Source organism: Pseudoalteromonas sp. BZB3 (assembly GCF_040104455.1).
In the GTDB taxonomy this organism is placed as follows: domain Bacteria; phylum Pseudomonadota; class Gammaproteobacteria; order Enterobacterales; family Alteromonadaceae; genus Pseudoalteromonas.
Map to the genome: position 1 here is coordinate 288,358 of NZ_JBECOS010000008.1, position 115,343 is coordinate 403,700.

Genomic DNA, 115,343 nt, shown 5'->3' on the forward strand with positions numbered 1-115,343 from the left:
CAGATGTGGCAAAGCAAATTGAACAGCAGCAAAGCCAATCAGTGATAAAAGAGCTCGATGCAGCAAAAGCCGAGTTTAATCAGCTTGCGAAGCAAATGGCTGGGCTACAATCGCAGGCCAAGCAACTGTCTACGACTTTAGATGATGCACAGACTCATTATACAAAGGCCGAGCTTGAAGAGCGCGAGCGCGCGCAAAAGCTCAGTAGCTGCAAAGTAAATATCAGTGCGTTAGAGAATGTGCTTAGCTCACTGACCGAGGACGTACAGCAGACGCTACTGCAAACCTTATCTGTCAATACGAGTGATGCAGCGATTGTTGAAAGTGCGCTGCTTGGCATGACGTTATTACCTGTGAGCGAAAGCACCACTGAGCATGGTGTTTGGGATAACACCCAAGCGCCTCGCGAGGGCTCAGTTGCAAGTTTACTGCAGGGGCAGGTTTACCTGGCATTTTTAAACCAGATCCAATTACTTAAACAAGGTCAGAGATTTACCCCCGAGCTAGGCTGGTGGATGGCCGTTGATGGCGAAGGTAACTTGTATGGTGAGAACTTTAGAGTTAGTAAGTCTAAACAAACTTCTGTAGGCTTATTAACACAGCAAACGCAATTAAACGAACTTAATGCTGAATTACCAAAACTAATCGCAGAGGTTGAGCAAACAAAAGCGCAAAAAGAAACCCGACAAACTCGTTTACAAGTAGCGCAACAAGAAATAGAGAGTAACAGTACCAATATTCACCAAATCGCTCAGAGTATGGCAAAGGCACAAACTCACTCCGATCTATTAGAAAAGCAACATGCTAATTGGCAACAAACACTCGAACAATACCAACAAAAGCAAGGCTCGCTTAAAGCACAGTTAACTGAGCAAGCAGCACCTATTGTCAAACAAAAACAACAGATTGCTGACATAGAGGCTGCTCTTGAGTTACTGCAAGCGCAGCAAATTGAGTTACAAGCTCAGGCCGATGAACAAGAACAGGCATACACTCAGGCTGCAAGTCACTCGCAAACGGCTCAACAAGCATTGCATCAGGCAGAGCTTGAGTTACAAAAAGTTCAAAATACGTGGCAAATTGAGCAAACAAAACAGCTACACAGTCAAAGCGTGTTAAATAGCGCCCTAGAGCGTCTTGAAACCTTACAACAGCAATTAGAAGATCAACAACTGCCACTGCTAGAGTGTGAAGAGCAGTTGATGGTTTTAGTTGAGCAGCATCAAGAAATCGAAATTCAGCTAGAGCAGTGCCAAACGCAAAAAGCTCAAGCCCAAAAAGCACTACAAGATAAGCAAGCGAGTTTGCAAGACGCACAATCGGGCGTTACGAAAAAACAAAATCAGCTTCAGCAGCTTAAATTAGCAGAGCAAGAGCTAATGATTAAAGCGCAGTTGATGCTAGAACCCCTTGAAGAGTTACAGCAAACACTCAAAGATATTCTGGCAAGTTTGCCAGAAACCCCTAAGCTGGTGAGCTTTCAGTCAAAGTTACAAAATACTACTCAACAGTTGTTGGAGTTAGGTGCGGTAAACCTCGCTGCGATTGAAGAATATGACCAAGCACTTGAGCGCAAAACGTATTTAGACGAGCAGCTGGATGATCTAACTGCCGCACTCGAAACCCTTGAAGGCGCTATTCGTAAAATAGACCGAGAAACCAAGCAGCGCTTTAAGCAAACCTTTGATCAAGTAAACAAAGACTTTGCTGGGTTGTTCCCGAAAGTGTTTGGGGGAGGGCAAGCTTATCTAGAGTTGACCTCAGATGACCTGTTAGAAACCGGTGTGGCGATTATGGCAAGGCCTCCGGGCAAGAAAAACTCAACAATTCACCTTTTAAGTGGTGGAGAAAAAGCGCTGACCGCATTATCATTAGTGTTTTCAATATTTAGGCTAAATCCAGCGCCATTTTGTATGCTGGATGAAGTTGATGCACCGCTTGATGACGCCAACGTCGTGCGTTTTTGCCGTTTGGTTGAAGAAATGTCACAATCGGTGCAATTTATATATATTAGTCACAATAAAATCGCCATGGAAATGGCGGGAAGACTGACGGGGGTAACCATGGCCGAACCGGGTGTTTCGCGTATGGTTGCCGTAGACATAGAACAAGCAGTGCAAATGGCACAAACGTAGCAAGATAAAGGTGAGTAATGGCCGAAGAATTAAGATGGGCATTAATCGTGATCAGTGCGCTAGTTATTGGCGGTTTATTGATCCACGGCTTATGGTCAGTAAGAAAAAAAGAAACACCAGAACAAACTGATAATACTCCGAAACCACAGCCTAAAGTTGAGCCTGCGGCCCCAGCGACAGACAATGAGCCTGAACTGGGTGATATGAATTTTTCAGCGGTAGATGAAGAGCCTACTGTTGAGCCAGTTGTTGAAGAGCAGCAACAAGATGGCGCACTGGCAGCAGCCCCTGAGCCACAAGACTTCATTATCTTACACATTGAGATGCCAGAAGGTCTTTCTATGGCGGGCTCTAAGCTATTACCTTGTGTTTTGAGCTTAGGCTTTAAATATTCTGATGAAGGTTTCTTTAATCGTCATGTTGAGCCTTCAGGTAATGGCCCTGTTTTGTTCCGCTTAGTAAATATGTTCAATCCGGGTACGTTCGATATTGATAACATGGAGCAGTTCAGTACTGCGGGTGTTAGTTTATTTATGACGTTACCATGTGAGGGTGATAGCCTTGCAGCCTTTAACATGCTGAACAGCGCAGCTAAGAAGCTGTCCGATGAATTTGGTGCTACGGTACTTGATCATCAACGTCAGCCTCTAAGTGTTGAAACGGTTCGCAGCTATGTTGAAAGGGTTCGCGAATTCACGGCTTAATTAATAGTGCGTTATGATTTTTTAGGCCACCAAACTGATGTTTGGTGGCTTTTTGTTTTTAGAGGTCGAGATGTCAGAGTCAGTTGTTAAGCAAATTGATGCATTAAAACAGCAATTAGAAGAGTATAACTACCAGTATTACGTATTAGATAATCCAAGTGTGCCAGACGCAGAATACGATAGGGTAATGCGTGAGTTAATGGCGCTAGAGCAAGCAAACCCTGAATTACTTTCACCTGATTCTCCATCACAAAAAGTCGGTGGGGAAGCGCTGAGTAAGTTCTCTCAAGTGACCCATAAAGTACCGATGTTGTCTCTTGATAATGCTTTTGATGAAGTAGAGTTCACTGCATTTAATCGTCGTATTCAAGAGCGCTTATTAGTGAGTGAGCCACTGGATTTTTGTTGCGAACCTAAGCTCGATGGCCTAGCAGTATCTATCTTATATAAAGATGGCGTGTTAGTGCAGGCGGCAACTCGCGGTGATGGTCAAGTCGGTGAAAACATTACTGAGAACGTTAAAACCATTCGTAACGTGCCGCTGCGTTTACGTGGTGATGACATTCCGGCTGAGCTTGAAGTGCGCGGTGAAGTATTTATGGATACGGCGGGTTTCGAAAAATTAAATGAAACTGCGTTTGCCAAAGGTGAAAAAACCTTTGCTAACCCTCGTAACGCGGCTGCGGGCAGTTTACGTCAGCTAGATTCTAAAATTACCGCTAAACGCCCATTGATGTTTTATGCCTACTCAACCGGTGTTGTTGAAGGGGTAGAGTTGCCTGATGCGCATTTTGAACAACTCAGTAAGCTCAAAGACTGGGGCTTTCCAATGTGCCCAGAGACCCGCTTAGTGACAGGCACCACAGAAGTAATGGCGTATTATCAAGATATTCTAGAGCGCCGAGCAAGCCTTGCCTATGAAATCGATGGCGTGGTGATCAAAGTAAACCGCAAAGATTACCAACAACAGCTTGGCTTTGTCGCCCGCGCACCGCGTTGGGCCATTGCCTTTAAGTTTCCTGCGCAAGAAGAAATCACTCAGTTACTTGATGTTGAATTCCAAGTAGGTCGTACTGGTGCAATTACACCGGTAGCACGTTTAGAGCCAGTTTTTGTCGGTGGTGTAACCGTATCAAACGCAACGCTTCACAACCGCGATGAAATAGAACGCCTTGGCGTAAAAGTAGGAGATACCGTCATTATACGCCGTGCAGGCGACGTAATACCTCAAGTAACGCAAGTGGTGTTAGATCGTCGACCTGATGATGCCAAAGACATCGTCTTCCCTGAAACATGCCCAGTATGTGATTCACATGTCGAGCGAGTTGAAGGTGAAGCAGTGGCCCGTTGTACTGGTGGCTTAGTATGCCAAGCGCAACGTCAGCAGGCGATTAAGCACTTTGCATCACGTAAAGCATTCGATATTGATGGTCTAGGCGATAAAATTGTTGATCAGCTTGTGGATAGAGAGCTGATTGAAACGCCTGCTGACTTATTTACCTTAAAGCAAGGTCATTTTGAGTCATTAGAGCGTATGGGGCCAAAATCGGCATTGAATCTAGTTAACGCCTTAGAAGCTGCAAAGCAAACCACTTTGGCAAAGTTCTTATATGCTTTGGGTATTCGTGAAGTGGGTGAAGCTACCGCACAGAATCTGGCAAACCACTATTTAACGCTAGAAAAGGTAATGGCAGCCAGCACGGATGACTTACAAACAGTCAGTGATGTGGGCGTTGTGGTTGCTAAACATATTCATGCCTTCTTTAACGAGCAGCATAACCAAGCCGTTGTGAACGCGCTACTTGAAATTGGTATCAATTGGCCGCAAATAAAACAGAAGTCTGCAGATACACAGCCGCTTGCTGGGTTAACTTATGTGCTTACGGGCACATTAAGTCAGTTAAATCGTAACGATGCGAAAGCGCGTTTACAGGCACTCGGTGCGAAAGTGGCAGGCAGTGTTTCTAAAAATACCCATGCCCTTGTTGCAGGTGAAAAAGCGGGCTCTAAGCTAACTAAAGCCCAAGATTTAGGTATTGAGATCCTTGATGAAGATGCCTTAATTGCCTTGTTCGCTGAACATGAATAATACCGAGCAGTAATTATAGAAATACCCTTACTAGTAGAAACGCGGCCAATACGACCGCGTTTTTGTAGTAGTTCCTCTGCATAGAGGATTAGGACATTTATGAAACATTACGGCCCAGAATATTGGGATAAATATGGCGTGTATCGTACACCTTTGGCATTCAACTTGACGCTGGTGGTGTTGCTGCGTGCCTATTTTTTATGGACTTTCTCAGCATTGGCAAGACGTCCCGATATCGACTTTATGTCGCTGTTCTTTGTTTCTAAATTCCACTTCTTTACGGCGTTAGGCATTGGGGCCATTGCCATTGTGCCGACTGTAATTTATTCACTTCGCCGACCAACTAGCTCTCAGAAGTTAGCCAAGATTTGGCGGCACATGCGCTGGCCGTTATTACTTTGTGCATGCTTAGACTTAACTTGGCTGATCTATCAAGCATCACAATCGTATTACCAGTTTTCGATGTTTTTAGCAGTGCAAATGGTGCTCTTGCTCTGGGTAATATTGTATTTGCTCAAAAGTCGCTATTTAAGCTACTTTTTTAATGATTGGCCTGAGCCTGAAAAACAAGATAATAAGGGGTAAATTATGCTGACCTGGCAAGATGTTTTAAAGTACGCGAACGCTGGTAATCCAGAGCCGAAAAATCGAGTTGAGAAAACAGCTGAACAGTGGCAACAAGAGCTAGACCCTGAAGTCTTCTATATTACCCGTAATAAAGGCACCGAAAGACCCTTTAGCAGTGGCAGTTGCACGGTATTTGAAGCCGGAGACTATCACTGTGCCTGTTGCAGTAATTTATTGTTTTCAGGGGACGAAAAGTTTAACAGTGGTACAGGTTGGCCATCATTTACAAAACCCGCCTATTTAGAATCGATTGCTTACATTGGTGATAACAGCAATGGTATGCAGCGAGTCGAGATTGTTTGTAATGTGTGTGATGCACACCTAGGCCATGTATTTCCCGATGGCCCACCACCGACAGGTTTGCGTTATTGTGTAAATGCGTTATCGATGACAAAAGCTTAACCTAATCACTCTACCGAAAGTCCCAGCTCATCGCTGGTGACTTTCAGCTTACCTAGGCGCTCTTTCTGATCAGCATCTAACTCCACATTGTTTAAAAGCGCAAAACACTTCTTGAGCAATGGGGTGTTGATGGTGTTTTCTTTTTGGTGGTTTTTGTCTAATAAACATTGCGCCAAATTAAGAGCAATACTGGCATTTTTGGGCATGACTCTAAACGCTTGCGTAAATGCTTCAAGTGCGACATCAATTCTACCGCGGTTAAACTGAGTCACAGCATGGTTATTGAGCTCTTTCGGGCCCATGGTAATGTCTTGCTTCTCTGTTTTTTGTTGATGAATATAGTGCAGGGTAGTGGGGTCACTAATGTCTTTATGACGCTCACAGTGTTGTATGATCTGTGTGAATAAATCTTGAGCCTTATGCTGCATCCCTAGTTCATGACAAGCTTTTGCTTTATCAAGTGCAGCATCGATAGAACGTATTGTTGGTTCATCTTCTAGTTGATTAATAAGTTGAATCGCTTTTTGGTGCTCATCTTTCAAGTAGTGAATACGTGCGTTTAAAACATCTAATTGAGTTTGATTATCGGCATTTGGAAATTGTTTTTTTAAATCGCCTAGATATTTTTGTGTTTGTCGTGTGATGCGATTAATTTGCTCGGTTTGATCAGTGGCTAAGGCAAAGTCGATGCCCGCTCTAGCTGCATTTAAATAGATCTCAGGGCTATCATGAATGGAGTGCTTAGCGTACTGAGCAATGTCTTTATGCGCGTTGTAGCTCGATTCATAATCATGATTGATTGACGCAACCCGACCTAAACTTTTTTGTCTCTCGATATTCCGCGGTGCCATATTAGACGCTTGCTGAAGAAACGTTTGTGCATTTTCAAATTTATTCAATTGCATTTCAAGGCGACCAAGTAAGTCGAGCGCAACCAATCGAGTTTCTGAACGTTCTAACATCGTCTTTAGCATACGTTGAGCGAGTACATGTTCTTTGTTTGCAATTAAAGCTTCTACCAGGCCAATTTTAGCCCAAGCGAATTTTTGTAAAGAAAGCGCTGATTTATAAAATGTTTTAGCCTCATCAACCCGTTTTAATCTAAGTAATGCCTCACCTTTGAGTTTGAGCAAAATCGGGCTGTAGGTGTTGTCATCATTATCGAGTTCTTTGTCGATAAATTTAACTGCTTTTGAATCATTGCCATCATCAATTAAAGTAAAAATTTGTTTTAGCGCAGATTTTCGCTTTAACACGCGGGTAAGTCTGGTTTTTAATTCTTTAATTGAAAATGGTTTAACTAAGAAATCATCGGGTTGAAGCTCAAGTACGCTGTGAACAAGCTCCCCGCTGGTCTCTGCTGAGACAAAAATAAAAGCGGTGGTGTTTTTGATGAGGTTTTTACTTTTTAACTCTTCGTAGAGCTGATAGCCGTTTTGTCGTTTGGTTAAGTCAAATGAGCAAATTATTAGATCAAACTTTTCACTGGCACACAGTTCAACTGCTGCAATAGCATGCTCGGCAATATGGATATGCTTAAATTGTAGCTGCTCTAAAGAGCGCCTGAGGTGGCTCAGCGCGAGCGGCTGTTCTTCGACAATTAACAGCTTGATATTGCTAAAGTTGTTTAAGCTCATTGAATAAATTAGTAACTGTAAGGGCTTATGACAGTCTAGACCTTTAATGGGCTTTTTTAAATAGTTTGGAGATAAAACAGAGTAAGATTAAGAATTTAAGATTGGATTATGTGGTGGGTCGTACTGGACTTGAACCAGTGACCCTCGCCTTGTAAGGGCGATGCTCTCCCAACTGAGCTAACGACCCACATAATTATAATCTTGATATGGTGGGTCGTACTGGACTTGAACCAGTGACCCTCGCCTTGTAAGGGCGATGCTCTCCCAACTGAGCTAACGACCCATATCAATGTACTTTGCGAACCAATAAAGTGGTGGGTTGTACTGGACTTGAACCAGTGACCCTCGCCTTGTAAGGGCGATGCTCTCCCAACTGAGCTAACAACCCGCAAAGTGTTTCTAAATGGTGGGTCGTACTGGACTTGAACCAGTGACCCTCGCCTTGTAAGGGCGATGCTCTCCCAACTGAGCTAACGACCCATTTAGATAGTGGTGTGTAATATGGTGGGTCGTACTGGACTTGAACCAGTGACCCTCGCCTTGTAAGGGCGATGCTCTCCCAACTGAGCTAACGACCCATATTACAACTCTATAATGGTGGGTCGTACTGGACTTGAACCAGTGACCCTCGCCTTGTAAGGGCGATGCTCTCCCAACTGAGCTAACGACCCATTATAGATAAATTTAGATATGTGGTGGGTCGTACTGGACTTGAACCAGTGACCCTCGCCTTGTAAGGGCGATGCTCTCCCAACTGAGCTAACGACCCATATCTAAAAACAACACGTTACCGTGTCGTTGTGGAGCGGTATTATAGGGAGACTTGCAACAGAGTCAATAGCTGAATTTACAATTTTGGTCTGTCTGCGGGTTTTATCATCAAATTGCAATTGTTCTTCATTATATAGCAAGTGGGTTTTCACGCTTAAAAAACTTAAAAAACCAAGAAAATTGACTCATTGAAAATGAACCAAGATTAAAACCCTTGATATAAGGAATTTGATCTAAGGGTTGTCTTAGCTGCTTAAATTACAATAAAACCTTCTAAACTTATTCAAAAAAGCTAAATTTAGATGCTTTATATGAGTTGAAATGCCAAGGAAAAATATAAAATGCCATAGCTCTTGTTAATCACTGAGTGCAACAGAGAGTAAAACAAAGCAATTTGAGTGCTATGGTGATGATATTGAGAGTGTTTAGTTGCCTAAAAACGGTTGTTGTGATTATATATGCGCCTGTTTGCTGATTTTTAAAGCGAACAGTAAAAAGTTAAAGAAAAAATGTTGACTTTAATTTTATGGGTGCATAGAATGCGCCCCGCACTCAGCGATACAGGTGACTAACTGAAAAGTTAGATAAACCCAAGGTAAGGGGCTATAGCTCAGCTGGGAGAGCGCCTCGCTGGCAGCGAGGAGGTCTGCGGTTCGATCCCGCATAGCTCCACCAATATTCTAAGTGCAATTGTCCTAGAGAACACAGTTTTTGTGTCCCCTTCGTCTAGAGGCCTAGGACACCGCCCTTTCACGGCGGTAACAGGGGTTCGAATCCCCTAGGGGACGCCAATTTCGCTACTTCTTCGAATGGAGTAGGGAAGTTAAATATACTCGTATGGTAAGAGTTAAAATAGCCAGTCCTAGTGACACATTATCTACATGATATTGCGTCCCCTTCGTCTAGAGGCCTAGGACACCGCCCTTTCACGGCGGTAACAGGGGTTCGAATCCCCTAGGGGACGCCACTTTACTTAAAGTGCTCAAGATAAACACTCTTATGGTAAGAGTTTAAATAACCAGTCCTAGTGACACATTATCTATATGATATTGCGTCCCCTTCGTCTAGAGGCCTAGGACACCGCCCTTTCACGGCGGTAACAGGGGTTCGAATCCCCTAGGGGACGCCACTTTACTTAAAGTGCTCAAGATAAACACTCGTATGGTAAGAGTTTAAATAACCAGTCCTAGTGACACAGAATTCTGCGATAGAATAATGCCGTTCGCCTCGCTGGCTCGGACTCACCTAACGCAGAAATAGCAAATCAGTGATTTGCTAAACAATTTCTGCGTCCCCTTCGTCTAGAGGCCTAGGACACCGCCCTTTCACGGCGGTAACAGGGGTTCGAATCCCCTAGGGGACGCCACTTTACTTAAAGTACTCAAGATAAACGCTCGTATGGTAAGAGTTAAAATAACCAGTCCTAGTGACACATTATCTACATGATACTGCGTCCCCTTCGTCTAGAGGCCTAGGACACCGCCCTTTCACGGCGGTAACAGGGGTTCGAATCCCCTAGGGGACGCCACTTTACTTAAAGTGCTCAAGATAAACGCTCGTATGGTAAGAGTCTAAATAACCAGTCCTAGTGACACAGAATTCTGCGATAGAATAATGCCGTTCGCCTCTCTGGCTCGGACTCACCTAACGCAGAAATAGCAAATCAATGATTTACTAAACAATTTCTGCGTCCCCTTCGTCTAGAGGCCTAGGACACCGCCCTTTCACGGCGGTAACAGGGGTTCGAATCCCCTAGGGGACGCCACTTTACTTAAAGTGCTCAGATAAATGCTCGTATGGTAAGAGTTTAAATAACCAGTCCTAGTGACACACTATCTACATGATACTGCGTCCCCTTCGTCTAGAGGCCTAGGACACCGCCCTTTCACGGCGGTAACAGGGGTTCGAATCCCCTAGGGGACGCCACTTTCGTTACCACTTCCTATTTTATTCATAATAAATCACACTATTTTTATTCTTGATTTTTGAAAGAACTGTTTGTTTTTTATTGCGTTAATTTCAAAACTTGATTTAGATCAACTTTTCTCCGTTGTTAGTTCACCCTTTTGTATTAAAAAGAAATATCATACGTTTTTTACTTAGTGTGAACGACGATGACTAAAGGAAGAAATCAAGTGACCAACAGAGAGCATGATTACCCCAATCATTACAATCTGTTATCGACAACCAATACCAAAGGCCAAATTAAATATGCGAATAAGCAATTTTGCGAAGTCGCTGGATTTGAGCTGCACGAACTAGAAAATAAACCGCATAATATTGTTCGCCACCCGAGCATGCCAAAAGCTGCTTTTAAAAACCTTTGGGATTATATTGGCAGTGGGCAATCTTGGATGGGAATGGTTAAAAACCGCTGTAAAAATGGTGATCACTACTGGGTGAATGCCTTTGTTACACCAATAAAAGATACCTCAGGTAAAACCGTTGAGTATCAATCGGTGAGAACCAAACCAGATAGAGCGGTGGTTAACCGGGCTGAGAAAATTTATCAAAAGCTTAATTCTGGTAGTTCTGCAGAAAAGCTCACAGCAGCATCTTGGTCATTACCCACCCAAATGATGGCAATCATAGTTGCATTTTATTTATTGACCATGATGTTTACTTCATTACCTACGCCTTGGAACTATATTTTAGAGACTGTACTTTTAGTCGCCATTTTAGCTTTCACACATAGGCAACTCGCACCAATAAGAGCGCTTAGTGAAAAAGCGAAACAAGTTTATGATGATCCGCTAATGCAAAAGGTTTACTTGGGTAAAGTAAATGATATTGCTGCAATTGAATTAGCGCTTATAGCAAGGGAATCTGAGCTTAGAGCTGTATTAGGGCGTGTTAAAGACGCCAGTGCAACGGTAACCGAACAAGCCAATGAGACGGTGAATGAATGCAATCACAGTGCTGAATTATTAAATAGCCAACAAGCGCAGACTGATGGACTGGCAACTGCAATCAATGAAATGACCGCGACAATCTCAGAAGTTGCAAGCAATACTAACAATGCTGCAGAGCGCTCTGAAGCTGCTTTAGAGTCAGTAAAAATAGGCAATGAAGCGGTTAATGAAAATATGCAAAATAACTATGCGTTGGCCGAAGAGCTGTCACAAACGCAAACTGATATTGAAGAATTAAATGCGCAAACTGTAAACATAGGCAGTGTAGTGGATGTGATCAGAGGTATTTCAGAGCAAACCAATTTGTTGGCACTTAATGCCGCGATCGAAGCAGCTCGTGCTGGCGAACAAGGAAGAGGGTTTGCAGTGGTAGCTGACGAAGTAAGAGCGCTTGCTCAACGTACTCAAGAATCTACCAAAGAAATTGATACCATTATTGCAAACTTAAGAGGGCGTGCAGAGCAAGCTGTGCAGGCTATTCAAAACGGCGTGAATAAATCGACAGAATGTGTGTCTCAAGCGGAAGGTGCTCAGGCGAGCTTAGAAAGCATTAATGCCATCGTGAATGATATTTCAGGCTTAAACTATCAAATAGCTACGGCCACTGAGCAGATGTCAGGCGTATCAAATGAGCTTAATAACAACGCCGTTCATATCTCGCAATTAGCCAATGATTCTATGCAGAGTTCGGATAAAACCATTTCGACTATGTCTAAGACTCAAGAATCACTGAATGCACAGTCTGCATTGGTTGATCAGTTTATTAATAAATTTATACGATAATTCACCTTAATGAAGAGGCTGAGCAAGTTTAAATCAGCCTCTCTTCGTATTCCTCTATTCATGCCTCTGCAGAAATTGACGACTCACTCTTGGCAGGTAGCTCAGGTTTATAGGCTGAAAAGTCTAACCCTTTTATAAGTAACCAACAGCCAACACCTAACTCAAATAGTGCACCTGGAAACATCACAAACATGGCTTCTCTTGGCAAATCGGCAATCAATAGTTTGGCAACAGGGTAAATAATTAAACTGGTGTAAGTGATCATGCCCCACACTGACCAAGCTTTCGGGATGTAATTGGTTTTAAAAAATAGATAAAAGGTCATGATCCCGGCCACGCCCATAAATATCCAGCTATATTCACTCGCAGGTCGTCTAAAGCTTGAAGCAATGACGATGATATGACGTATTTGTTCAGCGTCGAATACATTCAGTAAATAAGCTTTATTAGACAGAGCCAACATAGACATACTCACTGTGACGACAAAGCTACCTATAATGATTTCAACTAACCGAAAACAAAGAGCAGTTTGCATAAGTGGTTTATTGATGGGTTTTAAAGCAAGGTAAAAACCCATAGAGGCGGTTGTTACCGCTGTAAACATCACTATTTCTGCGAATATACCCCAGCGAAAATGTTGCTCGTTGGCAAACACGCCATGACTTAAGAATTGTTCGCTAGAGGCGAGCGTCGAGCTTAAAATAAAGTTATCCAAAATACCGGCAAGGGTAAAAACAATGTACGAAAGACCTGCTACTCGGGCGTAAAATTGCTGATTCTTATGTTGTGTATTCATTGTTCGTTCCTTTTAAAGAGGTAAGCTCGTTTCGTTTTTCTTCCAAGTTGCAGCGAGATAGATAATGAAAATCCCGGTACAGATCTCAAAGAAACTAAAAAATAGGTAGTGAAGACTGCCACCCATGGTGACGGTAAAAGCTTGTATTGATGTTGTAATTATTCCGGCAATAAGGTTGGCGTATTTATTTAACGGAAAAGCCAGCACCCTTGATAGTAGAATCATGATCATGGGAATTTGCATAATGAAGGCAAACATTAATAAGAACTCTTCTGTGATGCTTATACTGCCAACTTGCCCAGCTAAAAAAGCTTCCAAGTAAGGTGCAAGATGTAGAGTGAAAACATCACAGTAAATGTAATTGACGGTGATAAATATCCATAACAAAGATAATAAGTGCTGTCTTTTTTCATGCCATTCAAAGATTTTCATAGGTCGCTCTAATCAGTTATTTTTGATGCGAATAAGATTGCCGAAAAAGTAAAAGTTGTTCGTCTTGATGGGCCTATTTGAACGAAATAATAGAAATTAATGCGTTCTTTTTGAGTGAGAAATAGTTTGATAACGGGTTATTTTTACTTAAAAAAGATATAAAAACTTCGAGATATAAAATAAAATTAGCAATAGTATCAGATGGATAGGTGATAGACTGTAGGAAGAGTTAGATATATAGTTAGAACGCTTATTTTAATAATTTATTGAATACGTGAATGGTTAATGTATTTCCGACAGTTTTGTACTCTTGCATGATAGGGATGGCTTTTATTGCCCTGTTAGATTTGTTTAATCGTGGCAAAGAAAGGCAAAATTTATTTTTAAAAGGCTTACTTCTACTCCTTGTTATCCACTTAGCCGGTGAGCTGTTTATTTATTCGGGTGCCTATGTGTACGTCCCTGAATTAGCAGGGTTACAGTTTCCCTTTAGAATCTTAATGGGCCCAGCGCTGTTCTTTTACGCTCACGCGACGATGTCTGCTGATAAGAAAATAGATAAAAAGTATTGGCTGATGGCTTTATCGGGTCCTGTACTGGTAGTCATCGTTATGCTGCCATTCTTATTCTTGATTACGCCTGCTGAGAAGCTCGCTTTGGCAAACCCAGCCACACGAGACCCTGAGTTATGGCGAATTTCAATATTAACCTGCTCGATCGTGACGACTCTGTTTATCATTTACACTGCGTATTTTTTATTGCTGGCTTTTCAGCTTCATAAAGCCCATAACCAGCAGCTTATGGAGCGCTTTTCTGACATTGAACAGCGCTCTGTAGATTGGTTTAAACCTATACTGGTGATTTGGGGAGCGGTATGGTGCATGTTTGCGAAAGAATTTACCCTTAATGCCTTAGGTTGGCGTTGGTTTGGCACAGGTAGATTGCTGCCAGCTTTAGAGGTCGTTGCTTTGGCCATATTTATACAAAAAGCGTTAAGCCAAAAAGTACTCAGTCATGTCGACAAAGGCGTACCTAAAGCACAAGGCACACGGACGGCTTTGTTGAGTGAGGATAAAATGCAAAGTATTGCGCATAAGCTCAGGCATGCTATGCACAGTGAACAGCTATTTTTAGATGAGTCACTTTCTTTAAAACGTTTATCAGAAGAAGTAAGCGAGTCTGAAAATCATATATCAGAAACTCTATCGCAGCACTTAAATACAAATTTCTTTCAGTTTGTGAATGGTTTCAGGATTGAAGCTGCAAAAACTGCGCTGATCGAAACCACAAAGCAAGTCACAATTATAGCCTTCGAAGTCGGCTTTAATTCTAAGTCGACATTTAATACGGCTTTTAAAAAAATAGTTGGCCAAAGCCCCTCGGTATATCGTAAATCATTCTTAGAAAATAATTAGAGGGAGCAAGCTCCCTCTAATCTACAAAGCGCATTTTGTTTTGCCGTTTTCTACATACACTTTTGCTGTTTCGCAATTTTGCTTTGGCAGCTTTGCCATAATATGGGCTCTGAAAGTCTTAATCTTGTTGTTCTCAACATTTTCTTTCAAGCTTATTTTTAGCGCCTTGTCTAGGGTTTTTATAGCCAGGGTGTTGTCTCCTTTACCTTCATACAAATAGGCGAGTCTGAAATAAGCATCAGTGCGAGTAGGGTAAGTACTGATAAGTTGTGTATATATGTCGATGGCATCGGCGTAGCGTTTGTCTTTAATGGCCTTTTTGGCAGCGTATCTGTAAGCCAGATAATCAGGTTTTAAATTGACCCCATACTGCTTAGAGAGTTGAGCATAGCAAGCATCAATACCTGTTAAGCCCAGCGCTGCAAAATCCGGTGAGCATTTAAATTGTTCAAACAACTCAACATAGGCTCTGTTTTGTCCCACCATTGCTGATGTACTGTGATTCTCATCTTTTATAAACTCTAAATCATAATCAAAGCCTAGACGTGTTTGATTACCTAGTAATTCACGATATTGCTCAAAAGAGCTCAACATATGGCCTGTCTCATCAGCGAGGTTTAAATATAAATAGTTATTTAGGTTTTTCTTTTGTTTATAAAAAGTGTGAGCTTGTTTTAGCACTTTCCCTTTGTGCCACCAAAGGCTTGGGCTAAAAGCAAAATACGCTTGGAATAACTGAGGTCGGGTTTGTAATGCATAGATTGATAGCAGTCCACCGAGCGAATGGCCTGATAACACCTTAAAGCCATTGCTACGATAGCGTTTATTGATATGAGGAATAAGCTCTTTTTCTATAAAGTCCAAGAAGTTATCGGCCCCACCAGATACACCCCACTGGTTATAGCTTTCATCGTAAGTTGGCGTGAAATCGCGTGTTCTATGTGTATTTTTAATGGCGACGATGATCATTTCTTTTGCATGATCAGACTGAGTCAGTAGATCTAAAGTACCAGCCGCATGTTTAAAGTTTCTTAGCCCATCCGTCAAATATAAAACTGGGTAAGTTTGCGACTTATTTAGGTGATAAGCATTAGGTAAGTGAATTAATAGCCCGCGTTGCTCAGATAAAATAGAGGAATAGATCCCATCTTCTATCGTGGTGCCCCGTTCGGATGCATCAGCACTTAAATTAAATATAAAACATAGAGTAAATATAAAGACGATAACTTTCTTCATTTTAATTCCTTTAGTTGTACAAATTAACCGGTGTTTAAGTTGCTAGGAAAACCGCCGAAAGTAATGAAATTTGCAGGAAAAAAAGGGATGAAAAGAGGATTAATCGTTGCAAGGCAATCAGTTTTTGCTCGATGGTTGTTCTGAAGTTTGTTTTTTGTACCTGTTAGATACTGTGATAAAGTGCTGAAATATTAATTTTTATCTATTGATTACAATTGTTTATGCTTAAGTTTGGCGATTTTATTTTTGACAGTCAGCAGCAACGTTTGCTCACAATACAAAACACGCAAGTAGAAATCGAGCCCAAACTCATTGCGCTTTTAGAGTTTTTTCTCACCCATCCAGAACAGTTAATTTCAAGACAAACGCTGCTCGAAACGGTATGGGCTAATACCTTAGTGACAGATAATGCGATTAATAAGTTAGTTGGCAATCTGCGTAAAGCCCTTAATGACGACCCAAAACAGCCAAAGTATATACAAACCGTACCAAAGCGAGGCTACCGATTTATTTGCACTATTTCTGAGTGTAAACCTTCGCCGGTTAATGAAGAATCAAGGGTTAATGATAGGCAGGATAATGAAGCGGCTAACTTTAATCTGTATCGTCAGTTCTTAGTTATCGTTCTGGGTTTGTTTTTACTTACTGCTGTTTGGTTTGTGTTTAAGCAAAGTGACAATGACAAGCTTGCTTATTCAGTGGCATTAACGAGAGAGCAGGGGATAGAATTTTCTCCACGTATGCACCCAGATCAAAACCACTTGTTTTATTTAAGAACACGTAATGTGTCTGATGATGTTGAACTATGGGTTAAAAATATACATACCGCGTCTGTAAATCGAGTATCTCTGCCTCATCTTATCAGCGAAATCATTGCTGTTACCGAGCAAGATACACGGAGTGAATTTATCTATTTAGACAAAGGTCAGGGGCGGTGTGATGTTTATAAAGCCCGCTTGAATTATCAGCAAGGTGAGGGTTTTAGTGTCGCTGATGAAACGATGTTATTTAACTGCAAGGATAAAAGAGTTAAAGACATCGCTTATCACGCTCAGAAAAACGTCATTTATTATACTGCTCAGCCTGAAAACTTCTGGCCTAACCATATATATGCTTATGACCTTAATAAAAACGAACATGTTCTACTGAACCAACCTGCACCAAAAGGGTGGGGATATCACCACCTAGATGTGTCACCAGATGGCGAGAAACTATTGGTTATGAGCACAGGGAGTGATCATAAAACTCAGCTATTGTCATTCAACTTGATAAATCACCAAGTCACAGCTGGCAAGCAATTTGATAGGCCTGTTTATGAAGCCATTTGGGCACATGACTCCGAGCAAATCTTTTATTATTCGTCTTCGTCTATGCAGAAGATTATGCAAAGTGACTTTGATGGTGACAATAGTCGAGTTGTGGTTAATGTTTCAGAGCGACTTTCTAAGAGATTAAACCGCATAGCCGATGGGCATTCTCTGCTGTTTAGCACTGAGCAAGATGACTATAATTTGAGGTTAATATCAGATGATGCAACACGATCGCTGCATAATTCGGCAGTGTTTGATTCATACCCAGCCTTGTTTCATCAAAGTGATGATTACTTATTTGCTTCAAATCGCAGTGGTGAAATGCAGATCTACTTTGTAGACAGTCATCGAGCACAATCAAAAATATTAACCCAGTTTACGTCATCTTATGCCCTGAGTAATATGGCGATTTCACCCGATGATAAACAAGTTTTACTCGTCATCGACAACGATGTCTTCGCGCTCCCACTCCATAAGCTGAAGTCTCAACAACCGCTCGATGTTCTTTCAGATGAAAAAGCTATTTTTACCAGTGATGTACCTGTGATAGCCGTAGATTGGCTTTCAAATGATATGGTTGCAATTACAGCGGTTAAACATGCCAAACCTAATCTGCATATTCGCAATCTAGCAGGAGAACGCATCGATTTACCACAAGGGGAGTGGGCTTATGGCTTATCTGATAATTCGCAAAAGGGAAATGTTTACCTCATTGAGAGAGGGAGTCACCGCTTGTATCAAGTGAGGTTAAATACCGTTAGTGATGACCATCAAATTGAGCCGACCCCTTTGACTTTACCTAATGAGTTCTACTGGGCCAAAATAGATAACCAACACCTTTATTATATGAATGCAGAAGGTGAGAGTGAATACTTACATATAGTGTCTATTAATACTGAGAAAAGCTTAACAAAAATGAAGGTTAATGCCTTTTCAAGTTATGACGTGAAGCAAGGAAAAGTAATGATAAGTGATAAGGCAAGTCGCTCAGGGGATATACATAGAACTTATCATTAAAAAGTCGTGTGCGCCTTTATAACGTTTTCTTGAGTAGAGCCAAACTCCATGGTTCTATTCATGAGTTTATAGGCTACCATTTTACGCTTGAAACCATCCTGTAGAAAATTAATCGCGTGCTTTACAACGGATGACCCCGTTTACTTATGAACTCAAATTTAAACTGTATGCATTAGCATTAGCCCACAGCTTAAATTTTGCAAGATTTTATGCCTGTCCCTTTTTATTTCTTCGTATCTTGCTAAAAACCAAGCCAAACGCAGGTCCGTAGAATCCAACAACTAACCCAAGTAGAATTAACTGCCCGGTGACAGTATGTTCATATGATGAACTAGCATAAATAAAGTATGGAATGGCTTGGTAAGTAAATAGTGAGGCAAGTGCAGTAAAGCCACACCATAAATTGTTTTTTACATCGAAAAGAAAATAAAAGACAACAAAGAAGCAGTACGCTATGAGCATAGAGGCTTCACCAGTTCCATAAATTAAGGTAAGTTGAGCTCGATCTAATAATAGATAAATAAACAATGCTTGATAAATTCTAATAATATAAATCACTTATAACTTCCTAATGAATTCTTTGCCGAGCATGCTAACTTACAGATCTTATGTGCAGTAGAGACATTCCAAGAATGTCGATGAAAAATTTATAGGGTAAATAATTCATAAGATCACATTTTGCAACGTGCATGAAGTGGCTTGAAACCGTCTGTTCCTTGCTCAAAGCATAATTAGTTTTACTCTGTCTTTTCTTTAAACTCACACAAATCTTCAATAATACACGAACCACATTTCGGTTTACGGGCAATACACACATAACGGCCATGTAAAATCAGCCAGTGATGTACGTCGACTTTAAACTCTTTCGGTACCACTTTTTCAAGCTTTTCTTCAACAGCAACCACGTCTTTACCCATGGCAAATTTAGTGCGATTTGAAACGCGATAAATATGGGTGTCGACTGCAATGGTTGGCCAGCCAAACGCACAGTTTAAAACTACATTTGCGGTTTTTCGGCCAACGCCAGGAAGGGCTTCTAATGCTTCACGGTTTTCAGGTACTTCACCACCGTGTTTATCTATGAGGATCTGACACATCTTATAGACGTTATTGGCTTTAGAATTATATAAACCAATGGTTTTAATGTGATCTCTGAGTGATTCTAAGCCAATATCTAAAATACCTTGTGGGGTATTGGCTTTTGGAAAGAGTTTTGCCGTCGCTTTGTTCACACTTACATCGGTGGCTTGTGCTGACAAGGTGACAGCAACAAGTAGCTCAAATGGGGTGGTGAAATCCAACTCTGTTTCTGGGTTTGGATTGTCATCACGTAAACGGGTTAAGATCTCAAGTCTTTTGGTTTTGTTCATTGTTCGTAACCCGTTTAAGTTAAGCTAGTAACACGTGCTCTCGGCGCTTTTTCGGCTTCTTGCGTAGGCTGTGCTTTAGCTTTAATTTGCGCATCAATGACATTTTTAGCGGCAATTAACAAACCCAAACCTAGGAAGGCACCCGGCGGTAGAATGGCTACTAAAAATTGGTTATCAAATTGGAAAACTTCAATACGCAGAACCGTCGCCCAATCGCCTAATAGTAAGTTGGCACCATCAAATAAGGTACCTTGGCCAATTAACTCGCGCATTGCGCCTAGTAGCACGAGTACTACCATAAACCCTAGGCCCATCATGATGCCATCGAATGCAGATAGAAACGGAGTGTTTTTAGATGCGTAGGCTTCGGCACGACCGATAATGGCACAGTTGGTTACGATTAATGGAATGAAGATCCCCAGCGCTTGATATAAGCCGAAGGTATAAGCGTTCATCAATAGCTGTACGATGGTTACAAACGCGGCAATGATCATGACAAATACAGGAATGCGAATGTCTTTTGGTACAAAATTACGTACCAATGACACAGTGACATTCGAGCCAACCAGTACCAGAAGGGTTGCGATCCCCAAGCCCATAGCATTGGTAATGGTGCTGGTTACAGCAAGCAGTGGGCATAAACCAAGTAGTTGAACAATGGCTGGGTTGTTGGCCCACATGCCATCTTTTATGAGGGTTTTATATTCGCTCATTGTGTTTCTCCTGCGCACAGGTTGTCTTTGGCAAATAAAGCATCAAAGTGTGTTGTTGCGTACCAAGCAGCTTCTCCCACTGAGCCAGTCACTGCTCTAGGCGTGATGGTCGCGCCAGTAAATTGGTCAAACTCACCACCATCTTTCTTAACTGCGAAACGGCCATCATTTGCGCTATTGATTTGCATGCCGTTAAATGTGGTGATCCAATCAGATCTAGAAAGCTCTATCTTATCTCCAAGGCCGGGTGTTTCTTCATGGCGGGTGACACGTACACCGGTGATTTCGCCACGTTTTGTAACAGCAGTTAAGATATCGATATTACCGCTATAACCTTTTGGAGTGATGTGACGAACAAGCAAAGCCGCGGGCTCGCCGTTTAATCTTGCACGATAAATAATATGTGGGCCTGCTGGGCCAAGCTCTGGCGCGTCACTTTCTACGCAGTCAAGATAGAGTTGGTTGTCGTAACGCTCACTTGGAATAACTTGAGACAGCAAAGACATCAGTTGTGCTTTTTCTTGCTCTGCGATCCGTGTTTCGGTCAGGCTCTGAACCACAGCTACACTGCCTGTGGTTGCCAATGCAAAAGCACACAAGATGGCGCCATTTTTATACATAGACTTGGCTATCATTGTGCACCTCCATGACCAAATGTGCGCGGGCGACTGTAGTGATCAATCAATGGTACAGCCATATTCATGAGTAACACAGAGAAGGCCACAGCATCTGGATAGCCACCGTAGGTACGGATGATATAAACCAGTACGCCAATGGCTGCACCAAAAATTAAACGGCCTCTATCTGTGGTACAAGCAGAAACCGGATCGGTGGCAATGAAGAATGCCCCTAACATGGTCGCGCCACTGAGTAGGTGGAAAACAAGACCAGCGTGGCTACCCGGTGCAATGATGTAACCCACGGCACTGCAAAATGCCAATGCAAAAATGAAGGCAACAGGAATATGCCAGTTAATAATGCCTCGCCAAAGTAAGAAAAGGCCACCGGCCAGATAAGCTAGGTTTACCCACATCCAGCCTTTACCTGCGTAATCGGCAAACACGGCGCTTTGCATCGCTTCAGTGACAGTATAGCCCTGAGCAACAGCTGTTTTTACTGTATCGAGTGGTGTAGCCATCGTAATACCATCAATACCCGCTCTAGCTTGCTCTAGGCTTAAACCTGACGTTGTAGTTTGCGTGAAAATTAAAGCAAGTTGATCAATAAAACTTACAGGAGTCACTAACAGTTCAGACACTGGCGACCAAGCTGTCATTTGCACCGGGAATGAAATAAGCAATAAGACATAACCTGCCATAGCCGGGTTGAATAGATTAAAGCCTAAACCACCATACAGTTGCTTTACGATCACGATGGCAAAAAGGCAGCCGATGACGATGACCCACCAAGGTGCCAGAGGCGGAATACTGATTGCAAGCAGCACACCAGTTAACCAAGCAGAGCCATCGTTTAATGATGGCCAAATGGCTTTATTACGGATCTTCACGATAGCTGCTTCAAATGCACTGACAGAAATGAGTGCGATGAGTATTTGAATTAAAACAGCTGAGCCAAAAAAGTAGCACTGAGCGATGATCCCGGGTACACACGCAGCGATCACTGTCATCATTAATTTATTCAGTGCTTTATGGCTATGATTGTGGGGCGATGAAGCCATGGTTAATTTCATGACGGTTCATTTCCTTCTTCTGATTCTTGCTTTAATTGTGCTTCTTTAGCTGCTTTCTTTGCTTTGGCACGTGCAATAGCGGCTGCAACAGCTGCTTTACGCGGATCTTCTGGCTCGCTACTTTGTTCTGCTTGCTCAGTTTGAATATCAGCTTCGGCATTATCTTCGCTAGCCGCAAGCTCCGCCTCTTTGGCTGCCTTTTTCGCTTTAGCACGCGCAATAGCAGCTGCAACAGCCGCTTTACGCGGATCTTCTGGCTCGCTGCTTTGTTCTAATTGCTCAGTTTGAGTATCCGTTTCAGCATTGTCTTCACTAGTCGCTTGCTCAGCCTCTTTGGCCGCTTTCTTTGCTTTAGCACGGGCGATGGCGGCTGCTACAGCAGCCTTACGTGGATCTTCCGGCTCGCTATCAGCAACAGTTTCATCGCTTTGCTCTGCTTCTTTCGCTGCTTTTTTCGCTTTTGCTCGAGCGATGGCGGCGGCAACTGCGGCTTTACGTGGATCTTCCGGTTCGCTATCAGCTACAGTCTCATCGCTTTGCTCTGCTTCTTTCGCTGCTTTTTTCGCTTTTGCACGAGCGATAGCAGCTGCAACAGCTGCTTTGCGCGGATCTTCCGGCTCGCTATCAGATACAGCTTCATCGCTTTGCTCAGCTTCTTTCGCTGCTTTTTTCGCTTTTGCTCGAGCGATGGCCGCTGCTACAGCTGCTTTGCGAGGATCTTCAGACTCGCTATCAGCTACAGCTTCATCGTTTTGCTCTGTTTCTTTAGCTGCTTTCTTTGCTTTTGCACGGGCAATAGCGGCTGCCACAGCAGCTTTGCGCGGATCGTCAGTGCTTTCAGTTTCAGCTGGCGCTTCATCTTGAACAGCATTTTGTGCCGCTTTCTTTGCTTTTGCACGAGCGATGGCTGCGGCAACCGCGGCTTTACGTGGATCGGTCGATGCATCCGTTTGAGTTGCTTGCTGTTCTGTATTTACATCATCTGTATCAGATTGCTGCGCGGCCTTTTTCGCTTTCGCACGTGCAATGGCAGCGGCAACAGCAGCCTTAGTATCTTTAGGCTTATCGTCACTGTCATCTGTGGCTTTCTCAGCCTTGTATTGGCGAGCTTGCTCTTTACGCTTAGCGCGCTCTAATGCAACAGCACTATTATCTGGTTCGAGTGAACCATCAGCCGCTTTTTTCGCTTTAGCTCGGGCAATTGCAGCTTCAACTGCTGACTTTTCTAGTGTTTTCTTGTTTTTAACACGCTCAAGTGCTTCAGCCACTTTTTCTTTACTTTGTGTGGATTGAGTAGCGCGGCTAGCTGAACGTTTATGACGGTTTTGACGTTCTTCTTGTTCTCGCTCTAAACGTTCTTTACGGGCTTCGAAACGCTCTTTTGCTCGCTCAGCTTTGATTTGTTCTAGTTTTTGTTCGCGGATCTCAGCTTTGGCAACGCGGTAATATTGCACCAGTGGAATTTCACTCGGGCAAACGTACGAACACGCACCACATTCAATACAATCAAACAGGTTGTATTCTTCAAGCTTTTGATACTCTTTGCCCTTAGCAAACCACTGTAATTGTTGTGGTAGCAAAGTTTGCGGGCAAGCATCGGCACACGCACTACAGCGAATACAAGCTTTTTCATCGTTTGGCTCGGCTAGCTCTTGGTTGTCAGGTGCCAAAATACAGTTTGTGGTTTTGACCACAGGAATGCGCACTGTTGGTAAGGTAAAGCCCATCATTGGCCCACCCATGATGACGCGCTGCGCAGTAACTGGTTCAAACTTTTGGCTATCGAGTAGGTGCTTAATCTCAGTGCCCATCAGTGCCCAAACATTTTGTGCTTGTTTGATGGTGTTACCGGTTACAGTAACAACACGCTCAATGAGCGGTTTGCCATGAAGCACAGCGTCGCTTATCGCAAATAAAGTACCGACGTTTTGCACTAATACGCCAATATCTGCAGGAATGCCCGCACTAGGCACTTCGCGAGAAGTCAGTACTTTGATCAGTTGTTTTTCACCGCCAGAAGGGTATTTTGTTGGCACTGAGCGAACTAAGATTTTATCGTTATGTGCTGATGCTTTCTGCATCGCAGCAATGGCTTCAGGCTTATTGTCTTCAATACCAACTAACACATATTTTGGAGAGAGTAAGTGCTGCATGATCTCAATGCCCTGCACGATTTGCTCAGCATGTTCACGCATTAACATGTCATCGGCAGTGATATAAGGTTCACATTCAACGCCATTGACAACAAAAAAGTCAATCTCTGCTTGGCTGCTGGCTTTCACGTAGGTTGGGAAGCCTGCGCCACCCATACCGGCAATACCTGCATCATGAATTTTATCAACCAGTTGCTGTTTTGAAATATCTTTGTACTGAGCAAGAGGTTCAAGCTCACACCAAGTGTCTTGACCATCAGGTTCAAGCACGATGCTAGGCTCTGGTAAAGCTGACGGGTGTGCCGATGGTCTATGTTCAATGGCGGTGATAGTGCCTGAAGTAGCGGCATGGATAGGTAAAGACCAATTCCCAGCGGGTTTTGTCAGTGCTTGACCTTTTAAAACATGATCGCCCACATGGACGAGCAGGTGACCGTTGGCACCAATATGCTGCTTTAATGGAATAACCAATTTATCAGGTAAGGGTAACTGGCGAATTGGGAGTTGGTTTGACAATGTTTTTTGTTCTGGTGGATGAATACCGCCAGGAAATTGCCACAGCGTTCCACGTTCAATTTGTTCAAATAACGATTCCACGGCAACCTCTAATCAATCTGAGTGACGTTAATGGCGTTTAACTGCCATTTCCATGTTTGCTTTGTTTCAGCAACAGGGATCATATCAATACAATCAACCGGGCAAGGCTCAACACATAAGTCACAGCCGGTACATTCACCTTTCAATACGGTATGCATTTGTCTTGTGGCACCAACAATGGCGTCAACAGGACAAGCTTGAATGCATTTAGTACAGCCGATACATTCGTCTTCACGAATATATGCCACAGTTTTAACTGGCTCAGCTTCTTCGCCGCCAGCCAAAGGTTTAGGCTCAACGCCCATCAAATCAGCTAACTTTTTAATGGTGGCATCACCACCCGGTGGGCATTTATTAATTTCGTCGCCATTGGCAATGGCTTCGGCGTAAGGGCGACAACCCGGGTAACCACATTGTCCACATTGTGTTTGCGGTAAAATGGCATCGACTTGGTCGACAACAGGGCTGCTTTCAACACGATATTTTACTGCGGCGTAACCGAGTATAAGGCCAAAAATCAGCGCCAGTGAACCTAGCGCAATAAGTGCATAAAACAAGGTCATGGTTAAAACTTCACTAATCCAGAAAAGCCCATAAAGGCAAGAGACATTAAGCCGGCGGTGATCATGGCAATTGAGGCACCTTTGAACGGCGTTGGTACATCTGCAACTGCAAGGCGTTCACGCAGTGCGGCAAATAAGACCAGCACCATAGAAAAACCAACTGCAGCACCAAAACCAAATACGGCTGAGCTGATAAAGGTATGCTCATTTTTAATGTTAAGCAGGGCAACACCTAATACCGCACAGTTAGTTGTGATAAGCGGTAAGAAAATACCCAGTAAACGGTATAGGGTAGGGCTGGTTTTCTTCACCACCATTTCGGTAAATTGCACCACCACAGCAATAACGAGTATGAAGCTCATGGTGCGTAAGAACTCTAATTCGAGAGGTTGCAATATATACTCGTTAACAAGGTAACTCGTCACTGAGGCTAGCGTGAGTACAAAAGTTGTGGCCATTGACATACCAACGGCAGTGTCTAATTTGCCTGATACGCCCATGAAAGGGCATAAGCCTAAGAATTGTACCAACACGAAATTATTTACTAATACTGTGCCAATCAGCAACAGAATATATTCAGTCATTATAGCCCCTAACGTTGACGCCTTTTTATTGAGTGCCTAGCGATTGTTAATTTTACCAAGTTTGGCGCTGAATATCACAACAAAAACGGCAGAATTGTTTTGATAAATGGGTATTTTTGTAAAGATTTACGGATATACGCGGCGAAATCAAAAAAGGCCCTGAAAGGGCCTGGTTTTTGCTGTTATATTTCTTTGGGTTTCTCTATGTAGTAACCCTGAACACCGTCGAGGCAGAGTGTTTCAACGACGTGCTTTTCTTCTTGGTTTTCGACCCCTTCAGCAAACACACTCACACCAATACGATGAGCAAGGTCGACCATCAGACGCATGAAGTATTGGTTATTTTTATCTTCTTCTAGACCACGGGTATAACTTGCATCCATCTTGATGAAGTCAGGTTTCAAATCTCTGAAAAACTTAAATGAGGTTAAACCAACACCAAAACGCTCTACGGTGACACGTGCACCAACGCGGTGAACCATATCGATAAAGCGTTTACTGGCTTTAATATTTTGCTGTAAACCAAACTCGCTCACTTCAAAAATCAATTTCGAAGCAATATTGGCGTCTTTTAATAGACGACGCTCTAACCAGATCACAAATTGATCAGAGTGGGCGCTTGACGCAGTGACATTGATACCGAAGAACTTTTCAGTGAAGTTACGGGTTTTTATGAGCTCAAGTGACGTATCTATGATCAATTTATCGATTTCGATGGCCATCTCAAGTTTTTCTGCCATCGCCAAGAAAGACGCCGTTGGCAGCATTTGGTTATCTTCAGTTTTAAAGCGCGCTTGAATTTCGGCATAGGCTTTAACATTTTTACCAATAGGCATAATGTTTTGCATCATTAAGCTGACGCGTTTTGCTTCGATCACATCGTGGATAACTTTACGCCAGTTTTGGTTACCAAAACCTGCACCAACATTATTAATAAGATCAGATTCACGCTGTATGTGCCACGCATTCGCTTGCTTGCTCTGGGCCATGCTCATGGCATTGTCGACTACAGATAGTATCTCGCCTAATGGTTTGCCAGTTTCGTATGGAACAATACCTGTGTTAGCCACTGAGCTGAGCTCTTGGTTTTGTTGATATTGAGTGAATCTAGCTTGTAATGTATCACCGAAATGTTCGGCTTCTTTTGCCGGAATGTTTGGCAAAATAACCGCAAAATCAGAGCTGTTTAACCTGAAGGTTTGTCCGCCTGTGTAAGTACCACAAACATGGGTAATAATCTCTGATACTGATTTAATATACTCGTCGCCTTTTTGGTAACCACGAGTTTGGTTGATCACTTGTAGTTCACTACAACGGATCATGGCAAGGGTACCAAATGATTTTTTATTACTTGATTCAATATGCTGCTCGTAATACTCCACGAACATATTACGGTTACCAAGACCAGTTACCACATCTTTATAGGCTTCTTGCTTTATACTTTGTGCGGCACTCTGAATATCTTCTTGTTTACTCTTTAAGAAATGCGCTAGACGATTGAAAGAAGGCGCAAGCTCTGCACCCAGCGCTTGTACCTTACCTGCGTTAAAGTCATTTTCTATACTGTCGGTCACCTGGTTTTGAGTAATGTACATATCTACCGCATCAGCAACAGTCATACTGACATTACGATTTAAGCGTTTATAAATTGCTTTCATATAGAAGACAGGAATAAATGCGAGTAGGGCGGTGATAATAAACATCATGATGACAGCTTGCTGTAAAAGTTGCGCCTGACTTTGTGCATTAATAATGAATTCAATTTTAATGTCTTTGGTCACATTCACAGCAAATTGCGGGCGAATAGCATTAATATTTGATTCGATAATTTCAGCGATAAAAGGTAATGAACTATGGGTATTAACGTTTAAAACTGTGTCACCATTAAAATCTCTAACAATGAAGGTTGAAAACACATTACCATTCGCCAGAGCCTGACGAATATGCTGAGGGGTGACCTCTGCCATGGTTTTTTCTTTTATATACTGAGTCACCATTACTTGTGCACTTTGCTGTGCTTTTGAAACTGCTGAATCAAAGCTGGTCGCAAAGAAAAATACTCCAACAAGTGAAAACAGAAGCCAAGAGATCAACTGCACAAATATAAGTTTTTTAAAGCCTGCCATTATTGTGTCTTTCAGTTCTTTTTAGTTTTATTCCAAACTACAAATAATCTAGTCGCGATTAAGCTAGCCTAAATTTTTTGAGCGCATACTTATAGCCAAGATAATACGGTTCTTTATCGTCAACTAAGTTTAAAAATTGAGGAACAATTGTCGCAAAATAAGCAAAAATTTTAATTATTTAATTAAGCTGAGTCAGCGATTTTAAAGGAAAAAATTAACTGTAGTAGGGTAGTGCAATGTGCGAGAAAAGTCTATGAGAATCTGAATATTGGCTCCCCCTCCCCGACTCGAACGGGGGACCTGCGGATTAACAGTCCGTCGCTCTAACCAACTGAGCTAAGGGGGAACAATATAAAAGAATAGCAGTGTTGGCTCCCCCTCCCCGACTCGAACGGGGGACCTGCGGATTAACAGTCCGTCGCTCTAACCAACTGAGCTAAGGGGGAATTACACTATAACGATTGGCTCCCCCTCCCCGACTCGAACGGGGGACCTGCGGATTAACAGTCCGTCGCTCTAACCAACTGAGCTAAGGGGGAATCGTTATTATCAAGAAACTTGGCTCCCCCTCCCCGACTCGAACGGGGGACCTGCGGATTAACAGTCCGTCGCTCTAACCAACTGAGCTAAGGGGGAAGCGTGTCTCTCAACGGGGCGAAATATTAATGACCCCTTGCCAAGGTGTCAACAAATAAAATGACAGAAATTTAAAAAATCCGTTTATCCGCTGGTTTTATATCCGATTTGCCGATTTTTTAGCGCAAATTTACTCTGTGGAAGTGAAGCAAATCCAAAAAAAGCGACTTCGCAGTGCTTAAATATAAAATTAAAAATGTTTATTTTGCGCAGTATGAGTCATATTTTACTCAAAAGCCTTAAATATAACTTTTTAAAGAGATCTGATGTTTTCTTCTTTATGCAAGAGCATGATCAATAAATTCCGAAGACTATTGTTTGTTTCATTTATTCGTGCGGTGCAGAAAATAGTCACTGAGAAAGCTTTTGAAGCATAGAATTTTTTACTGATTACTATTTGGCCTTTTAAAATAAGGGGTTATAAAATCTAAGTGAATATATCTAGATAGCTTATTTTCCTGTTGATAACTTTAAAGTTATCAACATCAGTGACTAAAGATCTTTTTTTGTCATATAAAGGAAACAAAGATCCTTTTCCACAGGTGTGTTTCTGATCTTTTGATCGCGCTATAAGTCTTTATTTTATTAGCTTTATGACACTTACCCACAGAATCTGTGGATAACATTGTTTATTAATCTTTAAAAAGTATTGCAAAGCCATATATGTCGGGCTTTGGGAGCTTTGCAATACTTTTTGCTAAATTTTTTTAGTTTAATAAAAACAATGGGTTGCTGTTTTTTGTTCTGGTTTGTGTGGTTTTTACTCATTGCAGTATTTTTTATAGTCAAATAAGCGTCATACTTGTGCAAAAAAATCTCAGTGGCTACTAAAGCGACAGGTTAGTAAGTGCTTATGGAAGGTGTTTTTGTGCCTTTTTGGTGCATAGCTTGGTCTAAATGATTCAAAAGCGAAGATCTCAGAGTTGAATTAATATTTATTGTTGATAAATGATCACGATCCTCTGGGTTTAGTTTTCATGATGATCTAGAATGCTCAATCCACTGGTCGGGCTTATCTTAAGGTTTCTATTTAATATGGCATCAGCGCAGCAGTCTCAAGTCTCCAATGACATCCTTGAAGGGGACATCCCGTCCACACTCAAACGTATGACCATTCCCATGATATTTGGCATGATCACGCTGATGATGTTCAATTTAGTCGATACTTTCTTTATCAGTATGTTAGGGACTGAAGAGCTTGCTGCTGTCAGTTTTACTTTCCCTGTTACTTTCACTGTGATTAGTCTTGCAATAGGTTTAGGTATCGGCACGTCTGCAGTAATTGCCAAAGCGCTGGGTGCGAATAAAGTAGAAGAGGCAAAGTTTGATGCCACTATTGCACTTTTATTATCAGCAGTAATGGTGTTCTTGTTGTCTTTATTTGGCTTTTTAATGATAGAGCCGATTTTCAAACTATTGGGTGCTCACGCTGAAGTCATGCCACATATATATGACTATATGTCTATTTGGTTCTTGGGCAGCGTATTCTTAATCACGCCTATGATTGGTAATTCAGTATTACGTGCTAGTGGCGATACTAAAACGCCAAGCATTATTATGGGCGCAGCGGGTTTGATAAATGCGATCCTCGACCCTCTTCTTATTTTTGGCATTGGCCCTTTCCCTGAGTTAGGGGTTCAAGGTGCCGCGATTGCCAGTGTCATCGCTTGGTCTGTAGCGGTAGGCATTATCTTTTATTTACTTGCAGTGAAAAAGCGCCTACTCAGTGTTAGCCCTGGAGAGCAGGGCGTTATGCAGGCAGTTAAGAAAATCCTAAAAATTGGTTTTCCTGCTGCAGGCGCGAATATGCTGACACCTATCGCCATGGCTGTTATGACAGCGATTGTAGCAACTTATGGACCTGAAGCGGTTGCAGCTTTTGGGGTAGGCAGCCGTATTGAATCTATCGCGAGTTTAGTTGTACTTGCATTGTCGATGACATTACCGCCCTTTGTCAGTCAAAATTATGGGGCGCAGAACTATCAGCGTGTGACAGAAGCCTATAAAACTACATTGAAGTTCGTAATGGTTTGGCAGTTTGCTATCTATATCGTATTACTCATTTGTTCAGGCTTAATTAGTAAAACCTTTGGTGCTGAAAAAGAAGTTCAACGCATCATTGAGCTGTTTATTTATATCATGCCATTGAGCTACGGTTTTCAAGGGGTGATCATTTTAAGTAATTCTTCATTCAATGCGCTTCACAAACCAATGAATGCCTTGTTACTGAGCGTGATCAGATTGTTTGTGTTTTTCGTACCATTCGCTTATTTAGGATCGCATTTAGCAGGTCTGAAAGGGTTATTTATTGGTGCTGCAATCGGTAATTTGGTCACAGCCATTGTCGCCTACAATTGGTTCTGCGCGAGTTTAAACCGTATGCAATCTGTGCCTGAGCAGGAATTAAAACATGACTGATGTATTTAAACTTCACTCCGAGTTTTCACCAAATGGTGACCAGCCAACGGCTATCGCGCAATTGTGCGATGGTTTAGAAGCGGGTCTTGCACATCAAACTTTATTGGGTGCAACGGGAACGGGTAAAACTTTTACCATGGCGAATATAATCAGTAATCTGAATCGCCCGACCATTATTCTTGCACACAATAAAACCTTGGCGGCACAGCTATATGGTGAGATGAAAGAGTTCTTTCCTGAAAATGCAGTCGAGTATTTTGTCTCATATTATGACTACTATCAGCCTGAAGCGTATGTGGTTGCAAGTGACACCTTTATAGAAAAAGATGCGTCGATAAATGAACACATCGAGCAAATGCGTTTATCGGCAACCAAAGCCTTATTAGAAAGACGAGACACCATTATTGTTGCGTCTGTGTCGGCGATTTATGGTCTGGGCGATCCTGATTCTTATATGCAGATGATGTTACTGCTGAAAGTCGGTGATACAGTTGACCAACGCGACATCCTACGAAAGCTGGCTGAGCTGCAATATACCCGTAACGACATTGATTTTAGTCGGGGTACATATCGAGTTAGAGGCGAGGTGATCGATATCTTTCCTGCAGAATCGGACGATATTGGTGTTCGCGTTGAAATGTTCGATGATGAAATTGAGCGTTTGAGCTTATTTGATCCGCTTACGGGAGCCATTGAAAAACACATCGTTCGTGCAACTATCTATCCGAAAACCCACTATGTTACTCCCCGGGAGAAAATCTTAGATGCCATTGAAAAAATAAAAGATGAACTAAGAGACAGAAGAAAGCGCCTTCTCGATGACAATCGCTTAGTTGAAGAACAGCGAGTTGCTCAGCGTACACAATACGATATTGAAATGATGACCGAGCTTGGTTATTGCTCAGGCATCGAAAACTATAGCCGCTATCTTTCTGGCAGAGCGCCGGGCGAGCCGCCTCCAACGTTACTCGATTATTTGCCTGATGATGCGTTAATGATCATCGATGAGTCTCATGTGACCGTCTCTCAAGTGGGCGCCATGTACAAAGGGGATAGAAGCCGTAAAGAAAACTTAGTTGAATACGGGTTCCGTTTGCCATCGGCCATGGACAACCGACCGCTAAAATTCGATGAGTTTGAAGCGATTTCCCCACAGACGATTTATGTATCAGCGACACCCGGTGATTACGAATTAGAGAAATCAAATGGCGACGTGGCTGAGCAGGTTATTCGTCCGACAGGCTTACTTGATCCTGAATTAGAAGTACGCCCAGTTGGGTCACAAGTAGACGATTTACTCTCTGAGATTTATAAACGTGTTGAGAAAAAAGAGCGCGTCTTGGTGACCACTTTAACTAAGCGCATGGCTGAAGACTTAACTGACTACCTGAATGACCATGATGTGAAAGTGCGTTATTTACACTCCGATATTGATACCGTTGAACGTATGGAAATCATCCGCGACTTGCGTAAGGGCGTATTTGATGTGCTAGTGGGCATTAACTTACTTCGAGAAGGTCTCGATATGCCAGAAGTGTCTCTTGTCGCAATACTCGATGCAGACAAAGAAGGCTTCTTACGCTCAGCGCGCTCATTAATACAGACTATTGGTCGAGCGGCACGTCACTTAAATGGTAAAGCAATTTTATATGGTGATGTGATCACCAAATCGATGAAAAAAGCCATTGAAGAAACCGAGCGTCGTCGATCAATACAAGAAGCTTATAATGAAAAACACGGCATAGTGCCAACGGCATTGAATAAGAAAATCACGGATGTGATGGATGTTGGTGAAAGTGTCGATGAGTCATCAAGTTCACCGGTATCTGCAAGAGTCGCTGAGCCTAAAGCGGGTTATTTAGATCCGAAGCAAATTGCAGAGCAGATCAGCGCACTGGAAACTCAAATGGTGCATCATGCTAGAGAGCTAGAGTTTGAAAAAGCGGCCAAGTTACGTGATGAAATTCATCAATTACAGCAACAATTGATCGATGCTTAGTAATTCTTCGTTTTAACACTCTCAAATATTTAAAAGATTGAAAAGGTCATGACAGAGAAGAAAGCTCAGAATGTATTGGGCAGTGAATTGCAGCTGTGTTGTAGTGATCCATTAACCGGGTTTATGAGAGACGGGTTTTGCAACACAAATCATCTTGATATTGGTACTCATGTTGTGTGTGCAGTTGTAACAGAAGCGTTTTTAACGTTTACACGCTCAAGAGGCAACGACCTAAGCACGCCGATACCTGAGTATAGTTTTCCAGGGTTAAAACCTGGTGATGGTTGGTGTTTATGTGCACTTCGCTGGAAAGAGGCATATGAAGCAGGCGTTGCGCCACCGGTAAAACTTCATGCAACCCATGAAAAAGTTCTGGACTACATTCCCCTTGATATCCTAAAAGCACATAGCTTGGATTAGCAAATCCATTTATCTAAAAAGGTTAACACAAGCGTTAACCTTTTTTTGTTTTTAATTTCGGTGATGAGCTGAATTAAAAACGGTAGCTTAAACCTAAACCCAATGTAAATGTATCTAGGTCACCCATATCCATGTACTGGTAAGATGCATTAATGCCGATGCCATTATTAAAATCATACTCCCAGCCCAGCTCAGCAAACAAGCCTACACCATCATCAGAATTTAGTACTTTGCTATTTTGTTTAATGTCGTAGTCGTAAAAGTTCGCACCTAACTTAGCATAAAGGCTATTGTTTTTTGTTAGGTAGTATTCACCTTTACCTGCAAACACTAAGTTACTGTACTCAAGTTTATTCGCATCTAAATTAAACAGCGGCTTGTCGTTATTTTTGCATGTGAATTTATTATCATCGATGTCTGTACATTCCCAGTCGTCAGCTTCACTACCGCCATTTAAACCGACTTCTAAAGCCAACATTGGTGAAAACTGGTAGTTATAGTAAAGATACGCCTGACCAACACCGTCACCGTCTTTGCTTGAGCCTTTGTATTCTGCACCACCACCAGAAAGTTGAATACCAACTTTGTGTTTTTCTTCAGAAGCCTGAGCTTGGCTCATTAAAGCCGTTGATGATAGTAAAGCCAATAATAATAGTGCGCGAGTTTTCATGATGAACATTCCTGTTTGGTTTTGATGTGCTCATAGTAGAGCGCAAGCTTGTTAGAGTCTGTTGGAGGAATGTCAGCGGTTGTAGGTGGAATGTATGAGAATGTGAAAAAGTGTCAGATAAGATGTGTAGATATTTCAATTTCTTATATTTTTGGCTAGTTTACTGAAAAAGTTCTCATAGTCTGACTTAGCTGCTCATAAATCTCTTGGGAAATTGGGTTACGCAGACTTTGGCTGCGGATCAAAGCGATATTAGCACCGGGCAAAGTGGGTAACTCTGTGTTACTTAACACGCTATAGTCTGCGGTAGATATATTTGCGATTGCACCGATGGCGACACCTTGTTTTACCAAACCCAATAAAGCAGTAAGGCTGCTACAGCTCGCGACGACTTGAAAGGGAATTTTTGCTTTCATAAGCCCCTCAATGGCACCTTGATGAAAGCGACAGTCAGGTTGAAATACTGCAATCGGCAAAGGTGATTTAAGGTGGGCCGTGTGCTCAGGGTTATACACCCATACACCTTTGTCTTGGCATATGAGCTGACCTTCTTCTGAGTCGGGGGAGCGGGTAATAAGCCCAAGATCTAAATCGCCCGCATCCAACAATTGCTTGATTTTAAAACTCGGTAAACAGGTTACTCTTAAGTCTAGGTTACTGAATTGTGCATGCAGGTGCTGGATCAGCACTGGTAAAAGGTTGTCGGCATAATCATCTGGGCAACCCAGTCTGAGAAGCGTATTGCTCGTGCTGTGACGCATCGTCTGTAAAGTTTCATCATGAAGCTGCAATAGCTGTTTTGCATAGTGACTAAATTGGCGACCATCTTGGCTCAGGGTTAATAATCGACCTTGTTTTTCAAATAGGCATTTACCGACATCGTCTTCGAGCTTTTTCATCTGCATACTCACGGCAGCTTGTGTGCGATGCACCTGTTTTGCAGCGCGAGTAAAACTGCCTGTTTCTATAAAAGCTAAAAAGCTGCGCAGCGCGTCAATATCCATTGTGAGTACCTATTCGATTTTCTTATAGGTTGTATAAGAATAATCAGTTAGTCAAGGCTTATAAAAATACTTAACCTGAGCCCAGGTTATTTTCATTGACGTTAAATCACGATACAGCAGTTAACAAGGAAATCATATATGCAGCTATATATCGCTAATAAAAACTACTCGACTTGGTCATTAAGAGCTTGGCTTATGCTAGAAAAGTCAGGTGTTAACTATGAAGAGACTACGCTCAATTTAGAAACGCCTGAATTTTTTAGCACGCTTAAAAATATTACGCCAACTGCGAAAGTGCCGTGTTTGGTAGATGGTGATAGCCTTGTGTGGGAGTCTCTCGCAATTTGTGAGTATATAAGTGAAACTTATTTATCAGGGGAAGGTTGGCCGAGTGAAATCAGTCAAAGGGCAAAAGCAAGAGCGCTTGCCTCTGAGATGCATGCAGGGTTTAACGCTTTACGTAACGAAATGCCGATGAATATCCGTGCTAAGCGTAAACTTGTCTTGAGCGAACAAGCAAAGCGTGATATTCAACGTATTGAGCAAATATTCACGGAGCAATATGAGCAACATCGAGGCTGGTTATTTGGTGAGTGGTCTATCGTGGATGCCATGTATGCGCCAGTGGTGTTACGTTTTCAGACTTATGGCATTGAGCTTAATGAGTTGGCAACTGCCTATATGCAGCGAGTGCTTGAGTGTCCAGCTTTGCAAAAGTGGATCAAAGCAGCCCTTGAAGAAACTGAATGGGTGGAAATGGATGAAGCTGGAGAAGATATTACCTAACGCTCATCATTCTCCATACGCCCATTCATCTTGTTCTAACCAAAATATTTTGCCAAAGCCTGCGATAAAGCGGGCTCTTACCATATTCAATTCCCAAATATGAAAGTCGGTTAGATCTTTATATTGCTCGCTACTTGGGAAGTATTCTACAAATTGGGCAATTAAACCTTCACTGTCATCTCTAGCAAATTTAGTGGCCTCAGCGACGAGGGTTAAGCGCGACATTTGTGGGTCATTACTGTCTTGTTGCTCGAAGACTGTCAGAGATAATTTGTTGTCATGAGACAAGTTTTTAGCATGCTGAGCTATATCGCTAATGAATAGATAGATTTGTCCCTTGGTATTAGCAAAAAACTGTACAGTTGAACCAAACGGGAAGCCTGGTAAAGTATTTGAATGAGTAGAGAGCACCGCAATCTTAGCGTTGGTTAGTAGCTGCTTGGCTTCTATCAGGGCTTGTTCGCGCATGGCGCTCTCCTTATTTAGATAAATGTTACTTCGGCTCGACAACCTTGTTCAGGGTTACTTTGTAATGAGAATTGCCAATGGTATTTTGCACAAATATCTTCAACGATTTGTAAACCTACACCAAACCCTTCATAACCTCTGGGCTTTTCATCAAGTCCTATACCTGAATCTATCACGATGACACCTGATTGACTGACGAATAAATCAACTTCGCCATTAAAAGTGCAGTTTATGGCATTGTCTAATAGATTATACACAAGCGTCTGCAACAGGATTGCTTCACAGTTTATCTCAAAAGGTTCTTGTAATTGCCAATGTAAAGTGACTTGATTCGCCTGGCATTTACTTTGTAGGGGTGCAATAAGTGTTTCAACCCACCTATTATCGAGTGTAATTGGAGTAGGCGCGAGTTCTGACTCTCTAGCCAAACACAAAAAGGTGTGAATTAATTCATTCACGTTATCTAAGGCATTATTGATGCCTTTCAATTGTTTATTGTCGCCATGTCGCTTTTGTAACACAGACACATTACCCTTAATGGCCATCATAGGTGTTCGCAATTCATGGCTAACATAGCGAGTAAAGGTTTGCTCTCGATGGAGCATTTGTTTCATCCGTTGGCGATAATGGTTCACAGCCGTCTCGATGTGGTAGATCTCCGCGCAACTTTTCTCATTGACAATGTTTGTATCTAAATCATCTTTGTTTTTATCGCTGATATGATGCACTAAATCCTGAAGCGGTTTTGCTAAACGGCCCGCTTGAATACGGATCAGATACGTTGCGAGTAAAAAAAGTAAACCACCAGCACCGGCAAAAATAACCTCAACTTTTAATAAATCAGCATCACTCCACTCAATTGGGTTCACATCCTCTACGGCATAATAGGTGTGTGTCTGACCATCTAAAGCGGCTGCATATACACTAAATTCACTGTCATCATCAAACTGGAAAGTTTGCACACCCGTCCAACCCTCTGAGATAGCTGCTTGTATCTTTTGGGGTAAAGATGAGTAATCTTTGTAGAGTGTTAGGAGTGGGTTTATCTCTATCTCAGGTGTTTCGGTCGTTGCAAACTGTTTAAAATGGTGGGGGGCAATAATACTGAGTCTCTGCTCGCTACTACGATTCTCGGTATACATAATGGCAGAGCTCAATACCAATGTATAAATTGAGATAAGCATAATTGCGCCGAGCCATGTGGCTCTAAAAAGCTGTTGTTTAAGCGTTTTCATCTGTGATCAACTTATAGCCAAACTTAGGTACGGTTATTAACATGTCTTGCTCGAATGGTTTATCAAGTGCTTTACGCAATTGGTAAATATGTCGGCGTAATAGATCTTGGTCCGGTACGTCATCGGGCCAAAGTGCATGTTCAATGGCCTCTCGAGTGACTGGGTTCGGGCTTTGTTTCGCTAGTGTTAGTAAAATTTTATAGCCACTGGGATTAAGTTTGATTGACTGACCGGCTCGGCTGACTGATCGAGTATTTAAATCAATCATTAATGAACCCACATTTAATTGTGTTTTAAAACCAACGCCTTGGGTGCGTCTGATAACCGCTTTGATCCTGGCTTCTAAGAGCATAAGATCAAAGGGCTTAATGATGTAGTCATCCGCACCGCAATTTAAGCCACCTAGCATGTCTTGTTGGGTATCTCGGGCTGTAAGCATGATGATTGGGGTATTGTTTCCTTGTGCGCGTAAGCGTTTACAAATTTCGATGCCGTCGAGACCAGGCAGCATGATGTCTAAAATAATACAGTCATAGCGATTAGCGCAGGCCAATTGCAGCCCCATAATGCCATTGGCTGCATAGTCTAATTCATAATGTTCTTCTTCAAAGTAGTCGAAGATGGTCTCAGCGACTTGCTGAGAATCTTCGACCAATAAAATGCTCAGCGACTTTTCTGTGTGCACGTCAGTAGCACCCCTTTTTGACTCGTGTTAATGGTTAAGCAGGTATGCGTGCTGGGTAAAGTGAGTATCTTTTTTTGTGTATGTGTCAGCACCAAATAGCTTTGTTTCTGAGTATTAAGTATGTCTGATAGTTCAGCAACTTGCTCAATTAATTGTGCTTTGCCACAACTGTAGAAGCGTGCTGAAAATGGTCGTTTTTCTATATAAAAAACAGGCACCGAAGGGCAAGGCTTCGCAATCACTTCGAGTAGTTCGATTTCAGAGTACTTACTGTGCCAGCCTTTAATGACAGCTGTGATGATTAAACTATATAGTGCTAAACACACTAGACCTATAGTCAAAAACTGCTTATCAGCCGTTGTTTGTAATACGGGTCTATTTGAAACAGCTAGCTGTTTTTCATGTGAAAACATGATGGCCATCAATAGTGCAAATGCAGGTAAGCCTGGAAGCACGTAGGCAGATAAAATATTATTCGCCAGTGTAAACAACAGCATTGGTGCAATGGCCCAAGCAATCAGGTAGCGATTCAGATCTATTTTGCATAAAGCTTTTAGTTGTTTCGGTGCGGTGAGTAATTTGAAGATTAAGATAAACGACCACGGACATGCCACACCTAGCCAGAATAGCCAGATAGTGCCTTTCGTTTCTAGATGAGCACTGCCATATAAGTCACCTTGCCAACCTGGTTCTAAAAAGCGTTGAATATGCTCGCCAATAATGAAGTAATTTATAAAGCCCGGCGTCTTTTGCTCAGCAAGCAAATACCATGGCGCAAAAGTTACGATAAAGACGGTGAGCCCTAACACCCAAGGTAACGATTTGATGGCATTGAGTAGCTGGTTTTGCCAAATAGCCCAAACGACAAGAGCAATCCCTATGATAACAACGGCAACAGGACCTTTGATAAGCATACCTAGTCCACATGCGAAGAAGAAAACAAGGCCTGCGAGGCGGCTTTTTTCTGTATAGCAGAGCCAAAAGCTGGTCATGGCTAAAGTACTTGCAAAAAGGAGTGCCGGATCGGTCATCACCATGCTGGTGGCGACAAAAAAGCCCAGACACGTTACCAAAATAAAACTGCTATATATGGCGAGAGTCTGACCAAGGATACGTTTGGTAAATGCAAAAAGTAATGCAACCGTTGCCGCGCCCATTAACCAATGTGCAAAGCGCGCGCTCCATTCATTGATACCAAATATCTCAAAGCTGAGCGCTGTGATCCAAGTATGGGCAGGTGGCTTGCCCCAAAATGGCACATTGATATCAAACCAAGGAGTGATCCAATCTTGGCTTTGCACCATCAATCTGGCTATCTCTGCATATCTTGCCTCTGTGGTATCGTACAGGGGATACATGCCTAATGTGAATAACCTGATTAATAGCAGTAGTGCAGTAATGACCAACAAGCAATGACTAAACCTCATGGCGCTGCTCCGCAGTGTGACAAGGTTTATAGTGCTCTGTCATGACTAAATAGATAGGTCGCTGTTTTGCTTCGGTAAACAGCCTTGCAATGTATTCCCCTAGAATGCCAATCGCCAGCAATTGAACTCCACCCAAGGCGAGCATAGTAAGCATCATACTCGGGTAACCTTGTACGACTTCGCCGAATACCAGGGTTTTTATCACCACCCAAGCGGCAAAAATGAAGGCATATAAAGACACTAATGCCCCCATCCAAGTTGCAAAACGCAGCGGTTTGACACTAAACGAGGTGATCCCTGAAAGAGCAAGCTTGATAAGTTGAAAGTAGTTCCACTTGGTGGTGCCAGCTGCGCGTTCGGGGCGTTCAAATTCTAATGTTATTTGTTTAAAGCCGGGCCAGCTCATTAAACCTTTCATGTAGCGATTTCGCTCTGGGAGTTGTTTAATTGCCTCAACGACATTGCGAGATAATAACCTGAAGTCTCCAACATCCTCAGCAACTGGGCTATCTGATACCCAGTTTAGAAGGCGGTAATAAGCATGCGCACTGGCTATTTTGAACCAAGACTCGCCTTGACGACTGGCGCGTTTCATATTGACCACGTCAGCACCGTGTTGCCAAGCTTGTATCATTTCAGGGAGCAATTCAGGTGGGTCTTGTAAATCGGCATCAAGTAGCACCACGGCATCACCTGTTGCATGTTCAAGGCCTGCTGTAACGGCAGCTTCTTTGCCAAAATTTCGGCTCAGCTGTAAGCAGCGAACATCACAGAATTGATGGGTCAGGCTTTGTAGAATTTGCCAAGAGTCGTCATGACTGCCGTCATCGATATACACAAGCTCAAAACGACATTGTTTAATACTCGCGCTCACCGAGCATACTCTATGGTGAAATGCCCTGAGCACCTCTTGCTCGTTAAATACAGGCACAATGAGGCTGATAACAGGCTTTTTTGGCGACCCTGCTTTTTGTTGTTCAATGGATACTGCTTTTTGAGATTGTGTATCACTAGAAGGGCTCAGCTTAACCAATGAAAGTGGTGTCATTTTGACTACTCCGAGTTGTTCAATACGCTCAGTTTAAACAGGAGAATGTCGAAAAAATGTCGCTCAGTTGTAGACATTTTTTAGACCAGCCTTTTTGTAGTTTTTAACGGTGTTTGTCATTTTGGAGATAAATGTTTGGGTCAGCAGTTTATTAAGTTTGCCATAGTGGGGGTCCTCGGTTTTGTCACCGATCTCTTGATTTTTTATCTTCTGGTTTTTATGAATATAGAGGGTTTGCTGGCACGGGTATGTGCTTTTTGGTGCGCCACAATAGTGACTTGGTTGGGTAATCGTTTTTTTACTTTTGCAGCTTATGATTCAGATTGGTTTAAACAATTTATTCGGCATCTATCGGTGAGTCATTTATTTGGGATGGTGAATATCAGTGTGTTTTATTGCCTTAGTTTGATTGCACCACTCTTTTTGGCTTTTTTGGTGGGTACGGCAATAGCCATGCTTGGGAATTATACTTTTAGTAAGTTTTGGGTATTTTCTGAAAAAGATGAAAAAGCCGCAACCTGAAAGGTCACGGCTTAGCACTACTTTTACATATCGAAGTGACGATTGAAGAAGTTTGTGATCGTCTGATGTAAGTGTGTTTGTACTTTTTTACCACGTAAGCTGTGCTTTGAGCCTGGGTAAGTCATCATCTCAAATGGCTTAGCATCGTCTTGCAGTTGCTTAAATAGCTTAGTTGCGTGTGTAAATAATACATTGTCATCGGCCATACCGTGATAGATCATCAGTGGACCTTTTAAGCCATCAGCATACGGGAATACCGCACTCATTTCGTAGCCTTTTGCATTTGTCGCAGGGTGACCTAAATAACGCTCAGTGTAGTGTGTGTCATACAGTGCCCAATCAGTTACTGGTGCACCAGAAACACCCGCTTGGAAGTAGTCGCCTGCTTTGAACATGGTCATAAGCGCCATGTAACCACCGTAACTGTGACCATAGATACCAATGCGGTTTGCGTCAACATAATCTAGCGTGCGTAAGAACTCAACGCCGCGGATCTGATCTTGTACTTCAACTTCACCTAAGTACTTGTAGATAGGATCTTCAAACTTTTTACCACGATTGTAAGAACCACGGTTATCTAATTGGAAGATCACATAACCTTGCTGTGCCATGTATTGGAAATATAAGTTTTTGCTACGCCAGCTATTAGTTACACGTTGCGCGTGTGGACCGCCGTAAACGTTTACCATAACAGGGTGTTTCTTACCTTTTTCCATGCTCGCAGGTTTGAAGATACGGTAGTGCATCAGCTGACCGTCTTCAGCTTTAAGTGTGCCGTACTCTGGCTCAACTAAGTTGCTTAGGTAAGGTGTCAGTGGGTGCTTGTCATCTAGTTTGTTTTCTTCTAACCAAGTAATGAAATCACCGTTTACTTTACGTAAAGCAACCGAACTTGGTTTGTTTACTGATGAGCTCTTATCGATAAAGGTTTTAGCATCTTTTGCAACAACAACACGGTGGAAACTGCCAGGTTGAGTGATGCGCGTGATATGACCTTTTTTGAATAGCGGTACGCTGTAAAGGTGGCTTTCTAATGGCGTATCTTTACGACCAGAGAAGTAAACAATGCCTTTTTTCTCATCGATTGCCTTGATGCTTTCAACAATCCAATCACCTTTTGTGATTTGGCGAATAAGCGAGCCGTCTGTGCGATATAAGTAAAGGTGCTTAAAGCCATCGCGCTCTGAGGCCCAAACAAAATGCTTTTTGTCTTTTAAAAAGCGAAGGTCAAAATGCAAATTAATCCACGTATCGCTGGTCTCAGTCAGTGCCACTTTTTGTGTTTTACGTTTGCTGTCGTAGAAACGCAATTCAAGTTTCTGCTGAGAGCGATTTTGCCATTGGTATGACAGTGTTTTATTGTCTTTTAACCACTTAGCGCGGGCAATATAAATATCTTTGTCTTCGCCAAGGTCAATCCAATCTACTTTTTGGTCGTTTAGCTTTACCACACCCAGTTCAATTTCTACGTTTGGTGTGCCCGTGAACGGGTAACGTTGGTTGAAGAGCTTTACTTCATCAGCGTAAATCTCGTTACGAATGGCTTCTTGTACTGGGCTTTCGTCGATACGGGTGAAAGCAATCTTGCTCTCATCACCAGACCACCAGTAACCCGTCATACGGCTCATTTCTTCTTGGGCTACGAACTCAGCCATACCATTTTTAATGGTGCCGCCACCGTCTTTGCTTAATTGAATTTCTTTACCTGAGCTCAACTCTAGGGCATATAGGTTTTGCTCACGAATGAACGAAACAAAGTTACCTTTTGGCGAGAAACGCGCATCAGTTTCAAATGCTTCAGTGTTAGTTAGCTTTCGGCTTTTGCCCGATGCAATTTGGTAGTAGTACAAGTCGCCATTAAGTGGGAAAAGCAACGCTTTACCATCTGCTGACCATTTGTATTCTAAAATACCACGACCAAAAATACGCTGGCGTTCACGACGGGCTTTTTCTTCGTCAGATAAGGTTTCAGGACCAGAGAAAAGTGCTTGAGAGTCAACTAATAGGCGATTTGTGTTGTCTTTTAAGTTGTATTCCCATAAATCATAACGGTTGTAGTCATCCACTTTACCTTGTAGGTAAGTAACACGACTGCCGTCAGGAGAGAACTTAAGTTGCACAGGGGCTTTACCAGCCAAACCTGGATCATCAAAAATACGCTCTAGGGTTAATGGTTGAGCAACGGCTGTAGTTGCAGCGGCCATTAACGGTAAGCTTAGCGCCATTGATTTGAATGTAATGCGCACAAAATCACCTTGTTAGTTATTAAAAGTAGAGCGATGGTAACGGCAAGCATGGGCATTGGCAATGTATTAGGATAAAGTGAGCAATATAATTGAAAGAGGATCTTTATTATGGCATTTGAATTAGCGCCTGAATTACAACGAGATTGCATTGAACTGGCTGATTGGTCACTGTGCAAAGTACTCTTGATGAACGACAGTCAGTACCCTTGGTTTATTCTAGTACCACGTGTTGAAGATTGCCGTGAAATCATTGATTTAGATGAAGCACTACAAGCTCAGTTTTGGCAAGAATCGGCACAGCTAAGCCGCACATTACAAGCGGTATTTAGCCCAGATAAGCTCAATGTTGCAGCGCTAGGTAATATGGTCCCTCAGCTACATGTTCATCATATCGCTCGCTTTACCAATGATGTTGCTTGGCCAAAACCTGTGTGGGGACTTCATCCTGCTAAACCTTACACCGACGAGCAAATTGCTGAACTTAAAAAGGTGTTCTAGCTTCTAATAAAACCTATAGAAAGTAAAAGTATGAGTCGTGAGTATAAATATCAAAATGAAACCGGGACTAAAATCGGCAAGTGGTATTTAAATCGACTCGACTATTTTGAGTTTTATGGTTTTCCCAGTGAGTGGAAAATAAAAGCGAAGTGCTTAGTCTGCTTAGGCTTTTCAATTTGGCTAATTAAACTCCTGCCGGCTTTCTTTGCGCCAATACAGGTTTGGGTGGCGTATGTATCAATCCGTACTTTTGTTATTTTGATTGAAAAAAAGTGTCGTTACCGTGGTTACTTTCTCTTTCCTGAAAAGATAATCAATTTTTTTAGAGAGTACCGAAAAGATGTAGATGTCACAGACTTTGATAGCTTGGCAACCGCAGATAAAGCAGATCAAGGAAAGGATCTGGCTAATAAACGTTTTAAGGATAAACATTATTAAAAAGCCTCACGGTTGTGAGGCTTTTTAGCTTTGCTTTTTAACCTTAGCTCAGGTTATTTAGCTGGTTTGTTTTTAACATACTTCTCTAGCCATTGATCTTGCTCCCATAACAGATGCATTATGCTTTCTTTGGCACGATAACCATGTGACTCTTTTGGCAGCATAACCAGACGAGCTGTTGCACCTAAGCCTTTAAGTGCATTGAAATAACGCTCACTTTGCATTGGGTAGGTGCCACTGTTGTTGTCTGAGTCACCATGAACAATGAGTAGCGGTGTTTTCATTTTGTCAGCATGCATAAATGGCGACATAGTGTAATACACCTCTGGTGCTTCCCAGTAACTACGCTCTTCAGATTGGAAACCGAAAGGCGTAAGAGTTCTGTTATAAGCACCGCTTCGTGCAATACCTGCTGCAAATAAGTCTGAGTGCGACAATAAATTTGCTACCATGAAGGCACCATAGCTGTGACCACCAACTGCAACTCGATTTCGGTCAATGAGGCCTCGTTTATCCACCGCGTCAATCGCAGCTTTGGCATTCGCAACGAGTTGAGTTCTAAAGGTATCGTTTGGCTCTTCGTCACCTTCACCTACGATTGGGAAAGCAGCATCATCTAGCACCACATAGCCCTTTTTAACCCAGTAAATAGGAGAACCCCAGAACGGATAAGTGAACTCATTCGGGTTTTGGGTATTTTGGCCTGCGCTACTCTTATCTTTGTACTCTCTAGGATAAGCCCACAAGATCATAGGGTACTTCTTACCTTCCTGATAATCAGTTGGCAGATAAAGCGTACCAGTTAGGTCAAGGCCGTCATCACGTTTGTAGGTTATAACTTCTTTTTGTACGTCTTGAATGCTTTTGAACGGGTTTTCAAAGTCAGTGAGTTGTTGCAGCTTATTTTGACCCATCTTTCTAAAGTAATAGTTAGGGTAATCGCTACTTGATTCGATACGCACAAGTAGCTGTTTTGTATCTACATCAAAGTCACGTAAATCTTCGATTCTGTCAGTATACTCAGAGCGATATAGGCGCTCAGACTTTTGCGACTTTAGGTCGAATTTATCTAAGAATGGGAACTGGCCATCTTTACTAAAACCATCACCTAATAAATAGACTTGGGCATTATCAATATCCATAACACTTCGGCCGTATTGGTTTCGCTTAGTTACAATATTACCAGGATCGCTATATCTGTCTTGATAGTTACGATCTACAATTGTGATTGGTTTTTGGGATGCATCAGAGGGGTTAAATAAATACTCTTTAGTATTTCGTGTATTCCACCAGTAGTCGACGGCAATGGCGTTATTGTCATCACCCCAAATAATATCCGCATAGCGATTCTGTGTTTTGACTAATAAACTTGGTTTTCCATCGAATGGTGCTGGCAACTGACTTACTTTATCACGGAAAGCAGCCTCTTTTGCAGGGTCACCACCATCAAGTGCCTCTACAAACGTTAATGTTGCTGGCTTGTCATCACGCCATTGGATACTTCTCTTACCTTCACGTGTGGCCATAAAGCCTTTAGGTAAGTCTTCGATAAGTGGTACTTTTTCGATATCAGTGACTATTTTGCCGCGTTTAGTATAGACGGTAGAGGTCATTGGAAAGCGACGATAAGGCACTAAATATGAGAAAGGTCTGTCGTATTCAGCAACTAAGACATAATTACCGTCTGGCGAGAATGTAATACTGCCATACATGCCAGGCTCAGCCCAATCTGTGACTTTTCCTCTCAGCGTCACTTTTCTTAATGATGAACTCGCAAGTTGTTCAAAATTAAATTCATCATTTTTGTTTTTAAGTAAATCTTGGTAAGTACGGTTTTGGGCTTTTTTACCATCGCTAACACTGATGGTTGGTCCAACAGGTACTGCTTGTTCAGTATTGATGAGCGGTTTACGATTCTCCGGTAACATTTTTACGATGAAACCTGAGCTATCCTGAAGCCAATCGATTGGGTTACCCATATTTGCGTTTAACGTTGCATCGGTTAAACGGCGTGCTTTGGCTTTCTTAATGTCTACAACCCACAGCTCAACACCTGTTTCAGTAGTATGTGTCATCGCCATATATTTCTGGTTAGGTGACCAACTGAAATTAGTTAAACGTGGATTAGTAGGCAGACCACTCACAGTCTTAATTTTATTTTTACCGACAGGCTGGATTTTTACTTCATTAAAGTAAGTAACACGACTACCAATATTAGTGACAGGGTTTATACGTAAGCCAGCCAAACGCATCTCTTTAATAGATAAGTCGGCAATTGACTTATAGCCATCACGATAAATGAGCAACATATTTTCGCGCTTATCATCGATTAAGGTATAAGGGGCCAGTTTTACGTCTACGAGCTCTTTTATTTCTTGTGAAGGTTCTTGATAAACCAATGCATCGTTATTGGCTGCAATACTGGCAGAGGTTGCCATCATCATTGCAGCACTAAGTAGTAAAATTTTAGGGCGCAAAGTCTTAACTCCATTAATATTCTTTAAGTTTGATACACTATCACAAATAATCAATTTCAGGTCGCTTGAATGTAACGAATTGTTAATTAAAACACTGGGTTGGAAAGCTGTGTCCTACGGGAAAATATAAGACTTTGCTTTTTGGGGATATATGCATGACCATTAATCCCACATAAATGGGTAGGCTAACTTTCTTTTAGTGTTTGGGTTTTATGGGTACGGTTTGGGTGTAAGATACAAATGGAGGATTACTTTACTGAGTCTTCAATTAGTGTATGAGGTCAGTTTTCTAAAGTAGAAGCTCTGAATGTCAGTCATATAGCGTTACTGTAAAGACTTGGTTTAGTTTCATGATTATGCTCTATTTCTTGATGTGTGAAATTTTTTGTTGTTGAGAGATAAAAGTTGCTAAAGACTCCTTTATGTGACTATATTTTCCTTAAAGCATAACAATTTATTGATATAGATTTGTAACCTTATACCCAGCTAAGTAAATAATAAGGGTATAAAAAGACAGTACGTTTGCGCGTATCACACGTTACTCGAGGGACTCTAGCTTATGTCTACAGAAAATGCATTATTGACGATCTTAATAGATAGGATTAATAACGACACTTTGGTATTACCAACCTTACCTGAAATTGCAGTGAAAGTGAGACAAGCTGCAGATGACCCAGAAGTAAATCTGATGCAAATGGCTGATGTGATTTCACAAGATCCTGCACTCGCGGCACGCATGATAAAGGTGGCAAACAGTGCGTTTATGGGGCGCTCTGTAAAAGTAAATACATTAAACCAGGCTGTGACACGAATTGGTCTTAGACAAATCAAAAATATAGCAACCGCTATGGCGATGGAGCAGCTGTTTGTCTCTAACAACAAGTTAATTAAAACTTATATGGACAAAGCCTGGCAGAAAACATTAAAGGTAGCCTGCCAAGCCATTACCTGTATGGACTTTTACCTTCGTGTTAACAAACATACGTCACTAAACAAAGATACCATTACGCTTGCGTCTCTCGTTTTCAATATTGGTGTTTTACCCATATTAACCGAAGCAGAACGCCATCCTGAGGTATTTGCAAACCCAAGCTTCTTAGCACACGCCATTCAAAAGCTCGCAGGTAAGATTGGTGGTGCCATTATGCGTGAGTGGGGCTTTACCGATGAGTTCGTAGAAGTCGCTGAAAGTTGGTCGAACCCGAACTATAAGCCAGATCATGTCTGTTATGTCGACTTTATTCGTGTCGGCGCTATTGCTGAAGGTATCTTACAGGTGTCAGACAAGGCTACGTCTTTAAAAATGTACGAAGATAAAAGTGTCATTCGCTCTTTAGAAATGTTCACCAGTGATGAATATCTATCAACACTTGAAGATGTGAAGAGTATGTTCGCCGAATAACTAGGGCGTGTTGACCTTTGCTTCGTAACTCATTTCGCGTATTGAAAGCCTTTGATTTGAACAAAATTCATACCTTAAAGATAAACACGCCCTAAAAATTAAAAAGCCATTCAATTTTGAATGGCTTTTTGTTTTTCTGACGATGATTAAACGCTTAGCTTTTAGCTATGAATGACTAATTCTTCGTTCGTTGTGTTTGCTGCTTTTTCTGATACATACCAAACACTATTTTTATCACCCTTGTATGCTCTTCTGGCAACTTTATTTGCGCATACATAGAAGAACCAAGCAAAGGGGAGGGCCATCACCTCTAACATGATTTCAGCAAAACTATCCGCATGCCAAAGCCCAAGGTTAGGTAGTAAAAGTGCAATCAAAGAGTTAAGTGGCACAATTAGACACAATATAGCGCTGGCTTTGAGTGTATAAATGGCAGTAACAGAAGGACCCTTGATAAAAGCGGCTATGACAACGACAAAGAAAGTCAGGTAGTACAGCCACAAATAAGCAATATTCACATTTAATGACGTCAAGCTTAGCCATTTTGTGGCAGCAAATGCCAGTGAGATAGCGCAAATACAACCGAGTGCGATACCGACCGTTAGTTTAGCCAGAACTAGGCTTGATTTAGATTGCGTCGCTTGTTTTTGTTTTCTGCGTTTTTCAATCCACAGTAGATTTCCAGTATAAAACAACAGTGCGCCGAGTAAGCCCATGACAAAATAAGCCCATTGGCCAAGTGTGCCGCCATAACTGCCGAAGTGCAGAGCAAACAAGGAAGAGACAATACTTACCCAAATACCTTGATCGCCACCTTTTATACTACTGGCATTGATTTCGAGTGTATAAGGGTGCATAAAAATGAAATCAGTCGTAGGACCACGCATCATTTCTCTTGGATGAGTGATATTCACTGAAGCGCTAGGGCTAGTGGTATTTAAACGAGATAATGTAATGCGCTCAATTTGATAGCCCGGGGCATAAGCTTGTATCTTGGCCTTGATGTCATCTAGGCTTGGAAGCTCTTTAACATTGTATTGATACTCTGACTTTTGCTGCTCTGGAAATAGCTTTTTATCTCCATAGACACCAAACAGCCCACCATACAAAAAGTCATGGAATGCAAAGACGAACACGGTAAAAGCAATCACGATATGAAAAGGTAAGCTGCTCACGCCTATTAAATTATGACTATCGAGCCAAAACCGGCTTGCCGACTTATCTTTTCTCAGTGCAAAGAAGCTTTTTACCAAAGTAGGTAACAAAAAGATTAACCCTGAAATTAAAGCAATAAAATACAAAAATGAGGCTATGCCAAGAATATAACCACCAAATAAGTGGTGACCTATTTCACCAAAAATACCGCCCGTTTGATGTAAGTAATCGAGTAAGCCCGACAGGTGATTGACCTGACTGAGTTCTTTATTTATCTCGCCGTGCTCATTGAAGCCAGCATGCCAAACTTGTTCATTTACATTAACTCCTCGGCCATTACCTTCTTCATACCAAGTGATGGGAGAGTGATTGTCAGAATAGTGAAGGGTAACGGCATTAATGGCTTTTTCTTCGTTCGCAAGTACATGGTTTAATAGGACTTGATGCTGCCCATCTCTCACTTGAGAAAACTGCTTACTAGGCGGTGTGCTCCATTGATCTATGGTGTCAGTGAACATCACTAATGCACCCGCAAAGAAGCCTATAAATAATAACAGCCCGGTTGTGATCCCCGTCCACGTGTGAAGCGTTTGGTATGTTCGAACAATGTCGGCCCTTATTTTCATAGCAAGCTCCTTAAGCCAAAAAATATTGTGCAGATGATTAAGTTTGCTGACAACAAGTAGATAAATGCTTGTTTGGTTGTTTTGAACATATAAATAAAGCTGACAATCAACATCCAGATTGGCGTAACAATCCACATATTAAATTGGGTTTTCCAGAGTAGGCGTTGGTCGCTTAGGTTAGTGTTAATACTGTCTGGCCCAAACCATACAATTAACGCCACAATGCCATAACTCAACGCTAATCCAAGAAAAACACCTACCGCTGTTTTGCCCCACCATTGAGGTTGAATTTTTTGATGTGCCTGGCTCATCGAATGCTCCTAATCAAAAAACTAGAGATGGGGATGATGATCAGCAAAAGCATAATTAGCATGAGCCAAATAAAAACGCTTGCTGCACCATTGAAGATAAATGGACTGATCACTGCTGAGGAAATTAACAGCAAATAACCGAGCTGTTTAAATTTTTTAGATATAGGGGTGTTTAAAGCCAATTGGTGTCGATTAGACGCATAGATGAAAGATACTCCAGCGGCTATAAACGTTAAAAAAACGAATAGCACTACTCACTCCATGTAAACTTGATTGTTAAAATAGGGACAGATTATACACAGACAAGTCGCACTATCAATGATAATGCGACTGAGAATTGATGTTGTTTAATTGTTCCTTAGTCTAATCTAGGCTATTTGTTTTTCCGCAAGATTGAGTTCCATCGTTGCTTTTAATAAACGATATAAATTTATCGATGCATCAATTTCTTCTTTACGATTAGTTAAGCTTTCAATATTCAAACCAAGCGGTACATTTAGATGTGCACAGCTTTGAATGATCAGGTCTAAATTTTCACGACAGATGCGGATTGACTCGCTTAACGGGTTTTGTGAGTCTAGCATGCGCCATTTCGTTGCTTCTGGCACTGAAATACCCAGCCATTCCATAAACTGCAATGTCTTCTCGCCGCCACATGGGGTAAAGGTAAGAATAATACGTTTAGGCTCAAGTCCTTGTTGGTGACAACTACGAGCATAGCTCGTGATTAAATCAATCGTCGCCTGTGCATTGTAAACAGCTTGAGAGATAAAGAATTCACACCCTTGTGCTGTTTTTTCTAACAAACGCTCGTGTTCGTTTCGCTTATTCGCATGGCGTTCAGCAATCGTCACACCACCTAAGAAAAAGTCATCTTGGTGCTCTGCAATCGTTTCGTATGCTTTAGGCAGGCTAAGTTTAACTTCGCCATTTGAAGATGGACTACCTACTAATACAAGATTGTTTAAGCCATGCTTAGTTTTAGTATTGTTAAGCCATTGATTAAATTCGCTCGCCTCACGTTGTGCCACACTTTTATAGGTGATGACATCAAGTTGTGACAGCTCTTTAACGAGTTGGCTGTATTCACATGGATCTACAGTGTGCTTAAACGGAAAAGGGCGCGGAACTTGAGTGCGGCTACTTTCATCTTGAATGTCGTAAATAACGACACCGTCATATTCAATTTCATGTAAACGGCCAAGTAGCTTTTGTGCAATGGTTTTGACTTGTGCTTCATCAGTCCCCATCTTTGGCGGAGTAGTACCAATTAAATATACGCCTTGATTAGGGTCCAAAATTTTCTCTTGTAATGATAAAGCCATGGTTCTCATTCCCATTGGTTGTGCTGATGAGGTAAATATAGCAGCCATTTAGACGTCTAGATAGATTTTTTTTCATGAAACTTATTCAAACACTATGAATTTCTCTCATGTTGTTTTTGAGGCTTAAGGGATAATTCAATAGCGTAGATATATTTATTTACATAAATATTGCTTTGAAATGAGCGAGTCACAGTAATTTATTGCATAATTGAAGCGGTAACATATGTGATACCAATCCTCAATAATACTCAATTATTTTGAGAGACTAAAACTGATGATAACCTCGTTGGGAATTTCTCATTTAGAACAACTAAATAGCCAAATTTCCGCCTTGCCTACTAGAAGTAGGTACCTCGGCGTGAGCGCTGTTATCGATAAGTTTTCCTTGCCTCAAAATAGATCGCTTAATTAAGAGGAATGGTATGAAAAATAAAAACTGAATTTGGAAATCACATGAAATTTAAACTTTTGGCAACTAGCCTTGCAGTGACTTTAGCACTGTCAGGTTGTATGAGTAATAATGCACAGACAAGCAATACAGCGAATGCCACTGTTGCATCAGCGTCTGTTGAGAACAAAGTATTTGCACAAGACTATGTGTTAGAAGAACTAGAAAATGGTCTTCGTGTGATGGTTGTTAAAACGGATTATCCTGATGTTGTATCGCTACAAATTCCGGTATCTGTAGGCTCTAGAAATGAAATCGAAGCAGGCAAAACTGGTTTCGCACACTTCTTTGAACACATGATGTTTAAAGGCTCTGAAAAATTCCCACAAGATGTGTATGCAGATATTCTGAAAAACTCAGGGGTAGACAACCGCGCTTACACGACAAACGACTACACAAACTACCACTTAAATTTCTCTAAAGAACATTTAGACAAAGTACTTGAAATCAAAGCGGACATTTTCCAAAACCTAAAGTACTCAGAAGAGCAGTTTCGTACTGAAGCACTGACGGTTAAAGGCGAGTATTTAAAAAATAATGCAAGCCCAATCCGTAAACTACTTGCTGCAGTGCGCAAAGAGGCATTTGAAAAGCACACTTATAAGCACACCACAATGGGCTTTTTCGAAGATATTGAAGCCATGCCTGATCAAATGGCGTATGGCCAGACTTTCTTTGAACGCTTTTATAAGCCAGAGTATGTTTCACTTGTGATTGTGGGCGATGTTGACCCGCAAGAAACCATGAATATGGTTAAGAAGCACTGGGGCAATTGGAAAAAAGGTGACTACCAAGCGGATATTCCGGTAGAGCCAAAACAACAAGCGCCTAAATATGTGCATGAACAGTTCGAAGGCATGCCGGGTCACTGGTTACTGGTATCATACAAAGGCACTGCTTGGCAGCCGACGAAAAAAGATCGCGCAGCACTTGATCTGATCTCACAGCTTTATTTCTCTTCGAATTCAGAGTTATATCAAGAGCTCGTAGTAGACAAACAGCTTGCTAGCCAAATGTTTACTTATAATGCAGAGACAAAAGACCCAGGTTTATTACATGTCTTTGTTAAAGTTGAAAAAGAAGAAGATTTAGCCGCAGTACGTGATGCAATTGCAAAAACATATGCTAAAGCACGCACTGAGCTGGTGGATGCAGATAAGTTAGCAGCATTGAAGTCAAACCTTAAATACAGCTTCATCAATGGACTAGATTCATCACAAGCCATTGCGTCAACACTTGCAAGCTATATGCACTTTGAGCGTGACCCAGAAGTGATCAACCAGTTATATGCGTCTGCAGATGCCATTACAGCTGAAGACATTCGTGACATTGCAAACAAATACTTCGTCGATAATGGCCGTACGACAGTGACCATGTCTGCACTTGAGACTGTTTCTGGTTTCGATAAAGAAGTGTCTGTATCAGCGCTTGCTAAACAAGCGAGCCAGCCTGTTGAGCGTCACTTCAAGGTACTAGATAAAACCAATAGTTCACCATTGGTTGATGTGAACTTATTATTTTACACTGGTGCAGCGGCTGATCCGGCAGGCAAAAAGGGTGTTGCGGCATTAACAGCTGCTATGGTCGCACGTGGTGGCTCACAAACTAAGAGCTACAAAGAAATTCAAAAAGCTCTTTATCCAATTGCAGGTAGCTTTGGCTATCAGTTAGATAAAGAAATGATTTCTTTACGTGGCCGCGTACACAAAGATAACGCTGAGCAGTGGTATGCACTTGTTAGTGAGCAATTGTTAAACCCAGGTTTTAGAGAAGATGACTTTAAACGTCTTAAGAAAGAGCTAATTGATGGCATTAAAGCGGGCTTGAAATCTTCAAATGACGAAGAGTTGGGTAAAGAAGTGCTTTATCATAAGCTATACGAAGGTCACCCTTATGAAAGTTATAACTTAGGTGATTTGTCAGATCTTGAAGCGTTAACCCTAGATGACGTGAAAGCATTCTATGCATCACAATTCACCCAAGCTAAGTTAAACGTGGGTATTACGGGTGATTTAGACAATGACGTGAAAACACAGATGCTGAATGATTTAGCTAGCCTACCAAAAGGTGATGAAGCGCGTTTAAGCATTCCTGATGCGCCTAAACTAGCGGGACGTCATGCGACGATTGTTGAGAAAAATGCGAAATCTACAGCAGTATCATTTGGTTTCCCAATCGACACAATCCGTAGCTCTAAAGATTGGACTGCACTTTGGCTAGTTCGCTCTTACTTTGGTGAGCACAGAAGCTCAAACAGCTTCTTATATCAACGCATTCGTCAGGTACGTGGTATGAACTATGGTGATTATGCGTACATTGAGTACTTCCCACGCGGTATGTTCCAAACTAAGCCAGATGCGAACCTAGGTCGTTCAGAGCAAATTTTCCAAGTGTGGTTACGTCCACTGCGTTCAAACAATGATGCGCATTTCGCAACGCGCGTTGCTTTGTTTGAATTAGACAAGCTAATTAAAGATGGCATGACTGAAGCTGACTTTAATGCAACACGTAACTTCTTGAGCAATTTTGTACCTCAACTGGTGGCAAGCCAAGATCGTCAGCTAGGTTATGCACTTGATAGCGAATTCTACAACACAGAAAGTTTTGTTGAGTACGTTCGTAAACAACTTGCTTCACTGACAGTGGAAGATGTGAACCGTGTTATTCGTGAAAACCTGCAAACTGATGATGTGCAGTATGTATTCATCACAGGTGACGGCAAAGACATGCAAAAACGTCTTGCAAAAGAAACGGTTTCACCACTGAAATATAACTCAGATAAGCCTGCAGCACTTATCAATGAAGATAAGCAAATTGAAAGCTATAAGCTGAATATTCCTGCGAAAAACATTGAAGTGTTGGATGTAGAGAAAGTATTTGAGTAATTAAATACTTTCTCTGTCGCAACTTATATTGTGACAGCGACAAAAAAGCCGCTCATTGAGCGGCTTTTTTGTTATTTGAAATAAGTACTGTTAGGCTTGTTTGATAGGTGTGACATTCTCATCAGCATCGCTATCATTCACATCAGCATCTTTCTTTGACTTTTTCGCAGGTGTACTTGGTTTTGAACCTTTAAGTACATTAATAAAGTCATCTTTTTGCTTCGCCATTTCTAATGCCAATGACTCAACTTGTTGCTCACTCAGCGGCACATCCACTTTACCTAGCATCTCTTCTAAAGACTCAGCAACATCAAGCATTTTGTCGTAAGCATCAGCCTCTTTTTTGCTGGTAAAGGTCATGCGCTCGACTCCATTTCTTTCTACCACATACTTAACAACAACAGCCATGATACACTCCCATTTGCACTGTTTTTTTATACAGTAATCTTTTAAGGCCTATTTTGCAAGCTATTAGGTCAATATTAAGACTTTAGTTATGTTGATAGGTATTAAGTTTGACTTTCATGTCATTGTCATCTTTATTTAACATTACTCGTATGAGTAATTTGGGTAAGGAGTTTTACCCGTCATTTATTAAATTTCAAGGATTTTCCAGGAGGGAAATATGATCAAAGCATTACTTTTAGCCACTAGTTTGTTTGTTGCACCATCTGTATTAGCAGAATCTGCACAGCAACAAGCGTCACAAGAAATTCAATCTGAAATTCATCAGACAATTAATATTAATGAAGCTTCTCTCGAAGAGCTTGTAAAATTGCCAGGGATCGGAAAAGGCAAGGCGAGGGCCATTGTTAGTTTCCGCGAGCAAAATGGACCTTTTGACGACCTTAACTCCTTAATGGCTGTTAAAGGGGTTGGTAAAAGCATCGTCGCTAAGTTAGAAGGGAAGGTAAAGTTTTAAGCTTTAAATGCTCAGATGAAAAACTAGAAAAGGGCAAAATTGCCCTTTTCTAGTTTTGGTTTTGCCTTTCAAACTCAGCAATGGCATCCTTCAGTTTGCTTTTGGTAAATGCAATTTCCAGAGGCGTAGTGAGAAGAGGGTATAAGATACCTGCCAGCAACAAAGGTGGTAGTAAGTACCAGCCTTCAAAATAAGCCAAAGAAATAAAAAATGGCATTAGGATGGCGAGTTTACAGCAGCCTAATAACACTTTTTCAGGCGCTTCTAAGTGACTCAAAGCTATGGCGATGATTTGTTGCTTATCACGAAGCTTGTAAGGCTTTAACTGCTCAATATTGCGAAGATTAAAATGCATTTAATGTTACTTTTTTACTAAAGACCAAAGAATAAATGGTACAACAACTAAGAAGCTGATCGCATATAACGCGAAAATGACTTCCATCCAACCAGGCATGCTTAAACCAACAAACTGCCAGTCTATGCTGCCACAATCACCGGTTGCGGCAAAAAACGCCGGGATCCACTCATGTAATGGCATAAACTCTGGGAAGTTAGGAACAATATCGCAAGTGAACGCAAATGGATCAGTTGTGGTTTGCATATTTAAATGCTCTTTTGCCAACATGTAACCCCAAATACTACTTACGCCCCATGTTGCAGCGCCAATACCACGGAAAATACCGTTACTTGGGGAAATAAAACCAATAAGACCTGCGGCAAACACGCCCAACACAGCCGTTCTTTGATAAATACACATGATACAAGGCTCTAAGCCCATTGCGTATTGAAAGTATAAAGCCGTGACTTCAAGTAAAAATGCTGTCAGTGCCAACAGGCCCCACGCTTTTCTGGAAGTAGGAAGGGTGTTCAACCAGTTCATAAGATTCTCTTATTGTTATATTAAGTTAGCTATCAGATAACTTGCATTACAAATAGGTTCAATTTTTCAGGTTAAGCGAACCTAAATGCTGCGAAACTGAATTACGTTGTGGGTATTATGCTGACAGAGGTTATAAGCTGCAAGAATTAACGGTAGTTGGTAAATTTTACTTAACCAGTAGAACAAAAAATGAATTGTAAAACAGGGCGACTTCTCCACTTGTTAGTTGCAAAGCATCTGGTACAATCAGTGGATTAAATTGCAGTTGCCAAGATTAAAGCGGTGTTAGATGAGAATTTTTAAAGCTAAAAGCCCAGCGGGATTTGCTGAGGAATATATTGTTGAATCAATTTGGAATGGTGAATTTCCACCAGGTTCAATTTTACCAGCTGAAAGAGAACTCTCTGAGCTGATTGGCGTAACTCGCACAACGTTACGTGAAGTATTGCAGCGCTTGGCGCGTGATGGCTGGTTGACGATTCAGCATGGTAAACCTACCCGCGTAAATAACTTCTGGGAAACATCAGGTTTAAATATTCTTGAGACACTTGCGCGTCTTGATGAAGATAAAATGCCAGAGCTGACTGATCAGCTTTTATCTGCACGTACCAACATCAGCGCAATTTATACGCGTGCGGCAATTAAAGTAAATCCACAGGCTGTAATTGAAACGCTTGAAAAGAGTAAAGACATAGAAGATAACGCTCAGGCATTTGCAGATTTTGACTATCAAGTTCACCATCAGCTAGCGTTAGCAGGTAACAACCGAATTTATGTTTTGGTGCTAAATGGTTTCAAAGGCCTTTATTCTAAGATTGGTGGTCATTATTTCTCAGACCCACGTACCCGCGCACTGGCTAAGCAATTTTATTTAGACCTTATAGCGTTGGCTGAAAAAGGCGACTTCGATGGTTCAATTTCTTTACTAAGAAAATATGGTCATCAAAGTGGTGAAATTTGGCAGCAAATCCGTGGTGATATGCCATCAGATATCATGGACTAAACTCTATTGATTGAAAAAAGCCCGTAGGGGCTTTTTTTATGCCTATAGTTTATACAATCAAAAAAACTGATTGTAGCTATCGGTTTATTTGATTTTCAATTTTTTGAGTGTCCCCATAAACTTGTGAAAATTTTTAATTGGGGTTGTTTTTTTATAACTAGCCTCAATAATAAGTGTCAAAGCAAATTGATATTGTCATTTTGCATTGGATATAACCCTAACTAATTGGAGAAAACCATGGGTGTATTAGTAGGCCGCAAGGCACCTGACTTTACAGCAGCAGCAGTATTAGGTAACGGTGAGATCGTTGATGGTTACAACCTTCACGAGCGTATTAAAGGTAAAAAAGCGGTTGTATTCTTTTACCCACTAGACTTCACTTTCGTTTGTCCTTCAGAGCTAATCGCTTTCGACAAGCGTTACGACGAGTTCCAAAAGCGTGGTGTTGAAGTTATCGGTGTTTCAATCGATTCTCAATTCTCACACAATGCATGGCGTAACACACCAGTAAACGAAGGTGGTATTGGTCCAGTTAAATACGACTTAGTTGCTGACGTTAAACACGAAATCTGTCAAGCATACGACGTTGAGCACCCAGAAGCTGGTGTTGCTTTCCGTGGTTCATTCCTAATCGACGCTGAAGGTAACGTACGTCACCAAGTAGTTAACGATCTTCCTCTAGGTCGTAACATCGACGAAATGCTTCGCATGGTTGACGCACTAGCGTTCCACGAAGAGCACGGTGAAGTATGTCCAGCAGGTTGGACTGAAGGTAAATCAGGTATGGACGCAAGCCCAGAAGGTGTTGCTAAGTTCCTAGCTGAGAACGAAGGCGAGCTATAATTTAGCCCTTTAGTTTTTAAAAGCCCGCGGTTGCGGGCTTTTTTGTGCCTGCGAAAAATAGTGAAATGATGTTCTTTGGGAGTAAATTGTGCAAGTCATATACTTACCCCCATAAATTTAACTGGCCAACGCGTTTGAATAGTTCAACACTTAAATAAACGGCAAACAGGCTGATAACTGGGGTTGCCAAAAGACTCACTAGCGTTAATTCATTAGCCATTGTTTTCTTCCTTGTCGTTTTTAACTGCTTTCTTAGCATGCTTATCAGATTCAGACTTCAATACTTTAGATGCTGTCTCAAGTGTATTTTTCTTAACTTCTTCGATACTCGCGCTAATCGCATTTGAGATCAGATTACTAATTTCAGCTGTAATAGGGTTTTCATTAGCCTGTACTGAAGAAGCTGTGAATAATACCGTGCCGATTAATGTTGCTTTAACTAGTGAGTTCATGACGTTCTCCTTTGTATGATTAGTTAGTCGCAATAACTATTACAAAGGTTGTGCCAATCGATAAAAATATTTTAAGTCATTGTTTTTATTTGGTTTAACTTTTTATGGAAAGTTGGTGAAAATAACATTTGATTATTTTCACCAACATGAAGTGGTAAAAAAAACTAAATTTTAGTTAATCTTGCTCTAAAATTGAGTGCAGTAACTGCTTAACTACTTCAGGTTCAAAAGGTTTGTCGCATAATGCGTTAACACCAGACTGTGCAACGTTTGCAAGATGAGTGTCATTGGCTTCAGATGTCACCATCAAGATAGGAATATGAGAGTGCTCACCTGAGTTACGAATATGCTCAGCTAACTCTTGGCCATTTACATTTGGCATATTAAAGTCTGTGACAATGAGGTCAAACATCTGTTCATTTAAGAAGTTTATCGCTTGTTCACCATCTTCAGCTTCAGTAAAACGGCTTGCCCCCAAATTAGTTAGCACACGACGAATATGATTTCTCGCCAGTCGTGAGTCATCAACAATAAGAATACGCAAATCTTGCACATCGTATAGTTCAAGCTCAAGCTCTTGCGGAGACAGTAAGTCTAAGGTTGCATTGAGTGCGCGACCAAGGTGCACCTTAGTAAAAGGCTTAGGCAAGATCGCCACTACACCAGATTGCTTAAATGCTTCAAGCTGGGCTTTGCGTGTTTCACTTGAAACCAGCATAAAAGGGATCGGCTGTTCGGGTTGGATTTCAGCAATATACTGTTGAACATCGAGGGCACTGCCATCACTCAAATGTAGGCTAGAGATAACTAGGTCAGGCCTATGTTTTTCTAGAAAGCTTTTTGCAGAGTCTACGGTATCTGCAAAGTCGATGTTCGTTACGCCTTCAGATTCAAGCTCTTTTGCAATAATTTTTCTTTGTGTTGCTGAGGGCTCAACAAGCAGGATAGCAAGATCTGCACTGAGAAGCTCATTCATGATTAGTACTACTTTCAATTAACCAAAATAAGGACGTTAATGTAACCAATTAACATCCTATTAGCTAGTTTGAAATGACTTTTTAAAGGGCAAATTAGCGTCTGTAAATATCAGATTCGGGAATATCAATTAAAATCAACACTGCGCCTTTACCACCATACTCAAGAGGAGCTTGATGCATTGCTAAAATATCTGGGTGCTGAACCAAATACTGTGGCACTTTATGTCTGAGGATATGTTCACCAATACCATGTACAACACAAGCACAATAATGGTGTTGTTTTTTACAGGCATGGATCAAAGCAGCCAACTCTTCTTTTGCGCTGTCTTTACTTAAGCCGTGCAAATCTAAAATTAACTCAGGCGCAATATCGCCACGTCGTAATTGTTTAGCTAAGAATTTATCAGCGCCTTCACGCACATAATTTACCGTGCCGTGGGTATCGATATCTGGGATATATTCGTCAGAAAAATAAAATTCTGCTTTGTGTTGCTTAGTTTGTTCAGCAACAATTTTACCTTTAAACGGGGTGTTATCACGTTTAAATTGCACGGTATCTTGTTTTATCTTTGTGGCACCAGAAATTGACTGACGAAATAGGTCGATGTCGTCGTCTTGCATGCTTATGTGTGATTTATCTTTGTTCATTGGCGCATTCTAAATAAAAAAAGCATAAAAACCTAGCTGAAAAACGGCTACAATGGCAGCAGAATTATTGTCAAATTATTGAGTACCGTATGACAGAGTTACAAATTACAGATGAGTTGGCGCAAGAAGCGTGTTCTGAACTATTCACGATTCAAGACTGGTTACGTTGGACAACGACGCAGTTTGTGAATAATGGGCTGTTTTACGGTCATGGTACCGACAATGCCTGGGATGAAGCCGTAAGCCTTGTTTTACCCGTTTTAAACTTGCCATTAGATACCCCAAAAGAGTTATTAAATGCGCGTTTAACCAGTAGCGAAAAACAACATTTAATGGGTTATATATTAGCACGTGTCAATGACAGAACGCCGGTTCCATATCTGACTAATCAGGCTTGGTTTGGCGGTTTGCCTTTTTATGTAGATGAGCGGGTACTTGTTCCACGTTCGCCATTTGCTGAAATGATCAAAAAGCAATTTGCACCTTGGGTCACAGAGCCTACAAAAGTAACGCGTATTCTCGATATGTGTACTGGCTCTGCATGTATTGCGATAGCATTGGCAAAAGCGTTTGAACATGCGCAAGTAGATGCGGTTGATATCTCTTTTGATGCGCTAGAAGTGGCAGATATCAATATTACTGAGCACATGATGCAAGAGCAGGTGTTTGCGATCCAATCCGATGTATTCAGTGGTGTACCGGGTCAGAAGTATGACCTAATCGTCGCAAACCCGCCGTATGTCGATGCGGAAGATATGTCAGATTTACCAGAGGAGTTTCACCATGAGCCAGAGCTCGGTTTAGCATCGGGTGAAGATGGCTTAGATGTGACTCGTGTTATCTTGCAAGAAGCGGCGGAACATCTAACTGATAACGGTTTGTTATTTGTTGAAGTAGGTAACTCTATGGTACATATGGATGCACTATATCCAAACGCGCCATTTACATGGTTAGAGTTTGAACATGGTGGATTAGGCGTGTTTATGATCTCAAAACAACAACTCGTCGAGTATTTTGCTGATTAAATTTAATTTTTAATCAGTTTTTTAAATGTCATTTGGAATGAGGGTGAATAATGGCAGGTAATAGCATTGGCCAACTTTTTAAGGTCAGTACCTTTGGTGAGAGCCATGGGGTAGCATTGGGGGGCGTTATTGATGGCGTACCCGCAGGACTAGAGTTAACAGAAGCGGATATGCAGTTCGACCTAGACAGACGTAAACCAGGTCAAAGCCGTTATACCACGCAAAGGCGTGAAGGTGATGAAATTAAAATTTTATCGGGCGTTTTTGAAGGTAAAACCACAGGAACTAGTATTGGTCTGTTAATTGAAAATACCGATCAACGTTCGAAAGACTACAGTAAAATTGCTGAAGTGTTTCGTCCTGGTCATGGTGACTACACATATTGGCACAAATACGGTCACCGTGATTATCGTGGTGGCGGTCGCTCTTCAGCGCGTGAAACTGCAATCCGTGTTGCTGCAGGTGCCATTGCTAAAAAGTATCTAAAGCAATTTCATGGTATTGAGATTAATGCTTGTTTATCACAATTGGGTCCTATCAAAGCTGAAAAGTTTGATTGGTCAGTGGTAGAAACAAATCCATTCTTTTTTCCAGATGACACAAAATTAGAGTCGCTAGACGAATATATGCGCGATTTGAAAAAACAGGGCGACTCTATTGGTGCGAAAGTGACATTAGTCGCGAAAAATGTGCCTGTTGGGTTAGGCGAGCCTGTATTCGACCGACTCGATGCTGAAATAGCCCATTCATTAATGAGTATTAATGCGGTTAAAGGCGTAGAGATTGGCGATGGTTTTGATGTGATAGAGCAGAAGGGCTCTGAGCATCGTGATGAGTTAACACCAGAAGGTTTTACCAGCAATCACGCAGGAGGCGTATTAGCCGGTATTTCTACAGGACAAGACATTGTCGCATCGATTGCATTAAAGCCTACCTCAAGTATTACTATTCCAGGCCAAAGCATTAACACACAAAATGAGTCAGTAGAGATGATCACTAAAGGTCGTCACGACCCGTGTGTTGGCATTCGTGCGATTCCAATTGCAGAAGCCATGTTAGCCATTACTTTAATGGATCATCTATTAAGACAGCGAGGTCAAAACCCGCATGTCAATCTTGAGCATGGGCCTATTCCAGCTCAGAAACCCGCATAAGCCTGACAAAAACAAAAAACGCCACTTTTTTGTGGCGTTTTTTATGGGTAACAGTTTTTAGCTGTTGTATTTTTCGCAGGCTTCAAGCGTATTCTCGATTAAGCTTGCGACAGTCATTGGGCCGACACCACCAGGTACTGGTGTAATAAAGCTGGCTTTTTCTTCAGCGATGCCGTACTGCACATCACCGACTAGTTTGCCAGACTCTAAACGGTTAATACCTACATCGATCACGATAGCACCTTCTTTAACCCAGTCGCCTGGAATAAACTCAGGCTTACCGACTGCAACAACAAGTAAGTCTGCGCGGCGAACGTGTGCTTCTAGATCTTGCGTGAATTTGTGGCAAACCGTCGTAGTACAACCTGCAAGTAATAGTTCTAGTGACATTGGGCGGCCAACGATATTTGAAGCGCCCACTACAACTGCATGCATACCTTTATATCTTACGCCTGTTGAATCAAGTAAAGTGATGATGCCTTTTGGTGTACATGGGCGAAGTGCCGGCATACGTTGCGCTAGGCGACCGACGTTGTAAGGGTGGAAGCCATCAACGTCTTTATGCGGTGTAATACGTTCAAGTACTTTTTCTGCGTCTAATCCTTCTGGCAGAGGTAATTGCACCAGAATGCCATCGACTTCTGGATCATTATTTAGCGTGTCTACTAATTCAAGTAGCTCTGTTTCTGTGGTGTCGCCTGGTAAATCGTAAGATTTAGAGACAAAACCCACTTCTTCACAGGCTTTACGTTTTGAACCTACGTAAACTTGGCTAGCAGGATCTTGGCCTACTAAAACTACTGCAAGACCAGGCGCTCTTAAACCTTGTTCTATTCGCTCAGCAACGCGCTGTGCAACATTAGTACGAACTTGTTTGGCGATCGCCTTTCCATCAATTATGTTTGCCGTCATGATTGACCTTATTGGGGTTATAAACTTGAACGAATCATACAAAGTGTATTTATGGGGTTACTTTGTATCTAGTTACAATCAATTGATTGTAACTCTAAATACGTATTTTCTCAGAAATGCCTTAATTCGCCAAGGTAAGAATCATCTTTATAGTAATATATACCCAAACCACCTCACGATACGAGGTTCAGCGAGAATTGATTGGCTGTCAGACAAGGCATCGATTTGAAGGTCTAGTGGTTCTAAATCGAAAATTGATAACGCAGTATGAAAGCCAATCAAACTCGCCCAAGGGAGCGTGCTTTCAGTCCTATTTCATCGTCAAAGAACTTGGAAAGGACTCGTCATTACGCTGCGTCCTTTTCCTCGAACTAGAACAGAAGGCAGCGCTCTGAATCATGCATCTTGAGGAAGTTTGGGTATATACTTTTATACATAAAGTAAAAACTACTGAAAACTGTTTGTTTTTCATCATTTCTTGTTATTTATTCATCATTTTGAAGTAAAAATAGGCAGTTGGAATATTTTCTAAAAAAAATGTTTGACCTCAATCGGTCAAATCACTATTATGCACCCCGTTGTCAACGAGGACTCTCGGAGATAACAAAATGGTATCGGCGATTAGCGCAGTTTGGTAGCGCACTTGGTTTGGGTCCAAGGGGTCGCAGGTTCAAATCCTGCATCGCCGACCACTTTTAAGATAAGAAAAAGTAGCATTTTTGATGTTTACTTCGAGTTTGCGCCCTTAGCTCAGCTGGATAGAGCAACGCCCTTCTAAGGCGTCGGTCGAAGGTTCGAATCCTTCAGGGTGCGCCATTCTTATTTTAGTCCTTATGTAGTGGCGGCTGTAGCTCAGTTGGTAGAGCCCTGGATTGTGATTCCGGTTGTCGTGGGTTCGAGCCCCATCAGTCGCCCCATCTACATACTCTTTTATCGGCGATTAGCGCAGTTTGGTAGCGCACTTGGTTTGGGTCCAAGGGGTCGCAGGTTCAAATCCTGCATCGCCGACCACTTCTCAAAAAATATATTGTCGGCGATTAGCGCAGTTTGGTAGCGCACTTGGTTTGGGTCCAAGGGGTCGCAGGTTCAAATCCTGCATCGCCGACCATCTTATACTCTCTCTTTTTAGTCATCTTTTAATCAGTCAGTCTGTTATTCACTATTTATTTACCTTCATAGCTCGACTACAGCAATGAATCGGTTATAATGCCGCGTCTATTGTTTAACATAGCGCCCAGTAGGGCAGGCAACAAGATTGTCTAATAGGGTTAAATACACGTATTGCGTTTTTAACTAAGCTAATTAGTGCAACTTGTTTCTAAGGAAGGCGCATTGGCGCCAAAAATGAAGATTGAGGTAAATCATGCAAGTTTCTGTTGAGACGACTCAAGGCCTTGAGCGCCGTCTGACTATCACCGTTCCTGCAGAGAACGTTGAGACTGAAGTTAAAAAACGCTTACAACAACTGTCTAGAACTCAGCGTATCGATGGTTTCCGTCCAGGTAAGGTACCAGTAAAAGTAATCGCTAAGCGTTACGGTGCAGCTGTACGTCAAGAAGTTGCTGGCGATATCATGCAACGCAACTACATCGAAGCAATTGTTTCTGAAAAGCTAAACCCAGCTGGCGCACCTGCGTTCGCACCTAAGTCTTTAGAAGAAGGCAAAGAGCTAGTATTCGAAGCAACTTTTGAAGTTTACCCAGAAGTTGAACTAAAAGACCTTGAGAAAATCGCTGTTGAAAAGCCAGTTGTTGATGTAACTGACGAAGATCTAGCTAACATGCTAGAAACACTTCGTAAGCAACACGCTACTTGGACTGAAAGCGATGCAGCTGCTGGCGAAAACGACCGTGTAACAGTTGATTTCCTAGGTACTGTTGACGGTGAAGAGTTCGAAGGCGGTAAAGCTGAAGATTTCCCTCTAGAGCTAGGTCAAGGTCGTATGATCCCTGGTTTCGAAGACGGTATCGTTGGTAAAAAAGCAGGCGAAGAAGTTGTTGCTGATGTAACTTTCCCTGAAGAATACCACGCTGAAAACCTAAAAGGTAAGCCAGCTCAATTCACCATCACTGTGAAGAAAGTAGAAGTTCAAGAACTTCCTGAGCTAAACGACGAATTCGCAACTAAGTTTGGTGTTGCTGAAGGTGGCGTTGACGCACTTAAAGAAGAAGTTAAAAAGAACATGTCTCGTGAGCTAACTCAAGCAGTTAAAGCGAACGTAAAAGACCAAGCTATCAAAGGTCTTTTAGAGACTAACGAAGTTGAAGTGCCTAAGTCACTTATCGACCAAGAAATCGATGCGCTTCGTCAACAAGCGGCACAACGTTTTGGCGGCAACGCACAAAACATGCCTGAGCTACCAGCTGAGCTTTTCCACGAGCAAGCAGTAACTCGCGTTAAGACTGGTCTACTTCTTGGTGAAGTGATCAAGTCAAACGACATCAAAGTTGATGACGTTAAAGTTGAAGAGCTAATTGCATCAGTTGCATCTGCTTATGAAGATCCAAGTGAAGTAGTTGCATACTACAAATCAAACGATCAAATGATGCAGCAAATGCGTAACGTAGCTATGGAAGAACAAGCTGTTGAAGCTATTCTTGCAAAAGCTGCAGTGACTGACGTTGAAAAAGCATTCGACGACATCATGAATCCACAGCAAGGTGCTTAATAAGTCATTGACTTAAAGCTTTGCTAACGATTTAATGGCTCGTGATACTCTTTTTGAGGATCCGAGCCATTTTACTTTCTGTAGGTAAAATATCCGCAAAACGCAGCGCCAGATTTTGGCGGCTCCTAAGGAATGAATAACAATGAATGATGGTATGTTTGATCCACTTAATGCATTAGTCCCTATGGTTGTTGAGCAAACAGCGAAAGGTGAACGCTCTTTTGACATTTATTCACGTCTTTTAAAAGAACGTATTATTTTCTTAACTGGACAAGTTGAAGACCACATGGCAAACCTTATTGTGGCGCAACTATTATTCTTAGAATCTGAAAGTCCTGATAAAGATATTTATTTATACATCAACTCGCCTGGCGGTTCGGTAACGGCGGGGATGTCAATTTATGACACTATGAACTTCATCAAACCTGATGTAAGTACGGTATGTGTTGGCCAAGCAGCGAGCATGGGCGCATTCTTATTGTCAGGTGGTGCAAAAGGTAAACGTTACTGCTTACCGAACTCTCGCGTGATGATCCACCAACCATTAGGTGGCTTCCAAGGTCAGGCGTCTGATTTTGAAATTCATGCAAAAGAGATTTTATCTATCAAAGAAAAACTAAATCGTTTAATGGCTGATCACACAGGTCAAGAATACGAAAAAGTAGCACACGACACAGACCGTGATAACTTTATGACTGCAGAGCAGGCATTAGAGTATGGTCTAATCGATGCAGTTCACACTCGCAGAGATTTAAAATAAGTTATAGTTCCAATCATCAATATTTCTCAAAATTGATCATTTATTTAAGATTATTGGTATAAATCAGGGCAAAGTTAATTTGCCCTATGTTAACTATGCTAATTTTTAGATTCTTTGATATAGTTAACAACATGATTATTGTTATCTAGAGCAGATAACGCAAAACGATGAGGTAGCTGAATGTCAGATACACCAACAGACGGCGACAAAAATACAAAGCTTTTATATTGCTCATTTTGTGGCAAAAGCCAACATGAAGTGAGAAAGCTGATTGCTGGACCTTCTGTTTATATTTGTGACGAATGCGTCGATCTGTGCAACGACATTATTAGGGAAGAAATCAAAGATATTGCACCAAAGCATGATTCTGGTGATAAACTACCTGTTCCTAAAGAGATCCGTAATCACTTAGACGACTATGTTATTGGTCAAGAGCACGCTAAGAAAGTTTTAGCCGTTGCTGTATATAACCATTACAAGCGTTTAAAGAATCAATCTGTAAAGTCTGAAGTTGAACTAGGTAAGAGTAACATTCTACTTATCGGTCCAACGGGTAGTGGTAAAACGCTACTAGCAGAAACGCTGGCAAGATTACTTGATGTACCATTTACTATGGCTGATGCAACAACATTAACTGAAGCGGGTTATGTTGGTGAAGACGTTGAAAACATCATTCAAAAGCTGCTACAGAAATGTGATTACGATGTAGAAAAAGCACAGCGTGGTATTGTTTATATTGACGAAATTGACAAAATTTCTCGTAAGTCAGACAATCCATCAATTACGCGTGATGTATCAGGTGAAGGCGTTCAGCAAGCTTTACTTAAGCTGATTGAAGGTACCGTTGCGTCAGTGCCACCACAAGGTGGCCGTAAGCACCCTCAACAAGAGTTCTTGCAGGTAGACACTTCTAAAATCTTGTTCATCTGTGGTGGTGCATTTGCTGGGCTTGATAAAGTCATTGAACAGCGCAGTCATAAAAACACAGGTATTGGTTTTGGTGCAGACGTTAAAGCGTCAGATTCAGAGCGTTCTTTAAGTGAAACATTTAAAGATGTTGAGCCTGAAGATTTAGTGAAGTACGGTTTAATCCCAGAATTTATCGGTCGTCTTCCAGTTGTAGCGACGCTGACAGAGCTTGATGAAGCAGCTCTTATTCAAATTTTAAGTGAGCCTAAAAACGCGCTGACTAAACAATTTGGTGCACTTTTCAAAATGGAGGGTGTTGAATTAGAGTTTAGAGAAGACGCCCTTAAAGCGATTGCACATAAAGCGATGGAACGTAAAACAGGTGCTCGAGGCCTGCGTTCTATTGTTGAAGGTGTACTGCTAGATACCATGTATGATTTACCTTCAATAGAAGATGTCAGTAAAGTCGTTATTGATGAGACTGTGATTAAAGGTGAATCAGATCCAATTCTTCTTTACGAAAACGGCAACCAAGACAAAGCTGTTTCAGAATAATTAAGATTCGGTATAAAAAAGGAGCCAATGGCTCCTTTTTTTATCAATCGGTTGAACTTTATGGGTTTAATCCCCATATTGCCATTATTAACGAATAACCAAAATGCGAAGAGAAAATAATGACACTTGAGAGAACTGATCGAGTCGAAATTCCTGTGTTGGCCCTACGCGACGTAGTTGTGTATCCGCATATGGTGATCCCGCTATTTGTTGGTCGTGAGAAATCGATCAGATGTCTTGAAGCGGCGATGGAAAAAGACAAGCAAATTTTTCTAGCCGCGCAGATGGATGCTGCGGTTGATGATCCTTCAACAGATGAAATTTATACAACAGGTACAATCGCGACTGTATTACAGTTATTAAAATTACCTGATGGCACAGTTAAGGTGCTAGTAGAAGGTACTCAAAGAGCGCGTATTGAATCATTTATCGAAACTGACGAATACTTTTCTGCGACTGCACAGTTTGTTGCTTCACAAAATATTGATGAGCAAGAACAAGATATTTTCGTGCGCAGTGCAATTAGCCAATTTGAAGGCTATGTAAAGCTTAATAAGAAGATCCCACCAGAAGTTTTATCCTCTGTGTCTGGCATCGATGAAGCAGCACGACTAGCCGATACTATGGCTGCACATATGCCTATTAAGGTACCAGAAAAGCAGAAAGTTTTAGAGCTTGAAAGCGTAACAGAGCGCTTAGAGTACTTAATGGCGCTTATGGAAGGTGAAATTGACCTACTACAAGTAGAGAAAAAAATCCGTTCTCGCGTTAAAAAGCAGATGGAAAAATCGCAGCGTGAGTACTATCTGAACGAACAAATGAAAGCGATTCAAAAAGAGTTAGGTGAGCTGGATGATGTACCTGATGAATTTGAAGCGTTGAAAAAGCGTATCAGCGAAGCACAAATGCCTAAAGAGGCAGAAGAAAAAGCCACAGCTGAACTGAACAAGTTAAAAATGATGTCACCAATGTCTGCAGAAGCGACAGTCGTGCGTTCGTACATTGATACCATGATCAATGTACCTTGGAAGAAGCGTTCTAAGGTGAAAAAAGATTTAGCTGGCGCTGAAAAAGTCTTAAATGCTGATCACTATGGCCTTGAGAAAGTAAAAGAACGCATTATTGAATACCTAGCAGTTCAACAGCGTACCAACAAACTAAAAGGTCCAATCCTATGTTTAGTGGGTCCTCCAGGCGTAGGTAAAACCAGTTTAGGTCAGTCAATTGCACGTTCCACGGGTCGTAAGTATGTGCGTATGGCACTGGGTGGTGTTCGTGATGAAGCTGAGATCCGTGGTCACCGTAGAACTTACATTGGTTCAATGCCAGGCAAACTCATTCAAAGCATGAGTAAAGTTGGGGTGAAGAACCCATTATTCTTGCTTGATGAAATAGATAAGATGTCATCGGATATGCGTGGTGATCCAGCCTCTGCATTGTTAGAAGTATTAGATCCAGAACAAAACAGCACCTTTGCAGATCACTATTTAGAAGTCGATTACGACTTATCAGATGTGATGTTCGTTGCGACGTCTAACAGCTTCAATATTCCAGGTCCTCTTCTTGACCGTATGGAAGTGATCCGCCTATCTGGTTATACCGAAGATGAAAAGCTGAATATTTCTAAGCAGCACCTTATTCCAAAGCAGATCAAGCGTAATGGCTTGAAAGAAGGTGAGGTTGAAATCGAAGATAGCGCTATTATAGGTATTATTCGTTATTACACGCGTGAAGCGGGTGTTCGTAGCCTAGAACGTGAGATCTCAAAGCTTTGCCGTAAAGCGGTAAAAGACATCTTATTAAACAAAGACAATAAGCAAATTGTTATTAATGGCGATAATTTAGAGTCTTATTTAGGTGTACATCGCCACGACTTTGGTAAAGCAGAAGACGGTGACAGAATTGGCCAAGTGACTGGCTTGGCATGGACTGAAGTTGGTGGTGACTTACTGACTATCGAATGTGCGTCTATGCCAGGCAAAGGTAAGCTGTCATTTACAGGCTCTTTGGGTGATGTAATGCAAGAGTCGATCCAGGCAGCTATGACGGTTGTTCGTAGTCGCACTGATAAATTGCGCATTAATGATGACTTCTATGAAAAGCGTGATATTCACGTACACGTGCCAGAAGGTGCAACACCTAAAGATGGGCCGAGTGCCGGTATTGCTATGGTGACTGCTTTAGTTTCTAGCCTTACTGGTAACCCAGTTCGTTCTGATGTGGCGATGACAGGTGAGATCACTTTACGTGGTGAAGTACTGCCTATCGGTGGTTTAAAAGAAAAGCTACTGGCAGCACATCGTGGCGGTATTAAAACCGTTGTTATTCCAAAAGTGAATGAAAGAGACTTGAAAGAGATTCCTCAGAATGTACTTGAAGGCCTAGAAATTCACCCAGTTTCTTGGATTGACGAGGTGTTATCACTGGCTTTAGCTGAACCAATCGAGTCATTTTCTGTTGAAACTCAGAAAAAAGTCGAAAATAGCTAAAAAAGTGCTGTAAAGGGCTTTTCAAATCACATTGGTGTGATAAGTTAAGCTCTGATTCAAGCCTAGGCCTTATGTGGCTTAGGCTTACAAAGATTTTAAGAATTAGAAAGTAGTTCACTTTCTAGTAGTAATAACAAAAAGTGGTAGTTATCAAAAAATGCTCTCGCTTTTGATAATAACAATGTAAGAGGATGATATTGTGAATAAATCTCAATTAATCGATCAAATCGCAGCTGATGCTGATATCTCTAAAGCAGCGGCAGGTCGTGCGCTAGATTCATTCATCGAGTCAGTTACTGGTGCGTTAAAAGATGGCGATTCTGTAGCATTAGTTGGTTTCGGTACTTTTTCTGTACGTGAGCGTGCTGCACGTTCAGGCCGTAACCCACAGACTGGTGAAACTATCCAAATCGCAGCTGCGAACATTCCTTCTTTCAAAGCGGGTAAAGCACTGAAAGACGCAGTAAACTAATTAAATTAGTGACGAGGCTTTACACTGATTCACGTTTATAACGCTAAGTCAGTCTCGTGTAGCTTCAAGTAAAAAAGCGTATCTGTTAAGATACGCTTTTTTTACAATAGCTAAAAATCAAAGCGCGTGCGTGCTTTGGCTTAGATAAGAGAAACAACAATGCTAGAAAAGATCAGAGAAGGCTCACAGGGCCTTGCAGCCAAAATTATCCTTGGCTTAGTTATCCTGTCTTTTGCGTTAGCAGGGATAGGTGGTTACCTAGGTCAAACCACAGAGCAACCTGTCGCAGAAGTTAATGGAGTTCAAATTAGTCAAACTGAGTTCTCACGTGCTTTTGAAAATGAGCGTGCGCGTCTTGAACAACAGTTTGGTGAATACTTTGCGCAAATTGCAGCTGACCCAAACTACATGGCACAGATCCGCAATGGCGTGATTGACCGTTTGGTACAACAAGAATTACAAAACCAACTTGCGCTTCAGTTAGGCTTACGTGTCAGTGACGAGCAAGTGAAGCAAGCGATTGTTGAAATGCCTTATTTCCAAGTCGCAGGTCAGTTTAACAATGACGCTTACCTACGTGCGATCCGTCAGATGAACTTCCAACCAGACACATTCAGAGAGTTTCTACGTGAAGAAATGACACGTACACAACTGGTTTCTGCTGTTGCTGGTTCTGATTTTGTGTTGCCAAGCGAATTACAGCAAACAGCAGCACTGCAACAACAAACACGAAACATCGATTATGTGGTTCTGACAAAAGAGAAAATGAAGTCTCAAGTGTCGGTATCTGATGAAGAAGTGAATGATTATTATCAGCTGAATCAGCAACAATTTATGGCGCCAGAGCAAGTTGCTGTTCAGTATCTAGAATTAAAAGCTGATGATATTACTTTAGATACGCCAGTGACTGATGAAGATGTACGCGCTTACTATGAAGAAAGTAAGTCACAGTATTTAGAAGAAGAAAAGCGTCGTGTTGCGCACATTCTTATCGATAACAGCGAAGATGATGCTGCAGCAGAAGAAAAAGCTAACGCTATCTTAGCTGAATTAAAAGCGGGCGCAGACTTTGCTACCTTAGCTGAAGAAAAATCTGATGACATCGTCAGTGCTGAACTTGGCGGTGACCTTGATTGGATTGAACGTGATGTGATGGAACCTGCGTTTGAAGATGCAGCATTTGCACTGGCAAATATCGGTGACTTTACTGACGTTGTTGCAACTGAGTTTGGTTATCACATTATTAAATTGACAGATTTACAAGCGCAAGTTGAGAAACCGTTTGAAGAAGTTGCCGCTGAACTTAGAGCTGAACTTGAAAAGAATGCGAAGCTAGATGTGTTCTATCAAAAGCAAACTGAAGTAGCTGAGCTTGCGTTCGAAGTTGCTGATACTTTAGAAGATGCATCACTTGCTGCAGGTGTTGAGTTGAAAACAACTGAACTAGTTAGTCGTATGATGTTACCTGCACCTTTAAATTCACCAGCTGTTTCAACAACTATCTTTACACCAGAGTTACTTGAAGACAAAGTGAACTCTGAAGTGTTAGAAGTGGCACCTGAGCATTTTGTGGTTGTTCGTGTAACAGAGCACGTTGCTGCTGCAACTAAGCCGCTTGAAGCAGTAAAAGAACAAATTGTATCGACTTTAACAAATGAAAAAGCATCATCGTTACTTGCTGAATATTCAGAAAACTTATTTACTGAGTTTAAAGCAGGTAAAGCGCTACAAGAGATTGCGTCAGCTGAAGCGACTGAGGTTAGTACTGAGGCAGCTCTGCAACGTCAATCTTATTCTGTTGCGCCTGCGATTGTGAAAGAGGTATTTGCTTTACCTCACCCTTCAGAAGGCGGCAAAATTGAAAGTTTAGTCACGTTAAATAACGGTGATGTAGCACTTGTTCAATTGAACTCTGTAACAACCCCTGAAATTACGGCTGAACTAGATGCGCAGCAAAAGCAGGGCATTACCATGTCGGCGATAAATAAAAACTACTTAGCGTTTGTTTCTGCTCTTGAATCAAAAGCTGAGGTGGTTCGTCCAGCAGTTCAAGTTACTGAAGAAAATTAAGTAAATATCTTATGAACATAAAAGCGCCTTGATGGCGCTTTTTTTATTTTAATTTACAAAACAATAGCAAGTTTGCTGGGTTTTTGTACGCTCTATTATTGACATAAATCACCATTGCTCTATGGTTAGAGTAATATCTACAAACAATAAAAACTCAGGGAGCTGGGAACATGGCAATCGAAATCAACTTTGAACTATCAGACGCAGATTTAGCGCATTTTAAGAGCATGATGGACAAAGTTATAAGTAAAACTTCACACTACTCAGAAAGTGAAATCTTAACCAAAGCGCAACAACTAGTTGATGAGATGGAAAAGAGTGAACTGCCAGAATTTGTTCGCACAAGAATGGCGTCTTTGGCGACGTTAATTGATGCAGTTCAAGATACAGAGTGGCAGATCCCAGAAGAAGAAAGAAAAGAAATTATTGCTTCGTTAGCATACTTCAGCGAGCCTGAAGATGTAGTACCTGATCATATTCCTGGTCTTGGTTATATCGACGATGCGATTATGATTGAACTTGTTTTACAAGATATGTCTCTAGATCTTAAAGCATATTCAGAATTCTGTAGCTTCAGAGCGACTGAGGAGTCTCGCCGAGGTGAAGATGCAAAAGTTGACCGTGAGAGCTGGTTGGCTGGTACGCGTGCTCAGATCCGCTCTAACATGCGCCGACAACGTCAAGGCCGTAAATCTCGCCTATTTTCTCGCATCATGTAATTCTGTTTACTTAATAACAGACATAAATTTCAAAAAGGCTGCTTACACGTTAAGCAGCCTTTTCATTACCTTAGATTTGGGTTGAGCAAATACTTGAGCGGTTTTTCCGTATTCAACCACCTTGCCTTTGTTAAGTACTAACAAGCTATCACTCATGTGTTTGACTAAGCTTAAATGATGTGTGATCAAAACATAGCTCAAGCCAGTTTCTCTCTGTAATGCTAACAAGAGATTGACTGTTTGCGCCCTAACAGATGGGTCTAGCGACGATAAGGCTTCATCGAGTACCAAAACCTTAGGATCTAAAATAAGTGCTCTAGCAAGTGCAACACGCTGTAACTGCCCCCCACTAAACATGTGCGGATAGTAATGGTAGTGCTCTTCAAGCAAACCAACTCGAATTAAAACATGGGCGATTTTTTTATCTCGTTGTTTGTGAGTTAACTCTGTGTTGTAACTCAAGCAGTCATCGAGTATTTCACCTATTGTAAGACCTGGGTTGAGAGAGCGGGTTGGATCTTGGAAAATCATACGAATATGGCGACAGTGATCTTGCCTAACGCCATCGTCTTCTATGGTTGTCCCATCTAGTAAAATTTGTCCTGTTTCGGCTTGCTCTGCACCGGCTAATAGTTTTGCCAAAGTGCTTTTACCTGCGCCAGTTTCACCTATAACGGCGATGGTTTCACCCTTACCTAAGCAAAAGGATATATTGGTCAATACCGGTACATTTTTTCTTTTTAGTAATCCGACTCTAACGCGATAGGTCTTATGCAAAGACTGAACTTTTAAGATGGGTTGCATTTTTTATCTTCCTTTAATAAAGGGAAGTGACAAGCATAAGTATGGCCATGTGATTTTTTTTGCTTGGGCGTGACTACACACTGCTTTTGCGCTTGTGGGCACCTAGGCCCTAAGCGGCAACCAATAGGTAAGTGCTGCAATGGTGGGATAGTGCCTTTAAGCGCATAAAAACTCTCTTTATGGGCAAGCCCCTGTGCGTAATCAGGTAAACTTTTAACTAAGGCTTGCGTATAAGGGTGTAGCGGTGCATTAAATACTTTTTCTGTGGGCCCAGCCTCAACCATCTGACCACAGTACAATACATGCATAGCGTGAGACCAAGTGGTGATTTCTTCGAGTTCATGAGAGATCATCAATACAGACATGTTCTTGAGCTGATTGAGACTTTTTAATAGTCTAAAAACCTGTGCTCTTGTGGTGCTTTCAAGTGCCGTAGTCGGCTCATCAGCAATTAACAGTTTGGGGTTTCTAGCAATGGCCATGGCTATCATGACTTTTTGGCAGATCCCTTCAGAAAGCTCGTGAGGATAGCTATCAGCCACACGCTTATCGTCTCTGATCCCCACTTTATGAAGTAACGCTTTGACGCGCTTTTTTCTTAGTTGTCTGCGAACTAAAAAGTTACCACTTAACGACTCTTCAGGGATTGACTCTGAGACTTGTTCAAATATTTTTGCAGTTGGGTCAAGGCTTCTACTCGGCTCTTGATAGATCATTGCAATATCTTGGCTGACTAGTTTTCGGCGCTTTTCGGGTGGCAAGCGCATTAAGTCGACCCCTTGCCAATGCATCCTATCGGCTGTGACACGCCAGCGTTTATTTAAAACCCCGACAATGGCCTTTGCGATTAAGCTTTTGCCAGAGCCTGACTCGCCAACCAGCGCATGTACTTCACCTTCTTTTAGGCTCAAATTCACTTTATCAACAGCGCGAATAACACCATTTTCGGTTGGTAGCTCTATGGTTAAGTTTTTGATATCGAGTAAATGCATCAATCAGCCTTTCGATCTTTCAATACTTGTCTCAAACCATCACCTACAAGGTTCGTCGATAAAACAGCGATAAATAATAGCACACCAGGCAAACCAACAGTCCATGGTGCCAGGTAAATTAGGCCGAGGTTTTCAGCCAAAATAGCGCCCCATTCAGTCGTCGGTGGCTGAGCCCCTAGTTTCAGGAACCCCAGTGCTGCAATATCCAAGATAGCCGTTGAAAGTGCCATAGTGAAAATAACCACAATATGCTCGTAAATATTAGGAAATACGCCTCGAACCAGTATCTTCCACTTGCTGGCACCATCTAAGCGAAAGGCACTGATGTAATCTTTACTCAGCTCTTCTACCACTAAGTTTCTGATTGAATGCACGTATTGAGGAAGCAAGGCTAAAATGATCGCCCACACCGTATTAAGCAAGCCTGGCCCTAAGATAGCGATGATGATGATAGCTAATAACAACGAGGGAATAGACAAGGTGATGTCGAGTAGGTGATTAAAAAAGCTTGAGCGAATACCTTTACTCATACCTGCTAGCGAGCCAATAATGACACCTAAAGCGGTGGTAATTAAAGCTGCAATGATAGATAAACCAAAGGTGAACGTTGCCCCGTTCATCAGTCTCGACAGAATATCTCGGCCAAGGTCGTCGGTGCCGAGTATAAACCTTACATCACCAGCATCATGCCATGAAGGCGGGAGTAAGAGTGCATCAGCATGTTGCTGATTTATGCTGTAAGGTGAAATAAGTGGCGCGAACAGCGCTAATAAAGTAAGTGCAATAAAAATCCATAAGCCAACAAGCGCAGGGTGGTTAGCCTTGAACTTCTTCCATAAGCGAGAAAGGGGCGAACGGTTTGACTCTTCACTAAATAATTTAAATTTTGCCATGCGCTTGATTCCGAGAAATAGGGTTTAACACGGTATGGCTAAATTCAGCAAACATATTAGCGAAAATAACAAACACAGACACAGCTAATAAACCACCTTGGATCGCTGGGTAATCTCGTTGATATATACTTTCAATCAACCAGCGGCCAACACCTGGCCAAGAGAATATCACCTCGGTGATCATGGCAAGTGTTAACAAAGTACTAAACTGTAGACCGATTTGCTTAATCACAGGCAAAAGTGCATTTCTAAGCGCATGATGCAAAATCAACTGACGACGGTTTAAGCCTTTAGCGCGAGCAGTTTTAATATAGTTTTGTTCAAGTACATTGAGCATTGAGTCGCGAGTAAATCGAATTAACACTGTTGTCGGATACATAGCGAGTACAATGGTTGGCAATGCTAAGTGCTTTAATGCATCAATGAATGCAAAGCCACCGTATGGAAAGCCCTGCGCGATAATATCGATCAAAATAAAGTGGCTATAAGGCTCAATTTCATAGAGTAGGCCAATTCTTCCAGACATGGGGAATAAACCTAACCCCAAGCAAAACACCATAATCAACAATAAAGCCAACCAAAAGATGGGAATAGAAAAGCCCATTAAAGTGAGGGAGTTAATGACTTTATCAGGCCATCGTTTATGAAAAACAGCGGCAATGACACCTGCTGGAATACCAAACACAATTGCAACAATAAGTGCATAAACACACAGTTCAATTGTGGCGGGGAAGAGCAATAAAATATGCTCAAAAACGGGTTGTCCAGATGATAGAGAGTAGCCCCAATCGCCATCAACGATGCGGACTAGAAACGCACCATACTGCACAATGATGTTCTCTTCTAATTGGTACTTATCGGCCAATGCTTGTGACTGCGCATAACTACTATTTACCTGACCACTGAGATTTGTAAGCACATCACCCGGAAACAAATAGTTCAAAGAAAAAGTAAATGCAGTCAGAGTAAGCAGCATGAATATTAAAAGGCTAAGTCGTCTGAATAAATACTCGCGCATTACTGTTTCCTTGCATTTGCTAAAGAGATCCCACCAAATGGCTTCAAGTCGATGCCTTTAACCTCTTTGCTTGAAGCCTGAAAGCGCATGCCGTGAGCAATTGGCACAAGCGGGAGCTGGTCAATGATCATGGCTTGAGCTTGGGCATAAAATGCTTTTCTTTCTTCGATATCTGTTGTGTCGAGCGCTTTAGTCAGTAGTAAGTCAAATTCTGGATTACACCAATTCGCTGGGTTTTTATCGCTGAAAGTCGCTGTACAACTCAATAGTGGACTAAAAAAGTTATCAGGGTCTGGCGTATCAGCAACCCAGCCGAGTAATACACTGTCATGCTCATGTTTACCAATACGTTCAATAAATGTATTCCACTCGTACTCGACTATTTTCGCTGTCACGCCAATTTGTTTTAAATCGCTCTGAATAAGCTCTGCCATTTTGCGCGCATTGGGATTATAAATTCTAGATACCGGCATTGCCCAAATAGTCATTTCAAAGCCTTCTTCGTAGCCAGCCATATCAAGGTATTTTCTTGCTAAAGTCGGGTTATAGGTTGGCATACTCTCTTGTTCAGCAAACGCCCAAGAAGCAGGTGGCAAATAAGATTTTGCAATTTGGCCATTACCATAAAAAACAGCTTGTAGAATTTTATTGAAATCAACAGAGTGGGCGAGCGCCTTACGGACAAGAGAATTATCAAAAGGCTCTTTTTCGGTATTGAATGCCCAATAGCCAATATTTAGGTTTTCAGCTTTATCTACGGTTATATCAGCACGTTTGCTTAACACCGCCAATTGTGAAGCACTTGGATGCGCGGTGACATCACATTCTTTCGTCAACATCTTGGCAATACGGCTGGTATTGTTGGTTGTGATATCGAACACCAATTGCGACATAGCTACAGGGTGTTTCCAGTAAGATTCATTCTTATGATAACGGACCAAGTTATCTCGGAGGTATTGTTTATATTTATAAGGGCCGGTGCCTATCGGTTTATTATCAAACTGAGACTTATTCTCTGTCGCTACCAAAATGTCTGCGTACTCTTTAGAAGTAATCACAGCAAAGTCAGTTGCTAAGTTTGATAAAAAGCTGCTTTCAGCATTAAACAGTTTAAACTGCACTGTGTAATCATCGACTTTGATAATCTCTTGTATCAGCTGATCTAAACCGACACTTTGAAAATAGGGGTAAGTCGCATCGCCAACAAAGTGATAGGGGTTATACACATTGAATAAGCGGTCAAAAGAAAACACCACGTCATCGGCGGTCATTTCTCGGCTAGGCGTGAAGTAATCAGTGTGATGAAATTTCACGCCTTTTCGTAAATAAAAGGTGATGGTTGTGCCATCATCTGACACCCCCCAAGATTCAGCAAGTTCAGACTTAAACTCTGCTGTATCTGGATCAATGCTGATTAAGCGGTCATACAGCTGGTTTGCTATCAGATCTATGGTCGAGCCCGTCGTTGTGACTTGTGGGTTAAATGTCATCGGGTTGGCTTCAGCACAATAAACTAACCCTTGGTTTTTTTCATTTAACTTCACATTGGGCTTATCAATGCAGCCTATTAGCAAAGTACACAGCGTGCCCAGCAGCAGTATTCGCACGATTTACGCCTCTTGTTTCTGATCTAACAGATTGTATTTTTTCAGATAACCTCTCAATTGATGATACGTTAAACTGAGCATTTGTGCAGTCTTCTTTTGGTTAAATTGACTATGCTCTAACGCTTTCTTCAGCAGTTCAATTTCATAGTCGTTTGACAGTGTTTTCAAATCGCATGGGAATGAAAAATTATTCTCAGCGTGTTTAGTTTGCTCAATAACTGTAGCAGTGGAGGCTTCAGCCGCTGCTGGGGTTATTACTTCTGGGGCGCGTTCAATATTTGTCGGTGCTTTAATACGCTGAGCAGGACGATATGGGCTTTCAAATGGGTCGAAAATAATTTCATGAACAGGCAACTGCTCGCTACCATGGCGATATAAGCTACGTTCAACTACATTTTTTAATTCACGAATGTTACCCGGCCAATCGTAATCTAATAGCTTGTCCATGGCTTTTTTTGTAAAGCCACTGAACAGTGCCCAATCAAGGTCTCGTGCCATGTTTATGGCAAATTGCTCTGCCAGTAAGACGATATCTTCTCTTCTAGCACGAAGAGGCGGCAGTGTGATTACATCGAATGCGAGGCGGTCGAGTAAATCGTGACGAAATTCACCATTATCAGCTAAAGTGGGTAAATCTTCATTAGTTGCACACACTAATCGTGTATCTACTTTTACGGTGCTTTTACCACCAACACGTTCAAATTCACCGTATTCGATAACACGCAGAAGCTTTTCTTGAACCATGGCAGAGGTATTTGCGAGCTCATCCAAAAATAATGTACCGCTATTTGCACGCTCGAATCGACCTTCATGGCGTTTACTTGCGCCGGTAAAGGCGCCACTTTCATGACCGAACAACTCACTTTCAAGTAAGTTCTCATTAAGGGCTGCACAGTTTAACTTAACGTAGTTTTGGTCCCAACGTTCGGATAGATAATGAAGGCGGGCTGCAATAAGTTCTTTACCTGTTCCTCGTTCACCGATTATTAGTACGGGTTTATCTAGTGGAGCAAGTTGTGAAACCTTGTCTAGCACAGCTAAAAAGCTGTCTGATTGGCCAAGTAAATTATCCTGTTGGCGAAACTGACTCATATTGCCTAACTCTTAGTTATTTTTGCTAACTATTAGTGTATTTTAAAAAAAGCTTGAAAAAAAGAAGTTTTTGAAATTTAATAAGTTATTGATTTTTATTGTTTTTATTTGCTGTGAAAGTTGGCAAGCAATTTGATACTACTTACTCAGTTAAATTAATTGAGTAACCGAAGAGGTAAAGATTATGGGAATTTTCTCACGTTTTGCAGACATTGTTAATTCAAATATCAATGCCATCCTTGATAAAGCAGAAGATCCAGAAAAAATGGTTCGCCTCATCATTCAAGAAATGGAAGACACATTAGTAGAGGTTCGCTCTACTTCAGCTAAAACACTGGCTGAGAAGAAAGAATTAGCACGTCGTGTTGAGCAACTAAATCAAGAAGCACAACAATGGCAAGAAAAAGCAGAGCTGGCACTGGTTAAAGATCGTGAAGACTTAGCACGTGCAGCACTACTTGAAAGACAAAAGTCATCAGATGCGGCAGCGAGTGTTGAAAAAGAGCTTGAGCATGTAGAGTCTCATATTGAGAAACTACAGCAAGAAGTTGCCACACTTCAAGATAAGCTAGCCGATGCGAAAGCAAGACAAAAGGCCATTGTACTGCGCCAGCGCTCAGCTGAGTCTCGTTTAGAAGTGAAAAAGGCTTTAGACAGCTCAAAAGTTGAAGATGCACTTAATCGTTTCGAACGATACGAAAGCAAGATCGATGGACTAGAATCACAAGTAGAAGCTTATGATTTAGGTAAAAAGTCACTATCGGATGAAATTGCTGATTTACAAAAAAATGAGCAAGTTGATGACGAACTAGCGGCTCTAAAGAAAAAGCTAGCAAACAAAGAATAAAAGTTTATAAGTGCCTGCCTAGGCAGGCACTGACACAACAGGTTGAGTTATAGGAGTATTGATGATGGATTTAGAAGTTTTAGTTGCCCCGATTATTATTTTTATGGTGATTGTTGCCCCACTTTGGCTCATTCTTCACTATCGCAGTAAGAAGCAAGTAAGCCAGGGTTTAAGCGAGCACGAACACCGCCAACTTTTAGAACTGGCTAATAAAGCTGAGAAAATGGCTGAACGCGTTGAGACCCTTGAAGCATTATTAGATCAGGAGTCACCACAGTGGAGACGTAAGGTATGAACAATCTAAAGAAAGAACTATATCGAGATCCAAAACGTGGAAAAATAGCAGGTGTATGTGCAGGCCTAAGTGATTACTTCAATATGGAATTGTGGCTGGTTCGCATCCTGTTTATTACAGCTGTATTGTTATCTGGTGGTCCTTTATTTGTCGTTGTGTATGTAGCCTGTTGGTTTATTCTCGATAAAAAAGAGCCGAGCATGTCGCAAAATGCGGGCAAATTTGATGAGATTGATCCAATCTCAGTGAAGTTTAAAGTATGGCAAAAGGGCGAACCACCTCGTCAGGCGCTATTCGACTTAAAAGATCGCTTAACCCGTTTAGACGGTCGTATTCAAAATATGGAAACTTATGTGACTTCAAGTGAGTTTACTGTGTCACGTGAAATCAATAAGCTGTAATACCAATTGCATTGAAGGTTTGTTCGCTTATAGCGGCGAACAAAAGTTAAAGGACTATCTATTTCGTTAGAATGGACGCTTAATCAGTAACATTGGTATATCCATCATCATCAAGCGAGTGCGGCGAGATTTTAGTGCAGGCCGCACGCTTTCTCTAACAGGGAGTGACACTGTTATAATGAGTCCAAATTTATTCAGCCACGCGAATCTTGATAAACTCAAACAAAAAGCCCAAAAGACCCTCAATCGTAGCTTAGATCAGCATGTAAAGCTGGCCGTTACTGGTTTAAGTGGTAGTGGTAAGACGGCATTTATAACAGCACTCGTAAAACATTTAACCACACAAAGCAACAAACAGAATTTACCTTTTTTTGATGTCGTAAAGGATGACCGCCTGATTGCAGCCAAACAAGTGCCGCAGTCCGCGTTAGACATTCCTACTTTTGATTACCCTAGTGCCATTAATTGCTTACTTAATTCTGAACCCAATTGGCCTGAATCGACAAAGCGTATTAATACTTTAACGATTGCTATTCGATACGAAACCAAGCATGGATTAAAGCAGCATGTTTCACCGCAAAGTACCCTCTATTTGGAACTGATTGATTATCCGGGAGAGTGGTTAATTGATTTACCCATGCTTGAGCAAGATTATGCAAGCTGGAGTGAGTCAATGCTTAGCTTGCTAGAAAAACCAGAGTATAGTGAATATGCGCAGCCATTCTTATCAGAGCTTGAACAGTTCAACAGTGAAGAAAATATTCATGAGCAAGCACTTAAGCAGTTATCTAACCTCTACACACAAGCGTTAAAGCAGCTAAAATCACAGACTCAGCTCGCTTATCTGCAACCAGGAAGACAATTGATCCCTGGTGATTTAGAAGATGCCCCAATCTTGTTGTTCTTCCCGTGCCGTGAGAGTAACGACAAAGAAAATAGTCAATATAGCCATTTAGCCAGCCGTTTTGAGGCGTATAAAAAGCAAGTTATCACGCCTTTTTATAAAAACTATTTTTGTGAATTTGACCGTCAGTTGGTACTTGTCGATGTGATGAGTGCCTTAAATGATGGCCCGCAGTCTTTGCTTGAACAAAAACATACGCTGCAAGCGGTGTTGCAATCATTTAATTACGGCCGCTCTAATTTAATTAAACGCTTGTTTTCACCAAAAATTGATAAAGTACTTTTTGCTGCGAATAAGTGCGACCATGTGAATGGCACTCAGCAAGTGGCCATAGCACAGTTATTGCATGATTTGGTGGGCGAGCAAGCCAACGATATGCGTTTTAATGGCGTACAGATTGAAACAATGGCGATGTCATCGGTGCAAAGCACTCTGGCGAAGCGTATAAAAGAAGGCGACAAAGCCTTAGATTGCATCTATGGCAAGCCACTCAATGAAGATGAATGGCTCACTTATTTGCCGCCAGAACCGCCTAACCACTTTATTACTCAAAGTCAGTGGCCGACTCATGGTTTCGAGTTTATTTCATTCGCGCCATTACCAAGCGCCAAAGGCGAGTTAACCCATACCCGTTTAGATCATGCCCTACAGTTTTTAATTGGAGATAAATTGCAATGACAGACAATCAATCAGCTCAATTAAAACCGGGTAGACGTATTAATGTCGGTGATGTCGGCGAGACCCAAAAAGAGTTAGAAACAGGCAAGCGCTTTGAAATAGTCGAAGAACTAGATGTCATTGATGGAAGCAGTGAGTTTGAACAAGAGTTAGAGCCAGTATTTAAACCTAAAAGCAGTCGCTTCAATTTCAAAGGCATTTTCGTCATTAGCTTTTTGTTATTAATCACGGTTGAAACGGGTTACACCATCATTGAGGCAATGCAAGAGTCTGTATTACTAGCAGGGCTTTATGGCTTTGTGCTGACTTCTGCGTTATTGGTGCTGAGCAAATTCTTATTCAAGGAAGCGGTTTCATTAAAAGCGTTGAAACAACAAAACCTGCGCCAAAATGATGCGCTTCGGTTAATGAGTAGCACGCAAATTGGTGAAGCAGAAACCTGGCTACAACCCTTACTAAAACAACATACCGATGCAGAAGTAAAAGAATTTAAAGCCTGCCTCAAACCGCACCATACTGACAAAGAAGTTTTACAGTTATATCAAACCACCTTACTGGTCAGTAAAGATGAGCAGGCAAAAGCAATCATTAACCAACATGCAAAAACGTCAGCGCTTTTGGTGTCTCTCAGTCCGATGGCATTACTTGATATGCTTTCGGTGCTGTGGCGTGGTATCAGCTTGATTGAAAAGATAAGCCAACACTACGGTATCAAACTGGCGTATCGCAGTCGCATTATGTTGTACAAGCAATTGGTTAAACAGATGTTGTTTGCTGGTGCGTCCGAATTGGTATCTGACTTAGCGGCGACCAGCTTGGGTGCTGAGTTGCTGGGGAAGTTGTCAGCGCGAGCTGCACAAGGCCTCAGTGCAGGCGTGTTTACAGCGCGCTTAGGCTACAAAACCATGGAGTTATGTCGACCGTTACCTAAGCTAGAGCAAAAGCAATCCTTATTAGGGCAATCAGCACAAGGTATTTTATCTGCTTTATTAGAGCGTACCAAAACGTCTAAAAATGATTAAACTGACAACTTAACTGTACGATTTTTAGAGGGTTTTGCTCGTCTAGCCGTCTTAACATCTGGCTTGCTTGTGGAATTTTACTTGCTGGATTATTTATTAGTTCATCAACAGACTAATAATAAATTCATAGGCAATAAAATGACGAAGTATCATGACAACACCAATTGCATCCATAGCCCAGTCCATTTTGACGACCCACATGGCGCGTTAACCGCGCCACTTTATCAAACCTCAACGTTTCAGTTTAAAGATGCTGCTCAAGGTGCGGCACGTTTTGCGGGGGAAGAAGTGGGTTACATTTATACCCGCTTGGGCAACCCAACCACCCGTGAACTTGAACAAAAGCTTGCTCAGCTCGAGGAAATGGAAGATGCTGCTGCAACCGCAACGGGTATGGGGGCGGTATCAGCATCAGTGCTGAGCTTTTTAGAGCAAGGCGATCATTTAATTGCATCTAGCGCATTATATGGTTGTAGTTTTGCGCTTTTTTCTCACATGCTGCCTAAATGGGGCATTGAAGTGTCATTTGTAGATATGACCAACGAAGCGGAGCTGTATGCAGCTGTGAAACCAAACACCAAAATGGTGTTTGCTGAAACGCCGATCAACCCAAATATGACGGTGATTGATTTAGCTATGCTAGGTCAGTTTGCTAAAAAGCACAGTTTGATCAGTGTGGTTGATAACACCTTTATGACACCGCTACTACAAAAGCCAAAACATTTCGGCATAGATATTGTGATCCACAGTGCAACTAAATATCTCAATGGTCATGGTGATGTCGTCGCAGGTGCAGTATGTGGTACGCAAGAACACATAGAGCTTATAAAACTTACGGTATTGAAAGATATTGGTGCGACCATCAGTCCGCATGATGCTTGGTTGATAAATCGAGGTCTCAAAACACTGGCTGTACGTGTTGAAAGGCACTGCCAAAGTGCACAAAAAGTCGCTGAGTTCTTAAATACGCACTCTAAAGTGAGTGAAGTGTATTACCCTGGTTTACCTTCTCATCCAGGTTATAAATTCTTGGGTGAGCAGATGAAAGGGGCTGGTGGCGTTATTGCTTTTGAGATCGATGGCACCCTAGAGCAAGGTGAACGTTTTATTAATGCGACTGAACTTTGTACGTTAGCGGTGAGCTTAGGCGATCCAGAAACACTTATTCAGCATCCAGCCTCAATGACACACTCGCCGTATACCAAAGAAGAACGTGAAGCAGCGGGCATTTCTGATGGTTTGATCCGAATTTCTGTTGGTTTAGAAGATGTTAACGACATCATTGCTGACCTAGAGCAGGCATTTAAGCAAATTTAGTGTAATTTTAAGTTTACGAGGGGGCTTTATTGCCCCTTTTTTATAGGTGCTGTTTTTTTTGGTGTACAGTTGTGTAAATAAAAGGTTCCAAAAAATCAAGTTTTCAGGATTGCTTGAAACATCTCATCTATTAATCTTTTGCTTACTTTTCCCTAGTATCAAGTCAACAAGTTGAAGCGCTCAAGCTGGGGCAAGAGCGAACTAACAGCGAAGGTTATTATGGCTAAAGCAAGTAAATATGTATCAAAGCAACCTGATGCAAATGGCATCATCGCTTGGACCGAAGAAGAAAATAAAATATGGTCTGAGTTGGTTGCACGACAATTAAAGTGCATTGAAGGCAAAGCATGTAACGAGTACATGGAAGGCCTTGAGAAAATAAATTTACCGCACGACCGTATTCCTCAGCTTCATGAGTTAAACGAAGCATTAGGTCGTGAAACAGGCTGGCAAGTAGAACCTGTACCTGCACTGATTGATTTTGATGAATTCTTCAGACTATTGGCGAACAAAAAGTTCCCGGTAGCAACCTTTATTCGCTCTCGTGAAGAGTTTGATTATCTGCAAGAGCCAGATATCTTCCATGAGATTTTTGGTCACTGCGCCATGCTAACTAACCCTGCATTTGCAGAGTTTACGCATAAATATGGTCAACTAGGCTATGCCGCTGAGAAGAAAGACCGTGTATATCTAGCACGCTTGTATTGGTTCACGGTTGAGTTTGGTTTAATGCAGACGAAAGACGGCTTACGTGTTTATGGTGGTGGTGTACTTTCAAGCCCGGGAGAAACGCAATATGTTTACTCAGGCACGCCAGAAATCAACAAATTAGAAGTGCTAGACGTATTACGTACGCCATATCGCATTGATATTATGCAGCCGTTGTACTACACAATTAATTCAATTAATGACTTATTCGATATCTCGCAAATGGATATCATGGCGTTAGTACAAGAAGCGAAAGAATTAGGCTTATTTGAGCCAAAGTTTCCCCCTAAAGAAAAATTAGCAAGTTAAGGATTTTGTAATGTCTGATTTAAGTGCACAAAAATGTGAAGCGTGTCGTGCGGATGCGCCTAAAGTGTCAGATGAAGAGTTAGCAGTATTAATTAAGCAGATCCCTGATTGGGTTCCTGAAGTGCGTGATGGCATCATGCAACTTGAGCGTGTATTCAAGTTCAAAAACTTCAAGCAGGCATTAGAGTTCACTAATAAAGTGGGCGACATGGCTGAAGAAGAAGGTCACCACCCAGGTCTTCTAACAGAGTGGGGCAAGGTGACAATCACTTGGTGGAGCCACTCTATTAAAGGTCTGCATAAGAACGATTTTGTATGTGCAGCGAAAACAGACGACGTTTTCAACGCTCTATAAGACTTCAACATATCATTTAACCAAAGCGCCTTTTATGGGCGCTTTTTTTATGGCTGAAACTTAAACTCTGGCACTTAGCGCGCCATTGCTCTATCATAACTGTTAATTTATACAGTATATAAATCTAACAATGAAACTCTATATCGCTGAAAAACCGTCATTAGGCAGAGCCATTGCCAATGCGTTACCTAAACCTCATAAGAATAACGGTGGCTTTATTGAAGCGGCGAACGGCGATATTGTTACTTGGTGTATAGGCCATTTATTAGAGCAGGCTGAGCCTGAGGCGTACGACCCTAAATTTAAAAAATGGGCGATTGCCGATCTGCCAATCGTGCCTGAACAATGGCAGCTAGTAGCAAAAAGTAAAACTAAAAAGCAGTTTAATACCGTTAAAAAGTTAATTAAGTCGGCTAAAACCATTGTCAACGCGGGTGATCCAGACCGAGAAGGGCAGCTTTTAATCGACGAAATGATTAATTTTTGCGGCGCCACTAAAACACAAAAAGAGCAAACTCTTCGTTGTCTGATAAGCGATTTAAATCCATCAGCAGTCAAACAGGCCATCAATAACCTCAAACCTAACCTCGACTTTTTATCGCTGTCGGTTTCAGCGCTGTCTCGCGCTCGTGCCGATTGGCTTTATGGTATTAATATGACACGCATGAGTACCATCAAAGGGCAGCAAGCGGGTTATCAAGGCGTGTTATCTATTGGTCGAGTGCAGACGCCGGTATTGGGCTTGGTTGTATACCGTGATTGGGAAATTGCTAATTTTGTTTCAAAGCCGTTTTATGAAGTCGAAGCGCAGTTAAACACCCAAGCAGGTGCGAGCTACATAGGTAAATGGCAACCAAGCGAAGCCTGTCAGCCTTATATGGATGAAGAAGGTCGCGTGCTGGTCAAAGGCTTAGCTGAAAATGTGGCGAGCAGAGTTAAAAACCAATCGGGTGAAGTGAGCAAGGATAAAAGCACCCAAAGTAAAAAGTCGCGCCCCTTGCCACATAGTTTATCGACACTACAAATAGAAGCAGCAAAAGTATTTGGCATGAACGCCCAGTTGGTACTTGATACCTGTCAGAGTTTGTATGAAAGGCATAAGCTGATCACTTATCCCAGATCAGATTGCCGTTACTTACCAAAAGAGCATTACAAAGAGCGCAGCTCAGTAGTGGGGGCCATTGATGCCATTAGCGATAAACTAAGTGCTTTTACAGACAAAGCGAATTTAGAGATAAAATCATCAGCTTGGAACGATAGCAAAGTCGGTGCGCACCATGCGATTATTCCGACCTCAAAAAAGTCGAGCGGCGCGCTGAATCAAAATGAGCAAAATGTTTATTACTTGATTGCAAGACACTACTTAGCGCAATTTTTTGAGCCAAGCGTTTACGCTGAGCGAGAGATTCATACACTCATTCAAGGTGGGCTATTTACTTCTAAATTTAAAAGCCTGGTTGATAAGGGCTGGGAAGTCTTGTTCAACAAGCAAGAAAAAGGAGAGGCTGAGCTTGCTCAATTGCCAATACTGAAAAAAGGTGAGCAAGTGCAGTGTGTTGATGCACAGGTTATTGAAAAGCATACGTCGCCGCCAAAGCACTTCACCGATGCAACATTACTCGCTGCCATGACGGGAATAGCCCGATATGTGACCGACCCAGAAATTAAAAAAATATTGAAAGAGACCGACGGCATCGGTACAGAAGCGACCCGTGCGGGGATCATTGAACTACTCTTTAAAAGACAATATTTACAACGTAAAGGCAAAGCCATTCACTCTACCGAAATCGGGCAAAGCGTGATAAAAGCATTGCCAGAAAGTGTCGGGCGCCCTGATATGACCGCTGTTTGGGAGCAATCTCTTGAGCAGATCTATCAAAAGTCTCAATCGTATAATCAGTTTATGGGCTCAGTTGAAGTGCATTTAAATCGCTTATTACAAGACACACAAACAGCGAGCTTTCAAGGGTTAGCAGGTAAGGGCAAAGCCAGTTTTAAGCGTTTTAAAAAGGGCAAGCGCAGTGCGGGTAAAGGTAAAAGCGGTGCTAAATCTCCTCGGGCGAAAAGCAAGGCTTGAAAAAGCGATAAGAGTCGCAATATAGAGAATAATACATAGATTTAAGAAGCGAATTATGGACAACCAAATTCAATTAACACCTGAAAATATCCAGCAGGTTCTGGCTGAACAAAGTGCCGATAAACTGGTTCTAATGACGTTCTTCAGTGCGCAGCAACCTGAGTGCATTGAACAAGCGAATATTTTGTCTGCGCTTGCACAAAGCTACAAAGAGCACTTACTAGTTGCAACAGTCGATTGTGATACACAACAAGCGTTGGCATCTCAATTAGCACAGCAAGTAGGCCTACAAGCGTTACCAACGATTGTGTTATTGAAAAATGGCGCGCCAGTTGGCGTATTACCAGGTCCTAAAAGCGATGCTGAAATTAAAGAGGCATTGGCTGAGCATTTACCAAGCCCGGAAGTTTTATTACTTGAACAAGCTAAGCAAGCGCTGGCAAATGACGATCAAAATACGGCGTTTAACTATGCCAAGCAAGCCTATGCGATTGACCCAGAAAATACCCGTGTGAAACTGGTTTTGGCTGATATCTGCATTCAAATTCAAAAGTTTGACGATGGTCAGGCGTTACTTGATAGTATTGTCGAATCTGAGCGTGATCCGTATTATCAAAATCTGCAAGCCAAATTAAATGCCGCACAAAGTGCGCAGGAATCTCCAGAGATCATTGCTCTGACCGAGCAATTAGATGCGGACCCAGAAAACAAAGAGTTAAAAGCACAGCTCGCTGCGCTACTTGCCGAAGCTGGTAAGAAAGAGCAAGCGCTAGAGCTATTATTATCAGTACTAAGAAAAGACTTAAATTTTGGCACTGCGAAAAAAGATTTCTTAGATTTGATTGCGAGTCTACCAGATGGTGATGCTTTGGCTGGCACATATCGTAGAAAGTTATACAGCTTATTATATTGATAGCTAGTTAGCTTTAAGCATAAAAATGGCAGCTGATTTAGCTGCCATTTTTTGTTGTAAGAGCCCGATATAAACTAGGTTCTACCGAATAGAGGTAGCGGTAGCAGTGATTTTATATCGCGTTTTTTAAGTTATTTGCACTAACCCGACATAAAGACGGTGCTACCGAGTTATTGAGACGGCAGCGGTGATTTCACATCGCGTTTTTTATCCTAATTTTTAGACTTTAAACGTCAGTAACAAACCAGATATTTTGTTTGCACTTTCAACCAGTTTCGCTGCATCTTCCGCGACTTTATAACTTAAGGTTAAATTCTCGCTGCCGTGATGGGTGATGGTGGTGATGTTGTCGTTAATCTCCACACTCACCATCTGTTGTTGCTCTGCTGCAGTTGAAATACCTTGCGCAGCATTGGCAATTTCACTGATCTGATCAAAAATTACTTCTAAGGCCTGCTGGCTGGTTTGGCTTGCATCGGCGCAGTTAGATGCCCTGTCTTTGGTACTTTGCATCACTTCTGACCATTTATACAAAGTATCTTGTATCTCTTTGATTGATGCGTAAATATGGCTGGTGGCACTTTGTGTACGAGATGACAGAGCGCGAACTTCATCGGCAACCACAGCAAAGCCTCGGCCATGCTCACCAGCTCGAGCAGCCTCAATCGCTGCATTCAATGCTAATAAGTTCGTTTGCTCTGCAATACCTTCGATTTCAGTCAAGACTTGGCCAATCTTATCGGCTTCTTGTGCCAGTGAATTTGCTGTTTGAGCGGCTTCATCTACTTGCGTGGCAAGTGAGCTAACCATATCAACGTTTTCGAGCATGGTATTTTTAATTTCTAAACAATGATGCTGCGTACTATCGACTTTATTGGCGGTATAGGTAGTGTTGTTTGAAATTTCACCGATGGTTTGGCTCATTTGTGACATCGCTGCAGCCATTGAACGCAAGCGCTCACTTTGCGCTTCAATACCTTTTTCTGTATCGGAAGACTTTTCATCAAGCCCGGTTGCGATATTTTTGAAAGTAGACGCTGAATCTTGCATACGGCCTAAAACAGTTTGCAGCATACCCAAATTAAATTCAGCGCTATAAAAGGGCGTCGCTTCGCAGTAGACATAGCGAGATACCGAATCGAATTGCTGTTGCTGTAATTTGAGCTTGGCAGGCACCACAAGCAGTTCATCATAGTTAATGAACAAAATTGCCAGCATGGTGACAATAGCCGCAACACCGAGTTGCCAACCAGCAAAAACAAAGCAAGCGAGGGTAAGCAATAACGCAATAATCGTTGAAAGGGGTTGTCGCAGTGCAATTTGCGCACGCCAGTGCCAAACCTTTTTACCTTGATTTATTGCATCATAAAGAGATTGTGCTCTTTTCTTAAGTTGTTCAGAAGGCTTAACTCTCACCGATTGATAGCCAACGAGCTGGCCATGCTCAAAAATAGGTGTAACAAATGCGTCTACCCAGTAATAGCGACCGTCTTTACAGTGGTTTTTTACCACCCCACGCCAAGAGTGGCCTTGTTCTAATTTATCCCAAAGCTCTTTAAACGCCGCTTTTGGCATATCAGGATGGCGTACAATATTGTGGTTTTTCCCTACTAGCTCTTCGGCACTAAACCCTGAAACAGCACAAAACGCTGCATTTGCATACGTAGTGACACCGCGTAAATGGTAGTAGAGACAAGTTGTTGCGAGTCATCAAAGGTGACTTCTTCATTGATAATTGACTGGCCACGACGCATGATTTTCTCCATAGGGATCAGTGTAAAACTGTGTTAGATTATAAGGCTACAATGCTTTGTGTAATAGTAGGAATATAGTATGCCTGTGCAAGCAATAAAATATGGAATAGATGAGTTCGGTGCTGCGGATAAAATTCAGGCAAAAACATGTGTTCTACCTGAGTTAAATGACACTCAAGTGCTTATTAAAGTGCATAGCAGTGCAATTAACCCTATCGATTTGAAAACGCGTGCAGGTTTAGGTTTTGTTGCTCAAGCAAAAGAAGCTGATGAATTTTTATCTTTAGGTTATGACGTATACGGTGTTGTTGAGCAGTGTGGCGCTCAAGTCACTGAGCTGCAAGTGGGTCAATTTGTCGCAGGTATGGTGGGGTTTGCCAAACAGCCGGGCTGTTACGCTGATTATGTGATTGCTGAAGCAAACGAATTAATTGCATTTGATGTGCAACAAAAATCAGAAGTCGCAGGTCTATGTTTAGCAGGTTTAACCGCAATACAGGCTCTGAAAAAGTTTTCAAGCTCACAATCAACCCTTTACATTAATGCACCTACTGGTGGTGTGGGTCATTTAGCAATCCAACTGGCTCAAATACATGGTAAAAAAGTGATTGCAGTAAGTAATCGCCCTTCACATCAACTGTTACAAAAGTTAGCTGTAAAGGTTGTTGATTATGAGACATTCTTTTCTCAAAAGCGCCAAGCACAGCTACTCGATTTAGTCGGTGGTGAAATCGGCGAAAGAATAGTCGCGAATTTAAACTCAGGCAGTGAAGTGGTGACTGTACCCACCATCAGTGCACAGCAGATCGTTGCAGCAGCACAGCAAAGTGACATAACGGTCTCCGGTATTGTGGTAGCAAAGAATAAAGCTGATCTAAATGAATTGGTGACTGCGTATCGTGGTGGCGATTTATTTATCCATGTCGATTCGACTTTTACGCTTAAAGATATTCAGCAAGCGCACGAATACATGGAAGCGGGGCAGCATGCTGGCAAGATAATTATTAGTCATAGTTAATAAATATTGCTTGAGTATTGGGGATGTGCCCCCATTGATTGAACATTGCCTATTGGCTTGAGGATAATTTTTTGAATACACCAGAATTAAAGACTCGCTTAGAAGCACTCTCTACAGCAGAACACCAGCAAGCTATTAAGGGCATCAAGCGTGGTATTGAGCGAGAAGCATTAAGGATCAACCCGAATGGCTCTATTGCCAAAACGCCTCATCCACAAGACGCTGGGCATCCATTAACGAACTCGCATATCACCACTGACTTTTCAGAATCATTACTCGAGTTTATTACCCCAGTCAGTGAAGACCCTAAAGAGACGTTAGCGCAACTGCAAGATTTACAGAAATACACCTTGAGTAAAATGGGCGATGAGCTCTTGTGGCCTATGAGTATGCCTTGCTTCATCGAAAATCAAGATGACATTGCCTTGGCATATTTTGGTGAGTCGAACATAGGTAAAATGAAAACCCTGTATCGTGAAGGTCTAAAAAACCGTTACGGTAGCATGATGCAGGCTATTGCCGGTGTTCACTTTAATATTTCCTTCCCAGATACCTTGTGGGACAGCTTACAAAAAATTGAGCAAAGCACAGCTGAGAAACAAGCTTTTATTTCAGAGAAATATCTAGGCCTTATTCGAAACTTTAAACGTGAGCTATGGTTAATCAGTTACCTGTTTGGCGCTTCCCCAGCACTGTGTAAATCATTCTTGCAAGGCAATAAAAGTGACCTTGCGTTTAAGACTTTGGGTGAAGGCACGCTTTACTTAGAGTATGGCACAGCATTACGACTAGGTGATTTAGGGTATACCAACAGTGCTCAATCGTCTTTAAAAGTCACGTATAACAATTTAGATGAGTATATTGTGGGCTTACGCGAAGCAATTGGCTGTCACTCTGACTTGTATGGTAATTTAGCTGACTATAAAGCAGAAACGCCGCAGCAGCTAAATAAAAACATTCTGCAAATCGAAAATGAGTTCTACTCGCCGATCAGACCAAAGCGTAATGCACAAAGCGGTGAGACTCCGACTCAAGCTTTAGCAAGAGCAGGCATTGAATATGTCGAGATCCGCGCTTTAGATGTTAATCCTTTTTCACAGACTGGGATCAGTCTAGAGCAAATCCATTTCTTAGATGTGTTTTTAACTTATTGTCTGCTTAAAGACGCGCCAGCATTAAGCTGTGAAGATCAAAGGTCAACAGAAGACAATTTACAAGCTGTGGTGAATTCCGGCCGTAAGTCGGACCTTGAGCTGCAACGTGACGGTTCGCCTGTTTCTTTGCAAACATGGGCAGACGAGATTTTTGCAGAGTTAGTGCATGTGGCTCAGTATATGGACAAAGCAAATAGCTCAAACGTGTACCTGAGTGCAATCAGATTATGGCGTGAATGCATTTCTGAACCGAATAAGACACTATCAGGTCAGTTCTTATCTCAGCTTAAACAAAACCAACAAGATGGCGGTAGCTATGCAATTGAGTTGGCGAATGAGTATAAGTTAGCGCATCAGTCTCAGACATTTGTAACCTACTCAAACTCAAGTCTCGATGCTGATGCAGTCGCTTCTCACGAAGCACAGGAGCAAAAAGTTGCAGAAGATGATTTGACTTTTGTGGCGTTCTTAGATGATTATTTTGCTAACGCCTAGGCAAAAAAAAGCGCAGCTAAATTAGCTGCGCAAATATTAAATCAGGGATGAAACAATGCTAAACCACTGTATTCATATGCTCTGACTTATAGAATTTAAATAAGTTCACCAAAAAATGAAAAAGATTAAAAAAAGTTTTCTTACCCTATCTTTCGCCGCGGTTTTGAGCGGTTGCGCAACGGCGCCTCCTAAACAACCTGATAATATTTGTAAGATCTTCGAAGAAAAAGAAGACTGGTATTATGATGCGCGTGATGCTCAAGATAAATGGGGGTCGCCTAAACATGTGTTAATGGCAATGATGTATCAAGAAAGCTCGTTTAGACACGATGCAGCGCCACCGATGGAGTATTTTTTAGGGTTTATTCCAATTGGTCGAGCAAGTTCTGCCTATGGTTACTCACAAGCTAAAACACCTACATGGCAAGACTATATTCGCGAAACAGGTAATTCAGGCGCTGACAGAGACGATTTCGAAGATGCCATAGATTTTATGGCTTGGTTTGTTAATAAAACCCACAAAGTGAATGGTATTTCTAAATGGGATGCCTATGCCCAGTATCTTAATTATCACGAAGGATGGGGCGGATATAAGCGTGGCACTTACCGCAATAAAAAATGGCTCATGGCCGTAGCAAATAAAGTGAAGCATCGTGCTGGACGCTATGGTGCGCAATTAAAAAGATGTGAAGCTGAATTAGATAAATCTTGGTTTGAAAGGCTATTTAGCTAAATTTTTTTACTGGTTTTGTTGTATTAAAAAAAGCCGCAAACGCGGCTTTTTTTAATATTGAAAACTTATAAAGTCAAAGTTGTTACTTTCTTTTCTCAGGAAACACCTTAACCTGTTTTATCATGTTTTCTTTGATTTCGATAATTTCAATCGGGTAGCCTGCAATCCTCATTCCTAGAGGTTTCTGAGGAATGTCTTCTAAATACTCAACAATTAAGCCACTTAAAGTTTTAGGGCCTTCTGTTGGTAGTTCCCATTCCATTTCTTTGTTAATTTCACGGATATTGGCCGTACCATCAACCAATACAGAGCCATCAGACTGTACGTCAACTTCTTCGCTCGCTGCACGAGTTTGTGTTGTTGTGAAATCACCCACAACATCTTCAAGAATGTCTTCAAGTGTGACCAAGCCCTGAATGTCACCGTATTCATCCACAACCAAACCAATACGCTCTTTGCTTTGTTGAAATTTTAAAAGCTGAGTATTTAATGAGGTGCCTTCAGGAATATAGTAAATTTCACGCACTGCACGTAAAAGAGACGGTTTATCGAACTGCTCTTTTGTTAGCAGTCGAAGCGCATCTCGAGAGTGAATAAAGCCAACAGCATCGTCAATCTGGTCACGATACAGCAATACGCGAGTATGTTGAGCGTTGGTTAAATGTTTGGCGATGTCTTTCCAATCGTCATTAATGTCAATGGCATTAATTTCGTTTCGTGGGATCATGATGTCTTCAACCGTGACATGATCTAAATCGAGAATAGACGTCAGCATGTTTTGGTGGTTGCTAGGCAGTAATGCACTGGACTCATTTACCACGGTCTTAAGCTCTTCTTTACTTAAACTGTGCTCTTCAATGTCTTGGTTTGAAATACCAAACAGCTTAAGAATACCATTGGTGATCCAGTTTAATCCAATTACAAATGGGAACATCAGCTTCAAGAGACCTTTCAATATTACAGAGCTTGGAAAGGCAACTTTTTCTGGATGTAATGCCGCGAGTGTTTTGGGAGTGACTTCAGCAAAGATGAGAATTACGAATGTGAGCGCTATCGTATTAACAAGAGGACCCCAAACATCACCGAAGTACCTTTCTGTAATAATGGCAGCAACTGTAGCGGCTGCAATATTAACGAGGTTATTACCAATTAGGATGACACCAATTAATCTATCAGGACGCTGTAGTAAGCTACTTACACGCTTCGCACCTTTATGATTTTCTTTTTCTAAGTGTCTTAGTCGATATTTGTTTATCGACATCATGCCAGTCTCTGAGCTTGAGAAATAAGCCGAGAGCAAAATAAGTAAGCCCAAAATCGCAAAGAGCGTACCGGTTGATATGTCGTCCAAAAGAGGATCCCTTTTCTAATATTGAATAGGTATTAAGCGTTACTGAAAGTACTGAGTCAAGTTAAAACTTTACTAGAATCACTTCTTGTATGAATCTGCTACCAAAGTAGGCCAATGTGACTAAACCTGAGGCGCCTAAAATTGCAAAAACCACAGGTTTACCACGCCAGCCAAAGCGGTGATGACCAATCGTTACAGTTGCAAAAACTAACCAAGCGATAATAGACAGCACGGTTTTGTGGATGACTTCTTTAGCAAACATACCTTCCAGAAAGATAAATCCAGACATGAGTGCCAATGTAAAAATACCAGTACCAACAGTAAGCAGTTGGTAAAGTTGTCTTTCAACCAACATAAGTGGCGGTAGATGACTGTTCATAATAGCAAGGTCTTTTTCTTTAAGGCGTTTGTCTATATAGAAGAATTGCACAGCATAGAGTGTAGCAATAATCAAAATACAGTAAGCAAGTAGTGAAAGAGAAATATGTATAACAAGTCCTAAGTCCACGTTAATGCTTTGTATAATAATATGGTGTGGGATAAATAAACTGGCGATTAATAAAATAGCAGCAAAGCCGTAGACTACCGGGAGCAACAGAGTAGCGGGGAATTTTAATGATACAGTCGTGACGCTCACGACAATCACCCAGCAAGTTAACATCGCGACATTAACCGTACTTAAATCTTGCCCATCATGGGTAAAAACTGAATTTACTAACACTAACATATGCGCCAATATAGCGCCTGTACTGAGTAGAACCGTTAGCTTTTGGCTCGGCCCTTCTTTATGAAATAGGCGTGACAGTACATGCCCTGTTGCTAGAACATATAAAAGGCTGGCAAGTAAAGACAGGCTAATGATCAACATGTTAAATGTAGTCCAGATGTTAGTATCCTTGTTACAGGCTATTGTATTTTATGCCACCGTTCTTGCAAAGAGGTTATAAAAAGAAACTTTGTCTTTACTTGAATACTGTATTACTCGCCTGCATATCAGTATAATGCGCACAATTACGATTTATTGGAACCTAATACATGTTTGAAAATCTCCAAGAACGCTTAGGTAAAACGTTAAAAAACATCAGTGGCCGCGGCCGACTTACCGAAGACAATATTAAAGAAACCCTCCGTGAAGTGCGTATGGCACTGCTTGAGGCTGATGTTGCATTACCGGTTGTTCGTGAGTTTGTTAAACAAGTAAAGGAACGTGCGGTTGGTGTTGAAGTAACGAAGAGCTTAAGCCCGGGTCAAGTCTTCATCAAAATAGTGCGTGAAGAACTTGAAAAAGCCATGGGTGAAGCTAATGAAGAGCTTAACTTAGCTGCGCAGCCGCCAGCGGTATTAATGATGGCGGGTTTACAAGGTGCGGGTAAAACCACCAGTGTTGGTAAACTGTCTAAGTTCTTAAAAGAGCGTAAAAAGAAATCTGTACTTGTGGTGAGTGCGGACGTTTATCGTCCTGCGGCGATTAAACAGCTTGAGACGCTAGCTAACGAAGTGGATGTTGAGTTTTTCCCAAGTGATATTTCACAGAAGCCAGTTGACATCGCTACCAATGCGATAAGCCATGCGAAGAAGAAATTCATTGATGTTGTAATTGTCGATACAGCAGGTCGTTTGCATGTAGATAGCGACATGATGGACGAGATCAAAGATCTTCATGCAGCAATTAACCCAGTTGAAACCTTATTCGTTGTTGACTCTATGACGGGTCAAGATGCTGCGAATACTGCAAAAGCGTTTGACGAAGCGTTACCACTAACTGGTGTTATTCTGACTAAGACCGATGGTGATGCGCGTGGTGGTGCTGCATTATCAATTCGTCATATCACGGGTAAGCCTATTAAATTTATCGGTGTTGGTGAGCGCACTGATGCACTAGAACCTTTCCACCCAGATCGTGTTGCTTCGCGTATTTTAGGCATGGGTGACGTACTTTCATTAATCGAAGAAGTTGAAATGAAAGTCGATAAAGACAAAGCAGCAAAAGTTGCTGAAAAGGTCTTTAAAGGTGACGGCTTCACGCTAGAAGATTTTGCAGAACAACTGCGTCAAATGAAAAACATGGGTGGCATGATGGGGATGCTTGATAAGCTACCTGGTATGTCTAACCTACCAGATGCAGTGAAAGATCAGGTGGGTGACAAAACTTTCAATCAAATGGAAGCAATCATCAACTCAATGACACCGAAAGAGCGTGCTCGTCCTGACTTAATCAAAGGGTCTCGTAAAAAGCGTATTGCAGCCGGTTCTGGTACTCAGGTACAAGACGTCAATAAACTGCTTAAGCAATTTACCCAGATGCAAAAGATGATGAAGAAGATGAAGGGCAAAGGCGGCATGATGAAAATGATGCGCAACATGAAAAACATGATGCCACCAGGCATGATGGGTGGTGGCCCTAAGTTTTAATTTATAATTTGCAAATTATAAATTAAAAAAGGAAGCAACCGAGAGGCGCTTCCTTTTTTTGTGTTAAGTTTACAGGACGCTAACTAGGCGCTTACAGCTTCTGCTTGTGATCTTGCTGCTTTTGTTAATCTCACTAGCTCTTTACGCACTGACATACCATCATGACATGGTGTTTCAAATTGAATGAAATAGTTTTTCTCATTAGCTCTTAGATAACAGCCATCCGATACGAGCGTTGTCATCGCAACATCATCGGCTTCAATATTATGCATGAGCTTAAGAATGAGTTGATTAGCATCGCGATGATCTTCATTCATGTGCTCAACCATACGAGCTTCGTCTTCAAGCGAAAATTGTGGCGCTTCTAGTTGCCATTCATTTTGTTCAATCCAGAAGATATGGCCAAAACCCCCGATGTAGCGAACACGCTTAACTTCCATTCTCCAAAGCTGAAAATCATGGGCTTGTCGGTACGATATGGCTTCTGGATATTGTCGCTCGTATCTCGCCAGTAGCAATTCAGATTCTTCTATTGGTACTGGGGCTGCATCACCGACCACCGTAACGCGGGCATGAGCATTCTGATCACCTTGTTCTGCAGCATCAAATACAGTGGCACACATTCTACTGTCTTCACTCAAGTTTCGTGAGTGTTGCGCAATCCCTGCAATATAAAAAATAAGTCTACCTTGATTGTCTGTCATGAATGGCGACACAGACCCAAAAGGATAACCTTGCAGGTTTTTTGAAATTGTTGAGATCACACAAACATGTGACTGTCTGACTAAAGTGCGTGCTTCAAAAGCTGCCTGTTCACGCATTTTGGGCTCCTGTAAGAGGTTCTGAAAAAATCATAGGAATTGAAAAGCTGGGATGTTGGTTAATTTGCATGCCAGCTCTATATATAGGTTGTAGTATGTCTGTTTTAAGGACATGTTGCGGACTACCATCTTGATGGATATATCCATCGTGCAGTAATAAAACCCTATCCGCATATAATGACGCAAGGTTTAAGTCATGCAATACAGCAATGACGGTATTACCTTGCTGTGCAAACGCTTTCGCTATACCTAACGTACAATGTTGATGGTGTAAATCTAATGCAGAGGTCGGTTCGTCAAGCAACATGAGTTTGCCTTTGGTATCCGTTTTATGTGCATTGAGTTGCGCCAAGCATCGTGCAAATTGCACCCGTTGAAACTCTCCACCCGATAAAACAGTGACATCTCTATTTGCTAAATGAGCCAATGAGAGCATCTCAATGATTTGACTTACGGTGTAGGCCTGCTCTTTGGTACTTTCTTGATACGGGTAGCGGCCCATGGCAATCAATTCGGCTGCACTGAACGCGAAATTGACGCGATTATTTTGCAATAGCATCGCTCTTTGTTTTGCCAACGTATTTGGGTCAAAGTCAGATAACAGCTGATTGTAAAAGGTCACCTGACCTGTAAAAGATAAATCATCACAAATTGCACTCAACAGTGTTGATTTTCCTGCGCCATTTTCACCCAGTAATACAATAAATTCGCCTTGCTTTGCGTTAAACGACAAATTCTTAATAATATGCTTATTGCCGCGTTTAATATTAAGGTTATGACATTCAAGCATGCATACCTCGTTTTTGTTTAATTAATTGGTAGATAAAAAAAGGTGCGCCAAATAATGCGGTCACAATGCCGATTGGTAATTCAGACGGGGCAACAATTAAGCGTGCTATCCAATCAGCCAGTAGCATTAACAAACAACCCAGCAGCATACTCAGTGGCAGCATTTTTCTTAGATCAGGACCAACTAGTAGTCTTGCGATATGCGGCACTACCAGACCAACAAAACCAATCATGCCACCCATAGCAACAGCACCGCCAACGCCGAGTGCTATGAAAAAGACGACTTCTGTTTTCAGACGTTTTACATTGACGCCCAAATGTCTTGCGTCACGTTCGCCCAGCATAAGGGCATTAATTTGTCTTTTTTTCATAAGTAAACAGAGTGTGCTCACTATTATAAGTGGTGCACCATAGGTAATGGCTGACCAGCTCGCACCACCCAGAGAACCCATTTGCCAATACGTCATCAAACGCAGTGCACTGTCATCGGCAAAGAAACTAAAGAGTCCAATTATCGCCATGGCTATCGCATTGATGGCAACGCCGGCGAGTAATAGGGTTGTTATTTGTACTTGTCCTTGGTGGTTTGCCAGGCGGTAAATAATACTGGTAATCGTCAACGCCCCGACAAATGCAGCTGGTGCAATCATGGCTTCATTAATGAAACTGACCTTTGGTGCGAGTGCAATGACGGCAATCGCTGCGACAGCCGCACCGCCAGTCACCCCCATTAAACTCGGATCTGCGAGTGGGTTTCTACATAAGGCTTGCGTAGCGGCCCCACTGCAAGCTAAAACCGAGCCGATCAGAATGGCCAGAACAAGCCTTGGCAAGCGAATTTGCGATACTACGCTAAGTTGTAATGTGTTGATGTCGGTTACAAAACTATCAGGCATTAACCATGCAATTGGCATTTTCCAATCCCAACCCACTGGTCCTGTGCTTAATGAAAGCCAAGCCAAGAAAAAGAGTGAGATGGCACTGAGCCAATACCACTTTAAGTGCTGGTTAGAGTGAAGTGTAGGAAGCGCAAGAGTGGTCATAGTACATTTTTAAGGTGAAATTCATTTAATGTTGCGATAGCTTCTGGTAAGCGTGTTGTCATACCCAGTGCCATTAAGGAGTCCATAATAAGTAGCCGACATGCTTTTGCTGCTGGAATTAACGCAAGTGCAGCCTGTTGGCAAAACTTTTCAGCGCCGCCCGCGCCATTTACAACATGGCTAGGTGCCACCAAGAAATCAGGGTTACTCACTACTAAAGATTCGCGGTTAAAAGGTTTAAAGCCCTTATGTTGAGCGAGGTTACGCACGCCTGTATAACTAAAAAGTAAATCAGGCACCGTTTCTTTGCCTGCGACCATTAACCCTCGCTCACCAGCTGAAAGAATAAATAATGCTTTAGATTCAGAAATGGGGGCTTTGGCTGGCAATGCTTTTTTTAGTTGTGCGATAAGCTTTTGCGCGCTTTCTTGTTGGTTTAAATCAGCGGCGACTTGATTGATTAATTGAAAAAGCCCATCTACATGCTTAGGTTTGTGATAAAGCTTAAGTGCAACACCAGTACTCTTTAATTGCGTAAGTACTTCGGGGCGACCTGTGCCTTCTAAGGCCAGTATAATTGTTGGCTGTTTTGATAAAACGCCTTCGGCAGCCAGATCTCGATAGTAGCCTACTTTAGGTAGAGCAACTGCTTTAGGTGGCCAAGTACTTGATGTATCAACAGCGACCACTTTCTCTCCAGCGCCAAGTGCATAGACTATATCTGTGATGGTGCCACCTGCAGTTACAATTCTTTGTGCTGAGCTATTAAAGCTAATGGTTAAAAGCAGTAAACCAATAGAAATAATGTGTTTCATTGTTTTCTCTTGTCTATAAATTTTTATAGCACTCATAGCCATAGCTTTGGCTTTATGAGCAAATTGCTAAATCCCTCTATGTTATTTCATCCTCGTTTGCTGATGATACCTATCAGAACTCTCAAAATCTACATAATAATAAAAACAATTATCATTTGTGATTAATTTGAAATGTGATTATAGTGCTCTCGAAATTGATTCGTTCTTCCTGTTTGAGGTAAAAAAATGTTTAAGAAGACACCCATTTCGATCAGTATTACTGCAGCTGTATTAACTGCATCATGTTCGTTTATTACTGCGGCTGAAGAAGCTCAGTTTGAAAAGCAAAGTGAAGTTATTGTTGTATCAGGCTCTCGAATTGAGCAAAAACTGGTTGATGTTGCGGGCTCAGTGAATGTCGTTACTGAACAAGAAATTGAACGTGAGTTGGCAGTGGACTTAAATACCGCATTTAAGTATCAAACAGGGATTACAACATCGGGCTCTACAGGTGAAGCTCAAGCGCTCAATATTCGAGGTATCGGCGGAAACCGTGTGGTATATATCAAAGATGGCCGTCGTGTAAACGATGCTTATGTAGGTGGAGCTGGCTTACTTATTGGTCGTGGATACTTTGATATCGATAATGTTCAACAAATTGAAGTTGCCAAAGGTGCCGCGTCCTCTTTATATGGTTCTGATGCGCTTGGCGGTATTGTTGTTATCTCAACTAAAGACCCATCAGATTATTTGGCGAATGACACCGCATATGCGCAATTAGGGTTGGGTTATTATGGCGTTAATTCTGAAAAGAGTTTTTCAGCTACGTATGCTCAGAAAGTAGGTGAGATGAATGCGACATCAATTCAATTAACTAGAAGAGATGGTAGAGAAGCGCAAAACTACCAAGAAAATCTGCCAGGCTTTGATTACACCTCGAATGCTGTATTGATCAAATCAGAATTTGATATTTCAGACAAAGAGCGTTTATTGGCAACGGTTGACTTTTTTGACCAAGAAACAAAGCAAGTTATAGCAGCCACAATTAATGAGACAACGGATCAGAATGAAAGCCTATCTGTGTCTTTAGCATTTGATAGCGCGAGTGCGACTGCTTTTTACGATAATTTAAAGGCACAAGTCTATTACACCAATTTTGAGCAGAAGAGCGACCAACTACGCGCAAATGACGGCAGTCGCAGTAGAACTGGTCCTTACACTGATTACAATGACTATCGATTCGAGCAGTCTATTTTGGGAGCTCGAGTTGTACTGGATAAAAACTTAGAAGTAGCAGGGTTAAACCACCAATTCGTTTATGGTTTCGATTACGATAGTTATGAGACAGCTAGGCCACGATATAAAACACGACTTGATGCGCAAGGGAACAAACTACTTGATAAAGAAGGGCAGAAAACCTTCCCTGGTGCAGATACAAGTATGCTCGGGATATTTGTTCAGGACAATATAACGCTTATACCTGATTCTTTAGACCTTAATGCTGGTATTCGTGTAGATAGATATGACATGACGCCGAAAAAAGATGCCTTGTATGAGGGGGCTGAGTTTTCTGATATTACTGAAACGGCGTTATCACCAAAACTTGGTTTAGTTTATTCTTTTTCTGACAACCTTAACCTTGTTGCACAATACGCTCGAGGCTTTAAAATTCCACCACATGACCTTGCATATCAAAGCCATGGTGTCGAACCGTTTTACCAGATTTTACCAAATTCAGAACTAAACCCTGAAACCAGTGACAGTGTTGAGTTTGGCGTTAAAGGTGATTTTGAATCACATGGTTTTACTATTACCTTGTTCAATACAAAATTCGAGGACTTCATAGGCAATAAAGTTGTGCGTGTGGAGCCAAGTACCATTCCAAACATGCCACCAAAAACGTATTACCAATATCAAAATATCAGTGAGGTCGAAATAAAAGGGCTTGAGACAACTTATACAGTGTGGGTTAACGATAATGTCTCATTTGATACAGGCCTTACTTTTATAAATGGTAAAGATAAAGAAACCAATGAGTACTTAAATTCAATTAGTCCGCTAAATGGCTTTGTGAAAGCCCGCTATGAACAAGGCGATTGGTCAGTCACAGGTGCGTTTAAGTTTGCCAAGCGTATGACAAAGGTACCAAACAACGACATGGTTCAAACGTCAGGGTGGGGGACTGTTGATTTATTTACTGATTATGACTTTGGTGTAGTGAAGTTGAATGCCGGCATATTCAATTTGTTTGATAAAGCATACACCCCTTATGAAAGTGTTGCAGGTCAAGCTGCAGACGCTGATTTAACACAATTTACGCAGCCGGGAAGAAACTTTGCTCTCAATGCAAAAATGACATTTTAAGGCTGCTCTTCGTCACTAGATTTAAAAAACGGATGTGAGTTCTTACATCCGTTTTTTTGTTTGTATGACAAATTTATTAAGCTTTTCAACTACCAAGCAATTACAGGGAAGGTGCCTAAGAGAATAAAATCCAAAACAAACTTGCATTGTTGAAAAAAACTCGTACAATTCCCCAGCTTCCCAAATTGGGAAGCAAATCTTATTAATGAAAACAGTCAACTAATTGAGGACGGTATGGTAACTATTCGTTTGCAACGTGGCGGCGCTAAAAAGCGTCCATTCTATCAAATCGTGGTTGCGGATAGCCGTTTCTCACGTGACGGTCGTTTCATCGAGAAAGTAGGTTTCTTTAACCCAATCGCTGCGGGTCAAGAAGAGAAATTACGTTTAGATTTATCTCGTGTTGAACACTGGGTAGGTCAAGGCGCATCTCTTTCAGATCGCGTAGCTAAGTTAGTTAAAGACGCTCGTAAAGCGGCTTAATAGGCGTAAGTGTAACCATGAGTCAAGAAAACACCTCGATTATTGTAGTAGGTAAGCTTGGTGCCCCTTATGGTATTAAGGGCTGGCTTAAGGTGCATTCATTTACTGATGATCCCCAAGGGATCTTCGAATTCAGCCCATGGTTGATAGGGCAACAAGGTAAATGGCAATCTCTTGAAGTGAGTGACTGGCGTCGCCACAACAAGGGCTTTATCGCCAAGTTTGCGCAAGTAAACGACCGAGACGAAGCAATGGCTTTGACCAATGTGGAAATCTCAGTTGATTCAGCGCAGCTTCCTGAACTCCCTGAAGGTGAGTTCTATTGGCGAGATCTTATCGGCATGTCTGTTGTAACTGATAAAGGTTATAACTTAGGCACAGTCGATGACTTGATGGAGACTGGTTCAAACGACGTTTTAGTTGTGAAAGCAAATAAAAAAGATGCGTTTGGCCAATCAGAACGATTAATTCCGTTTTTAACTGATTCAGTTATCAAGGGTGTTAATCATGAAGAAAAAGTAATTACTGTAGACTGGGATCCAGGCTTTTAAATGAGCCAGCAAAAACCATTATGGGTCGGTGTTATTTCACTGTTTCCCGAAATGTTTGATGCGATTACCCAGCAAGGCGTAACGGGACGCGCTGTTAAAAACGGTTTAATCGAGTTTAACAGTTGGAATCCACGAGACTATGCAACTGATAAGCATAGAACCGTAGATGACAGACCTTATGGTGGCGGTCCGGGCATGTTGATGATGGTTAACCCATTAAAACAAGCTATTCTTGATGCCAAAGCGGCAGCAGGAGAAAGCGCCAAAGTAATTTATATGTCCCCTCAAGGGCGAAAACTAGATCAGCAAGGTGCAGCTGAATTAGCTGCATCAGAAAAACTGATATTAGTTGCGGGTCGTTATGAAGGTATTGATGAGCGGATCATCGAGTCTTATGTAGACGAAGAATGGTCCATCGGCGATTTTATTCTCAGTGGTGGTGAACTACCAGCCATGACACTAATCGACGCAGTTGCGCGTTTGGTGCCAGGTGTTTTAGGTCACAACCAATCAGCTGAGCAAGACTCCTTTTCGGATGGCTTGTTAGATTGTCCTCATTATACACGGCCAGAAACATTGGATGGCAAGCAGGTGCCTGCTGTATTACTCAGCGGAAACCATAAAGAGATAGCCAAATGGCGGCTTAAGCAGTCATTAGGCAGAACTTGGCTTAGACGTCCTGACTTGTTGCGTAACCTAGCTCTGACTGAGGAGCAAGCCATGTTACTTGCTGAATTTCAGCGAGAACATGAACAAGCTTGTGGCTAGAAGACAGTTACACCTAGGAATGTGAGAAATAAAATGGCAAAAGTAAACCAAAATATTATTAAAGAGCTTGAAGCTGAACAGCTTAAGCAAGACGTACCTGCGTTCGGCGCTGGTGATACAGTTGTTGTACAGGTACGCGTTAAAGAAGGTAACAAAGAGCGTCTACAGGCCTTTGAAGGTGTTGTTATCGCTAAGCGTAACCGTGGTCTACACTCAGCTTTCACAGTTCGTAAAATCTCGAGCGGTGAAGGTGTTGAGCGTGTATTCCAAACGCACAGCCCACTAGTAGATAGCATCACAGTTAAGCGTCGCGGTGCAGTTCGTCGCGCTAAGCTTTACTACCTACGTGAGCGTTCAGGTAAATCAGCACGTATTAAAGAAAAACTTAACTAATACGCGCGTTTTACTACGCTTTAAAAACAGGCCACTCTTTGAGTGGCCTGTTTTGGTTTATATGCCAAAAAAAACTATATCGCACTTTGTGATGTCATAGTCTAAATTTAATTCATCCCTTCACTTTTATCTGTCATACCATCCTGTTAGACTAGTTGTAATTATTTATTTACTGGTGTTTATAAAAGTTTACAGTTATGACGGGTGAGCAAACATTAGCACAACTTCGAGCCGGCATTGATGAATGCGACAGTCAGCTCGTACAACTTCTTGCTAAACGCAACGCATTAACATCTCAAATCGGTGCTATCAAACAAGAGATAGGTGCATCTTTACACGCCCCTGACAGAGAAAGCCTTTTGATCGAAGCGAGAAGACAGCAGGCTGAAGAGCACAACGTAAACCCAGATTTAGTTGAAGATATGCTTAGGCGCATGATGCGTGAAGCATACGAAAATCAGCAAAGTAAGTTAGCCTGTAAAGCGCCTGAGTTATCTCCTGTCGTGATTGTAGGTGGTGAAGGGGCGATGGGCCAGTTATTCGCTAAGCAGCTTACTCGCTCAGGGTATGAGATTCGTATTTTGGACCGAGCGCAACAAGCCGATGCCGAAACAATATTAACTGGGGCTAAATTGGTGCTTGTGAGTGTGCCAATCAATGCCTTAGAAGAAGTGGTTTCGTCATTGCCAGCTTTACCTGATGACTGTGTCTTAGTTGATATTACCTCCGTTAAGCAAGCGCCTTTGAAAGTGCTTATGGATAAGCATACAGGTCCAGTTGTTGGCCTTCACCCAATGTTTGGTCCTGATATTTCTCATTGGGTAAAGCAAACTGTTGTGGTCTGTGAAGGGCGAATGTCTGAGGCATGTTCAGGACTACTTGAGCAGCTAAAAGTATGGGGTTGCCAGCTAGTCGAAATGGATGCGAAAAAGCACGACCAAGCCATGCAGATCATTCAGGTGATGCGTCACTTAACCACGTTCGTCTATGGCCAGTTTTTGGCGAAGCAATGCCATACATTAGAAGAACTTCGAAGCTGTTCTTCACCTATCTATCAGCTTGAATTGATGATGGTTGGCAGGCTATTCGCTCAGTCTCCAGAGTTATATTCAGACATTATGTTAGCGCAATTCAATGATGTTGAAGGCTTATTAGCGAGTTACCAAGAAACTTTTGAATTGACACTGGATAAACTTAAAGCGGGCGACAAAGCGGCATTGATTGATTCGTTCTCAGAGGCTAAACAATACTTCTCGGGCTGTGCAGAGCAGTTTTTAAAGCAAAGTCGTGGTTTACTTAATAAAGCGAATGATGCAAAGGTATTAGATATATAGCGCTTAAATGAGCGCTTCTTAATAAAGATTGGTATGAAAAAAGGCACTTCAGATGAGTGCCTTTTTCAGTTAGCTTAATAGCTTCATATTAGACTTCGACGGCTTGCATAGACTCGCTTTGATAACACCCTAAAATGCGTACAAATTGAGTGTGGTCTTTAAGCTCTTCAAGGGCATTCTGCACATGCTTTTCTGCCGTATTGGCAAGTAAGTCAACATAGAAGACTTCTTCCCAAGGGTTACCTGGTACAGGGCGAGATTCTAACTTCACCATATTGATGTTATGGGCTTTGAAAACCATTAGTGCATCGGCCAATGAACCAACTTGCTGCTTGGTTGCCATAATCAGGCTTGTTTTGGTTGGGATCTGAGTTGATACTTGCAATGCTTTACGCGCCACAACAATAAAGCGGCTGTGGTTTTCAGTTTGATTGGCAAGTCCTGTTTTGATTACTTCTAGGCCGACATTTTTACCGGCTTGTGCGGAGCCAATGGCAGCGCCATTTGGTGTTTCTGATGCTTGCTTTAAGGCACTTGATGTCGAATCACATGTTTCATGCAATACATTATCCAGTCCTTGAATGAAGCGGCTGCATTGCGCAAATGGCTGAGGGTGAGCAAAGATTTTTTGAATGTCGCTGAGTTCAGTACCTGGTGTTGCCAATAAGCAATGTTCAACTGAGTGAGTGACTTCACCGACTATGGTGACTTGCGCGTGTTGAAGTAAGTCGAATACTTCGTTGATACTGCCTGAACTGGTGTTTTCAATTGGCAGCAGACCATAGTCAGCTTGGCCTTTCTCAACATGTTGAGTGATTTGTTCAAAGCTTTGACAGCCCATTTCAACTAACTTACCAGGGCGGCGACTAAAGTATTTGTGACAGGCTAATTGACTATAAGAGCCTTGCCCGCCGAGATAAGCAACACGATGAGTGTCACTTAATGAATCAGGATTTAGGCTTTTTTGTAGTAAGGCCTGCTGATTTAAAACTGAATCTTCTAAGATAGTTTGAAAAACGCTGTTTACATAAAACGCATCAAGTCCGAGTGACTTGCCATAATTAATCAGCTTTTCTAGCAAAGCTTGTTCTCGCTCTTCGTCGCGAACAGGTTTATTGTTGGCAATTTTATATTCCAAAACGCTATGGCTAATGCGGCGGCGTTTTGCAAGAAGCACCATTAAGTCTGAATCGATTTCATTTATATCTTTGCGTAAAGCATTTAAAGTATTTTCTGTCATAGGTCCTCACTCCCAGCGGCAAAAAAAAACCTCCCAGTTGGGAGGCTTATCTATTCGTAATCACGCGCAAACAGGTAAGCCTCTTCATCTAAAAAAGAAGCTAAAAAAGAAATTAGTTTTGCGAGTATTAGAATTTGTCATTGTTTAATTAAGAATTACTTAATAGATTGAATACATTATTAACACAGGGGGGAAGTGCATACAAGCATTACCTTATTCTTTACTGGTAATTTTTTCTCATTTGTTGCGCGATTGTAGGCCCCTAACTTGGCGAAAAGGAAAACATTCTGATATATTGGGGAAACGATATCGATATAAAAATAACAATTTTAATAAGGGTTTAGCAGTGGTCAATCGTCGACCCCCTTCAAGGTTTGGTTTTAATTCTTTAAGCGTCAAACTATCGATTTTAATTTCGGCGGTGTGTTTAGTTGCGGGAATTTTTGCTGCTGCTTTCATGTTAAAGTCAGAAGAAAAGCAGCTTGTATTTGAAGAATATGCAGATCTAAAGCGCTTTAGTACCCAAGTCATAAATCAATTTTCTAACTATCTTGAATTAAAAAAGAGTCTGTCTGAACAAACCGGTGCTGTTGTAACTAAACATCTTTTTTATGATGAGCAGACCATTCAAAATCATTCACCATCTCCAATACAATTTAGAGACGGTGCTTATCGAAGCACAGCGTCAAATGGTTTAACGGCTGCCTATTTTACCGGAGAGTCTTTAGATGAAGCGCATAAGCAGTTTTTTGCTCGCTCAGAAGCACTATGGGATATTATTGCGCCTCCGTTATTACAAGACTTTTTTAACTTTTACATGGTGACGAACAATCAGTTTGTCAGAATATCTCCACCTAACACGCTATTGAACGCTGCCCCTAAAAAAGGCTTGTTCGATGGCCAAACTATTGCTCAACTTAAACAAGAGCTCAACCCGACACGAGAAGCGGTTTGGTCAAAAGTACACTACGACGATGTATGGAGCAAATGGGTCATCAGTATTCTTGTGCCTCTGTACTTTGAAGAAGAATATCAAGGTTTCGTAGGGACAGATATTAGTATGGTGGACCTACTTAAGCACCTGCCAGTGCCAACTACGAATCAGGGATACTTAATTTTTGATGGTCAGGGCAATATTCTTGCTGCGCCAAATCTACAAAAAATCTTTAATACGGGCTCTGCTATCAGTCGCAATGAATTAACGCCAGAACTTGCAAAGGTTGTTGATGATACATTGAAGTTAAAATTGCCAGATAGACAGTCAATCTTTGACTTAAAAGGTGAAACACATCTCATCAATGTTACTCAACTCACAGAGTTAGGTTGGTATGTTGGTATTTACAAAAAGCGTGATTCGGCGCTTGCTGCACTAGAAGAGCTAAAAGTTAAATTCTTTGGTTTATTTGTTTTATATGCGATGTTCGTTGCTCTCTTACTGCATCAAGTGCTTTATAAACTGGTGTTACAGCGTATAAATAATACGGTCAGTGCAGTAAAAGACTTTGGTCGAGGCCAATGGGATATGCCCGCAATGCCTAATAATAATGATGAAATTGGCCTCCTAAATGCCACTTTCAATGATATGGGTAAAGAAATTAAAACCTTAGTAACGGGTTTAAACAATAAAATTACTGAAAAAGAAATAGCGCAAAAAGCGGCTGATAGATTATCTAAAGCAGTTGAGTTCTCGGGTACTGCGGTGGTGATCACCAATGAGCATTTTCAAATCGAATACGTAAACCCAAAAATGCAAGAAATGACTGGCTACAATGAAGCACATTATGCCCGACAGCCTTTATTGAGCATTATTTCCAAAGAGATGTCGATACTAATTGAAGATATAGACCTTGATTTGCGAAGTCGAAATTATTGGCGTGGTGATACCATACTCCAAGGAGTGACAAATGAACCGATTTGGGTGAGCTTGAGCATTTCTCCTATTCGTGATGAAAGCGGTCACATTTCAAGCTATGTGGCGTCAGCTCAAGATATCTCGTTTGTTAAAGAGAGTCAGCGTAAGATGGAGGAGTTGGCTTACTTTGATACCCTAACAGGCCTCGCCAACCGCACCTTCTTTAGAATGCAGTTGAAAAAGTCGATGGCATTGGCTGAACGCGGTCATTACGCATTTGCGTTATTCTACTTTGACTTAGATGAATTTAAACGTATTAACGATACCTTGGGTCATGACGCAGGCGATCGCTTACTAGTAGAAGTAGCCGACCGACTTAAAACCCGTCTAAGAGCTGAAGATACGATAGCACGATTAGGTGGTGATGAATTTGCCGTACTGTTAAGTGGCATTGAGAAACGAGATAATGCGATGGATGTGGCTCAGATGATCCAACGCACACTGAATGTGCCGATTAAACTTGGCAATAATGAAGTGATTGTCAGTGCCAGTATTGGTATTACGCTTGCGCCTTTTGACAGTAAAGAAGAAGAGCAATTACTTAAACACGCTGATTTAGCCATGTATGAGGCAAAGGCGAAAGGGCGAAACACGTTCCATTTCTATTCTCAAGAGTTAGATGAAGCAGCAAACGAGCGTTTGTATATAGAAAATGAACTGCGCTCGGCTATTCGCGATAATCAATTCACTTTGCATTACCAACCACAGGTTGATTACCGTACTAATGAAGTGGTTGGCTATGAGGCATTAATTCGTTGGGAGCATCCAGAGCAAGGACCTATCCCACCGAGTAAATTTATTCCAATAGCTGAAGCTACGGGTTTAATCGTTGAGCTGGGAGAGTGGGTACTCGAGGCCGCATGTCGCTTCTCGGTGAAGTTACAGCAGCAAGGCAAAGTTGGAAACATTTCAATTAATCTGTCAGCGAGACAATTTAAAGACAGTAATATGAAACGCGTGTTGTCTGATGTGTTAGCTCGAACAAATATGCCGCCTAAGTTACTTCACCTTGAGCTGACTGAGAGTATGCTTATGGGAGATGTAGAAGCAGCTATTTCTCAATTACACCAAATTAAGGCCTTAGGTGTTTCTTTATCTATTGATGACTTTGGTACGGGTTATTCGTCTTTAAGTTATTTAAAACGCTTCCCAGTTGATATTCTTAAAGTAGATCGCTCATTTGTGAAAGATATTCCTGAAGACCCCAATGATATGGAAATTACTGCTGCTATTATCGCGATGGCCCAAAAGCTTAATCTTGAGGTTGTTGCTGAAGGAGTTGAAACGAAAGAGCAAGTAGATTTCTTAGCGAATAATAACTGTTATGTAGTACAAGGTTTCTACTACAGCCCACCTATCCCTGAAGAGGCTGTTGAAGTCTTTAAAGTACAATAACAAAAGGGGGTTATTAGCCCCCCGCAATTTTGACCTTGAACTTCATCGCTTCTAGTATTTGTTTAAGCTTGTCTCGGTCATCTCCCTGTATTTCAATGACGCCTTCTTTTACTGCACCACCTTGACCCATTTTACTTTTTAGTGTTTTAGCGAGTTTCTTTAAATCATGCTCAGACGGGTCAATACCAACAACCAGCATCACGCCTTTCCCTTTACGGCCTTTGGTTTGCCTTTCAATGCGGACTGCCCCATCTTTAAATAGACGGACTTCAGGCTCATTGTTTTCGCTCTCAGGTTTAATACGGCCAAACTCAGTTGAATAAACAAGATTATTTTCAGACATTTTTCAGTGCTCTTTTGTTTTCATCCCTGAATAATAACAGTTTCGTAGAGTGCATTGAACACATCTTGATAATGGTATGATTTTTATGCATTTAAATAAATTTTGATAATAAGTTCGATATTTTTTGGCGATTATTTCTAAACAAGTTATATTTAAGAACAACGGATGAATAACAAATTCGAACCATATTAGGAGGTTATAATGAGTTTGAGCAAGAGCGCTTCTGCCGATGGCAAAACGTTGACGATACAGATAAAAGGAAAGTTTGATTTCAATTTGGTTCAGTCTTTCCGTCAAGCGTATGCTGAGGTAGATGGGCAAACGGATAAGGTGATTATCGATTTGCGAGAAACTGATTATATGGATAGTTCTGCCCTTGGTATGCTTTTAAATATGAAGAAAACGTTGGGTGAATCTGTGTCGAGTATTACGATTAGCAACTGTCGTCCTCAACTAAAGAAAATATTGCAAATCTCGCGTTTTGATAAAAAGTTTGATATTGACTGATTTAGATTAGACCCTACATTGCGTATTTTAGTCGTTGATGACCAACCCTTAAATTGCACTTTGCTTAAAGCCATGCTCGAGCAACAAAATTATCTGGTCGAGCTTGCAAGCAACGGGCAACAAGCGCTTGAAAAGTTAAACGAGTACTCTATTGATATCGTTTTGCTTGATGTCATGATGCCTGTAATGGATGGTTTTGAAACGGCACCTCTTATTAAGCAGCAAGCCGGGGATGTTTACTTACCGATTATCTTTATTACTGCGCTTGAAGATCACCAAAGTTTTGAAAAGTGTCTTGAGGTGGGTGGTGATGACTTTATCCACAAACCCTTCGATAAAATCATTCTCTCAGCCAAAATTAAAGCACATGCAAGAACTCGTCGTTTAAGCCAAGAAGCTAATAGGCAGAAGAAAGAACTCGAATACCATTATAATCAAACTGAGCGTGAGCATGAAATTGTGGAGCACATCTTTAGCAATGCGCTCTCGCAACAGAAAAGCTTTCCAAACATTTGTGACTTCCACCTATCCCCTGCGTCTATGTTTAATGGCGATGTGTTCTTAATGGCACAGAGCCCGCTCGGTGGTTTCTATTGTCTGCTGGGGGATTTTACTGGTCATGGTTTAGCTGCTGCAGTAGGGGCTTTGCCAGCCTCTCGTATTTTCTATGCAATGGTGGCTAAAGGCATGGCTGTGAGTGACATCGCTTATGAATTAAATAATACACTGGCAGAGTTATTACCTGGTCATATGTTCTGTGCTGCAGCAATCATAGAGTTAAGTGAGTCTGGTCGAAGTGTATCTGCTT

At 41.7% G+C, this 115,343-nt stretch carries 99 protein-coding genes, 24 tRNA genes and 1 pseudogene (2 of these 124 only partly in view); 66 read left to right on the plus strand and 58 right to left on the minus strand.

All coding sequences use genetic code 11. The features are described 5' to 3' along the window. The 5 genes from ABMY35_RS07080 to msrB all read left to right on the plus strand — a co-directional run. Positions 1-2,135: the 3' portion of an AAA family ATPase gene (locus tag ABMY35_RS07080; RefSeq protein WP_349285579.1), read on the plus strand. It extends 1,258 nt beyond the left edge of the window; only the last 2,135 of its 3,393 coding nucleotides appear in the window; its start codon lies off the left edge, out of view; the stop codon is at positions 2,133-2,135. 17 nt (positions 2,136-2,152) lie between these two features. After that, positions 2,153-2,839, plus strand: a complete 687-nt coding sequence (gene zipA, locus ABMY35_RS07085) for a cell division protein ZipA (protein WP_349285580.1) — start codon at positions 2,153-2,155, stop codon at positions 2,837-2,839. A gap of 70 nt (positions 2,840-2,909) precedes the next feature. Then, positions 2,910-4,928 carry an NAD-dependent DNA ligase LigA gene (gene ligA / locus ABMY35_RS07090; RefSeq protein WP_349285581.1) on the plus strand — a complete coding sequence of 673 codons (2,019 nt, stop codon included), beginning with the start codon at positions 2,910-2,912 and terminating at the stop codon, positions 4,926-4,928. Between the two features lie 99 nt (positions 4,929-5,027). Beyond that, positions 5,028-5,513, plus strand: coding sequence for a DUF2919 domain-containing protein (locus ABMY35_RS07095; protein ID WP_130255033.1), 486 nt, complete (start codon positions 5,028-5,030; stop codon positions 5,511-5,513). A gap of 3 nt (positions 5,514-5,516) precedes the next feature. Next, positions 5,517-5,957 (plus strand): peptide-methionine (R)-S-oxide reductase MsrB, encoded by a 441-nt coding sequence (msrB, locus tag ABMY35_RS07100; RefSeq protein WP_349285582.1) that lies wholly within the window; start codon positions 5,517-5,519, stop codon positions 5,955-5,957. Between the two features lie 5 nt (positions 5,958-5,962). Here the strand turns inward: msrB and ABMY35_RS07105 are convergent, their stop codons facing one another. The 8 genes from ABMY35_RS07105 to ABMY35_RS07140 all read right to left on the minus strand — a co-directional run bounded on the left by ABMY35_RS07105 (position 5,963) and on the right by ABMY35_RS07140 (position 8,363). Further along, positions 5,963-7,594, minus strand: a complete 1,632-nt coding sequence (locus ABMY35_RS07105; protein WP_349285583.1) for a response regulator — start codon at positions 7,592-7,594, stop codon at positions 5,963-5,965. 111 nt (positions 7,595-7,705) lie between these two features. After that, positions 7,706-7,781, minus strand: a tRNA-Val gene (locus tag ABMY35_RS07110). A 20-nt stretch (positions 7,782-7,801) separates the two neighbouring features. After that, positions 7,802-7,877: transfer RNA gene (locus ABMY35_RS07115), tRNA-Val, on the minus strand. Between the two features lie 29 nt (positions 7,878-7,906). Further along, positions 7,907-7,982 (minus strand) — tRNA-Val (locus ABMY35_RS07120). A 16-nt stretch (positions 7,983-7,998) separates the two neighbouring features. After that, a tRNA-Val gene (locus tag ABMY35_RS07125) sits at positions 7,999-8,074 on the minus strand. 22 nt (positions 8,075-8,096) lie between these two features. Beyond that, positions 8,097-8,172: transfer RNA gene (locus ABMY35_RS07130), tRNA-Val, on the minus strand. 17 nt (positions 8,173-8,189) lie between these two features. Then, positions 8,190-8,265 (minus strand) — tRNA-Val (locus tag ABMY35_RS07135). A 22-nt stretch (positions 8,266-8,287) separates the two neighbouring features. Next, positions 8,288-8,363 (minus strand) — tRNA-Val (locus ABMY35_RS07140). A 601-nt stretch (positions 8,364-8,964) separates the two neighbouring features. Between ABMY35_RS07140 and ABMY35_RS07145 the strand changes: the two genes are divergently transcribed. From ABMY35_RS07145 to ABMY35_RS07185, 9 genes are all read left to right on the plus strand, one after another. Then, a tRNA-Ala gene (locus tag ABMY35_RS07145) sits at positions 8,965-9,040 on the plus strand. A 40-nt stretch (positions 9,041-9,080) separates the two neighbouring features. Continuing rightward, positions 9,081-9,156: transfer RNA gene (locus ABMY35_RS07150), tRNA-Glu, on the plus strand. Between the two features lie 100 nt (positions 9,157-9,256). After that, positions 9,257-9,332: transfer RNA gene (locus ABMY35_RS07155), tRNA-Glu, on the plus strand. Between the two features lie 86 nt (positions 9,333-9,418). Then, positions 9,419-9,494: transfer RNA gene (locus ABMY35_RS07160), tRNA-Glu, on the plus strand. Between the two features lie 161 nt (positions 9,495-9,655). After that, positions 9,656-9,731 (plus strand) — tRNA-Glu (locus tag ABMY35_RS07165). An 86-nt stretch (positions 9,732-9,817) separates the two neighbouring features. After that, positions 9,818-9,893: transfer RNA gene (locus tag ABMY35_RS07170), tRNA-Glu, on the plus strand. Positions 9,894-10,054: 161 nt separating this feature from the next. Then, positions 10,055-10,130 (plus strand) — tRNA-Glu (locus tag ABMY35_RS07175). Positions 10,131-10,215: 85 nt separating this feature from the next. Further along, positions 10,216-10,291 (plus strand) — tRNA-Glu (locus ABMY35_RS07180). Positions 10,292-10,500: 209 nt separating this feature from the next. Further along, a complete protein-coding gene (locus tag ABMY35_RS07185; protein WP_349285584.1) occupies positions 10,501-12,060 on the plus strand; it encodes a PAS domain-containing methyl-accepting chemotaxis protein in 1,560 nt (519 codons plus the stop codon). Positions 12,061-12,118: 58 nt separating this feature from the next. Here the strand turns inward: ABMY35_RS07185 and ABMY35_RS07190 are convergent, their stop codons facing one another. Both ABMY35_RS07190 and ABMY35_RS07195 read right to left on the minus strand, forming a co-directional pair. Continuing rightward, on the minus strand, positions 12,119-12,856 hold the full coding sequence (locus ABMY35_RS07190; RefSeq protein ID WP_349285585.1) for a DUF4386 domain-containing protein: 738 nt from the start codon (positions 12,854-12,856) through the stop codon (positions 12,119-12,121). 12 nt (positions 12,857-12,868) lie between these two features. Then, positions 12,869-13,288, minus strand: coding sequence for a DUF6326 family protein (locus ABMY35_RS07195; RefSeq protein WP_349285586.1), 420 nt, complete (start codon positions 13,286-13,288; stop codon positions 12,869-12,871). A 323-nt stretch (positions 13,289-13,611) separates the two neighbouring features. Here ABMY35_RS07195 and ABMY35_RS07200 point away from each other — a divergent pair, with 323 nt between their 5' ends. After that, positions 13,612-14,703, plus strand: coding sequence for a helix-turn-helix transcriptional regulator (locus ABMY35_RS07200; protein ID WP_349285587.1), 1,092 nt, complete (start codon positions 13,612-13,614; stop codon positions 14,701-14,703). 21 nt (positions 14,704-14,724) lie between these two features. On the opposite strand, the gene ABMY35_RS07205 is transcribed toward ABMY35_RS07200, so the two are convergent. Further along, positions 14,725-15,939 (minus strand): alpha/beta hydrolase-fold protein, encoded by a 1,215-nt coding sequence (locus ABMY35_RS07205; protein WP_349285588.1) that lies wholly within the window; start codon positions 15,937-15,939, stop codon positions 14,725-14,727. 221 nt (positions 15,940-16,160) lie between these two features. Between ABMY35_RS07205 and ABMY35_RS07210 the strand changes: the two genes are divergently transcribed. Continuing rightward, entirely contained in the window at positions 16,161-18,266 is a 2,106-nt protein-coding gene (locus ABMY35_RS07210; protein ID WP_349285589.1) for a winged helix-turn-helix domain-containing protein, read from the plus strand. A gap of 207 nt (positions 18,267-18,473) precedes the next feature. Here ABMY35_RS07210 and ABMY35_RS07215 read toward each other — a convergent pair whose 3' ends face one another. From ABMY35_RS07215 to ABMY35_RS07275, 13 genes are all read right to left on the minus strand, one after another. Then, positions 18,474-18,824, minus strand: a complete 351-nt coding sequence (locus ABMY35_RS07215) for a hypothetical protein (RefSeq protein ID WP_349285590.1) — start codon at positions 18,822-18,824, stop codon at positions 18,474-18,476. Between the two features lie 179 nt (positions 18,825-19,003). Further along, complete coding sequence (nth, locus tag ABMY35_RS07220; RefSeq protein WP_349285591.1) at positions 19,004-19,636, minus strand: endonuclease III; 633 nt, start codon at positions 19,634-19,636, stop codon at positions 19,004-19,006. Positions 19,637-19,650: 14 nt separating this feature from the next. Beyond that, positions 19,651-20,349: an electron transport complex subunit E gene (locus ABMY35_RS07225; protein WP_349285592.1), complete on the minus strand. Its 699-nt coding sequence runs from the start codon at positions 20,347-20,349 to the stop codon at positions 19,651-19,653. Next, positions 20,346-20,984, minus strand: coding sequence for an electron transport complex subunit RsxG (gene rsxG, locus ABMY35_RS07230; RefSeq protein WP_349285593.1), 639 nt, complete (start codon positions 20,982-20,984; stop codon positions 20,346-20,348). The genes ABMY35_RS07225 and rsxG overlap by 4 nt, the downstream gene beginning before the upstream one ends. Next, the gene (gene rsxD, locus ABMY35_RS07235; protein ID WP_349285594.1) at positions 20,981-22,039 is read right to left on the minus strand and encodes an electron transport complex subunit RsxD; all 1,059 of its coding nucleotides are present in this window, start codon (positions 22,037-22,039) and stop codon (positions 20,981-20,983) included. The genes rsxG and rsxD overlap by 4 nt, the downstream gene beginning before the upstream one ends. Beyond that, positions 22,036-24,789 (minus strand): electron transport complex subunit RsxC, encoded by a 2,754-nt coding sequence (gene rsxC / locus ABMY35_RS07240; protein ID WP_349285595.1) that lies wholly within the window; start codon positions 24,787-24,789, stop codon positions 22,036-22,038. The genes rsxD and rsxC overlap by 4 nt, the downstream gene beginning before the upstream one ends. A gap of 8 nt (positions 24,790-24,797) precedes the next feature. Further along, on the minus strand, positions 24,798-25,352 hold the full coding sequence (rsxB, locus tag ABMY35_RS07245; RefSeq protein ID WP_349285596.1) for an electron transport complex subunit RsxB: 555 nt from the start codon (positions 25,350-25,352) through the stop codon (positions 24,798-24,800). Positions 25,353-25,354: 2 nt separating this feature from the next. Further along, on the minus strand, positions 25,355-25,936 hold the full coding sequence (rsxA, locus tag ABMY35_RS07250; protein WP_349285597.1) for an electron transport complex subunit RsxA: 582 nt from the start codon (positions 25,934-25,936) through the stop codon (positions 25,355-25,357). Positions 25,937-26,118: 182 nt separating this feature from the next. Beyond that, positions 26,119-28,062 carry a GGDEF domain-containing protein gene (locus ABMY35_RS07255; protein ID WP_349285598.1) on the minus strand — a complete coding sequence of 648 codons (1,944 nt, stop codon included), beginning with the start codon at positions 28,060-28,062 and terminating at the stop codon, positions 26,119-26,121. Positions 28,063-28,331: 269 nt separating this feature from the next. After that, positions 28,332-28,408, minus strand: a tRNA-Asn gene (locus tag ABMY35_RS07260). A gap of 23 nt (positions 28,409-28,431) precedes the next feature. Then, positions 28,432-28,508, minus strand: a tRNA-Asn gene (locus ABMY35_RS07265). A gap of 16 nt (positions 28,509-28,524) precedes the next feature. After that, a tRNA-Asn gene (locus ABMY35_RS07270) sits at positions 28,525-28,601 on the minus strand. A 20-nt stretch (positions 28,602-28,621) separates the two neighbouring features. After that, positions 28,622-28,698 (minus strand) — tRNA-Asn (locus ABMY35_RS07275). A gap of 1,035 nt (positions 28,699-29,733) precedes the next feature. On the opposite strand from ABMY35_RS07275, the gene ABMY35_RS07280 reads away from it, so the two are divergent. From ABMY35_RS07280 to ABMY35_RS07290, 3 genes are read left to right on the plus strand one after another with little or no spacing between them, the layout of a single operon-like run. Next, entirely contained in the window at positions 29,734-31,116 is a 1,383-nt protein-coding gene (locus tag ABMY35_RS07280; protein WP_349285599.1) for an MATE family efflux transporter, read from the plus strand. Beyond that, on the plus strand, positions 31,109-33,115 hold the full coding sequence (gene uvrB, locus ABMY35_RS07285; protein ID WP_349285600.1) for an excinuclease ABC subunit UvrB: 2,007 nt from the start codon (positions 31,109-31,111) through the stop codon (positions 33,113-33,115). The genes ABMY35_RS07280 and uvrB overlap by 8 nt, the downstream gene beginning before the upstream one ends. A gap of 48 nt (positions 33,116-33,163) precedes the next feature. Then, complete coding sequence (locus ABMY35_RS07290) at positions 33,164-33,535, plus strand: DUF2237 domain-containing protein (protein ID WP_349285601.1); 372 nt, start codon at positions 33,164-33,166, stop codon at positions 33,533-33,535. Between the two features lie 73 nt (positions 33,536-33,608). Here the strand turns inward: ABMY35_RS07290 and ABMY35_RS07295 are convergent, their stop codons facing one another. Both ABMY35_RS07295 and ABMY35_RS07300 read right to left on the minus strand, forming a co-directional pair. Further along, a complete protein-coding gene (locus tag ABMY35_RS07295) occupies positions 33,609-34,205 on the minus strand; it encodes a porin family protein (protein ID WP_349285602.1) in 597 nt (198 codons plus the stop codon). A gap of 155 nt (positions 34,206-34,360) precedes the next feature. Continuing rightward, positions 34,361-35,209 (minus strand): LysR substrate-binding domain-containing protein, encoded by an 849-nt coding sequence (locus tag ABMY35_RS07300; RefSeq protein ID WP_349285603.1) that lies wholly within the window; start codon positions 35,207-35,209, stop codon positions 34,361-34,363. A 138-nt stretch (positions 35,210-35,347) separates the two neighbouring features. On the opposite strand from ABMY35_RS07300, the gene ABMY35_RS07305 reads away from it, so the two are divergent. Beyond that, positions 35,348-35,995, plus strand: coding sequence for a glutathione S-transferase family protein (locus ABMY35_RS07305; protein WP_349285604.1), 648 nt, complete (start codon positions 35,348-35,350; stop codon positions 35,993-35,995). Positions 35,996-36,001: 6 nt separating this feature from the next. Here the strand turns inward: ABMY35_RS07305 and ABMY35_RS07310 are convergent, their stop codons facing one another. Genes ABMY35_RS07310 through ABMY35_RS07330 form a run of 5 tightly spaced genes read right to left on the minus strand, consistent with a single transcriptional unit; the run spans position 36,002 to position 40,858 of the window. Next, on the minus strand, positions 36,002-36,463 hold the full coding sequence (locus ABMY35_RS07310; protein WP_349285605.1) for a pyridoxamine 5'-phosphate oxidase family protein: 462 nt from the start codon (positions 36,461-36,463) through the stop codon (positions 36,002-36,004). Between the two features lie 14 nt (positions 36,464-36,477). Continuing rightward, on the minus strand, positions 36,478-37,698 hold the full coding sequence (locus ABMY35_RS07315; RefSeq protein ID WP_349285606.1) for a HAMP domain-containing sensor histidine kinase: 1,221 nt from the start codon (positions 37,696-37,698) through the stop codon (positions 36,478-36,480). Further along, positions 37,685-38,365, minus strand: a complete 681-nt coding sequence (locus tag ABMY35_RS07320; protein WP_349285744.1) for a response regulator transcription factor — start codon at positions 38,363-38,365, stop codon at positions 37,685-37,687. Before ABMY35_RS07320 ends, ABMY35_RS07315 begins: the two co-directional genes overlap by 14 nt. Further along, on the minus strand, positions 38,362-39,810 hold the full coding sequence (locus ABMY35_RS07325) for a glycosyltransferase family 39 protein (RefSeq protein ID WP_349285607.1): 1,449 nt from the start codon (positions 39,808-39,810) through the stop codon (positions 38,362-38,364). The genes ABMY35_RS07320 and ABMY35_RS07325 overlap by 4 nt, the downstream gene beginning before the upstream one ends. After that, complete coding sequence (locus tag ABMY35_RS07330) at positions 39,800-40,858, minus strand: glycosyltransferase family 2 protein (protein WP_349285608.1); 1,059 nt, start codon at positions 40,856-40,858, stop codon at positions 39,800-39,802. Before ABMY35_RS07330 ends, ABMY35_RS07325 begins: the two co-directional genes overlap by 11 nt. Positions 40,859-40,993: 135 nt before the next feature. Here ABMY35_RS07330 and ABMY35_RS07335 point away from each other — a divergent pair, with 135 nt between their 5' ends. Continuing rightward, the gene (locus ABMY35_RS07335) at positions 40,994-41,380 is read left to right on the plus strand and encodes a GtrA family protein (RefSeq protein ID WP_349285609.1); all 387 of its coding nucleotides are present in this window, start codon (positions 40,994-40,996) and stop codon (positions 41,378-41,380) included. 23 nt (positions 41,381-41,403) lie between these two features. Here the strand turns inward: ABMY35_RS07335 and ABMY35_RS07340 are convergent, their stop codons facing one another. Next, a complete protein-coding gene (locus tag ABMY35_RS07340; protein WP_349285745.1) occupies positions 41,404-43,605 on the minus strand; it encodes a DPP IV N-terminal domain-containing protein in 2,202 nt (733 codons plus the stop codon). A gap of 129 nt (positions 43,606-43,734) precedes the next feature. Between ABMY35_RS07340 and ABMY35_RS07345 the strand changes: the two genes are divergently transcribed. Together ABMY35_RS07345 and ABMY35_RS07350 are read left to right on the plus strand one after the other, a co-directional pair. Next, positions 43,735-44,124 carry an HIT domain-containing protein gene (locus tag ABMY35_RS07345; protein WP_349285610.1) on the plus strand — a complete coding sequence of 130 codons (390 nt, stop codon included), beginning with the start codon at positions 43,735-43,737 and terminating at the stop codon, positions 44,122-44,124. 30 nt (positions 44,125-44,154) lie between these two features. Beyond that, on the plus strand, positions 44,155-44,562 hold the full coding sequence (locus tag ABMY35_RS07350; protein WP_349285611.1) for a hypothetical protein: 408 nt from the start codon (positions 44,155-44,157) through the stop codon (positions 44,560-44,562). Between the two features lie 53 nt (positions 44,563-44,615). Here ABMY35_RS07350 and ABMY35_RS07355 read toward each other — a convergent pair whose 3' ends face one another. Beyond that, a complete protein-coding gene (locus ABMY35_RS07355; protein ID WP_349285612.1) occupies positions 44,616-47,039 on the minus strand; it encodes a prolyl oligopeptidase family serine peptidase in 2,424 nt (807 codons plus the stop codon). Between the two features lie 559 nt (positions 47,040-47,598). On the opposite strand from ABMY35_RS07355, the gene ABMY35_RS07360 reads away from it, so the two are divergent. Further along, a complete protein-coding gene (locus ABMY35_RS07360; RefSeq protein ID WP_349285613.1) occupies positions 47,599-48,441 on the plus strand; it encodes an HDOD domain-containing protein in 843 nt (280 codons plus the stop codon). A 161-nt stretch (positions 48,442-48,602) separates the two neighbouring features. Here ABMY35_RS07360 and ABMY35_RS07365 read toward each other — a convergent pair whose 3' ends face one another. Both ABMY35_RS07365 and ABMY35_RS07370 read right to left on the minus strand, forming a co-directional pair. Further along, the gene (locus tag ABMY35_RS07365; protein WP_349285614.1) at positions 48,603-50,222 is read right to left on the minus strand and encodes a PepSY-associated TM helix domain-containing protein; all 1,620 of its coding nucleotides are present in this window, start codon (positions 50,220-50,222) and stop codon (positions 48,603-48,605) included. Further along, positions 50,219-50,533 carry a hypothetical protein gene (locus tag ABMY35_RS07370; protein ID WP_349285615.1) on the minus strand — a complete coding sequence of 105 codons (315 nt, stop codon included), beginning with the start codon at positions 50,531-50,533 and terminating at the stop codon, positions 50,219-50,221. The genes ABMY35_RS07365 and ABMY35_RS07370 overlap by 4 nt, the downstream gene beginning before the upstream one ends. Positions 50,534-50,536: 3 nt before the next feature. On the opposite strand from ABMY35_RS07370, the gene ABMY35_RS07375 reads away from it, so the two are divergent. Further along, positions 50,537-50,671 carry a hypothetical protein gene (locus ABMY35_RS07375; protein WP_349285616.1) on the plus strand — a complete coding sequence of 45 codons (135 nt, stop codon included), beginning with the start codon at positions 50,537-50,539 and terminating at the stop codon, positions 50,669-50,671. Between the two features lie 230 nt (positions 50,672-50,901). Here ABMY35_RS07375 and ABMY35_RS07380 read toward each other — a convergent pair whose 3' ends face one another. Further along, positions 50,902-51,858: a hypothetical protein gene (locus tag ABMY35_RS07380; protein ID WP_349285617.1), complete on the minus strand. Its 957-nt coding sequence runs from the start codon at positions 51,856-51,858 to the stop codon at positions 50,902-50,904. Positions 51,859-52,311: 453 nt separating this feature from the next. Between ABMY35_RS07380 and ABMY35_RS07385 the strand changes: the two genes are divergently transcribed. Continuing rightward, a complete protein-coding gene (locus ABMY35_RS07385; protein ID WP_349285618.1) occupies positions 52,312-55,191 on the plus strand; it encodes a pitrilysin family protein in 2,880 nt (959 codons plus the stop codon). A gap of 90 nt (positions 55,192-55,281) precedes the next feature. On the opposite strand, the gene ABMY35_RS07390 is transcribed toward ABMY35_RS07385, so the two are convergent. Then, positions 55,282-55,599, minus strand: a complete 318-nt coding sequence (locus ABMY35_RS07390) for a YebG family protein (protein ID WP_138484059.1) — start codon at positions 55,597-55,599, stop codon at positions 55,282-55,284. A gap of 217 nt (positions 55,600-55,816) precedes the next feature. Between ABMY35_RS07390 and ABMY35_RS07395 the strand changes: the two genes are divergently transcribed. Next, positions 55,817-56,113: a helix-hairpin-helix domain-containing protein gene (locus tag ABMY35_RS07395; protein WP_349285619.1), complete on the plus strand. Its 297-nt coding sequence runs from the start codon at positions 55,817-55,819 to the stop codon at positions 56,111-56,113. A gap of 49 nt (positions 56,114-56,162) precedes the next feature. Here the strand turns inward: ABMY35_RS07395 and ABMY35_RS07400 are convergent, their stop codons facing one another. Both ABMY35_RS07400 and dsbB read right to left on the minus strand, forming a co-directional pair. Beyond that, entirely contained in the window at positions 56,163-56,468 is a 306-nt protein-coding gene (locus ABMY35_RS07400; protein ID WP_349285620.1) for a DUF6170 family protein, read from the minus strand. Positions 56,469-56,474: 6 nt separating this feature from the next. Beyond that, the gene (dsbB, locus tag ABMY35_RS07405) at positions 56,475-56,993 is read right to left on the minus strand and encodes a disulfide bond formation protein DsbB (protein WP_349285621.1); all 519 of its coding nucleotides are present in this window, start codon (positions 56,991-56,993) and stop codon (positions 56,475-56,477) included. Positions 56,994-57,282: 289 nt separating this feature from the next. Between dsbB and fadR the strand changes: the two genes are divergently transcribed. Together fadR and ABMY35_RS07415 are read left to right on the plus strand one after the other, a co-directional pair. Beyond that, positions 57,283-57,996, plus strand: a complete 714-nt coding sequence (fadR, locus tag ABMY35_RS07410) for a fatty acid metabolism transcriptional regulator FadR (RefSeq protein WP_349285622.1) — start codon at positions 57,283-57,285, stop codon at positions 57,994-57,996. 237 nt (positions 57,997-58,233) lie between these two features. Further along, complete coding sequence (locus ABMY35_RS07415; protein ID WP_130255311.1) at positions 58,234-58,839, plus strand: peroxiredoxin C; 606 nt, start codon at positions 58,234-58,236, stop codon at positions 58,837-58,839. Positions 58,840-59,051: 212 nt separating this feature from the next. On the opposite strand, the gene ABMY35_RS07420 is transcribed toward ABMY35_RS07415, so the two are convergent. The 3 genes from ABMY35_RS07420 to smrB all read right to left on the minus strand — a co-directional run bounded on the left by ABMY35_RS07420 (position 59,052) and on the right by smrB (position 60,916). Beyond that, positions 59,052-59,291: a hypothetical protein gene (locus ABMY35_RS07420; protein WP_349285623.1), complete on the minus strand. Its 240-nt coding sequence runs from the start codon at positions 59,289-59,291 to the stop codon at positions 59,052-59,054. Positions 59,292-59,466: 175 nt separating this feature from the next. Then, the gene (locus ABMY35_RS07425; protein ID WP_349285624.1) at positions 59,467-60,267 is read right to left on the minus strand and encodes a response regulator; all 801 of its coding nucleotides are present in this window, start codon (positions 60,265-60,267) and stop codon (positions 59,467-59,469) included. A gap of 94 nt (positions 60,268-60,361) precedes the next feature. Then, complete coding sequence (gene smrB, locus ABMY35_RS07430; RefSeq protein WP_058030729.1) at positions 60,362-60,916, minus strand: endonuclease SmrB; 555 nt, start codon at positions 60,914-60,916, stop codon at positions 60,362-60,364. A gap of 89 nt (positions 60,917-61,005) precedes the next feature. On the opposite strand from smrB, the gene prmB reads away from it, so the two are divergent. Both prmB and aroC read left to right on the plus strand, forming a co-directional pair. Next, positions 61,006-61,941, plus strand: a complete 936-nt coding sequence (gene prmB / locus ABMY35_RS07435; protein WP_138484075.1) for a 50S ribosomal protein L3 N(5)-glutamine methyltransferase — start codon at positions 61,006-61,008, stop codon at positions 61,939-61,941. Positions 61,942-61,991: 50 nt separating this feature from the next. Further along, on the plus strand, positions 61,992-63,095 hold the full coding sequence (aroC, locus tag ABMY35_RS07440) for a chorismate synthase (RefSeq protein ID WP_349285625.1): 1,104 nt from the start codon (positions 61,992-61,994) through the stop codon (positions 63,093-63,095). A gap of 57 nt (positions 63,096-63,152) precedes the next feature. Here aroC and folD read toward each other — a convergent pair whose 3' ends face one another. Beyond that, positions 63,153-64,007 (minus strand): bifunctional methylenetetrahydrofolate dehydrogenase/methenyltetrahydrofolate cyclohydrolase FolD, encoded by an 855-nt coding sequence (gene folD, locus ABMY35_RS07445; RefSeq protein WP_349285626.1) that lies wholly within the window; start codon positions 64,005-64,007, stop codon positions 63,153-63,155. Positions 64,008-64,622: 615 nt separating this feature from the next. Between folD and ABMY35_RS07450 the strand changes: the two genes are divergently transcribed. The 12 genes from ABMY35_RS07450 (at position 64,623) to ABMY35_RS07505 (ending at position 74,649) form a co-directional block, all read left to right on the plus strand. Then, positions 64,623-64,699, plus strand: a tRNA-Pro gene (locus tag ABMY35_RS07450). 47 nt (positions 64,700-64,746) lie between these two features. After that, positions 64,747-64,823 (plus strand) — tRNA-Arg (locus ABMY35_RS07455). A gap of 25 nt (positions 64,824-64,848) precedes the next feature. After that, a tRNA-His gene (locus ABMY35_RS07460) sits at positions 64,849-64,924 on the plus strand. Positions 64,925-64,941: 17 nt separating this feature from the next. Continuing rightward, positions 64,942-65,018 (plus strand) — tRNA-Pro (locus ABMY35_RS07465). Between the two features lie 20 nt (positions 65,019-65,038). Continuing rightward, positions 65,039-65,115 (plus strand) — tRNA-Pro (locus ABMY35_RS07470). Positions 65,116-65,370: 255 nt separating this feature from the next. Beyond that, positions 65,371-66,675: a trigger factor gene (gene tig, locus ABMY35_RS07475; protein ID WP_349285627.1), complete on the plus strand. Its 1,305-nt coding sequence runs from the start codon at positions 65,371-65,373 to the stop codon at positions 66,673-66,675. A gap of 142 nt (positions 66,676-66,817) precedes the next feature. Continuing rightward, a complete protein-coding gene (gene clpP, locus ABMY35_RS07480; RefSeq protein ID WP_058030725.1) occupies positions 66,818-67,435 on the plus strand; it encodes an ATP-dependent Clp endopeptidase proteolytic subunit ClpP in 618 nt (205 codons plus the stop codon). Between the two features lie 180 nt (positions 67,436-67,615). Next, entirely contained in the window at positions 67,616-68,899 is a 1,284-nt protein-coding gene (clpX, locus tag ABMY35_RS07485) for an ATP-dependent protease ATP-binding subunit ClpX (RefSeq protein ID WP_349285628.1), read from the plus strand. A gap of 119 nt (positions 68,900-69,018) precedes the next feature. Further along, the gene (gene lon / locus ABMY35_RS07490; protein WP_349285629.1) at positions 69,019-71,388 is read left to right on the plus strand and encodes an endopeptidase La; all 2,370 of its coding nucleotides are present in this window, start codon (positions 69,019-69,021) and stop codon (positions 71,386-71,388) included. A 199-nt stretch (positions 71,389-71,587) separates the two neighbouring features. After that, positions 71,588-71,860 carry a nucleoid-associated protein HU-beta gene (gene hupB, locus ABMY35_RS07495; RefSeq protein WP_010371157.1) on the plus strand — a complete coding sequence of 91 codons (273 nt, stop codon included), beginning with the start codon at positions 71,588-71,590 and terminating at the stop codon, positions 71,858-71,860. A gap of 159 nt (positions 71,861-72,019) precedes the next feature. Continuing rightward, on the plus strand, positions 72,020-73,930 hold the full coding sequence (gene ppiD, locus ABMY35_RS07500) for a peptidylprolyl isomerase (RefSeq protein ID WP_349285630.1): 1,911 nt from the start codon (positions 72,020-72,022) through the stop codon (positions 73,928-73,930). Positions 73,931-74,100: 170 nt separating this feature from the next. Beyond that, positions 74,101-74,649 (plus strand): YkvA family protein, encoded by a 549-nt coding sequence (locus ABMY35_RS07505; protein ID WP_349285631.1) that lies wholly within the window; start codon positions 74,101-74,103, stop codon positions 74,647-74,649. Between the two features lie 42 nt (positions 74,650-74,691). On the opposite strand, the gene ABMY35_RS07510 is transcribed toward ABMY35_RS07505, so the two are convergent. From ABMY35_RS07510 to pspF, 6 genes are read right to left on the minus strand one after another with little or no spacing between them, the layout of a single operon-like run. Beyond that, complete coding sequence (locus ABMY35_RS07510; RefSeq protein ID WP_349285632.1) at positions 74,692-75,453, minus strand: ATP-binding cassette domain-containing protein; 762 nt, start codon at positions 75,451-75,453, stop codon at positions 74,692-74,694. Continuing rightward, a complete protein-coding gene (locus ABMY35_RS07515) occupies positions 75,438-76,445 on the minus strand; it encodes an oligopeptide/dipeptide ABC transporter ATP-binding protein (RefSeq protein WP_349285633.1) in 1,008 nt (335 codons plus the stop codon). The genes ABMY35_RS07510 and ABMY35_RS07515 overlap by 16 nt, the downstream gene beginning before the upstream one ends. Beyond that, on the minus strand, positions 76,445-77,338 hold the full coding sequence (locus tag ABMY35_RS07520) for an ABC transporter permease subunit (RefSeq protein ID WP_130255298.1): 894 nt from the start codon (positions 77,336-77,338) through the stop codon (positions 76,445-76,447). Before ABMY35_RS07520 ends, ABMY35_RS07515 begins: the two co-directional genes overlap by 1 nt. Beyond that, the gene (locus ABMY35_RS07525) at positions 77,325-78,356 is read right to left on the minus strand and encodes an ABC transporter permease (RefSeq protein WP_349285634.1); all 1,032 of its coding nucleotides are present in this window, start codon (positions 78,354-78,356) and stop codon (positions 77,325-77,327) included. The genes ABMY35_RS07520 and ABMY35_RS07525 overlap by 14 nt, the downstream gene beginning before the upstream one ends. Beyond that, a complete protein-coding gene (locus ABMY35_RS07530) occupies positions 78,356-79,963 on the minus strand; it encodes an ABC transporter substrate-binding protein (protein WP_349285635.1) in 1,608 nt (535 codons plus the stop codon). Before ABMY35_RS07530 ends, ABMY35_RS07525 begins: the two co-directional genes overlap by 1 nt. A gap of 3 nt (positions 79,964-79,966) precedes the next feature. Then, positions 79,967-81,055 carry a phage shock protein operon transcriptional activator gene (pspF, locus tag ABMY35_RS07535; RefSeq protein ID WP_349285636.1) on the minus strand — a complete coding sequence of 363 codons (1,089 nt, stop codon included), beginning with the start codon at positions 81,053-81,055 and terminating at the stop codon, positions 79,967-79,969. A gap of 184 nt (positions 81,056-81,239) precedes the next feature. Here pspF and pspA point away from each other — a divergent pair, with 184 nt between their 5' ends. The 10 genes from pspA (at position 81,240) to ABMY35_RS07585 (ending at position 90,881) form a co-directional block, all read left to right on the plus strand. Continuing rightward, positions 81,240-81,902: a phage shock protein PspA gene (pspA, locus tag ABMY35_RS07540; RefSeq protein WP_349285637.1), complete on the plus strand. Its 663-nt coding sequence runs from the start codon at positions 81,240-81,242 to the stop codon at positions 81,900-81,902. Between the two features lie 61 nt (positions 81,903-81,963). Then, on the plus strand, positions 81,964-82,197 hold the full coding sequence (gene pspB / locus ABMY35_RS07545; RefSeq protein WP_138484102.1) for an envelope stress response membrane protein PspB: 234 nt from the start codon (positions 81,964-81,966) through the stop codon (positions 82,195-82,197). Continuing rightward, positions 82,194-82,598, plus strand: a complete 405-nt coding sequence (pspC, locus tag ABMY35_RS07550; protein WP_349285638.1) for an envelope stress response membrane protein PspC — start codon at positions 82,194-82,196, stop codon at positions 82,596-82,598. The genes pspB and pspC overlap by 4 nt, the downstream gene beginning before the upstream one ends. A gap of 178 nt (positions 82,599-82,776) precedes the next feature. Next, positions 82,777-84,180 carry a YcjX family protein gene (locus ABMY35_RS07555; RefSeq protein WP_349285639.1) on the plus strand — a complete coding sequence of 468 codons (1,404 nt, stop codon included), beginning with the start codon at positions 82,777-82,779 and terminating at the stop codon, positions 84,178-84,180. After that, positions 84,177-85,202: a YcjF family protein gene (locus ABMY35_RS07560; protein WP_349285640.1), complete on the plus strand. Its 1,026-nt coding sequence runs from the start codon at positions 84,177-84,179 to the stop codon at positions 85,200-85,202. The genes ABMY35_RS07555 and ABMY35_RS07560 overlap by 4 nt, the downstream gene beginning before the upstream one ends. A gap of 138 nt (positions 85,203-85,340) precedes the next feature. Continuing rightward, entirely contained in the window at positions 85,341-86,519 is a 1,179-nt protein-coding gene (locus ABMY35_RS07565; protein WP_349285641.1) for an aminotransferase class I/II-fold pyridoxal phosphate-dependent enzyme, read from the plus strand. A gap of 219 nt (positions 86,520-86,738) precedes the next feature. Beyond that, positions 86,739-87,536, plus strand: a complete 798-nt coding sequence (gene phhA, locus ABMY35_RS07570; RefSeq protein WP_349285642.1) for a phenylalanine 4-monooxygenase — start codon at positions 86,739-86,741, stop codon at positions 87,534-87,536. Between the two features lie 10 nt (positions 87,537-87,546). Continuing rightward, on the plus strand, positions 87,547-87,891 hold the full coding sequence (locus ABMY35_RS07575) for a 4a-hydroxytetrahydrobiopterin dehydratase (protein WP_130255287.1): 345 nt from the start codon (positions 87,547-87,549) through the stop codon (positions 87,889-87,891). 130 nt (positions 87,892-88,021) lie between these two features. Continuing rightward, entirely contained in the window at positions 88,022-89,968 is a 1,947-nt protein-coding gene (locus ABMY35_RS07580; protein WP_349285643.1) for a DNA topoisomerase III, read from the plus strand. Between the two features lie 55 nt (positions 89,969-90,023). Further along, the gene (locus tag ABMY35_RS07585) at positions 90,024-90,881 is read left to right on the plus strand and encodes a tetratricopeptide repeat protein (protein ID WP_349285644.1); all 858 of its coding nucleotides are present in this window, start codon (positions 90,024-90,026) and stop codon (positions 90,879-90,881) included. A gap of 219 nt (positions 90,882-91,100) precedes the next feature. Here the strand turns inward: ABMY35_RS07585 and ABMY35_RS07590 are convergent. Next, a pseudogene (locus tag ABMY35_RS07590) lies at positions 91,101-92,635 on the minus strand (PAS domain-containing methyl-accepting chemotaxis protein). A 79-nt stretch (positions 92,636-92,714) separates the two neighbouring features. Here ABMY35_RS07590 and ABMY35_RS07595 point away from each other — a divergent pair. The 3 genes from ABMY35_RS07595 (at position 92,715) to ABMY35_RS07605 (ending at position 96,035) form a co-directional block, all read left to right on the plus strand. Then, positions 92,715-93,653: an NADP-dependent oxidoreductase gene (locus ABMY35_RS07595; protein ID WP_349285645.1), complete on the plus strand. Its 939-nt coding sequence runs from the start codon at positions 92,715-92,717 to the stop codon at positions 93,651-93,653. A 71-nt stretch (positions 93,654-93,724) separates the two neighbouring features. Next, the gene (gene gshA, locus ABMY35_RS07600; protein WP_349285646.1) at positions 93,725-95,302 is read left to right on the plus strand and encodes a glutamate--cysteine ligase; all 1,578 of its coding nucleotides are present in this window, start codon (positions 93,725-93,727) and stop codon (positions 95,300-95,302) included. A gap of 124 nt (positions 95,303-95,426) precedes the next feature. Further along, on the plus strand, positions 95,427-96,035 hold the full coding sequence (locus ABMY35_RS07605) for a transglycosylase SLT domain-containing protein (protein ID WP_349285746.1): 609 nt from the start codon (positions 95,427-95,429) through the stop codon (positions 96,033-96,035). Positions 96,036-96,117: 82 nt separating this feature from the next. Here the strand turns inward: ABMY35_RS07605 and ABMY35_RS07610 are convergent, their stop codons facing one another. Continuing rightward, positions 96,118-97,386, minus strand: a complete 1,269-nt coding sequence (locus ABMY35_RS07610) for an HlyC/CorC family transporter (RefSeq protein WP_058030701.1) — start codon at positions 97,384-97,386, stop codon at positions 96,118-96,120. Positions 97,387-97,447: 61 nt separating this feature from the next. Beyond that, on the minus strand, positions 97,448-98,254 hold the full coding sequence (gene ccsA / locus ABMY35_RS07615) for a cytochrome c biogenesis protein CcsA (protein ID WP_138567100.1): 807 nt from the start codon (positions 98,252-98,254) through the stop codon (positions 97,448-97,450). A gap of 167 nt (positions 98,255-98,421) precedes the next feature. Here ccsA and ffh point away from each other — a divergent pair, with 167 nt between their 5' ends. Then, on the plus strand, positions 98,422-99,798 hold the full coding sequence (gene ffh / locus ABMY35_RS07620; protein WP_058030699.1) for a signal recognition particle protein: 1,377 nt from the start codon (positions 98,422-98,424) through the stop codon (positions 99,796-99,798). An 83-nt stretch (positions 99,799-99,881) separates the two neighbouring features. On the opposite strand, the gene ABMY35_RS07625 is transcribed toward ffh, so the two are convergent. The 4 genes from ABMY35_RS07625 to ABMY35_RS07640 are packed head-to-tail and all read right to left on the minus strand — an operon-like array spanning position 99,882 to position 103,266. Next, positions 99,882-100,619 (minus strand): DUF2470 domain-containing protein, encoded by a 738-nt coding sequence (locus ABMY35_RS07625; protein WP_130255279.1) that lies wholly within the window; start codon positions 100,617-100,619, stop codon positions 99,882-99,884. Continuing rightward, complete coding sequence (locus ABMY35_RS07630) at positions 100,612-101,409, minus strand: heme ABC transporter ATP-binding protein (protein ID WP_349285647.1); 798 nt, start codon at positions 101,407-101,409, stop codon at positions 100,612-100,614. The genes ABMY35_RS07625 and ABMY35_RS07630 overlap by 8 nt, the downstream gene beginning before the upstream one ends. Continuing rightward, on the minus strand, positions 101,402-102,451 hold the full coding sequence (locus tag ABMY35_RS07635; protein WP_349285648.1) for an iron ABC transporter permease: 1,050 nt from the start codon (positions 102,449-102,451) through the stop codon (positions 101,402-101,404). Before ABMY35_RS07635 ends, ABMY35_RS07630 begins: the two co-directional genes overlap by 8 nt. After that, entirely contained in the window at positions 102,448-103,266 is an 819-nt protein-coding gene (locus ABMY35_RS07640) for an ABC transporter substrate-binding protein (RefSeq protein ID WP_349285649.1), read from the minus strand. The genes ABMY35_RS07635 and ABMY35_RS07640 overlap by 4 nt, the downstream gene beginning before the upstream one ends. A gap of 225 nt (positions 103,267-103,491) precedes the next feature. Between ABMY35_RS07640 and ABMY35_RS07645 the strand changes: the two genes are divergently transcribed. The 6 genes from ABMY35_RS07645 to tyrA all read left to right on the plus strand — a co-directional run bounded on the left by ABMY35_RS07645 (position 103,492) and on the right by tyrA (position 109,138). Further along, positions 103,492-105,609, plus strand: coding sequence for a TonB-dependent hemoglobin/transferrin/lactoferrin family receptor (locus tag ABMY35_RS07645; protein WP_349285650.1), 2,118 nt, complete (start codon positions 103,492-103,494; stop codon positions 105,607-105,609). Positions 105,610-105,843: 234 nt separating this feature from the next. Then, positions 105,844-106,092 carry a 30S ribosomal protein S16 gene (gene rpsP, locus ABMY35_RS07650; protein ID WP_058030695.1) on the plus strand — a complete coding sequence of 83 codons (249 nt, stop codon included), beginning with the start codon at positions 105,844-105,846 and terminating at the stop codon, positions 106,090-106,092. 17 nt (positions 106,093-106,109) lie between these two features. Continuing rightward, entirely contained in the window at positions 106,110-106,643 is a 534-nt protein-coding gene (rimM, locus tag ABMY35_RS07655; RefSeq protein WP_058030694.1) for a ribosome maturation factor RimM, read from the plus strand. Next, a complete protein-coding gene (gene trmD / locus ABMY35_RS07660; protein WP_349285651.1) occupies positions 106,644-107,411 on the plus strand; it encodes a tRNA (guanosine(37)-N1)-methyltransferase TrmD in 768 nt (255 codons plus the stop codon). A 33-nt stretch (positions 107,412-107,444) separates the two neighbouring features. After that, positions 107,445-107,804, plus strand: coding sequence for a 50S ribosomal protein L19 (rplS, locus tag ABMY35_RS07665; protein WP_058030692.1), 360 nt, complete (start codon positions 107,445-107,447; stop codon positions 107,802-107,804). 197 nt (positions 107,805-108,001) lie between these two features. Continuing rightward, positions 108,002-109,138, plus strand: coding sequence for a bifunctional chorismate mutase/prephenate dehydrogenase (tyrA, locus tag ABMY35_RS07670; RefSeq protein WP_349285652.1), 1,137 nt, complete (start codon positions 108,002-108,004; stop codon positions 109,136-109,138). Positions 109,139-109,226: 88 nt separating this feature from the next. Here the strand turns inward: tyrA and ABMY35_RS07675 are convergent, their stop codons facing one another. After that, on the minus strand, positions 109,227-110,378 hold the full coding sequence (locus ABMY35_RS07675) for a chorismate mutase (protein WP_349285653.1): 1,152 nt from the start codon (positions 110,376-110,378) through the stop codon (positions 109,227-109,229). Positions 110,379-110,724: 346 nt separating this feature from the next. Between ABMY35_RS07675 and ABMY35_RS07680 the strand changes: the two genes are divergently transcribed. Beyond that, a complete protein-coding gene (locus ABMY35_RS07680) occupies positions 110,725-113,685 on the plus strand; it encodes an EAL domain-containing protein (RefSeq protein WP_349285654.1) in 2,961 nt (986 codons plus the stop codon). 13 nt (positions 113,686-113,698) lie between these two features. On the opposite strand, the gene yciH is transcribed toward ABMY35_RS07680, so the two are convergent. Beyond that, positions 113,699-114,028, minus strand: coding sequence for a stress response translation initiation inhibitor YciH (yciH, locus tag ABMY35_RS07685; protein WP_138482621.1), 330 nt, complete (start codon positions 114,026-114,028; stop codon positions 113,699-113,701). A gap of 201 nt (positions 114,029-114,229) precedes the next feature. On the opposite strand from yciH, the gene ABMY35_RS07690 reads away from it, so the two are divergent. Beyond that, a complete protein-coding gene (locus tag ABMY35_RS07690) occupies positions 114,230-114,535 on the plus strand; it encodes an STAS domain-containing protein (protein WP_058030687.1) in 306 nt (101 codons plus the stop codon). Between the two features lie 18 nt (positions 114,536-114,553). Next, positions 114,554-115,343: the 5' end (the start) of a fused response regulator/phosphatase gene (locus ABMY35_RS07695; protein WP_349285655.1), read on the plus strand. Its footprint extends 875 nt past the window's final position; only the first 790 of its 1,665 coding nucleotides appear in the window; it begins with the start codon at positions 114,554-114,556; its stop codon lies beyond the right edge, outside the window.

Coding starts and splice junctions, on each gene's coding strand:
- zipA (WP_349285580.1), top strand. CDS start 2,153: ATGGCCGAAGAATTAAGATGGGCATTAATCGTGATCAGTGCGCTAGTT.
- ligA (WP_349285581.1), top strand. CDS start 2,910: ATGTCAGAGTCAGTTGTTAAGCAAATTGATGCATTAAAACAGCAATTA.
- ABMY35_RS07095 (WP_130255033.1), top strand. CDS start 5,028: ATGAAACATTACGGCCCAGAATATTGGGATAAATATGGCGTGTATCGT.
- msrB (WP_349285582.1), top strand. CDS start 5,517: ATGCTGACCTGGCAAGATGTTTTAAAGTACGCGAACGCTGGTAATCCA.
- ABMY35_RS07105 (WP_349285583.1), bottom strand. CDS start 7,594: ATGAGCTTAAACAACTTTAGCAATATCAAGCTGTTAATTGTCGAAGAA.
- ABMY35_RS07190 (WP_349285585.1), bottom strand. CDS start 12,856: ATGAATACACAACATAAGAATCAGCAATTTTACGCCCGAGTAGCAGGT.
- ABMY35_RS07195 (WP_349285586.1), bottom strand. CDS start 13,288: ATGAAAATCTTTGAATGGCATGAAAAAAGACAGCACTTATTATCTTTG.
- ABMY35_RS07200 (WP_349285587.1), top strand. CDS start 13,612: ATGGCTTTTATTGCCCTGTTAGATTTGTTTAATCGTGGCAAAGAAAGG.
- ABMY35_RS07205 (WP_349285588.1), bottom strand. CDS start 15,939: ATGAAGAAAGTTATCGTCTTTATATTTACTCTATGTTTTATATTTAAT.
- ABMY35_RS07210 (WP_349285589.1), top strand. CDS start 16,161: ATGCTTAAGTTTGGCGATTTTATTTTTGACAGTCAGCAGCAACGTTTG.
- nth (WP_349285591.1), bottom strand. CDS start 19,636: ATGAACAAAACCAAAAGACTTGAGATCTTAACCCGTTTACGTGATGAC.
- ABMY35_RS07225 (WP_349285592.1), bottom strand. CDS start 20,349: ATGAGCGAATATAAAACCCTCATAAAAGATGGCATGTGGGCCAACAAC.
- rsxG (WP_349285593.1), bottom strand. CDS start 20,984: ATGATAGCCAAGTCTATGTATAAAAATGGCGCCATCTTGTGTGCTTTT.
- rsxD (WP_349285594.1), bottom strand. CDS start 22,039: ATGAAATTAACCATGGCTTCATCGCCCCACAATCATAGCCATAAAGCA.
- rsxB (WP_349285596.1), bottom strand. CDS start 25,352: ATGACCTTGTTTTATGCACTTATTGCGCTAGGTTCACTGGCGCTGATT.
- rsxA (WP_349285597.1), bottom strand. CDS start 25,936: ATGACTGAATATATTCTGTTGCTGATTGGCACAGTATTAGTAAATAAT.
- ABMY35_RS07255 (WP_349285598.1), bottom strand. CDS start 28,062: ATGGCAGGCTTTAAAAAACTTATATTTGTGCAGTTGATCTCTTGGCTT.
- ABMY35_RS07280 (WP_349285599.1), top strand. CDS start 29,734: ATGGCATCAGCGCAGCAGTCTCAAGTCTCCAATGACATCCTTGAAGGG.
- uvrB (WP_349285600.1), top strand. CDS start 31,109: ATGACTGATGTATTTAAACTTCACTCCGAGTTTTCACCAAATGGTGAC.
- ABMY35_RS07290 (WP_349285601.1), top strand. CDS start 33,164: ATGACAGAGAAGAAAGCTCAGAATGTATTGGGCAGTGAATTGCAGCTG.
- ABMY35_RS07295 (WP_349285602.1), bottom strand. CDS start 34,205: ATGAAAACTCGCGCACTATTATTATTGGCTTTACTATCATCAACGGCT.
- ABMY35_RS07300 (WP_349285603.1), bottom strand. CDS start 35,209: ATGGATATTGACGCGCTGCGCAGCTTTTTAGCTTTTATAGAAACAGGC.
- ABMY35_RS07305 (WP_349285604.1), top strand. CDS start 35,348: ATGCAGCTATATATCGCTAATAAAAACTACTCGACTTGGTCATTAAGA.
- ABMY35_RS07310 (WP_349285605.1), bottom strand. CDS start 36,463: ATGCGCGAACAAGCCCTGATAGAAGCCAAGCAGCTACTAACCAACGCT.
- ABMY35_RS07315 (WP_349285606.1), bottom strand. CDS start 37,698: ATGAAAACGCTTAAACAACAGCTTTTTAGAGCCACATGGCTCGGCGCA.
- ABMY35_RS07325 (WP_349285607.1), bottom strand. CDS start 39,810: ATGAGGTTTAGTCATTGCTTGTTGGTCATTACTGCACTACTGCTATTA.
- ABMY35_RS07330 (WP_349285608.1), bottom strand. CDS start 40,858: ATGACACCACTTTCATTGGTTAAGCTGAGCCCTTCTAGTGATACACAA.
- ABMY35_RS07340 (WP_349285745.1), bottom strand. CDS start 43,605: ATGGCGCTAAGCTTACCGTTAATGGCCGCTGCAACTACAGCCGTTGCT.
- ABMY35_RS07345 (WP_349285610.1), top strand. CDS start 43,735: ATGGCATTTGAATTAGCGCCTGAATTACAACGAGATTGCATTGAACTG.
- ABMY35_RS07350 (WP_349285611.1), top strand. CDS start 44,155: ATGAGTCGTGAGTATAAATATCAAAATGAAACCGGGACTAAAATCGGC.
- ABMY35_RS07360 (WP_349285613.1), top strand. CDS start 47,599: ATGTCTACAGAAAATGCATTATTGACGATCTTAATAGATAGGATTAAT.
- ABMY35_RS07365 (WP_349285614.1), bottom strand. CDS start 50,222: ATGAAAATAAGGGCCGACATTGTTCGAACATACCAAACGCTTCACACG.
- ABMY35_RS07370 (WP_349285615.1), bottom strand. CDS start 50,533: ATGAGCCAGGCACATCAAAAAATTCAACCTCAATGGTGGGGCAAAACA.
- ABMY35_RS07375 (WP_349285616.1), top strand. CDS start 50,537: ATGCTCCTAATCAAAAAACTAGAGATGGGGATGATGATCAGCAAAAGC.
- ABMY35_RS07380 (WP_349285617.1), bottom strand. CDS start 51,858: ATGGCTTTATCATTACAAGAGAAAATTTTGGACCCTAATCAAGGCGTA.
- ABMY35_RS07385 (WP_349285618.1), top strand. CDS start 52,312: ATGAAATTTAAACTTTTGGCAACTAGCCTTGCAGTGACTTTAGCACTG.
- ABMY35_RS07390 (WP_138484059.1), bottom strand. CDS start 55,599: ATGGCTGTTGTTGTTAAGTATGTGGTAGAAAGAAATGGAGTCGAGCGC.
- ABMY35_RS07395 (WP_349285619.1), top strand. CDS start 55,817: ATGATCAAAGCATTACTTTTAGCCACTAGTTTGTTTGTTGCACCATCT.
- ABMY35_RS07400 (WP_349285620.1), bottom strand. CDS start 56,468: ATGCATTTTAATCTTCGCAATATTGAGCAGTTAAAGCCTTACAAGCTT.
- dsbB (WP_349285621.1), bottom strand. CDS start 56,993: ATGAACTGGTTGAACACCCTTCCTACTTCCAGAAAAGCGTGGGGCCTG.
- fadR (WP_349285622.1), top strand. CDS start 57,283: ATGAGAATTTTTAAAGCTAAAAGCCCAGCGGGATTTGCTGAGGAATAT.
- ABMY35_RS07415 (WP_130255311.1), top strand. CDS start 58,234: ATGGGTGTATTAGTAGGCCGCAAGGCACCTGACTTTACAGCAGCAGCA.
- ABMY35_RS07420 (WP_349285623.1), bottom strand. CDS start 59,291: ATGAACTCACTAGTTAAAGCAACATTAATCGGCACGGTATTATTCACA.
- ABMY35_RS07425 (WP_349285624.1), bottom strand. CDS start 60,267: ATGAATGAGCTTCTCAGTGCAGATCTTGCTATCCTGCTTGTTGAGCCC.
- smrB (WP_058030729.1), bottom strand. CDS start 60,916: ATGAACAAAGATAAATCACACATAAGCATGCAAGACGACGACATCGAC.
- prmB (WP_138484075.1), top strand. CDS start 61,006: ATGACAGAGTTACAAATTACAGATGAGTTGGCGCAAGAAGCGTGTTCT.
- aroC (WP_349285625.1), top strand. CDS start 61,992: ATGGCAGGTAATAGCATTGGCCAACTTTTTAAGGTCAGTACCTTTGGT.
- folD (WP_349285626.1), bottom strand. CDS start 64,007: ATGACGGCAAACATAATTGATGGAAAGGCGATCGCCAAACAAGTTCGT.
- tig (WP_349285627.1), top strand. CDS start 65,371: ATGCAAGTTTCTGTTGAGACGACTCAAGGCCTTGAGCGCCGTCTGACT.
- clpP (WP_058030725.1), top strand. CDS start 66,818: ATGAATGATGGTATGTTTGATCCACTTAATGCATTAGTCCCTATGGTT.
- clpX (WP_349285628.1), top strand. CDS start 67,616: ATGTCAGATACACCAACAGACGGCGACAAAAATACAAAGCTTTTATAT.
- lon (WP_349285629.1), top strand. CDS start 69,019: ATGACACTTGAGAGAACTGATCGAGTCGAAATTCCTGTGTTGGCCCTA.
- ppiD (WP_349285630.1), top strand. CDS start 72,020: ATGCTAGAAAAGATCAGAGAAGGCTCACAGGGCCTTGCAGCCAAAATT.
- ABMY35_RS07505 (WP_349285631.1), top strand. CDS start 74,101: ATGGCAATCGAAATCAACTTTGAACTATCAGACGCAGATTTAGCGCAT.
- ABMY35_RS07510 (WP_349285632.1), bottom strand. CDS start 75,453: ATGCAACCCATCTTAAAAGTTCAGTCTTTGCATAAGACCTATCGCGTT.
- ABMY35_RS07515 (WP_349285633.1), bottom strand. CDS start 76,445: ATGCATTTACTCGATATCAAAAACTTAACCATAGAGCTACCAACCGAA.
- ABMY35_RS07520 (WP_130255298.1), bottom strand. CDS start 77,338: ATGGCAAAATTTAAATTATTTAGTGAAGAGTCAAACCGTTCGCCCCTT.
- ABMY35_RS07525 (WP_349285634.1), bottom strand. CDS start 78,356: ATGCGCGAGTATTTATTCAGACGACTTAGCCTTTTAATATTCATGCTG.
- pspF (WP_349285636.1), bottom strand. CDS start 81,055: ATGAGTCAGTTTCGCCAACAGGATAATTTACTTGGCCAATCAGACAGC.
- pspA (WP_349285637.1), top strand. CDS start 81,240: ATGGGAATTTTCTCACGTTTTGCAGACATTGTTAATTCAAATATCAAT.
- pspB (WP_138484102.1), top strand. CDS start 81,964: ATGATGGATTTAGAAGTTTTAGTTGCCCCGATTATTATTTTTATGGTG.
- pspC (WP_349285638.1), top strand. CDS start 82,194: ATGAACAATCTAAAGAAAGAACTATATCGAGATCCAAAACGTGGAAAA.
- ABMY35_RS07555 (WP_349285639.1), top strand. CDS start 82,777: ATGAGTCCAAATTTATTCAGCCACGCGAATCTTGATAAACTCAAACAA.
- ABMY35_RS07560 (WP_349285640.1), top strand. CDS start 84,177: ATGACAGACAATCAATCAGCTCAATTAAAACCGGGTAGACGTATTAAT.
- ABMY35_RS07565 (WP_349285641.1), top strand. CDS start 85,341: ATGACGAAGTATCATGACAACACCAATTGCATCCATAGCCCAGTCCAT.
- phhA (WP_349285642.1), top strand. CDS start 86,739: ATGGCTAAAGCAAGTAAATATGTATCAAAGCAACCTGATGCAAATGGC.
- ABMY35_RS07575 (WP_130255287.1), top strand. CDS start 87,547: ATGTCTGATTTAAGTGCACAAAAATGTGAAGCGTGTCGTGCGGATGCG.
- ABMY35_RS07580 (WP_349285643.1), top strand. CDS start 88,022: ATGAAACTCTATATCGCTGAAAAACCGTCATTAGGCAGAGCCATTGCC.
- ABMY35_RS07585 (WP_349285644.1), top strand. CDS start 90,024: ATGGACAACCAAATTCAATTAACACCTGAAAATATCCAGCAGGTTCTG.
- ABMY35_RS07595 (WP_349285645.1), top strand. CDS start 92,715: ATGCCTGTGCAAGCAATAAAATATGGAATAGATGAGTTCGGTGCTGCG.
- ccsA (WP_138567100.1), bottom strand. CDS start 98,254: ATGTTGATCATTAGCCTGTCTTTACTTGCCAGCCTTTTATATGTTCTA.
- ffh (WP_058030699.1), top strand. CDS start 98,422: ATGTTTGAAAATCTCCAAGAACGCTTAGGTAAAACGTTAAAAAACATC.
- ABMY35_RS07625 (WP_130255279.1), bottom strand. CDS start 100,619: ATGCGTGAACAGGCAGCTTTTGAAGCACGCACTTTAGTCAGACAGTCA.
- ABMY35_RS07630 (WP_349285647.1), bottom strand. CDS start 101,409: ATGCTTGAATGTCATAACCTTAATATTAAACGCGGCAATAAGCATATT.
- ABMY35_RS07635 (WP_349285648.1), bottom strand. CDS start 102,451: ATGACCACTCTTGCGCTTCCTACACTTCACTCTAACCAGCACTTAAAG.
- ABMY35_RS07640 (WP_349285649.1), bottom strand. CDS start 103,266: ATGAAACACATTATTTCTATTGGTTTACTGCTTTTAACCATTAGCTTT.
- ABMY35_RS07645 (WP_349285650.1), top strand. CDS start 103,492: ATGTTTAAGAAGACACCCATTTCGATCAGTATTACTGCAGCTGTATTA.
- rpsP (WP_058030695.1), top strand. CDS start 105,844: ATGGTAACTATTCGTTTGCAACGTGGCGGCGCTAAAAAGCGTCCATTC.
- rimM (WP_058030694.1), top strand. CDS start 106,110: ATGAGTCAAGAAAACACCTCGATTATTGTAGTAGGTAAGCTTGGTGCC.
- trmD (WP_349285651.1), top strand. CDS start 106,644: ATGAGCCAGCAAAAACCATTATGGGTCGGTGTTATTTCACTGTTTCCC.
- rplS (WP_058030692.1), top strand. CDS start 107,445: ATGGCAAAAGTAAACCAAAATATTATTAAAGAGCTTGAAGCTGAACAG.
- tyrA (WP_349285652.1), top strand. CDS start 108,002: ATGACGGGTGAGCAAACATTAGCACAACTTCGAGCCGGCATTGATGAA.
- ABMY35_RS07675 (WP_349285653.1), bottom strand. CDS start 110,378: ATGACAGAAAATACTTTAAATGCTTTACGCAAAGATATAAATGAAATC.
- yciH (WP_138482621.1), bottom strand. CDS start 114,028: ATGTCTGAAAATAATCTTGTTTATTCAACTGAGTTTGGCCGTATTAAA.
- ABMY35_RS07690 (WP_058030687.1), top strand. CDS start 114,230: ATGAGTTTGAGCAAGAGCGCTTCTGCCGATGGCAAAACGTTGACGATA.